Source organism: Paenibacillus sp. WG02 (assembly GCF_055396115.1).
The window spans coordinates 5678586-5793928 of sequence record NZ_AP036016.1 but is presented as its reverse complement, the minus strand read 5'-3'; the positions used below and the strand labels follow the sequence as shown (position 1 = coordinate 5793928).

The 115343-nt window shown below is 45.1% G+C and carries 81 protein-coding genes and 3 pseudogenes (2 of these 84 cut by a window edge); 71 read left to right on the top strand and 13 right to left on the bottom strand.

Going from position 1 to position 115343, the window contains the following annotated elements; translation table 11 throughout:
• The 5 genes from ACBP55_RS26270 to ACBP55_RS26250 all read left to right on the top strand — a co-directional run.
• Window positions 1–687 carry the final stretch of an S-layer homology domain-containing protein gene (locus ACBP55_RS26270; RefSeq protein WP_464645821.1) on the top strand. Its footprint begins 1320 nt before the window's first position, so the window shows 687 of its 2007 coding nt (coding positions 1321–2007); its start codon lies off the left edge, out of view; it ends in the stop codon at window positions 685–687.
• Between the two features lie 76 nt (window positions 688–763).
• A complete protein-coding gene (locus tag ACBP55_RS26265; protein WP_464645820.1) occupies window positions 764–1732 on the top strand; it encodes a GNAT family N-acetyltransferase in 969 nt (322 codons plus the stop codon).
• A gap of 313 nt (window positions 1733–2045) precedes the next feature.
• Window positions 2046–3257, top strand: a complete 1212-nt coding sequence (locus ACBP55_RS26260; protein ID WP_464645819.1) for a metallophosphoesterase — start codon at window positions 2046–2048, stop codon at window positions 3255–3257.
• A gap of 749 nt (window positions 3258–4006) precedes the next feature.
• Window positions 4007–4186: a hypothetical protein gene (locus ACBP55_RS26255; RefSeq protein ID WP_464645818.1), complete on the top strand. Its 180-nt coding sequence runs from the start codon at window positions 4007–4009 to the stop codon at window positions 4184–4186.
• Complete coding sequence (locus tag ACBP55_RS26250) at window positions 4173–4358, top strand: hypothetical protein (protein ID WP_464645817.1); 186 nt, start codon at window positions 4173–4175, stop codon at window positions 4356–4358. The genes ACBP55_RS26255 and ACBP55_RS26250 overlap by 14 nt, the downstream gene beginning before the upstream one ends.
• 259 nt (window positions 4359–4617) lie before the next feature.
• Here ACBP55_RS26250 and ACBP55_RS26245 read toward each other — a convergent pair whose 3' ends face one another.
• Both ACBP55_RS26245 and ACBP55_RS26240 read right to left on the bottom strand, forming a co-directional pair.
• Entirely contained in the window at window positions 4618–6408 is a 1791-nt protein-coding gene (locus tag ACBP55_RS26245; protein ID WP_464645816.1) for a cache domain-containing sensor histidine kinase, read from the bottom strand.
• A complete protein-coding gene (locus tag ACBP55_RS26240) occupies window positions 6401–7951 on the bottom strand; it encodes a response regulator (RefSeq protein WP_464645815.1) in 1551 nt (516 codons plus the stop codon). The genes ACBP55_RS26245 and ACBP55_RS26240 overlap by 8 nt, the downstream gene beginning before the upstream one ends.
• 177 nt (window positions 7952–8128) lie before the next feature.
• Here ACBP55_RS26240 and ACBP55_RS26235 point away from each other — a divergent pair, with 177 nt between their 5' ends.
• From ACBP55_RS26235 to ACBP55_RS26070, 34 genes and pseudogenes are all read left to right on the top strand, one after another.
• Window positions 8129–9046 (top strand): ABC transporter permease, encoded by a 918-nt coding sequence (locus tag ACBP55_RS26235; RefSeq protein ID WP_464645814.1) that lies wholly within the window; start codon window positions 8129–8131, stop codon window positions 9044–9046.
• A 22-nt stretch (window positions 9047–9068) separates the two neighbouring features.
• Window positions 9069–10007 carry a carbohydrate ABC transporter permease gene (locus ACBP55_RS26230; protein WP_464645813.1) on the top strand — a complete coding sequence of 313 codons (939 nt, stop codon included), beginning with the start codon at window positions 9069–9071 and terminating at the stop codon, window positions 10005–10007.
• 50 nt (window positions 10008–10057) lie between these two features.
• Complete coding sequence (locus ACBP55_RS26225) at window positions 10058–11650, top strand: ABC transporter substrate-binding protein (RefSeq protein ID WP_464645812.1); 1593 nt, start codon at window positions 10058–10060, stop codon at window positions 11648–11650.
• Between the two features lie 207 nt (window positions 11651–11857).
• Window positions 11858–16063 carry a stalk domain-containing protein gene (locus ACBP55_RS26220; protein WP_464645811.1) on the top strand — a complete coding sequence of 1402 codons (4206 nt, stop codon included), beginning with the start codon at window positions 11858–11860 and terminating at the stop codon, window positions 16061–16063.
• 52 nt (window positions 16064–16115) lie between these two features.
• The gene (locus tag ACBP55_RS26215; protein WP_464645810.1) at window positions 16116–20345 is read left to right on the top strand and encodes a stalk domain-containing protein; all 4230 of its coding nucleotides are present in this window, start codon (window positions 16116–16118) and stop codon (window positions 20343–20345) included.
• Window positions 20346–20576: 231 nt separating this feature from the next.
• Window positions 20577–21689, top strand: a complete 1113-nt coding sequence (menC, locus tag ACBP55_RS26210; RefSeq protein ID WP_464645809.1) for an o-succinylbenzoate synthase — start codon at window positions 20577–20579, stop codon at window positions 21687–21689.
• A 27-nt stretch (window positions 21690–21716) separates the two neighbouring features.
• Window positions 21717–22670: a carbon-nitrogen hydrolase family protein gene (locus ACBP55_RS26205; RefSeq protein WP_464645808.1), complete on the top strand. Its 954-nt coding sequence runs from the start codon at window positions 21717–21719 to the stop codon at window positions 22668–22670.
• Between the two features lie 28 nt (window positions 22671–22698).
• Window positions 22699–23523 carry a GNAT family N-acetyltransferase gene (locus ACBP55_RS26200; protein WP_464645807.1) on the top strand — a complete coding sequence of 275 codons (825 nt, stop codon included), beginning with the start codon at window positions 22699–22701 and terminating at the stop codon, window positions 23521–23523.
• Window positions 23520–24695, top strand: a complete 1176-nt coding sequence (locus ACBP55_RS26195) for an amidohydrolase (RefSeq protein ID WP_464645806.1) — start codon at window positions 23520–23522, stop codon at window positions 24693–24695. Before ACBP55_RS26200 ends, ACBP55_RS26195 begins: the two co-directional genes overlap by 4 nt.
• Before the next feature lie 430 nt (window positions 24696–25125).
• Window positions 25126–27354 (top strand): helix-turn-helix domain-containing protein, encoded by a 2229-nt coding sequence (locus ACBP55_RS26190; RefSeq protein WP_464645805.1) that lies wholly within the window; start codon window positions 25126–25128, stop codon window positions 27352–27354.
• A gap of 253 nt (window positions 27355–27607) precedes the next feature.
• Window positions 27608–29134, top strand: a complete 1527-nt coding sequence (locus ACBP55_RS26185) for an extracellular solute-binding protein (protein WP_464645804.1) — start codon at window positions 27608–27610, stop codon at window positions 29132–29134.
• Window positions 29135–29213: 79 nt separating this feature from the next.
• Window positions 29214–30122: an ABC transporter permease gene (locus ACBP55_RS26180; RefSeq protein ID WP_464645803.1), complete on the top strand. Its 909-nt coding sequence runs from the start codon at window positions 29214–29216 to the stop codon at window positions 30120–30122.
• A 15-nt stretch (window positions 30123–30137) separates the two neighbouring features.
• Window positions 30138–31004 (top strand): carbohydrate ABC transporter permease, encoded by an 867-nt coding sequence (locus tag ACBP55_RS26175; protein ID WP_464645802.1) that lies wholly within the window; start codon window positions 30138–30140, stop codon window positions 31002–31004.
• A 55-nt stretch (window positions 31005–31059) separates the two neighbouring features.
• Window positions 31060–32073 carry a M14 family zinc carboxypeptidase gene (locus ACBP55_RS26170; protein WP_464645801.1) on the top strand — a complete coding sequence of 338 codons (1014 nt, stop codon included), beginning with the start codon at window positions 31060–31062 and terminating at the stop codon, window positions 32071–32073.
• Window positions 32074–32268: 195 nt separating this feature from the next.
• Window positions 32269–35271: a DUF4962 domain-containing protein gene (locus tag ACBP55_RS26165; protein ID WP_464645800.1), complete on the top strand. Its 3003-nt coding sequence runs from the start codon at window positions 32269–32271 to the stop codon at window positions 35269–35271.
• Entirely contained in the window at window positions 35268–36674 is a 1407-nt protein-coding gene (locus ACBP55_RS26160) for a carbohydrate-binding protein (protein WP_464645799.1), read from the top strand. The genes ACBP55_RS26165 and ACBP55_RS26160 overlap by 4 nt, the downstream gene beginning before the upstream one ends.
• Window positions 36674–37789 carry an OmpL47-type beta-barrel domain-containing protein gene (locus tag ACBP55_RS26155; protein ID WP_464645798.1) on the top strand — a complete coding sequence of 372 codons (1116 nt, stop codon included), beginning with the start codon at window positions 36674–36676 and terminating at the stop codon, window positions 37787–37789. The genes ACBP55_RS26160 and ACBP55_RS26155 overlap by 1 nt, the downstream gene beginning before the upstream one ends.
• The gene (locus ACBP55_RS26150) at window positions 37725–38126 is read left to right on the top strand and encodes a hypothetical protein (RefSeq protein WP_464645797.1); all 402 of its coding nucleotides are present in this window, start codon (window positions 37725–37727) and stop codon (window positions 38124–38126) included. Before ACBP55_RS26155 ends, ACBP55_RS26150 begins: the two co-directional genes overlap by 65 nt.
• A gap of 411 nt (window positions 38127–38537) precedes the next feature.
• On the top strand, window positions 38538–39446 hold the full coding sequence (gene sigJ / locus ACBP55_RS26145; RefSeq protein WP_464645796.1) for an RNA polymerase sigma factor SigJ: 909 nt from the start codon (window positions 38538–38540) through the stop codon (window positions 39444–39446).
• Between the two features lie 38 nt (window positions 39447–39484).
• The gene (locus ACBP55_RS26140) at window positions 39485–39928 is read left to right on the top strand and encodes a carboxymuconolactone decarboxylase family protein (protein ID WP_464645795.1); all 444 of its coding nucleotides are present in this window, start codon (window positions 39485–39487) and stop codon (window positions 39926–39928) included.
• A 224-nt stretch (window positions 39929–40152) separates the two neighbouring features.
• Entirely contained in the window at window positions 40153–41451 is a 1299-nt protein-coding gene (locus ACBP55_RS26135) for a hypothetical protein (RefSeq protein ID WP_464645794.1), read from the top strand.
• Between the two features lie 159 nt (window positions 41452–41610).
• Window positions 41611–42789, top strand: coding sequence for a M20 family metallopeptidase (locus tag ACBP55_RS26130; RefSeq protein WP_464653413.1), 1179 nt, complete (start codon window positions 41611–41613; stop codon window positions 42787–42789).
• Window positions 42790–42793: 4 nt separating this feature from the next.
• Complete coding sequence (locus ACBP55_RS26125; protein ID WP_464645793.1) at window positions 42794–42982, top strand: DUF3311 domain-containing protein; 189 nt, start codon at window positions 42794–42796, stop codon at window positions 42980–42982.
• 8 nt (window positions 42983–42990) lie between these two features.
• Window positions 42991–44475 carry a sodium:solute symporter family protein gene (locus ACBP55_RS26120; RefSeq protein WP_464645792.1) on the top strand — a complete coding sequence of 495 codons (1485 nt, stop codon included), beginning with the start codon at window positions 42991–42993 and terminating at the stop codon, window positions 44473–44475.
• Between the two features lie 66 nt (window positions 44476–44541).
• Complete coding sequence (locus ACBP55_RS26115; protein WP_464653412.1) at window positions 44542–45579, top strand: ABC transporter ATP-binding protein; 1038 nt, start codon at window positions 44542–44544, stop codon at window positions 45577–45579.
• Window positions 45533–46523: pseudogene (locus ACBP55_RS26110) on the top strand (ABC transporter ATP-binding protein). The gene ACBP55_RS26115 and the pseudogene ACBP55_RS26110 overlap by 47 nt, the downstream one beginning before the upstream one ends.
• 13 nt (window positions 46524–46536) lie before the next feature.
• Entirely contained in the window at window positions 46537–47487 is a 951-nt protein-coding gene (locus tag ACBP55_RS26105; RefSeq protein ID WP_464645791.1) for an ABC transporter permease, read from the top strand.
• Window positions 47488–47553: 66 nt separating this feature from the next.
• Window positions 47554–48429 carry an oligopeptide ABC transporter permease gene (opp4C, locus tag ACBP55_RS26100; RefSeq protein ID WP_464653411.1) on the top strand — a complete coding sequence of 292 codons (876 nt, stop codon included), beginning with the start codon at window positions 47554–47556 and terminating at the stop codon, window positions 48427–48429.
• Window positions 48430–48485: 56 nt separating this feature from the next.
• Window positions 48486–50111, top strand: a complete 1626-nt coding sequence (locus ACBP55_RS26095) for an ABC transporter substrate-binding protein (protein ID WP_464645790.1) — start codon at window positions 48486–48488, stop codon at window positions 50109–50111.
• A 255-nt stretch (window positions 50112–50366) separates the two neighbouring features.
• Window positions 50367–51921: pseudogene (gene hutH / locus ACBP55_RS26090) on the top strand (histidine ammonia-lyase).
• A 246-nt stretch (window positions 51922–52167) separates the two neighbouring features.
• Window positions 52168–52644, top strand: coding sequence for a hut operon transcriptional regulator HutP (gene hutP / locus ACBP55_RS26085; RefSeq protein ID WP_376768269.1), 477 nt, complete (start codon window positions 52168–52170; stop codon window positions 52642–52644).
• Between the two features lie 92 nt (window positions 52645–52736).
• On the top strand, window positions 52737–54149 hold the full coding sequence (locus ACBP55_RS26080; RefSeq protein WP_464645789.1) for an amino acid permease: 1413 nt from the start codon (window positions 52737–52739) through the stop codon (window positions 54147–54149).
• Window positions 54150–54206: 57 nt separating this feature from the next.
• On the top strand, window positions 54207–55055 hold the full coding sequence (locus ACBP55_RS26075) for a CdaR family protein (RefSeq protein ID WP_464645788.1): 849 nt from the start codon (window positions 54207–54209) through the stop codon (window positions 55053–55055).
• Window positions 55031–55399 (top strand): helix-turn-helix domain-containing protein, encoded by a 369-nt coding sequence (locus ACBP55_RS26070; RefSeq protein WP_464645787.1) that lies wholly within the window; start codon window positions 55031–55033, stop codon window positions 55397–55399. The genes ACBP55_RS26075 and ACBP55_RS26070 overlap by 25 nt, the downstream gene beginning before the upstream one ends.
• Before the next feature lie 50 nt (window positions 55400–55449).
• Here ACBP55_RS26070 and ACBP55_RS26065 read toward each other — a convergent pair whose 3' ends face one another.
• Both ACBP55_RS26065 and ACBP55_RS26060 read right to left on the bottom strand, forming a co-directional pair.
• Window positions 55450–55647, bottom strand: coding sequence for a PspC domain-containing protein (locus tag ACBP55_RS26065; protein WP_464645786.1), 198 nt, complete (start codon window positions 55645–55647; stop codon window positions 55450–55452).
• A 276-nt stretch (window positions 55648–55923) separates the two neighbouring features.
• Window positions 55924–57087 (bottom strand): RCC1 domain-containing protein, encoded by a 1164-nt coding sequence (locus tag ACBP55_RS26060; protein WP_464645785.1) that lies wholly within the window; start codon window positions 57085–57087, stop codon window positions 55924–55926.
• A gap of 368 nt (window positions 57088–57455) precedes the next feature.
• Between ACBP55_RS26060 and ACBP55_RS26055 the strand changes: the two genes are divergently transcribed.
• Complete coding sequence (locus ACBP55_RS26055; RefSeq protein ID WP_464645784.1) at window positions 57456–61457, top strand: discoidin domain-containing protein; 4002 nt, start codon at window positions 57456–57458, stop codon at window positions 61455–61457.
• 147 nt (window positions 61458–61604) lie between these two features.
• Here ACBP55_RS26055 and ACBP55_RS26050 read toward each other — a convergent pair whose 3' ends face one another.
• A complete protein-coding gene (locus tag ACBP55_RS26050; RefSeq protein WP_464645783.1) occupies window positions 61605–62186 on the bottom strand; it encodes a TetR/AcrR family transcriptional regulator in 582 nt (193 codons plus the stop codon).
• 386 nt (window positions 62187–62572) lie between these two features.
• Between ACBP55_RS26050 and ACBP55_RS26045 the strand changes: the two genes are divergently transcribed.
• The 10 genes from ACBP55_RS26045 (at window position 62573) to ACBP55_RS26000 (ending at window position 75921) form a co-directional block, all read left to right on the top strand.
• Window positions 62573–63949, top strand: coding sequence for an MFS transporter (locus ACBP55_RS26045; RefSeq protein ID WP_464645782.1), 1377 nt, complete (start codon window positions 62573–62575; stop codon window positions 63947–63949).
• A 67-nt stretch (window positions 63950–64016) separates the two neighbouring features.
• A complete protein-coding gene (locus tag ACBP55_RS26040; protein WP_464645781.1) occupies window positions 64017–64874 on the top strand; it encodes an alpha/beta fold hydrolase in 858 nt (285 codons plus the stop codon).
• Window positions 64875–65093: 219 nt separating this feature from the next.
• Window positions 65094–67331 carry a helix-turn-helix domain-containing protein gene (locus tag ACBP55_RS26035; protein ID WP_464645780.1) on the top strand — a complete coding sequence of 746 codons (2238 nt, stop codon included), beginning with the start codon at window positions 65094–65096 and terminating at the stop codon, window positions 67329–67331.
• Window positions 67332–67648: 317 nt separating this feature from the next.
• The gene (locus tag ACBP55_RS26030) at window positions 67649–68548 is read left to right on the top strand and encodes an ABC transporter permease (RefSeq protein ID WP_464653410.1); all 900 of its coding nucleotides are present in this window, start codon (window positions 67649–67651) and stop codon (window positions 68546–68548) included.
• A gap of 71 nt (window positions 68549–68619) precedes the next feature.
• Window positions 68620–69519 (top strand): carbohydrate ABC transporter permease, encoded by a 900-nt coding sequence (locus ACBP55_RS26025; RefSeq protein ID WP_464645779.1) that lies wholly within the window; start codon window positions 68620–68622, stop codon window positions 69517–69519.
• Window positions 69520–69638: 119 nt separating this feature from the next.
• Complete coding sequence (locus tag ACBP55_RS26020) at window positions 69639–71333, top strand: ABC transporter substrate-binding protein (RefSeq protein WP_464645778.1); 1695 nt, start codon at window positions 69639–69641, stop codon at window positions 71331–71333.
• 126 nt (window positions 71334–71459) lie between these two features.
• Window positions 71460–72716, top strand: coding sequence for an alpha-L-fucosidase (locus ACBP55_RS26015; protein WP_464645777.1), 1257 nt, complete (start codon window positions 71460–71462; stop codon window positions 72714–72716).
• An 18-nt stretch (window positions 72717–72734) separates the two neighbouring features.
• Window positions 72735–73607 (top strand): sugar phosphate isomerase/epimerase family protein, encoded by an 873-nt coding sequence (locus tag ACBP55_RS26010; protein WP_464645776.1) that lies wholly within the window; start codon window positions 72735–72737, stop codon window positions 73605–73607.
• A 144-nt stretch (window positions 73608–73751) separates the two neighbouring features.
• Window positions 73752–74279: an AAA family ATPase gene (locus ACBP55_RS26005; RefSeq protein WP_464645775.1), complete on the top strand. Its 528-nt coding sequence runs from the start codon at window positions 73752–73754 to the stop codon at window positions 74277–74279.
• A gap of 70 nt (window positions 74280–74349) precedes the next feature.
• Window positions 74350–75921, top strand: a complete 1572-nt coding sequence (locus ACBP55_RS26000) for a glutamate synthase-related protein (RefSeq protein WP_464645774.1) — start codon at window positions 74350–74352, stop codon at window positions 75919–75921.
• Window positions 75922–76292: 371 nt separating this feature from the next.
• Here the strand turns inward: ACBP55_RS26000 and ACBP55_RS25995 are convergent, their stop codons facing one another.
• The gene (locus tag ACBP55_RS25995) at window positions 76293–77066 is read right to left on the bottom strand and encodes a helix-turn-helix domain-containing protein (RefSeq protein WP_464645773.1); all 774 of its coding nucleotides are present in this window, start codon (window positions 77064–77066) and stop codon (window positions 76293–76295) included.
• Window positions 77067–77334: 268 nt separating this feature from the next.
• Here ACBP55_RS25995 and ACBP55_RS25990 point away from each other — a divergent pair, with 268 nt between their 5' ends.
• The 4 genes from ACBP55_RS25990 to ACBP55_RS25975 all read left to right on the top strand — a co-directional run bounded on the left by ACBP55_RS25990 (window position 77335) and on the right by ACBP55_RS25975 (window position 81957).
• On the top strand, window positions 77335–78552 hold the full coding sequence (locus ACBP55_RS25990; protein WP_464645772.1) for a Gfo/Idh/MocA family protein: 1218 nt from the start codon (window positions 77335–77337) through the stop codon (window positions 78550–78552).
• 136 nt (window positions 78553–78688) lie between these two features.
• Window positions 78689–79561 carry an NAD-dependent epimerase/dehydratase family protein gene (locus tag ACBP55_RS25985; RefSeq protein ID WP_464645771.1) on the top strand — a complete coding sequence of 291 codons (873 nt, stop codon included), beginning with the start codon at window positions 78689–78691 and terminating at the stop codon, window positions 79559–79561.
• A 352-nt stretch (window positions 79562–79913) separates the two neighbouring features.
• Window positions 79914–80624, top strand: coding sequence for a YebC/PmpR family DNA-binding transcriptional regulator (locus ACBP55_RS25980; protein WP_464645770.1), 711 nt, complete (start codon window positions 79914–79916; stop codon window positions 80622–80624).
• Between the two features lie 715 nt (window positions 80625–81339).
• Window positions 81340–81957: a YdcF family protein gene (locus tag ACBP55_RS25975; RefSeq protein WP_464645769.1), complete on the top strand. Its 618-nt coding sequence runs from the start codon at window positions 81340–81342 to the stop codon at window positions 81955–81957.
• 125 nt (window positions 81958–82082) lie between these two features.
• Here ACBP55_RS25975 and ACBP55_RS25970 read toward each other — a convergent pair whose 3' ends face one another.
• Window positions 82083–82985, bottom strand: coding sequence for a LysR family transcriptional regulator (locus ACBP55_RS25970; protein WP_464645768.1), 903 nt, complete (start codon window positions 82983–82985; stop codon window positions 82083–82085).
• A gap of 196 nt (window positions 82986–83181) precedes the next feature.
• On the opposite strand from ACBP55_RS25970, the gene ACBP55_RS25965 reads away from it, so the two are divergent.
• The gene (locus tag ACBP55_RS25965; RefSeq protein ID WP_464645767.1) at window positions 83182–83343 is read left to right on the top strand and encodes a hypothetical protein; all 162 of its coding nucleotides are present in this window, start codon (window positions 83182–83184) and stop codon (window positions 83341–83343) included.
• Entirely contained in the window at window positions 83325–83654 is a 330-nt protein-coding gene (locus ACBP55_RS25960) for a DinB family protein (protein WP_464645766.1), read from the top strand. Before ACBP55_RS25965 ends, ACBP55_RS25960 begins: the two co-directional genes overlap by 19 nt.
• Before the next feature lie 163 nt (window positions 83655–83817).
• Here ACBP55_RS25960 and ACBP55_RS25955 read toward each other — a convergent pair whose 3' ends face one another.
• The gene (locus tag ACBP55_RS25955; RefSeq protein WP_464645765.1) at window positions 83818–84558 is read right to left on the bottom strand and encodes an SDR family NAD(P)-dependent oxidoreductase; all 741 of its coding nucleotides are present in this window, start codon (window positions 84556–84558) and stop codon (window positions 83818–83820) included.
• A gap of 125 nt (window positions 84559–84683) precedes the next feature.
• Between ACBP55_RS25955 and ACBP55_RS25950 the strand changes: the two genes are divergently transcribed.
• Together ACBP55_RS25950 and ACBP55_RS25945 are read left to right on the top strand one after the other, a co-directional pair.
• Window positions 84684–85577 carry a LysR family transcriptional regulator gene (locus tag ACBP55_RS25950; RefSeq protein ID WP_464645764.1) on the top strand — a complete coding sequence of 298 codons (894 nt, stop codon included), beginning with the start codon at window positions 84684–84686 and terminating at the stop codon, window positions 85575–85577.
• Window positions 85578–85739: 162 nt separating this feature from the next.
• On the top strand, window positions 85740–89861 hold the full coding sequence (locus ACBP55_RS25945) for a carbohydrate-binding protein (protein WP_464645763.1): 4122 nt from the start codon (window positions 85740–85742) through the stop codon (window positions 89859–89861).
• Between the two features lie 245 nt (window positions 89862–90106).
• Here the strand turns inward: ACBP55_RS25945 and ACBP55_RS25940 are convergent, their stop codons facing one another.
• Window positions 90107–91861 (bottom strand): sensor histidine kinase, encoded by a 1755-nt coding sequence (locus ACBP55_RS25940; protein ID WP_464645762.1) that lies wholly within the window; start codon window positions 91859–91861, stop codon window positions 90107–90109.
• Window positions 91862–91878: 17 nt separating this feature from the next.
• On the bottom strand, window positions 91879–93417 hold the full coding sequence (locus tag ACBP55_RS25935) for a response regulator transcription factor (RefSeq protein WP_464645761.1): 1539 nt from the start codon (window positions 93415–93417) through the stop codon (window positions 91879–91881).
• Window positions 93418–93646: 229 nt separating this feature from the next.
• Between ACBP55_RS25935 and ACBP55_RS25930 the strand changes: the two genes are divergently transcribed.
• The 5 genes from ACBP55_RS25930 to ACBP55_RS25910 all read left to right on the top strand — a co-directional run bounded on the left by ACBP55_RS25930 (window position 93647) and on the right by ACBP55_RS25910 (window position 99365).
• Window positions 93647–94570 carry an ABC transporter permease gene (locus ACBP55_RS25930; protein WP_464645760.1) on the top strand — a complete coding sequence of 308 codons (924 nt, stop codon included), beginning with the start codon at window positions 93647–93649 and terminating at the stop codon, window positions 94568–94570.
• 29 nt (window positions 94571–94599) lie between these two features.
• Window positions 94600–95490, top strand: a complete 891-nt coding sequence (locus ACBP55_RS25925) for a carbohydrate ABC transporter permease (protein WP_057306724.1) — start codon at window positions 94600–94602, stop codon at window positions 95488–95490.
• A gap of 122 nt (window positions 95491–95612) precedes the next feature.
• Window positions 95613–96464 carry an extracellular solute-binding protein gene (locus ACBP55_RS25920; RefSeq protein ID WP_464645759.1) on the top strand — a complete coding sequence of 284 codons (852 nt, stop codon included), beginning with the start codon at window positions 95613–95615 and terminating at the stop codon, window positions 96462–96464.
• Window positions 96465–96549: 85 nt separating this feature from the next.
• On the top strand, window positions 96550–97233 hold the full coding sequence (locus tag ACBP55_RS25915) for a type 2 periplasmic-binding domain-containing protein (protein ID WP_464645758.1): 684 nt from the start codon (window positions 96550–96552) through the stop codon (window positions 97231–97233).
• Between the two features lie 83 nt (window positions 97234–97316).
• Window positions 97317–99365 (top strand): alpha-galactosidase, encoded by a 2049-nt coding sequence (locus ACBP55_RS25910; protein ID WP_464645757.1) that lies wholly within the window; start codon window positions 97317–97319, stop codon window positions 99363–99365.
• Window positions 99366–100013: 648 nt separating this feature from the next.
• Here the strand turns inward: ACBP55_RS25910 and ACBP55_RS25905 are convergent.
• Window positions 100014–100865, bottom strand: coding sequence for a sugar phosphate isomerase/epimerase family protein (locus ACBP55_RS25905; RefSeq protein ID WP_464645756.1), 852 nt, complete (start codon window positions 100863–100865; stop codon window positions 100014–100016).
• Between the two features lie 364 nt (window positions 100866–101229).
• Between ACBP55_RS25905 and ACBP55_RS25900 the strand changes: the two genes are divergently transcribed.
• The 6 genes from ACBP55_RS25900 to ACBP55_RS25875 are packed head-to-tail and all read left to right on the top strand — an operon-like array spanning window position 101230 to window position 108936.
• Window positions 101230–102135, top strand: coding sequence for an aldo/keto reductase (locus tag ACBP55_RS25900; protein WP_464645755.1), 906 nt, complete (start codon window positions 101230–101232; stop codon window positions 102133–102135).
• Window positions 102136–102151: 16 nt separating this feature from the next.
• On the top strand, window positions 102152–103297 hold the full coding sequence (locus ACBP55_RS25895) for a glycoside hydrolase family 88 protein (RefSeq protein WP_464645754.1): 1146 nt from the start codon (window positions 102152–102154) through the stop codon (window positions 103295–103297).
• A 13-nt stretch (window positions 103298–103310) separates the two neighbouring features.
• Window positions 103311–105245, top strand: a complete 1935-nt coding sequence (locus tag ACBP55_RS25890; RefSeq protein WP_464645753.1) for a DUF8034 domain-containing protein — start codon at window positions 103311–103313, stop codon at window positions 105243–105245.
• Window positions 105246–105274: 29 nt separating this feature from the next.
• Window positions 105275–106159, top strand: a complete 885-nt coding sequence (locus ACBP55_RS25885; protein ID WP_464645752.1) for an amidohydrolase family protein — start codon at window positions 105275–105277, stop codon at window positions 106157–106159.
• Window positions 106156–106827, top strand: coding sequence for a hypothetical protein (locus ACBP55_RS25880; RefSeq protein ID WP_464645751.1), 672 nt, complete (start codon window positions 106156–106158; stop codon window positions 106825–106827). Before ACBP55_RS25885 ends, ACBP55_RS25880 begins: the two co-directional genes overlap by 4 nt.
• Before the next feature lie 39 nt (window positions 106828–106866).
• Complete coding sequence (locus ACBP55_RS25875; RefSeq protein ID WP_464645750.1) at window positions 106867–108936, top strand: hypothetical protein; 2070 nt, start codon at window positions 106867–106869, stop codon at window positions 108934–108936.
• A gap of 142 nt (window positions 108937–109078) precedes the next feature.
• Here ACBP55_RS25875 and ACBP55_RS25870 read toward each other — a convergent pair whose 3' ends face one another.
• Entirely contained in the window at window positions 109079–109951 is an 873-nt protein-coding gene (locus ACBP55_RS25870; protein WP_464645749.1) for an AraC family transcriptional regulator, read from the bottom strand.
• Between the two features lie 99 nt (window positions 109952–110050).
• The gene (locus ACBP55_RS25865) at window positions 110051–110941 is read right to left on the bottom strand and encodes a helix-turn-helix domain-containing protein (protein ID WP_464645748.1); all 891 of its coding nucleotides are present in this window, start codon (window positions 110939–110941) and stop codon (window positions 110051–110053) included.
• A gap of 117 nt (window positions 110942–111058) precedes the next feature.
• On the opposite strand from ACBP55_RS25865, the pseudogene ACBP55_RS25860 reads away from it, so the two are divergent.
• Together ACBP55_RS25860 and ACBP55_RS25855 are read left to right on the top strand one after the other, a co-directional pair.
• Window positions 111059–114423: pseudogene (locus ACBP55_RS25860) on the top strand (DUF5107 domain-containing protein).
• 56 nt (window positions 114424–114479) lie between these two features.
• Window positions 114480–115343 carry the 5' portion of an aldose epimerase family protein gene (locus ACBP55_RS25855; protein ID WP_464645747.1) on the top strand. The gene runs 75 nt beyond the window's last position, so only the first 864 of its 939 coding nucleotides appear in the window; the start codon lies at window positions 114480–114482; the stop codon falls past the right edge of the window.

Sequence of the window (115343 nt, the reverse complement as noted above, 5' to 3'; positions counted from 1 at the left end):
AGAGGTGCGGTGTACTATTACAACGATCAGCAACAGCGTTGGATTTTTATTGGAGGAACGCAGAACAGCGATGGGACAGTAATCGTTTATGTCAATCATTTCACGAAGTTTGCCGTGTTTGCTGATGAGCCGAAGGTGTTTTCGGATTTGGCGGGTCATTGGGCAGCGCTATATACGGAACGTCTTATCGGCATGAAGGTGATATCGGGCTATCCTGACCACACGTTCCACCCCGAGGAAATGGTAACGCGGGCACAGTTTGCCAAAATGTTCGTAGAGGCGATTGGGCTGCCGATAAGCGACAGCTCGATAGCTTTTTCCGATAACAGCGACATTCCTGTATGGGCGAAATCTGCTGTAGTCGCTGCGGTGAAAGCAGGCTACATCCATGGCTACGAGGAGAACAGAGCAAAGCTATTCAAGCCGGAACAGACGATTACGAGAGCAGAGATGGCGGTACTCATCGCCAAGGAGCTTCAGACTGATGTTGCTCCAGCTAACAGCAAAGCGATTCGATTTAAAGATGAGACCGACATTCCGGGGTGGGCTAAACCATCGGTTGCCGTCGCCGCGTCAGCGGGCATATTGAACGGTTTCGAAGACGGAACGTTTCGGTCTAACAATGTGGCAACAAGAGCGGAGGCAGCAGCGATGATCTACAGGCTGCTGGAGGCGCTGCACATTTAGCGATATAAGTAACATGGATCTGGAGCTATTGCCATGTATAGAAAGCTATTAAAATCAAAGAGGAATGTGAGCTCATATGCAAATCATAATTTGCCCTTATGAACAATCCTATAAGGCGGAAGTTTGTAATCTGCTCAATCAAACGAGCAACGCGCCGCTCGGCGAAGATATGTTTGAGATGCAGGAGGCGAGAGTACGAACGTATCCGTATTATAAAAGGATCGTCTTGACTGTAAATAATGAAGTCGTTGGAATGGCTCAGCTCTTGCACGCCACAGGGATGACTCCGCAAGACTTCTTAAGCCAAACCATTATTGTCGACTCCGCGCATCGCGGACGGGGCTACGGGCAGATGCTGGATGAGGCCCTCGCGCAATTGGTGCAGGATGAACAGCCCATCGGCTTGCAGACTGCCGTTCGGGACAACAATCCCGAGGCCAGGGCTTGGGCGGAGCGCCGTGGCTTTACGTTCAAGTCGCATCAGTTCGAATCCGTGTTGGATTTGACATCATTTCCTCTAGAAACGATAGACGCAGGTGTTCGGTCATCCGAATCACACGGCATTAGTTTCCGAACATTTGAGCATTTTTCGCTTGATGACGATATGGAGCGTGTATATCAGGTAGTGAAGCAACTCTCAGGCGACACGCCAGACGCTCAAGGCGCGCTGGATTTTCCATTTGAAACGTTCGCTGCTATGGTTCGTCGGATGGACCCACGTTGTATTTTTATTGCGATGGCCGGGGAAGCAATTGTGGGGATTACTTGTCTTGTTCCGCAAGGCAACGAAATGTACACGCTATTCACAGGAGTGGTCAAGGAATACCGAGGCAAAGGAATCGCTCATGCGCTAAAACTTCTATCCATCCGATTTGCTCAAGCAAACGGTGTGAAGCAGCTGCGAACCAACAATCACTCTACCAACGCGCCTATGCTGGCCGTAAACCGCAAGCTTGGTTACGTGTCCCAGCCGGGAACTGGATTCTTAAGCGATTATTTTAATGAATATAGAAATATGAAGCAACCTCAATCATCTTTGAACTAAACTAAAACGAAAGTTTGTATATTTTGTCCAAAGAAGCATTCAAAATGTAAGATTATACACTCGTAAACACAAGTAGACAGAGGTCCTAGTCCTCTGTCTTTTATCATTTTCCCGGATTTTCATATTCCGATTCCCGTTGTCTCAAGCTCACTTAAGCTGCGGGTTCGGTCTACTTCGAAATATCATTAGTCGCGTTACATGCCATGGATTAATAGATTTACATAACTTTTAGACCGAATTAATATTCATCACACATTTTTCAGATAGATTGGGGGTGTGGTTATCACAATAAGTGGTAGGAGGTATTTGTTCGATGAGTCTTGATGAAACAAGTAAAAGCATCAGCAGGAGGGATTTTATTAAAGTCGGAGGGGCGGGTGCGCTGGCGATCACGCTCGGATCGGTGGGTGTTCCAGCCGGATTGTTTGGCGGAGGAAAGGTACAGGCCGCAACCAATGACAATGTGAAGCTGCAATTCAACAACGCCGGAAAGTTCAAAATCGTCCAGTTCAACGACATGCAGGACGACGAGCATATCGATCGGCGGACCGTGGAGCTGATGGAGAAAGTGCTCGACGCCGAAAAGCCGGATTTTGTCGTCCTTAATGGCGATTGTATTACCGGGGGCTGCGATACGGCGATAGAGATGAAGCAGGCAATGAACAACATTGCCCAGCCAATGGAGCAACGCGGAATCAAGTGGGCCGTAACCTTTGGGAATCACGACGAAGACTCGACTCCGAGCGCTGGTCTGGGCGAAGAGGATATGCTGCAATTTTATATGGCGTATAAACATAATGTGAACCAGCCCGGAGAACGAGGGATTACCGGGACGGGGAATACCAACCTGTTGATCCAGTCCTCCAAAGGGTCGAAGGCGACCTTCAACCTCTGGCTGCTAGATAGTGGAAGGTATGCACCTCATACGATAGCTGGGCAAGACTTCGAAGGATATCCGATCTGGGATTGGCTGCGGTTCGATCAAGTAGCGTGGTATTACGAAACCTCCAAAAAGCTGGAGGAGAAATTGGGTTTTAAAGTGCCTTCGCTTATGTTCATTCATATCCCTCTCTGGGAGCATCGATTCATGTGGTATGCAAGCGTGGACGGAAGGTCCGAGGCTGACCATGCAAGGGCTATCGGCAAGCACCAGATTGTGGGGGAACGGAACGAAGAAGAGTGCCCTGGCCCGATCAATAGCGGCATGTTCTCAGCAATTCTGGCCCGAGGCGATGTCAAGGGCATCTTTTGCGGCCATGATCACGTCAATACGTATCACGGCAACTACTACGGCGTGTTGCTCGGCTATGCCGGAAGCACGGGCTTCGGCGCTTACGGTTTGCCTGGCGCAGATCGGAATCGTTTGCGTGGCGCCCGGGTATTCCAGCTCGACGAACACGCCGAGAACGTTCTTGTCGATACCTTTATGGTGTTCGCCAAGGACTACGGCATCGATCTTACTGCGAACGATCAAAGTTCGGAGCCCGCTCCGATCCCGGCAAACAAGAAGCAGGAGAAGAATTGAGTCAAGTACTTATGAGAGACTAATTGAACACGAAGTGCAACCATAACAAAGAGCTGTCCCGCGGGACAGCTCTTCCGTTTATACTCCGTCATCATTCCTATCATTGTTTTATGGGTTTATTAGGCTCTTTTGCGGAAATTGGCATTTTTTTTGGAAGATTGAAGAAAAGTTGAACGATTGCAGGTTCTGTTCATTTACGAGCCGATTCCTTCAGGCTACTATTATTCTATAAAAAGGAGGATGATTATTTGAAAGCGGATTCAAGTAACTGTAATTTTTCAATAATTAATGGAGGGGATGATTTGAAAGTGAGAGGTTGGATAAAGGCAAGACAACTTTGTAGAAACTGTAATAATTGCTGCCTGGTTCCCGCTTCTTACGGAGACCGTTTATTTATTCATCCAATCTTGCTCTACATGAAGGTGTCTTAATTCGGGATCAATCATTTTATATGCTTACTTGAGGTTTGCCGGAGGAATGAATCCATCTTCTCTGTTGAAATGTTGTAGAATGTGCAACAATCGCTGCCTAGATCCCGCGTTTCTCCCTTAGTTGTTGCATAATGTACAACAATTGGTCTCCATACAGGCGATATTGTAAGAAATGCGCTCGAAATGTTGTACAAAATGCAACATTAAGTTGCAAAATAGCCTTAAGCCATGTGAATTGTTGTAGGAAATACAACATTGGTAGCCACTATACCCATTTTCCATCACGAAAGCTAAATGTACGGCCCCGTGACAGTGGTCGTGAGATTTACCTATTTCTCGGATGGCACACTCGGCTACTGGATAAATGGAACGACAAACAACAAAATCCCGAACTCCGGCTTCACGCTTCCGCTCGATCAGTGGGTCACGCACCGCTTCGATCTGGATACGGCAATGAAAAAGTATGACCTCACGCTGCAGGTAGATGAGCTCAAGTAATTCACCGGAAACGCCTACCTCCGGTTCTGTGAATCCTACATCTGGCGTTTACTCGGTTAGTGGGCTTGATTTCTACAACAACTCGATAGAATTGTCGATCGGCACGTTCCGTTTTACCACGCAAAAGTATAAGAGCAAGTTCCTGTTCGACTACGTGGCGATGTACAAGTAACAACACCTTCTTGAGGAGACCGGCCGCTGTCCCCTGCCCATTTGTTCCCGAACGCTGGAAGGCTGGAATGGGCTTAAGATAGCCCGATAATTGAATAAGTTTTTTTGCGGAAATTGGTATTATTATTAGAAACGTAAAGTAGTTGCAAACAGTTGCGCTCATGGGAATTAATCATCGCTAGTACATCTCTGGGAAAAGGGAAAGCGCCAACTACCATATAAAAACCCTCAAGATCATTTGATCTTGAGGGTTTTTGTGTTCATAAGGAATCCGATTCCACTATTAACGGGATATGCACTTCGACGATCAAGCCATCTCCGGGTGAACTGAAAAATTGCAATCCGAATGCTTCACCATAGTATAATTTAATACGTTCCTGAACGTTACGTATCCCGTAGCCGCTTCCGGAGGGATTAATGATCTTGTTGCCTGATCGAAGTGTTTCCAAATGTTTTTCGTCCATTCCAACCCCATCGTCAATGACAGACAGGACGATCCGATCCGCTTGGCGTTCGCAGGTTACCGTAATGCTCCCCTCACGGTTTTCGCTCCTTAAAATTCCGTGAAGAATGGCGTTCTCGATGATTGGTTGAAGGGTTAGTTTTGGAATGAGTCCCTGTTGAAATTCCTCATCGACCTGTAAATTAAGCTCGATTCTTTGTTCAAAGCGAATATTTTGGATTTCAACATAATAGGCGACCAGCTTCAGCTCGTGTCCAATTGTGATGATATCCTGTCCGTTGCTCAGAGTGAGTTTATAGTATCCGGCTAGCGAGTGTACAAGGGCGGCGATTTGGTTATTCATCCCGAATTGAGCCATCCAATTGATTTGATCCAGTGTATTGTATAAGAAGTGGGGATTGATCTGGGATTGAAGAGCCTTCAATTCCGATTTGATTGCCTTCACTTCTACATCCTTTAACAAAGCCAGCCGTTGCGACATATAATTATAGCTTTGGATGAGTTCTCCGACCTCGTCATCCCCTGACGGCTTTACGATAGGCTCAAGGATTCCGGCCTCCATGGCCTTCATCTTTTGACTCAAGTGAGTAATCCGCCTTGTCATATGAAGCGAGATGAAATGGGCAAGTCCGATGGCTAGCAGTCCGACGGCAAGCAAACTAACAAGGAGCTCGTGTTGGAGGCGTGTGCTTTTGGACACAATCTCCTGATGTGGAATAACCGTAACCATGGTTAGGTCAGTTTCCGGAATTTTCAGTTGGAGGAATTCTAGTCTTCTGCCGTTAATGAACTGCGTATTACTGCTGTTGGCAGACAGGAATAATGGAGGTGTTGTGCCTTCTGCAGGAAGATATTGCTTCAGGAGCGCATCGTCCGAGGCGATCAGAACCAGACCATCACCGCTCTGCAAGTAAGTTAGACTATTCTTGACGGTGTTAGCACGGGAAACGATTTCTTTTAGCATTCGCTCATCTATATCCAAACGCAGAATGCCGATCATATCGTTATAATGGTCGGGATGGCGGATGAGGCGGACAAGGGATATGACCGGAGCAGCTTCGGTGGCTTTGGATGGATAATCATGTGAAGAGAACCACATAAGCTTAACCCTCGAAGCGGTCAATTTGGCAAACCATGTCGTATTCAGCGCATCTTCTAATCGGAACATGCTGTTGCCTTCATTGGCGAACAGGAAGCCGTCCGGCAGATAGAGTCGAATAGTACTTACATCTGTGCCATCACGGAAAGAAGAAAGGAACTGAGTCAGCCTATTTCCATCCTGCAGCTGATCGTGGAGACTGTAATCGGCCACGTTTCGTGTCAGTACGCGGGTCATCTGATTCTCGTCCAGTGCGATTAGATCCGAAACGTCGGTAATGCGTTTCAATTTATAAGCAAGAAAGGAATGCGTCTGGCTAAAGCTTTGATTGAGCGAAAAGCTCACCATTTCCTGGATAATGCTCGCCACCTTGCTGGATGCATAGAATTGGAGATAGAGAATTGGGAGCAGGATGAGCAACAGGTAAGACAGCAGCAGCTTTTGCTTCAATCTCAGCTTAAGAAGAATACGATTGAGGGTATTAAACATCGGCGATCCTCTTCCTGTATTCAGAAGGCTGCAGGTTGGTTATTTTTTTAAATATTTTACTGAAATATTCTCCGTCCCCATAGCCCACCTGCAAGGCAATATCAAACAGCTTTAGCTCCTTGTTAGCCAAAAGTTCTTTAGCACGATCAATCCTATATTCCGATAGGAAATGTTTGATCGTCATACCGGTACCTTCCTTAAAAACGGAACACATGTGGGGGATTGTAACGCCCACATACTCACTGATTTCGGTCAGGGACAGCTGGCGATTCCGGTAATTTCGCTCGATGTAATGGGTCGCTTGACGGATAATCGAGTTTCCTTTGCGCGCCTCCAGATAATCAAAAAGAACATCGAGCTCACCACTTAGATGTTGTTGTAATTCCTCCAATGTGTGACAAGCGTATAAACGCTCTACGTACATCCCCAACGCCATTTCCTGCTTGAATGCAGGAATACCGCTTTCTTTGCCGATTTGTTGAACAGTTTGATAGAGCTGCAAATAAATTCCTTTCGTATAGCTAACAAGTGTGTCCGGGTATCTCCGGATGTCGTTCGTCAAATCCGCTAACCAAATCTTTGCCTGACGCGCTCCGTCTCGTTGAAGAGAAAGGGTGAAGGACCCGGTACGCTCGTCGTCCATGAAGAAAGCATCCGTGTGGGCATGGGAGGTCTCCCATATAACGGAGTTCGGAGGCTGATAAAAGCCTCTCTGAAGACGGACCACAGCAGATAAGTAGGAAGTATACAGCTGATCCATACCATTGACTTGCGGGCCAACGGCCAGATGGTAACCAGGAAGCTTGGGTAAACGAAATGATGCGTTATCGATCCATTGTTGAAGTTTATCTTTGAATTGCACATCTTGTTCCGAACGGGTGAACAAATGGATGACGAGATGATGATCGTCCTTCAACAAGCTGAAGCAATCCATTTCTACCTTCTGAGCGGCATCTTCGAGCTCCTGCAGAAGGAAATTAGGCTCGTCGATGTGGTGATGCCACTTGAGAATGGAGCAAACACAGGAAATGGAGTCCGGTAGCTGAAATCCTAGTAAAGGGAGCAACCGTGCAAGCTTGTCCGATTGATATTCGGGGGAAAAGAGCAGAGCAGCTATTTCTCGTTTGATTAGTGGTATGCTCTCTTCCTCTCCCATATCGGTTCGTCGATCGTTCATAACCATGAGAGCAGCGCTTCGGATAGCTTCATTTAGTTCATCCTGATGGATAGGCTTTTCTATATAATGAACGGCCTGCAAAGAAATAGCGGCTTTCAAGTATTCTTTATCCGAGAAACCACTCATAAAGATGATGCGCATCTTCGGGCAAAACTTCCGAATGCAGCGAGCTGCTTCAATACCGTCCATCCAGGGCATTCGGATATCTGTAAGTAGGATGTCTGGTCGGAACTGCTCAGCGATACGAACAGCATCACGGCCATCTTCCGCATGCTTAACTTCATCGATACCGCATTGCTGCCAGTCGGTCTTCATTAGAATCCCTTTGCGAATCAACTGTTCGTCTTCCACTAGCAAAAGCTTCACGATGATCCCCCCGATAAACTTTAGTTGATAGTTTCATTATAGTATGTTTCATGCAGATTCCATACGGAATCTTAATTCTAGACATGAAGTCGAAAGATTGATGGGGACCCAATTGACAGCGGTTCCATTATAATAACGGATATAGAGCGGTGATCAAAGAGAAGGAGGAGAAAAATAATGAAAACACCGTTCATTCGCGATTTGATCAATTACAGAACCATGCTGCTTATGCTTGTCCCTTCTGTTCTGTTTGTAGCGTTATTCCAATATGTTCCGATGTTCGGCTTGGTAATGGCATTCAAACATTATACGTACAGTAAAGGGATTCTAGGCAGCGACTGGAGCGGTATCGAAAATTTCCGGTTCTTCTTTATCTCGGGAGATGCCTGGAGGGTGACTCGCAATACTGTGCTTTATAATGCGGTCTTCATCGTCATCAATCTGGTGCTGCAGGTAGGAATCGCCATTATGATTTCGGAAATTAAAGGAAGATGGTTTAAGAAGATCAGCCAATCCGTCATGTTCTTACCGTACTTCTTTTCCTGGGTTGTGGTAGGGTCAATTGCTTACAACTTGTTGAATTATGAGCATGGCACTGTCAATACCTTATTGCGTTCATTCGGTTTCGAATCTGTCAATTTCTACAGTACAACTGGTGTTTGGCCTTACTTGCTCGTGTTCTTCTCGGCTTGGAAAGCGGTTGGTTATGGCGTTGTTTTCTATCTGGCAGCCATCATGAGTATCGATCAGGAAATGTATGAAGCGGCCGAGACCGATGGAGCCAACGTTTTCCAAAAAGTCTGGCATATTACCGTACCATGTTTGAAACCAACGATGATCATCCTGACGCTGTTGTCTGTCGGTCATATTTTCCGCGGCGATTTCGGACTCTTCTATAATGTGATCGGAAACAACGGCTTATTATTCGCCAACACGGACGTCATAGATACCTACGTTTACCGCTCCTTGGTACAAAGCAATGAAATTGGCATGTCGGCGGCCATCGGATTTTTTCAATCCATCCTATGCTTTGTCACAATCCTGTTGGTTAACGGAATCGTACGTAAAGCGGATAAAGATTCGGCTTTGTTTTAAACGGAAAGGAGGTTGCACCTCGATGAAATCGGCATTCAAACACCAAATGGAAGTCGCGGGCTTAAGGAAGACGCACTCTCCCAAGATCCAGACAGACCAGTTAATCATGAACGTATTAGCTTATAGTTGTATAACGTTCGTAGCTCTTATTTGTATCCTACCCTTTCTACTTATTCTCAGCGGTTCCATAACGGAGGAGAAAGAAATCATCCTAGAAGGCTATAAACTATTTCCTTCAAGCTTTTCCTTCGAGGCTTATCAGATTATCTTTAAGATTCCTGAAGAGATTCTCCGTGCTTATGGAGTGACCGTTTCTTTGACTCTTATCGGTACAAGTCTTTCGCTTTTTCTGATCTCCATGAGCAGTTATGTGCTTCAACGATCGGATTTTAAGTGGAGAAATGCGTTCTCGTTCTTCTACTATTTCACGACATTGTTTAGCGGAGGTTTGGTTCCACTCTATATCCTGGTTGTCAACTATTTGAAATTAAACGATACGTACCTCGTATTGTTGTTGCTTCCTCTTATTAATGTGTTCTATATTTTGGTCATGAAAAGTTTTATGAGGAGCATTCCAGCGGCCATTACAGAATCAGCTAAGATTGATGGTGCAGGAGACTTTACGATTTTCATCAAGCTTATTCTACCTTTATGCAAGCCAGCACTTGCCACGATTGGACTGTTTGTTGCTCTCGGATATTGGAATGATTGGTTTAACTCGCTGCTTTTCATTAATAATCAGAAGCTCTACCCCCTTCAATATTACTTATATAAGGTTATTGGCAGTGTGGATGCTCTTAAAAGCGTTGCGGAGAAAAGCGGAATCAGTGTACGAGATTTACCAGGTGAAGGTCTCAAAATGGCTCTGACTATCGTAGTAACGGGGCCGATCGTGCTTCTATATCCATTTATTCAACGCTATTTTGTCAAAGGACTTACGATTGGTGCAGTTAAAGGATAATCCCGGTAAATCCGGTTTATCATAGCATGGCATTTAATAGGGGGAAGAGCATGAAAGGAATGAAAGCAATGAAGAGTATACCAAAAAGAACTTGGATGGGCACAGTGCCGGTCCTCATGCTAAGCATGCTGGTAAGTGCATGCAGCGGAGATGCGGGGAGCAAGTCAACATCATCACCGAGCACGTCAATGTCAGCGAAGCCGTCCGAAAGCACAAAAACCACGAAAATAGACACCTCGACACCGGTTAAATTGAAATTGGTTTTGGTTGGTACGAAACAGCCAGATACGGATGAAGTCTATACCGAAGTCAACAAAATCCTTAAACAAAAAATTAATGCCGAATTAGAGGTCAGGTTCTTGGACTGGAATGAATTCAATCAGAAATACCCTCTATTGTTTGCCGCTAATGAGGACTTTGACATGATCTTTACCGGCGACTGGTCGTTCTACAATCAAACGGCCCGTAAAGACGGTTTCCTTGAATTAACCGAAGATATGCTCAAAAAATACGCACCAAATACGTGGGAAAAACAGGATAAGGTCGGCTGGGATCAAGCCAAGATCAACAAAAAGATCTATATGGTGCCGCAAGATACCTTCGAAAGTGGTTTTCAAGTAGGCTTGATCCGAGGCGACTTGAGAGAAAAATATAAGCTGCCGGAAGTGAAAACGCAAACCGATTTGGTCAACTATTTGACAACAATTGCCAAAAACGAGAAGGGCATGATTGCCTTCAGCGGTCCTCCTGCCAAATTAAGCGCTGTCGGGGTCCCTATATTTTTCCTCGATATGGAGATGCGATTCGTCCATGGAAGCGTTCCTTTGGTCTATGACTTGAAAAGCAAGAATCCGAAGCTCTCGAATTATCTGGAAAACCCGAAAACGTTGGAAAAATTGAATATGTTTTATAACATGGCTCAGCAAGGCGTTTGGACGAAGGATGCGATTGTGTCCAAGACGGATTGGAGGGTGGCATTTAAAGAAGGGAAGACGGCAGCTGACTTTAGCAATGTATCGACGTTGGCTGGCTCGATGGACACTGTTCTGAGAACTCATCCGGAGTGGAAGCCCGAGTTAATTGATGTAAATCCGACAGCGAAACAGTTCCAATCCCCACTGATCGGCAATGGAATCGGAATTCACGCAACCTCCAAGAATGCTGAGCGGGCGTTGATGGCACTGGATCTTCTCCGATACGACAAAGATTTGTACGACTTAACCTTCTATGGGATCAGAGGGAAGCACTGGGAACCTGTCGGAGATAAAAAGTTCAAAAGTCTGGCCGCATCTACCGGTTATCCGCCTGAAGGTGCTAGTCCCTGGGGCTGGAGAACCCCGCTTTCCCTGCAGCTAGAAGGAGTGGCCGGCGATTTGGTTCAGTCTGTCTACAGCAGATGGAAGGCAGGAAATATTATCCATAGTCCACTTGAAACCTTTGCTCTGGATGATTCCAAGATTAAAAACGAGTTGGCGGCACTTGATAATGTCCAACAAACTTATTTGCTGCCGATATACCACGGCTTGATCAAACCAGAGGTAGGTATTCCTCAGGTGCTCGAAAAGCTGAAGCAAGCGGGACTTGAGAAGGTTCAGGCAGAGTTCCAAGCACAATTGGATGCATATATCGAGAGCAAGAAATAAAGACTTTGGCGGGGCTACTCATGTTTCTTTCCTATGAAACGGCAGTCCCGCTTTTTTTATAATTGAAAGTTTGTTTACCACATAGTGAGGTTTCCCAAACTGGGGATAAGCACCTGGAACATTACGCAAGTCGTGTACGAATTTTGCAGCAATATTTATTTTGAAAAACGGTAAAGCGCTTACAAATATGTGTGTAAGGAGCTTCGGATGAAGAGAGAGTCCGGGCTCAAGAAAGAAAGGATGAAGAAAATGACCGGTTTGTTGACTGGGATGAACAGAAAATGGATCGCTTTGATGTTATGTTTGATCATGGTAGGAGGGGGATTATTCGGACTAGCTCCACAGAAGGTGCAAGCGGCAGTATCGACCGTTAAAGTTCTATTAAAAGATAGCAACGGGAATCCGCTCGTAGGCGCAACTGTTGATTATTACGATGCGGGATGGAAAACGTTCGGAACGACCGATGCAGCGGGCATGGCAAGTAAGCCTTTAGTAGATCAATCGTATACATTTAATGTCACTTATGAAGGGACTAGAATGAATAAGGTGCAGCATACCGGTACCGATCCAGTGGTTGTATTTCAAACGGTGAATGTGAAGGTGGAGCTGAAGGATAGTCAGGGGAACCTGCTGAGCGGGGGCACAGCCTCCTATTATGCGGATGGCTGGAAAACCTTCGGAAATGTAACCGGCGGCCAAGTCAGCAAAGAGCTCCTTCCAGGCTCATATACCTTCAACGTGACATATGAAGGGACTAGAATGGATAAGGTGCAGCATACCGGTACCGATCCAGTGGTAGTATTTCAAACGGCGAATGTGAAGGTGCAGCTGAAGGATAGTCAGGGGAATCCGCTGAGCGGGGGCGAAGCCTCCTACTATGCGGATGGTTGGAAAACCTTTGGAAATGTAACCGGCGGCCAAGTCAGCAAAGAGCTTCTTCCAGGTTCTTATACTTTCAACGTTACTTATGAAGGAACTAAATTGGATAAGGTTCAGCATACCGGTACCAATCCAGTGGTTGTATTTCAGACTGTTAACGCCAGAGTACAGTTGAAGAACAGTCAGAATAATTTGCTGAACGGAGGCGTTGTGTCTTATTATGCGGATGGCTGGAGGGCATTCGGCACCACCGTGAGTGGCGAAGCGAGCAAGCAACTGCTGCCCGGCTCCTATACCTTCGCTATGAATTATGGAGGAACGACAACCCAGAAGGTAGGCGATCTTGCGGCAAATCCTATCGTATTGTTTCAGGTGCAAACGCCAGGTGTCATAGCTCCCAAACAATCCAATCAGTACGATCCGTTACCACAACCGCCGATGGATCGACCGCGTGTTTTGGTAAACAAGGAAACGCTTCCTGCTCTGAAAGAGAGATTGAAACTTGCGGCTTTTGATGATGTATGGGCGAGCATCAACACGAAAGCACAAAGACAGGTGGACGGCAACTTCCCCCCTAGAACAGGAACCGCATACACCAATATTGATGTAAGAACGGTAGAGGTAATGAAAGCCAATGCTGTTCGATATCTGATTTATGGAGATATGGCAGCGGGTCAAAAAGCGGTCCAGCTTGCTGTGAATATGGCGAATTCGGCACAATGGAACCCGAATCCGGATTCGACTGTCGTATTTAATGTAGGCAGAGAAGTAGGAAGCCTGATCTTCCTTGAATCTGTTGTCTATGATTGGTGCTATGCTCTTATGAATGACGGACAGAAATCAGCAATTCGCCAAGCGCTTGGCACTTGGGTGAGGAAAGGTCTTGAGTACCCGTATCCGATAAAGGAGAATGACAAGTACATTCTTGCCGGGCATGTCAACGGCGACGTGCATCATCAGTTTAAACTTGCTATGGCTATTGCGCTTTATGATACGAATCCCGAGTACTACAATGACATCGCGGACTTTATCTTGAATGTTAGCATGCCCGGATTCAATGTATTGCTCGATGCGGAAATGAGCTTTGAAGGCCCCGCCTACGGAGACAACAGGCTGAAGTATATCATGATGGGCAATCAGCTTTGGAAGGCCATTGGCGTTGAGCCGCTCACGGAGAAAGTCGGCTTGGCGCTCGACAGACAGGTTTATACCCGAAGATCGGACGGTTTTATCATGACGGAGGGCGATGACTTTAATACAGACTATCAATCGCCATGGAAAAGGTTCATTCAAGGTAACATCACAAACATGATAGCAGGCAGCATTTACAACAATCCGAGAGCGCAGAACGAGTTTTTAAAGCAGAAGACCTATCAGGATGAGTTGTATTATCTTCTTTTCTTTAATCCGAACGCGCCGTCGCAGTCCGTATATGATACGCCGCTATCCAGATACTTCCCCGCGCCGTATGGCTCCATCGTGGCAAGAACAGGCTGGGATGAAGATCAGGATTCCAAAGCGGTAGTCGCTGTCATGAATATCGGAGAAAGACTCCAGACCAACCATCAGCATTTCGACGCTGGCGCATTCTCCCTGTATTATAAAGGCGATCTGGCGATTGACTCAGGTATCTATCAGGGGAAAAATCCGGTAACCGGCGTTGAAATGGGATACGGCTCCGAACATGACCTGCAATATCATAAGCAGTCAATCGCGCATAATGTTGTGCAAATAAACGATCCGAATGCTCTTGAGAAGGGAACCTTCTCCCCATCAAATCAGCTCTATAATACCCAAATTCCAAGAACGATCGAGCAGTGGAATACCGACCGCAACTACCAAAGAGGAAAGATGATTTCTCACTCCATCGGAGATGATGAGATGTATCCAGATTACTCTTACATTAAGGGTGAGTTGAGTTTGGCCTATGGAGAGACTAGAACCAAGAATTATACGAGAAGCATGGCATTTTTGAATTTCAAGAATGATGAACATCCGGCTGCGATGATCGTATATGATAATATCAACACGCCAAATGCAAGCGCTGAGAAAAAATGGCTGCTCCATACCGCTTTTGAGCCTGTGGTTGAAGGCAGCAGATACACGAATGAAGTGACTGGGCGGGGCTACAACGGTAAGCTTGTCACCAACACGCTTCTGCCGAAGAGCAGTGATCTGAAGGTTGAAAAAATCGGCGGCCCTGGACGTGAATTTGAGGTTGATGGCGTTAATAAGCCGATTAAGTCCAACAATGAATCTAACATTGCCAGCATGGATGCGGGTAAATGGAGGATTGAGCTTTCTAATAAGGCTCCTGCTAACCAAACGCAGTTTTTAAATGTGATGCAGGTGATGGATGCTGTGTATGGCCCTGGACCGCAAGATGTTTCTTATTCTGAGACGGATGATTATGCAGGGGCCAGGATTCAGGATCGTGTTGTTTTTTTTGCAAAAGGCTTTGATCTGATCGATCAAGAAGCTACGATTACTTTCGATGGAGTGGCGAATCAGACCTATAAGATTTTGGTTACCGACCTGAAAGACGGATACTGGACAGCCGTGACGGAAAGCGGGACGGCTGCGGTGAAGTATAAAGCGGTCAAAGAAGGAAATTCGATCTATTTTGAGGGTAAACCAGGCACTTATACCTTACGGAACGCAGATTCAAGTATGCTTCCGCTCGCCGGCAAGGTTACGTCAGAACCGGTGGAGAGAAAGATCCGTGTCAGGATCGACTCACAGGGGCAGGAATTGGATGTTCAACCTACGCTGAACAATAATCTCGTGTTGGTTCCGATGAAAGGTGTCTTTGAAGCGCTGGGCATGGCGGTGGATTGGAATGCTACCACCCAAACGGCAACGGCAACCAAAGGAAGCTTGAAGATTGAGCTTGTAACGGGAAGCAATATGGCCAAGGTCAACGGTCAGAGTATGACCATGGACGCACCGGCAACCGGTGTTAATAACCAAATGCTTATTCCACATACATTTATTGAGAAAAGCATGCATTATAAAGTTACCTGGGATAGTGAAAATCAAGTCGTTGAGATTTTCACCCTTCCGCCGGTAGAGATGCTCCAATGGGAGAGAAAAGCGCTTGCACCAATTACCCCGATTCCGATAACAGACCTAAAAGAAATGAAGCATAAGAGCTTCACGGCAACTGTTAGTCCGGAAAATGTTCCGAAATTGTTTGACAATATCCAGTCCAATGCATCACGCTGGGCAGGTAATATTGGATCACATATTATATTTGATTTTGGAGAAACCATTCAACTTGAGAGATTTGACGTTGCGGTATATAACGGTCATACGAGATCAAGCAGGATCATGTTCTCTGTTTCGGAAGACGGTCAAAATTGGACACATGTGTACGGAGGAGATACCGTGGGAGACACCAGTGATTTTATTCCTTTCAACTTCCCGTCACTGAAATTCAAATACTTTAGAGTGGCAGTTTTCGGTTCAACAGACGCTCTATCGAATCCGGAATACGTATCATTCTCTGAGATGAAGTTCTTTGTGAAGAAGTAGAAATGAACTAACAGAATCCTAGGCAAGATATAAGACGATGGCGGGGCTGCTAATGTATTTTTCCTATGAAACCGCAGCCCCGCTTCTTTTAAATTATAAAGAAAGGGTGAAGAAAATGACCGATTTGTTGACTGGGATGAACAGAAAATGGATCGCTATGATGTTATGTTTGATCATGGTAGGAGGGGTGTTATTCGGATTAGCTCCACAGAAGGTACAAGCGGCAGTATCGACCGTTAAGGTTCAATTAAAAGATAGCAACGGGAATCCGCTCGTGGGCGCAACTGTTGATTATTATGATGCGGGATGGAAACCGTTCGGAACGACCGATGCAGGTGGGATGGTTAACAAGCCTCTGCCGGATCAATCGTATACGTTTCATGTCACTTATGAAGGGACCGGATTGGATAAGGTGCAGCATACTGGAATCGATCCAGTGGTAGTATTTCAAACGGCGAATGTGAAGGTGCAACTGAAGGATAGTCAGGGGAACCCACTGAGCGGTGGTACAGCCTCCTACTATGCGGATGGTTGGAAGAATTTAGGGAGTGTAACTGACGGCCAAGTCAGCAAAGAGCTTCTTCCAGGCTCTTATACCTTCAACGTCACTTATGAAGGGACCGGATTGGATAAGGTGCAGCATATTGGAATCGATCCAGTGGTAGTATTTCAAACGGCGAATGTGAAGGTGCAGCTGAAGGATAGTCAGGGGAACCCGTTGAACGGTGGCACAACCTCCTACTATGCGGATGGCTGGAAAGCCTTTGGAAATGTAACTGACGGCCAAGTCAGCAAAGAGCTTCTTCCAGGCTCTTATACCTTCAACGTGACGTATGAAGGAACTAAATTGGATAAGGTGCAGCATACCGGTACCAATCCAGTGGTTGTATTTCAGACTGTTAACGCCAGAGTACAGTTGAAGAACAGTCAGAATAATCTGCTGAACGGAGGCGTTGTGTCCTATTATGCGGATGGCTGGAGGGCATTCGGCACCACCGCCAATGGCGAAGCGAGCAAGCAACTGCTGCCCGGCTCCTATACCGTCGCTATGAATTATGGAGGAACGACAACCCAGAAGGTGGACGATCTTGCGGTAAATCCAATCGTATTGTTTCAGGTGCAAACGCCAGGCGTCGTAGCTCCCAAACAATCCGCCCAGTACGATCCGATTCCGCTGCCGCCGAACGATCGTCCGCGTGTTTTGGTCAATAAGGAAACGCTTCCGGCTCTGAAAGCGAGAGTGACACAAGCAGCGTTTACTAGTGTATGGAATAACATCAACATGAAAGCGCAAACCCAGGTGAACGGCAACCTTCCCCCTAGAACAGGATCTGCAAACACCAATATTGATAAAAATACGGTGGAAGTAATGAAAGCCAATGCTGTTCGATATCTGATTTATGGAGATGAACTAGCGGGGCAAAAAGCGGTTCAAATTGCTGTGAATATGGCCAATTCGGTGCAATGGAACCCGAATCCGGATTCGACCGTCGTATTTAATGTAGGCAGAGAAGTAGGAAGTCTGATCTTTCTTGAATCTGTTGTCTATGATTGGTGCTATGCTCTCATGAATGACGGACAGAAATCAGCAATTCGCCAAGCGCTTGGCACTTGGGTGAGGAATGGTCTTGAGTACCCGTATCCGATAAAGGAGAGTGACAAGTACATTCTTGCCGGGCATGTCAACGGCGACGTGCATCATCAGTTTAAACTTGCTATGGCTATTGCGCTTTATGATACGAATCCCGAGTACTACAATGACATCGCGGACTTTATCTTGAATGTTAGCATGCCGGGATTCAATGTATTGCTCGACGCCGAGATGATGTTCGAAGGCCCCGCCTACGGAGACAACAGGCTGAAGTATATCATGATGGGCAATCAGCTTTGGAAGGCCATTGGCGTAGAGCCGCTAACGGAGAAAGTCGGTTTGGCGCTCGACAGACAGGTGTACACCCGAAGATCGGACGGCTTTATCATGACGGAGGGAGATGACTTTAATACCGATTATCAAACGTCATGGAATAGATTTGTTCAAGGGAATATCACCAACATGCTGGCAGGCAGCATTTACAACAATCCGAGAGCGCAGAACGAGTTTTTAAAGCAGAAGACTTATGAAGATGATTTGTATTATCTTCTTTTCTTCAATCCAAACGCACCGTCGCAGTCCGTATATGATACACCGCTGTCCAGATACTTCCCCGCGCCGTATGGCTCCATGGTGGCGAGAACAGGCTGGGATGAAGATCAGGATTCCAAAGCGGTAGTCGCTGTCATGAATATCGGAGAAAGACTCCAGACCAACCATCAGCATTTCGACGCTGGCGCATTCTCCCTGTATTATAAAGGCGATCTGGCGATTGACTCAGGTATCTATCAGGGGAAAAATCCGGTAACCGGCGTTGAAATGGGATACGGCTCCGAGCATGACCTGCAATATCATAAGCAGTCAATCGCGCATAATGTTGTGCAAATAAACGATCCAAATGCTCTTGAGAAGGGAACCTACTCCCCATCAAATCAGCTCTATTATACCCAAATTCCAAGAACGATCGAGCAGTGGAATACCGACCGCAACTACCAAAGAGGAAAGATGATTTCTCACTCCATCGGAGATGATGAGATGTATCCTGATTACTCTTACATCAAGGGTGAGCTCAGTTTGGCCTATGGAAAGAGCAGAACCGAGAATTATACGAGAAGCATGGCCTTCTTGAATTTCAAGGATGATAAACATCCGGCTACTATGATCGTGTATGACAATATCAACACGCCGAATGCAAGCGTTGAGAAAAGATGGCTGCTCCATACCTTTTCCGAGCCCTTGGTGGAAGGCAGCAGATATACGAATGAAGTGACGGAGCGGAGCTATAACGGCAAGTTGGTTACCAACACGCTTCTGCCAAAGAGCAGTGATCTGAAGGTCGAAAAAATCGGCGGCCCTGGACGTGAATTTGAGGTTGATGGCGTGAATAAGCCAATTATGTCCACAAATCCATCCGACATTGCCACCATTGATGCAGGTAATTGGAGAATTGAGCTTTCTAATAAGGCTCCTGCTAACCAAACGCAGTTCTTAAATGTGATGCAGGTGATGGATGCTGTGTATGGCCCTACACCGCAAGATGTTTATTATTCTGAGACGGATGATTATGCAGGGGCCAGAATTCAGGATCGCGTTGTGTTTTTTGCAAAAGGCTTTGATCTGATCGATCAAGAAGCTACGATTACTTTCGATGGAGTGGCGAATCAGACCTATAAGATATTGGTTACCGACCTTGAAGACGGATACTGGACAGCCGTGATGGAAGGCGGGACGGCAGCGGTAAAGTATAAAGCGGTCGAAGAAGGAAATTCAATCTATTTTGAGGGTAAACCAGGCACTTATACCTTACGGAAAGCAGATTCAAGTATGCTTCCGCTCGCAGGCAAGGTTCCGTCAGAACCAGTGGAGAGAAAGATCCGCGTCAGGATTGATTCACAGGGGCAGGAATTGGATGTTCAACCTACGCTGAACAATAACCTCGTGATGGTTCCGATGAAAGGTGTCTTTGAAGCGCTGGGCATGGCGGTGGATTGGAATGCTACCACTCAAACGGCAACGGCAACCAAAGGAAACTTGACGATTAAGCTTGTAACGGGCAGCAATATCGCTAAGGTCAACGGTGTGAATAAAACTATGGACGCACCGGCAACTGGCGCTAATAACCAAATGCTTATTCCACATACTTTTATTCCGCAAAGCATGCGTTATAAAGCGACCTGGGATGTTGAAAAACAAGTCCTTGAGTTTGCCACTCTACCGCCGGTAGTGCCGCTGCAATGGCAGGCAAAAGCGCTTGCTCCAGTTACCCCGATTCCGATTGCAGACTTAAGAGAAATCAAATATAGGAGCTTCAGATCAACCGTTTCCCCGCAAAATGTTTGGAAAATGTTTGACAATGAGCAATCCAACGCATCACGCTGGTCAGGCGATATCGGGTCTCATATTATTTTCAATTTCGGAGAAACCATTCAATTGGAGAGGTTGGACGTAGCCGTGCATAACTACGGTAAAATGAGATCCAACAAGCTCATGTTCTCCGTTTCGGAAGACGGCGAAAATTGGACGCATGTGTACGGAGGAGTTACTGCGGCAAACGCCAGTGGTTTTATTCCTTTCAACTTCCCATCGCTGAACTGCAAATACTTCAGGGTAGCTGTTTTCGGTTCACCAGACGCTACAACGGACCCGGAATATGTATCTATCTCTGAGCTGAAGTTCTTTGTGAAGAAGTAGAAGTCATAATGAATTGGTAACGGAATTAAGGCGAAAATGCCGTACTTAGGGTTCTGCCCGTGGGTACGGCTTCTTTACTTGAGGATTGCCTTCTGAAGAAGGCAGTCGCTCCCGTCTTTGAAGAACCTTAATTCAGGACATGAAATCGAAAGATTGATGGGGTCCAAATTAAGAGCGGTTCCATTACAATTATCAATGGAGCGGTGCTACGATGAAAGGAATGGTTAGCAGATGAAAATAGATAAAATTGAGTTAAGACAGGTTCAAGTTCCCTTAAAGGCTCCATTCGAGACTAGCTTCGGACGAATGGACAAGAAGGGTTGTGTAATCGTCAGTGTACATAGCGACGGGATGATTGGGTATGGAGAAAGCGTAGCTTTCTCGGCCCCCTATTACAACGAGGAAACGACGGAAACGATCTGGTATATGCTGGAGCATTATTTAATTCCGGCATTAGTTGGCAGGGAAGTGATCAGCCCCGAGGAGATCTCGGTTTTATTCGCTCCCATTCGCCGTAACCATATGGCTATCGCTTCGATCGAGACGGCAGTCTGGGATTTGTATGCCAAACAGAATGGAATTTCCTTAGCGCATGCATTTGGAGGCAAGAAGCAAGAAATCGAGGTTGGTGTGAGTATCGGTATTGAGCCTACGATTGAACTGGTTGTTCAGAACGTAGAACGATTTCTGGAGCAAGGCTATAAGAGAATGAAGGTTAAGATTAAACCCGGTTTTGACATCCAATTAGTCGAAGCGATCCGCAAGCGATTTGGAGAAGAGTTGCCTCTGATGGTTGATGCGAATTCCGCCTATACACTTCACGATGTGCCTGTTTTGAAGGAGATGGATAATTATAAACTGATGATGATTGAGCAGCCGCTTGCGCATGATGATATTATCGAACATGCTGAGTTGCAGCGGGAACTGCGAACACCCGTGTGTCTGGATGAGAGTATTCACACCCTGGCAGATGCTCGTCATGCCATTGACCTTGGGAGCTGCCGGATCATGAATATTAAGATCGGCCGGGTAGGCGGATTGACGAATGCCAGGAAAATTCACGACCTTTGCATGCAACGAGGAATCCCGGTTTGGTGCGGAGGGATGCTTGAACTCGGTATAGGCCGTCTCCATAACATTGCACTTTCATCATTGTCAAATTTCGTAATACCTGGGGATGTATCGGCTTCAAAGCGATTTTGGGAGCAGGACATTGTTATACCGAACATTGAAATGGTTCGGCCAGGCATATTAGAAGTTCCAACTAACGTTGGTATCGGTCACGAAGTATGTGAGCAAACTCTTGAGCGATTGACAATTAGGAAGCTAACTAGGAGCGCTTAAGCGCTGTGAGAAGGGAGAATCGAGTGTATGTCCAAGTATGTGAAAATAAGTTGCTTAGCACCTCCGAATAAAGAGGTTGATTCTGGTCAGGGTTTGGAAGGCGTTGTTCTTCAAATGATAGCAAAATGGGAAAAGCATCTGCAACATGTCCTGCCGGAACAGCCTGATCTAATCGTATTGCCTGAGTGTTGTGATGATCCTCAGCTGAATGCCATGAGTCCAGAATGGCTGTACGATTTCTATCGCTATCGAGGGAACCGGATCCTCGATTTCTTCGTCGGGGTTGCGAGAACTCATCGGTGTTATATTGCTTATTCAGCCATGGTGGAGATGCAAGATGGTACCTTCCGTAATGCTACTCAGTTTATTGATCGTTCTGGAGATATTTGTGGCGTTTATAACAAGAATCATATTACGATTAGACAGAAGTCAACGTCCAACACGTTATACGGTAAAGAAGCTCAAGTGATTCAGACTGATTTTGGCCGTGTTGCTTGCATGATCTGCTTTGATATTAATTTTAATGAATTGTTAGAGCAATATGTGAAGCAAAAGCCTGATTTGATCTTGTTTTCCTCAGCTTACCATGGGGGCATGATGCAATCCTATTGGGCTTACACATGCAGGGCACATTTCGCGGGCGCAATATGGCGTCCGGACCCTTGTTCAATTCTAAACCCTGTAGGCGAAATCGTCGGGGAGAGTACGCTCTTTTATCCCTTCGTGACAAGGACGGTGAATATGGATTGTGCGGTCGTTCATTATGATTACAACTGGGAAAAGCTAGAATTAGTGAAACAGAAGTACGGCTCGAAAGTTCTCATCAGTGATCCAACCCGACTGAATGCGTTCGTGATCTCGAGCGAAACCGAGGAGTTCACGATTCAGGATATTGTGCAAGAATTTAACCTGGAATTATTGGATGATTATTGGATAAGATCACGGGCTGATCGTTTCAAGAGCGGTCATTTGGAGCCGTAATGACGGGCTCGATAAGGAGGGGAACTGTTTGACAGATGCTCATGACGATAGCGTTCACTATCGTTTAGTTACGGAAGTTAGAGAACTTAGCGAGGTTGTTGAGCTGCAGAAGATGGTGTGGGGACCCGATCCGGTCTCTTCCATGCAGCATATGCGTGCAGCGATCCTTCATGGAGGGGCGGTGATTGGAGCATTCTGTAAAGAGGCTCTCGTTGGATTCTGTTATGGCTTCATTGGCTATGATGGCAAGAGCCCTTACGTGGGTTCACACATGATGGCTATCCATCCTGCATATCGGGATAGAGGAGTAGGTATGCGTTTGAAGCTAGAGCAGCGGTTATGGGCGATGCAGGACATTAGCAAAATCGTATGGACCTTCGATCCTTTTGAATCAAGGAACGCCTATCTGAATATATACAAGCTTGGTGGAACAGTGTCTACATATATACCCAATTTCTACGGAATTGATACTGTCGGTTACCCTACGGATCGCTTCCTTGTGGAGTGGATGTTGTCTTCAGATCGTGTGGTGCACGCAATCAATAGGCAGCACAAGCTGATTGGTGACACGACCGACTATCCGCAACTTCTGGAAATCGAATATACAGATGGTAAGGTGACAGGTATTGTAGATATGGCAGCAAAGTCTCAGATAGGCAAGTCACATGGGCTGAGATTACCGATCCCACAGGCAGCGTCTAAGATAAGGCAAGCACAACCTGATCTGTATAAGGTTTGGCAGCAGCAATTCCGAGAGCTAGCCATGGCTGCTTTTGCTAATGGCTACGAAGTTGTATCATGCCAACAACCGGAACCTGAGGTTCAAGACTATGTGCTTGAAATGAAATTATGAAAGAAGCAATAGTGGCATGGCTTCACGCACATCGCCAAGAGTTGTTGATGACCTATGAAGAATTACATGCGTTAGCGGAAACAAGCTGGCAGGAGCACCAGACGACTCAGTATTTACGGCAGGTATTAGATATGATAGGGATCGAGTACGAGGGTTTCTCTACTCATACTGGTCTTGTAGCTCATTGGAATGGAAGCACGATACCGTCGCTTGATGAGGAGGCGAAAGGCTCTACAATCGCGCTTCGTACGGATATCGATGCTTTATGGCAGCAAGTGGATGGAGTAGGCAGAGCGAATCATTCTTGTGGTCATGATGCACATATGACTATGGTGTTGTTCGCCCTTAAGGTATTACGAGCAATTGGGTTCCAACCGATTGGAGAACTTAGGGTGTTGTTTCAACCTGCAGAGGAAGTTGGGGAAGGTGCGCTCAAGCTGCTTGAAGCAGGTAGTCTAGAAGACGTAGATTACTTATTAGGCATCCATTTGCGGCCTGCAAAGGAGCTTCCATATGGAAAAGCTTCCAGCGCCATCCATCACGGGGCTTGTGCCGTTATGGAAGGGAAGGTCATAGGCGTTCAGGCCCATTCTTCCCGACCAGATGACAGATTAAACGTGATTGAGGTGTTAGCTGACATCATACAGGCTATTCGCGTTGTCTCTGCAGACTATGCGACTGTCCCGGCTTCCTGTAAAGTGACTAAGCTTCATGTTCCAAATGGAAGCAGCAATATTATACCTGACTTTGGAACCTTCACCATTGATGTGCGCGCACAGACGAAAGTTGCTATGGACACTTTACTTCCTAAGTTAGAAGCTGCTGTTCACACAGTTGGCAAGGCGTACGGCATCTCTATAGAGCTTCATATGACCTCCCGTATGGTAGCTGCCCGACCTAATCCCTATCTTGAAGCTCTAGTTGGAGATATAATATCAGAGCTCCTTGGAGATGCTGGTTTGGCTCAGCCTCCATTGACGCCAGGTGGGGAAGATTTTCATTTTTATCCCTTACACAAGCCAGAACTTCACGCCACCATGATCGGCCTCGGCTGCGGTTTACTTCCTGGGCTTCATCATCCGCAGATGCAATTTAATTTAGATGCATTGGAGATTGGTGCAGGGCTCTTGGCCTTATCTGTAATTAGGATAAGCTCAGATTTATCTAATTAAATAGAGCCACTCTTGTTCTACCTTCATAAATGAGTAACTCCCCATCCTCTCAGTCATATAACAAGCGGGCCACATGGCCCGCCAATTTGTTTTGCTGCCCATGCACTGCTCAGAAATCCCCCCTCTAATATTCATATGGAATCCGACAATGTCTGACAAGCGTACAAGCGCTCTGCGTATTTAATTTCAGACGCCTCCTGTTTAAAGGAAGGAATACCGCTTTCTTTGCCGCGTTGAAAATGGCTGTTCCTCAAAGGAATTGTGCAAAAGAATCGTGGAAAAGGGAAAGCGCCAACTGAAATGCCATGCAATAATCTTTTCAGAACTAATCTGGGTGTGCGATATTGTTTACACTATATAACTTGTTTGATAAAATATACCTAAGTTCGATATTGTAAAACAGATATTCATGAAAAGGTGGGGAGGTTCAATGAAAAATATTCATTCGATCCTTTTTATCAGGAACAAATCGAATTCCCTCTTCCTACGGCTGGTTGTGGGTTTTTTATGTATTGTTCTTCTGCTGGCTTCCCTTACGTTCTACGCCATCTCGATTTCCCAAAAAAATATTAAACAGGAAATTGTCAAATACAACACGATGATGCTTAACAACACAAGGGACAGCTATGAAAAACACTTGGATCTCATCAAACGGCAAATGTATCTGTTTTTTATCAATAAAGAAATTCAAAATCTGAAAGATAGCCCCAAATACGAAAAGCTCCCCGACATTGTGGCGGAAATTAATACATGGACAACCAATCCCTATCTGTTTATCAATAATATTGTTTTATATTCAAAGCGTGAAGAACTTGTTCTGGAGAAGGCGACAAGTACGAATGCTGATAGGATGTTCAACGTATTTTATACGAGCAGTGAATATCCACTGGACTTTTGGAGGCAGCAGTTCAATGAACCTTATATGAGTCGGATCTTGCCATCTGCCCATTTTTCGAATAATATGTATCGCACTAGCCCACAGTTGATGGGCGAGTTAATTCCGATCATTATCAGAAACAAAGAAAATCAGGATTTGTATATGATCGTTTTTATTGATGCTATTAAAATGTACAAAGCGTTTCATCAAAGCATCTATAATGACTTTATCATATATGACGAGGACGGAAAGACCATTTTCAAGATAGCGGAACAGGGGCCTTTCATTGCCTTTGAAGATCTGCAGAAATACGGAAGCCGTGAGTTCATCAAGGATAAAAAGTATTATTTTCTGATAAAAGGAGAAGGTACTGGTTTAACGTATGTCTACCGGGTGCCTGTTGAACAAATTGTAAATCAAACCCGATTGAATATCACACTTATTGTGATTATTGTGGCAGCGATTACGCTCAGCATCCTATTCTCGTTCCTGTTTGCTGCACGAATCAATAACCCGTTGAAGAAAGTGATCGAATCGATACGCCATATGAACGACGAAGTCCCCTATCGGTCGAATATCAAGGAGTTTGATATTATCAGTGGTGAAATACATGATCATACAATGATACGTAAGCAGATGTCATTTATAAACCATTTAAAAGAAATTCGAAATCATGATCACGATACCATGAAACTCGACTTTACTAACAAGCCGTTCGTCTTTGTGCTTTTTCAAATCCAACGTTACAAAAGCGATTTGAATACGCAAGCTTTAGTCCAGAAATGGCTGTATTATATTAAGATATTTATAGATAGCAAGCTAAGACCAACATTTCCTGATTCTCTAACGTTTCAAATCGAACGTGATCAGATTTTAAGTTTAGTGTTCACCAAACAATTGCCTGACTTAACGGAACTGCTTAGTCAAATGAAAGAGGTATTCGATCATGATAAGGAATACGGTGTCGTTACGATTGCGATCACATCGGTTTATTTGACTTCGGATCAATTGTCTGCAGCCTATGAGGAAGTCCAAGAACTGTTGGGAGAACGTCTATTAATCGACGAAACGCAAATTATACATAAGCGTGCTGCGACACAAGTTGCGGTCGGCTTTTCTCCTGATCAGGAAAAGGAGTTTGAAGTTCATTTGAAAGCAGGCAATACCCAGCAGCTAGTTGCACTTCTGGAGCATTTGTTTGTTCGATGGCAAAGTAAAGGTCTGACGGCGGCTGGCATGATGCGGTTTGCCGAATCTCTGATCGGCAAGATCCAGAATGCGACAACGCCCTTTCCTCTTGATCCGGACGGATTGGATGTCATTCTTGAGAAAGCAGTAGAAAGAATACAACGATGCTGCACGATCGGGGAACTGGAGTTTCTGCTAATTGAATGGGTGACGAAGACAGCAGAAGCCGTGCAGGAAAAAAAAGAAGAAAAGTACCCGGTTACATCTTTTGTTATTGATTATATTAACGAGCACTTAGCAGAAGATATATATTTGGATCTACTGGCGGAAAAGGTAAAGATGAGCAGTGGATACTTGTCCTCCTATTTCAAGGGAAAAACCGGTAAGAATATCGTAGACTATATCAATGAAACTCGAATCACGAAAGCGACAAGTCTTCTGGCCGATAATCAAACTAAAATTCTTGAAGCTGCGCAGGCAGTTGGATACCAAAATATCACGTCATTTAATCGTATGTTCAAGAAATATACCGGGTTAACGCCAAGCGAATACCGAAAAAAGTACGATTCCGTTTCTGAAAAAAAAGTCCCGTAGAGGGACTTTTTTTTGATTTGTATGAAAACCTCATACTGCGGAATCCATGCAATGGGCGATTTTGCGAAAGCTGGTATTATTTTAAGAAAACCGTAAAGTAGTTGCAGGCTCAACAGTTCCGTACATTTACCTAACAGCTATCAATGGCTTAAGATGACGCTATCAAGAGGAGGTGCAGCGATTGAAACGGGTTTCGTGAGTGATTGGGTAATTGTTATTAGCTGAAAAAATAATAAAGGTGGGTGGATTTGACTTGAAGCGAATAAAGAAAAGTAATTTTAAGATGCTAGTATTAGTCCTTATACTCGTGATCATTGCAGGTTGTTCCATGAATGGAAGCAAAACGAAAACGGGAGAGGAATCACCTAAACCAAGCGAATTAACCAAGGTCAAACTGCCAGAAGCGGCAAGTCTTCGTCTATTAACGGAACTCTCACCAGCATGGCCGGTTAAGAAAGATTGGGCCGTATGGAAATGGGTGAAGGAGAAGACGAATATCACGATCTTGCAGGAGACGCAAACAGGACCGGAGTCAGTAGCGCTTTCGATCGCATCGGGAGATATGCCTGACCTGTACTCTGTTTACCCTGATGAAGCTCAGAAGTATGGAGCCCAAGGTGCTTTCCTCGACTTGTCTAAATATATGGACAAGATGCCTAATGTAAAAGCATTTTTAGCCTCCAGACCTGATGTCGCCCAAAGATTGACGTCACCAGGAGGGGAAAAGTACGAATTGCTCAACGATGGTGCAGGTGCAGGAAACATGAGGGTCTGGTTTTATAGGGATGATATCTTCAAGAAGCATTCTCTGAACGAGCCGAAAACGTGGGAAGAGTTATATGAAACATCGAAGAAACTGAAACAGCTATACCCAGACAGCTATCCGTTTGTTTTCCGCCATGGATTGAATACCCTAGGTGCTTTTGGTCCGTCATTTGGTTTGTATCCGACGTTTTTCGAGGAAAAGGATACGGGTAAGTTCAAGTATGGGGTGAACGATCCGACTTTCAAAACAATGATTGAATATTTGAACAAATTTTACAAGGAAGGGCTAATCCCACCAGACTGGCTCTCCATGGACTATAAGGCATGGACACAATTTATGACGACGAACAAGTCGTTCATCACAATTCAATATATCCCACAAATCGAAATCATGAACAATCAGCTTCAGAATGGCGCTCATTTGAAGTTTATGCCGCCGCCGCTTGGAGCTGGCAGCAAAGCATACATTCCCAAAGCAGATTTTGATGTTTTAGGATTTGCCGTATCCTCAAAAACGAAAAACTTGGATGCTGCACTGCGTTACCTCGATTTTATCTATTCCAAAGAAGGAAAGGACATCCTTAGCTGGGGTAAAGAAGGGGAAACCTATACAATCGAAAACGGTAAACGGAAGTTTATGCCGCAATTCAAAGAAGTTGTTGACCTGGCCAAAGAAGCGGGTATTATGACAGCAGGCACTTACGGGATAGCCGATGCTAATGCCGTGATGTCGCTCAGAAGTGATAATGAACAATATTCCTACAAGGAGGCAGAGAAATATCAATACCCTGTTGTTGGGGTCCTGCCTATGCTAAAAGAAGAAGAGAGAGCTGCGATCGCGGTAGATCAGGATAAGGTGACCAAATTCTATGAGACATCCGTTGCTAAATTTATTCTGGGACAAACACCAATGACGCAATGGGACGCATTCATCAGTGAGTTGAATAAGCTCGGAGTGCAGAAGATCATAGATACCTATCAGGTTGGGTTGGATCGGGTTAAAGTGAAGAAGTGATTGCATGAAGATGATAGGGCTGGCAATCAGGTTGATGAGCCTCCAGCCCTATCCATTTCTTTTTGGAAGGAGACACTGTATGAAGCTATCCATCTTCAGGCAGTTGAAGCGTGATCAGACCTATGTGCTTCTGCTGGCACCTGTGTTGATCTATTACATCCTGTTCAAGTATGTTCCTATGTTCGGCATTAGTATATCTTTCCTGGATTACAATATGTTTAAGGGATTTTTGGCGAGTCCATGGGTTGGATTTAAACATTACAAGATATTCTTCGAAAACCGTGATGCCTTAGTCATTATCAAGAATACGATTCTCCTTGGGGGATATAATCTCTTTTTTGGATTTCCTGCACCGATCATTCTAGCCCTTTTGCTTAATGAGCTTAGGAGTTCAATATACAAACGATTCGTACAGACGGTTAGCTATCTTCCCCATTTTTTGTCCAGTGTAGTGGTTTCTAGCATGATTGTCATGCTATTATCCCCGAGCACTGGTTGGATCAGCCATGCGATGCAAGGGCTCGGGCTCCCAACTATCGATTTTTTACAGCAGGCAGATTGGTTTCGTACGATCTACATCAGCTCAGAAGTATGGCAGCAGGTTGGCTGGGGCTCCATTATCTATCTAGCGGCCTTAACAACAATTGACCCACAACTGTATGAGGCGTCAAAAATGGATGGCGCAGGTAGGTGGAAGCAAACCTTGCATGTATCATTGCCGGGGATTGCGCCGGCTATTGTTATCCTGTTCATCTTGCAGATCGGTCATGTACTGGAAATTGGTTTTGAAAAGGTATTTCTGCTATCCAATGCAGCTACTTACGACACTTCGGACGTTATCGCCACATATGTGTACCGGGTTGGTATTATACAAGGTGGATTTAGCTATGCTACGGCGATCGATTTATTCATGGGTGTCATCGGTTTTCTGCTTGTTTATATAAGCAATAAGATTAGCCGCAGATTAGGGGAAACCAGCTTATGGTAAGGGAGAAGCTATTGTATGAATAAGCGTATTCGTCTTTTCGATATTGTTAATGTTCTGTTGATGGGAATCGTCGTTTGCTCCATGCTGTTTCCTTTCATCCATATGGCAGCGGTTTCCATAAGTTCTTCGGAGTATGTACTTAAAAATGAAATTACTCTATGGCCCAAAGGTATCAAATTTGATACATATACTGCTGTTCTAAGGGACAAACGTATTCTCGTTGGCTACAAAAATACAATCATTTATGTGGTGCTAGGAACTACGCTCTCGCTGATATTCACAACGATGGGAGCTTATGCATTGTCCAGAAAAAATCTAGTATTCGGTAAAACGTTTATGCTGATGATCGTATTCACTATGCTGTTCAACGGCGGCATGATTCCAACTTATCTCGTTATACGCAGTTATGGTTTGTTGAATACGATATGGGCAATGGTGTTGCCAGGACTTGTGTCTTCCTATTACCTGATCATCATGCGCACATTTTTTCAAGGAATTCCTCGGGAGCTCGAGGAGTCCGGTAGAATAGATGGGTTATCCAATTTTGGCATCCTGCTAAGAATCGTTCTCCCTTTAACGAAGCCCGTGATGATGACGATCTCGTTATTCTACGCTGTGGCGATTTGGGGCAACTTCTTCTCCGCGCTTCTCTATTTACGGGATCCAAACTTGTTCCCGCTCCAGGTAGCGGTTCGGAATATCGTCCTGATTGGTCAAGTCGAAGAAAATACCGTAAGTTCTGCCATCGGGAATAAGGCGCTCGTATTGGAATCGCTGAAGTATACGGTTATTCTCGTTAGCACACTACCAATTCTGATGGTTTACCCTTTTATTCAGAAGCACTTTGTTAAAGGTGCCATGATTGGTTCCGTAAAAGGTTGAGTGATGGCCTCTTCGGAAAAATTTTAATTTTGCAGTATAAGGGAGGAGGTGGATAATGGTTGAATCATTTTGGAAGAGTAGATTAGTAGAGATAGAGGAATGTATGTCAACTGTTTCAAAGGGGAATGCAAGCGTATTGACATCTTCGGCAGGCGATAGAGACATTTATATGGTGGAATACGGTTTGAAAGAGGACTTCGGTCGACGAGCCAATTATAATTCGGCTTGCGGCGCGATGGACCCTGAGCATTATGCGCGCAAAGGCTTGGACGCCAAACCGGTTCTTCTTATTGTAGGCGGCATACATGGAGGCGAGCTCGAAGGGATCGTCGGAGTCATGAATCTGATCCATTTACTGGAGATGGGGGTCGATTATCGGGGGAGGAGGAACGATTATCTATACGAAAATGCGCATCGTTTCAGGCTTCTGCTTATTCCCTGTATGAATCCTGACGGTCGAGCTCGACTCCCTGTTGATACATTGATTGATGTGCCTTATGAACAGTTTGTGTATTACATGCAAGGCTCTTGGAAAGACGGCACGCTATGTAGATGGCCAGACTGTAAGGCTGTTCACCCGATCAAAGATGCTTCCGACTTTTTGGGATCGTACTTTAATGATGATGGCATCAACATGATGCATGACAATTTCTTTGCTCCGATGGCAAAGGAGACCGGGGCGTTGCTCGGATTGTCGGAGAGAGAAGCGGTCGATTTCTCTGTATTGTTGCACGGTGGAGCCAATACTGAAATTCACTTTCCTGCGATTCATTATTTACCTTACCTAATCATGAAGAGGCAGCAGGCATTTAATTCGAGTATCGAAGCTGCATATAGGAGGCAGGGGCTTCCGTTTAGCTTACAGAATCAAGTCGTAGTGGATGGGGAACAACCCGCATGTCCGTCATTTAATTTGACATCAGCTCTCCATCATACATGCGGTGGTTTGAGTATGACGTTCGAATCTAACATGGGACTTGAAGCGCCGGGAGTTAAACTGACAGCTGATGAAATTCTTGATAGCCACTTCGTTTTATTCGAAGAGATGTTCCGGTTTGCAATGAAATAGGCATGGTAAGAAAAGATGAACATTCCGCCGTTCAGTTGATTGATCTGGCGGCGGTTTGTTTCATCCGATGGATTTGAAAGGAGGGGAGAATTGAGAACGCATTCATTGTGTGGGTTTCACTAGTCTAACTTAGAAATGGAAGGAAGTAGCATTCGTATCGAGACGGCAATTTGAAAAAGTAGGAGGCGAATCCATTTGGTCAATCATTATTGGCAGCGCAAAATTTCTACATGTATTGTATTCGTATTGGGAATAAGTCTGATTCTGAATTTGTTTTCTTTTCAATTCGCCAGCGCGGCCGGCAGTAACCCGGTCCTGGGACCTGAGCTGCTCGTCAATCCTGGATTTGAGCAGGTGTCTGGAAGCATGCCTTCAAGCTGGACGATATTCGAAAATACAACTGGCATATCAGTAGAGTCGGTTACCGACCAGGCTACGGGAGGGGTACGCAGTGTGAAGCTCACGGACACTACGTCAACTGCAGGAGCGGGAATTGTAAGTCAAATGATGCCCTATTCCCCGGGAACCTCCTACCAAGCCAGCGTCAAAGCGAAAATTGTGGATGGCGGAGTTTCCATGCTTGTCCGTTATTTCGATAGAAACAATGGTTTCACGCAAAAAGTTGCATCCAAATTGCCCGCTGCGGACTGGCAGACGATTGAGGTTAGCGATACACCGCCATCCAATACCGTGAATATACAGATTGTTATTGGCATTCCGAGCTTCGCCAATAACGGCACTGGCACCGGCACTGCTTATTTGGACGACGTATCGTTTAAGACAACCGAGCTGCTCCTCAATCCGAGCTTTGAAGCAACGTCGGGTTCAAGGCCAACGGGATGGACAGCGATTGACCATGGGCTGTCATCCAGCATCACTGCGGTCAGCACCTCTGTCTATTTGGCTCACGGTTGGAAGACGCTGCACATCGCCGATAGCTCAGCAACGGACGCTTACAGCGTAAAAAGTCCGACGATTCCTGTCGTTTCCAACAAAACGTATACGGCAACCGTGAAAACCAATGTGCTGTCGGGCAACGGGATTCTGATTATGCACTTTATCGGGTCCTCTGGCCAACAATATATGGAAGCGCAGTCAACGGTCACGGGCAGCTGGGAAACCTTGACTTTATCGGCTGTACCACCTGCCGGTACGACAGATGTACAGATGGAATTGTCTACGCCTGGCGTAAGGAAAGCCGATGTATATTTCGATCAAGCATCGTTGACGGCATCCGATGCAACCCCGGGACCGACGCCTACTCCGACAGTCACGCCAACGCCATCGTCAACGCCACCGCCAGGAACGCTTATATGGCCAACTGTACTCGAACCGTCCGAAACAAGGCACTTTCAACCGGGCAATGATTTCGTAACGACTCAGAATCCACCAGATTTCGGTTGGCCATTCATAGCAGGTGGGGATTTGTATGAGTTGCAAGTGGCAAATGACAACGCGTTCAATAATATCGTCTACCAAAAGAACGATATCGCTATCAACTACTATAATTTCCCGCAACCATTTGTGGCAGGTCAATCGTACTTCTGGAGGGTGAGGTTTCATAAACCGGCAGGCTGGTCGAATTGGAGTGATATTCGCAAATTCCGTATCGATGCGAATGCCGTACCGTTCCCGGTGCCGCCTGTTTCACAGCTGATGAATAACGTGTCGACCTCTCATCCGCGTATCCTGACGAATCCTTCCAATTTGAGTACATTTCGTTCGAGGAAAGATGGTGACGGCAAGTTAACTTATGATAAAGTTTTCTCGAAAGTCAATCTGAATGACACGGTTTTGACGGCTGAACCGATGGTGGACGTTAACGGCTCAGCACGTGCTCAAGCAGGCGCGGAAACGAGTAAAATGATGAATGCCGCCTTCGTTTATTTGATCACCGGTAATGCTGCGTACGGGGACTACGCGAAAGCGAGGCTGCTGAATCTCTCAACTTGGAGAACAAAGGTAGGTCCAACTTCCTATGCGGCCAATGACCAGATCCATCGGGATATCGCATTGCAAAGCGCCATGGCCTATGACTGGATCTACGACCGTCTTAACCCACAGGATAAAATGACAGCTTTAACGATGATTATGGACAGAGCCCAAACGATTGCTGATGATGTTCTGTACGATGATTTACCAATCACTACAAAGCCCTACGATTCCCATGGCTGGACTGTGTATGGTTACTTAGGCATCATTGCTATGTCCCTCCTGCATGACCACATCAACGTCAACGGTACCGTCACTTCGGCGAAAGCACAGGAATGGTTCAACAAGATCGTTCCAACTTACATTAATCTACTGCCGCCATGGGGAGGAGAAGACGGCGGCTGGGGCAATGGAATCGGCTATTGGCAATATTCTACCCTCAGCAACAAGTTGTTCATGGATGTACTCTATGCGGCGACAGACTTTAATGCTTATCAAAAGGCATTTTCACGCAACGAGTCCTGGTTCCCGTTCTACATGTTCCCGGTCGGCCAGAAATCTGGCGAATTCGGCGACTCTATCAACGAAATGGATAGATCTTATTCCTCTGAAAGTATTACGCGAAACGCACAGATGCTCCAAAATCCGGTGATGCAGTGGTATGCGCAGATGAATACGTACGATCCTAGTGACTGGGTCAGCTATCTATATGCCGACAGCAGCTTGATAGCGCGTCCCCCCGTAGAGATGCCGACGGCCAAATATTTCGATACCATCGGTTCGGTTGCCATGCATTCCAGTCTGTATGATCCTAAGCGAATATCACTCTATTTCAGATCCAGTCCTTTCGGCAGCTATAATCATAGCCATGCGGATCAAAACGGGATCATCATCAACGCATTCGGCGAGGAGCTTGCGGTAGACGGCGGATTTTATGATGATTTCGGGAATCCTCATCATTCGGATTATGCCAAACAAACGTTTGCCAAAAATGCGATTACGTACGATGGCAAAAAAGGACAAAAAAATTGGGATATGAAAGCCTCGGGTCAAATCACAGGCTTCGCGACCAACAAGGATTTCGACGCTGCGGTGGGTGACGCCACAGTGGCCTACAACATCGATTCAAGCAAAATCGGCCTGGACCAGGCTCAGCGCAGCATCATTTATGTGAAGCCGGGCGCATTCGTGGTCGTCGATAATTTGAAAGCCCGGGAGCGGGCGGTTCCAGCTTCGAATATTGGCTGCACGCCGATAAGCAGATGACGCTGGATGCGGATCAGAGTGGAGCGACGATCGTCAAAAACAAGGCTGCGATGAAAGTGAGACTGTACTATCCGAATCTGACGGCGTCGATCACAGACAAGTATCTCGGCGTTAATGGCGAAGAACTGCCTCCAACAAATGCAAATAGGCCATTTATTGGTCTTACACGACTTCATGCCGGGTTTACAACTCCAAAAACGGATTATGCGACGATCGTCTCCACGTATGTACCCTACAGTGTGGATTCCACTCCGGAGAATATTGTAAGCGAAGATTACAGCACGTACCGGAAGCTACATTTCAACGATGGGACGGATGTTTATGTTCGCAAGGCGCAAAGCGGTGTCGTCGATACCGGCAGCATTCAGTTCGAAGGCATTGCTGCTACTGTAAAAGGAGATTCAATTCTGCTAGTTGGCGGGACCCAGTTGATCAAGAACGAAGTAACTCTGATCAGCAGCACACAACCGGTGACAATCGCACTATCGGGCGACGAGCTGTCCATCACCGGTACGAAGGCAACGCAAGTGAGCCTGCAAAAGCCTGGTATTACAACTATTCTTGATGAATCGTACCGCAGTATTCCGCAAGGTGGCAGCGTGACGGCAGCCGTTTATGCACGCGGTGTCCATTGGGTTGCATCTGCCGGCACATTAACAGTAAATGTTGAACCGGGTCAGCATCAGCTTCGATTGAGCAATGTCCCAGCACCGGCTCCAATGGCCGCAGTGTCCTTGCCGGTTGAGATTAATGGTGTGGCATCAACGGTAACGTTGTCAGCCTACGGCAACGGAAACGGGGGTGTTTCCGCATGGGGAGCATTGAGCAATACCGCCGGCCTGTACGAAGTTCTTGAAGCTCCAAGTGGCCTTATCTTCCAGGCAATCGGCGGCGTGAAGCCAGTAATGTTCTTAGGAGCAAGTGCGAAGATCATTGTACCTAACCAAAGCGGAACCCTGAAGCTGCGCAGCGCTGGCTCGGGAGCCAAAACACCAGCCGACGCTACGGCCGATTACGATACCGTGAAGGGCGGTCTGGATGTTTTTGCGGAAGCCGAAAGCTTCAGTGATTCCGACGGTGGAGCGTTATCCATTTACAGCACACGTCCGTTTTTATCAGGGGGGAAAGGCGTAAGCGGATGGAGCAACCCCGGTCAAAGTATTTCATGGGTGCTGAATGTTCCTGAAGCCGGTAAATACGATATCGTGATGAAATATGTAGGTGGTTGGGATTTAACCAACGGAATTACGACGCGATTGATTAAACTAGGCTCTCAACTCTATTCTGCAGAAGCGCCGACTACGACGGACTGGGGGACGAAGCGGAATACTGGAGAGCGTCGACTATCCATTCCGGAACGAATCTGCCTGCGGGACCTGTTGAACTCAAGATGTGGGACGTAATGGGGGCGATGAATTTGGACTGGGTAGGCTTGGTCAAATCCCAGTCGTCTGATCCTACCTTTACTGCAGATAAGACAACGTCGACCAACACGGACGTCACCGTAACGATCGGCTATCCAACTAACGCAGCAGTGAAACAATATAAACTAGGCTCGGGCGGTGCATGGACAGCATACACAAGTCCTATCGCCGTTTCGGACAATAACACCTTGTATGCAAGAGCAGCGGATGCCTCAGGCAACGTATCCAATGAAGCTAGTTATGTGGTAAGTAATATCGATAAAATAGCTCCAGTTACTACAGCAAGCGTATCGCGTTTGCTGCCGGATGGACCGAACGGGACGTACGCAGGTCCTGTCACGGTTAACTTGAATAGCATCGATAGCTTATCGGGTGTAGCCAAAACCGAGTACAGTCTGGATTACGGGACTACCTGGCAGCTTTATGCGTCGCCGATTACGTTTGATAAGCAAGGCCAGATCAGCATGAGTTATAAGTCAACGGATCAAGCAGGGAATGTTGAGTCTCCACAAATGGTTGGCTTTACGCTGTCGTCGACAGCTGTTAAGGTTCAACTCAAAGACAGCAGCGGAAATCCACTCAGTGGAGGGGAAGTCAGTTACTACGACGGAGGATGGAAGGATTTTGGCATAACGGATGCCTCCGGATCAGTAAGTAAAGCATTGCCAAATAAAAGCTACACTTTCTCGATGAAATATGAAGGTACGATCAAGGAGAAGGTACAGAATACGGGAACCGACGCAGTGGTTGGGTTCCAGACGGTTAAAGTCAAGTTGCAATTGAAGGATAGCCAAGGAAATCCGCTGGATGTCGGCAGTGCGAGCTATTATGCAGGAAGCTGGCGGGCTATCGGAACTACAAGCGGCGGTGAGATTAGCAAGGAATTATTACCTGGCTCCTATACGTTCGATATGACTTATGAAGGCACACACAAAGAAAAGGTACAGAGTACGGAAACCGATGCCGTGGTTGTGTTCCAGACGGTTAAAGTCAAGCTGCAATTGAAGGATAGCCAAGGGAATCCGCTGGATGTTGGCAGTGCAAGCTATTATGCAGGAAGACTGGCGGGCTATCGGAACTACAAACAGCGGTGAGATCAGCAAGGAATTATTGCCTGGCTCCTATACGTTTGACATGACTTATGAAGGAACACACAACGAAAAGGTACAAAATATTGGAACCGATCCTGTGGTTGTCTTCCAGACGATCAACGTTAAGGTGCAGTTGAAGGATAGCCAAGGGAATCCACTGGTAGGCGGCATAGTAAGCTATTATGCAGGAAGCTGGAGGCCTTTCGGAACTACAAACAACGGAGAGATTAACAAGGAATTGTTGTCTGGTTCCTATACGTTTAGTGTGACATATGGAGGAACTCACAAGGAAAGCGTAAATAACATCGCAACAAATCCAACGATACTATTCCAGCTGTGAGTATAGCCTTACGATAGCCAGAACGCGCAGACGAACCTGGCTGCTGCTATACTGGCCAAGAGGGGGTTACTGAGCAAGATAACTTTCAAAAAGTGATCTCGCTTTCATAAGTCATGAACCGGAAATATGCGCTCATAGAAAAAACGCATGACCTGTTATAACAGGTTATTGCGTTTTTTTTACTATATAATAGGTTCTAAATTCATCTATTTCTAGATTGTGATATTCTTATGTAGTACCTGAGATAGTTCTGGTTTAAGCATTTAAAAGTTCTGGACGATCGTTAGGTTATCTTTAGATTTTCTATTGCCACCGAATAAGCTGGGTTCTAAACTTAGGATGATGGCTTGAATAATCGTTATACTTTAAAAGTAGGAAAATAATATAAAAGATTGGAGATATATGGCTCTTATGGACTTCGAAACGATTTATCGCACGTATAAACATCTACTATTCTCAGTAGGTTACCGGATGCTAGGTTCTGTGTCAGACGCGGAAGATATGGTGCAGGATCTGTTTACTTCCCTAAAAACGTTAGATATGGATACTATCAGCAACCTGAAATCTTATTTAGTCAAAATGATGACCAACCGCTGCCTAAATTACTTAAAATCGGCTAGCAAGCAAAGAGAAATTTACGTTGGAGCTTGGCTGCCCGAACCGATGGTTATGGTAAACAACTATGATCCCATGGGACAGGTCGTTCAAGACGAAACCATTTCCTATGCTTTCCTTGTACTGCTGCAAGAATTATCAGCTGTGGAGAGAGCTGTATTCGTACTGAGAGAAGTGCTTGGCTATGAGTACGGCGAGGTCGCAGACATGCTAAATAAAACGGAAATCAATTGCCGTAAAATCTATAGTCGAGCCAAAGTGAAAGTTAACCAAGGGAAGGAGCGGAATTTGGGAGAACTGGGGGAGACAGAACCACTTGTAAAGAAATTTTTGCATGCTGTCCATACGGGGAATTTTAAGGACTTTGTCTCCTTGCTGACCGATGATGCCGTGTTGATTTCAGATGGCGGTGGAAAAAGACGAACAGCGCTCAAAACCATTTTCGGCAAGCAACGTATATTGGGCCTCTTCGAAGGTATTGCAGCAAAAGGTTCGCTGCAGGGGAATTGGCTTCCAATTCTCATCAACGGTCAAACCGGTCTTGTACTTGTAAAGGATCAAATCGCTGATATGGTTATATGTTTTGATATGGATGAGAATCAGTTTCAAGCAAATCAGGTTTTTCAGATTTTGAATCCAGATAAACTTCAACATATTTCTTCCGTGCTGGATTGTCACAAATCTCCGAATATATTTGTCTTATAGAGGCAAACCTAAATTAATCATTTATGGAGGAGATACACATGGAAGTTAGATTAACGCATAGCAAAGTAAATCCAGAAGCATTGCAAACGATGCTGAAGCTGGAGGGTTTTATTAAAACAAGCGGTTTAGATGCAAAGTTATATGAATTTATCAAAATAAGAGCGTCACAAATCAACGGTTGCGCTTATTGCATCGACATGCATACAAGGGATCTGCGGAACATGGGTGAAACCCAGCAAAGGATTAATTTACTTACTGCGTGGCACGAAGCCCCTTTTTATTCCGACAAAGAACGAGCAGTGTTGGAGTTGACAGAAACCGTGACCCGAATTTCGGAAAATGGTGTACCACAAGCTGTTTATGAGAAAGTGCGGGAGCATTTTGATGAAAAGGAATATGTGACGCTTATCATGGCGATCAATACGATTAATGCTTGGAACCGCATAGCCATTTCTACCGGAATGTTCCCTGTTGCCGAGTGATAAGAAAATAGTCCGATTAAAATCCGCCTAAATGGCGGATTTTCTTTTTCGTCCAAACTGCGAGTCCCCCATTAATAGAATAAAAGATTGAGAGATCGAACATCGCGAATTCTTTGATCTTACGAGGATATTGGAATAACTCATGACTTACTTTATAATGACAGTACTATCCTATATAAAATTAAATGAATTTATCACAGCTGATAAAGGAAGTCGAAAACCGCATGTATAAAATCGGAATAGTTGGTCTAAAAACTTCTATAAAGCAGATTTTAGATTTGGCAGAAGAATATAAACGTGACCTGGAATTCATCTCTTTTCCTTATGTAAACACCGAAGAGATAGAGAAAATTGTAATAGAGCATAATTCTCACGTACACGCATGGCTGTTTTCTGGTCCACTTCCCTATGAAATTGCAAAAAAAACGCTAGGTACAGATAAAATAATGGTCCATGTTCCTGCTGCGGAATCGGGTTTTTATAAATCTTTTATAGAGATGATCTATGAACAAGGGAAAACTATTAAGCAGCTAAGCGTTGATACGATGTCATCTAACAATATTAGCGAAGAAGCATTGTTACAGTTAAATATAAAACTCCCAAAGATTTATACGAAAGTGTTTGAGTTAGATGTTGATACGAATGATTTGTTACATTTTCACTTAAATTTATGGAATGAGGGAAAAACAGAAGGTGCAATATCTTGTTTTCCATCCGTGTGTGAAGCTTTAAAGGAAAAGGGTATTCCAGCCTACCGGATGTCGATGAGTAGGATGGAAATCCTGCAAACGCTTCGGATTCTTTCAGAAAAAGTAAAAACTTCCTACTTTAAAGACACACAAATTGGTGTTGAAATCATTGAAGTTGAATATTTTAACAAAGTGGCAGAGGAAATGAGAACTCCTTATCATTTACAGTACTTGGAGTTCCGGCTAAAAGAAATGTTGATTCAACTTGGTGAAAAAATAAATGGTTCTTTTTCGGAAAAGGGAAACGGTAGATACATGATTTTTAGTTCCCGCGGGGCTATTGAACGAGAAATTATTACACTCGAAGAGACCGTTCAAAAATTGGCTTTTGAAGCAGATTCAACCGTTGCCGTTGGAATTGGCTTTGGAGATACTGCTTATTCTGCGGAAATCAATGCTTTTCGTGCTATCCAACATTCAAAGGTGATGAAGCAGCGCGAAATTGTGATTGTTCAAGATGATGGAAATATTATCGAATCACCCGGCCAAAAAAAAGTTCTGCAATATGCCAGCCGCACCCAAAATGAAGTCCTTATTGAAAAGTTGAAAAATGCGAATATAAGTGTAAAAACGTATAAAAAAATATTGGCTCTCATCCAAAAAATGGGATGGCGCGATTTTACAACAAAGGACTTATCGACACATCTTGACATGACAGAGCGCAATGTTCGGCGTATTGTTACGGATTTGTGCGATGTTGATTTAGCAAAATGCATTGGCCAAGAAGCGCATGCCACACGTGGAAGGCCAAGTAAAATTTATCGATTATTGTAAGCACTCAGGATGGGTGCTTATTTTTTTTGTTTTCAAAAATATATTGAAATTAAACTTAAGAAATACTATACTTCATTTAAGGAATTATTTCCTTAATACATCCTAAATTAATTAATATGAAGTAAGTTTAAAAAAGGGAGTTGAAAATAGGTGTCTCAAATGACAATGATTCATGATTTAACTAATGTTATAAAAGAGGAAGTGATTGGATGGCGAAGATATTTGCATAAGTATCCCGAGTTGTCTTTTCATGAAGAAAAAACAGCCCAATTTGTTTATGAAACGCTGCAAAGCTTTGGTGATTTGGAAATCTCACGTCCGACAAAAACGAGTGTTATGGCTCGTTTGATAGGTCAGCAGCCTGGGAAGGTGCTTGCACTTCGAGCGGATATGGATGCGCTTCCAATTGATGAAGAGAATGATTTTGACTTTGTGTCGCAAAATAAAGGTGTCATGCATGCTTGCGGTCATGATGGCCATACCGCGATACTGCTTGGCGTGGCAAAGATACTTGCACAGCTAAAGCATCAAATTAAGGGGGAAGTGCGCTTTTTATTTCAACATGCAGAGGAACTACCGCCTGGTGGTGCCCAAGAGATGGTTAAAGCCGGTGTGCTTGATGGGGTGGATATGATCATCGGTGCCCATCTGATGTCGACGCTGCCTTTAGGGAAAATTGGTTTGAGCTACGGTCCGATGATGGCTGGAGCAGATACTTTTAAAATGACAATTGTGGGTAATGGGGGGCATGCATCGCAACCAAACCTAACCATTGATCCCATTGCAATAGGGACTCAGGTCGTAACCAATATCCAGCACATTGTTTCGAGGTACCTTGATGCTCAGGAAACTCTTGTGATTTCAGTGACTCAGTTCTTTGCGGGGAGTGCGATCAATGTTATTCCAAGTACGGTAACCATAGGCGGGTCTGTTCGAAGCTTTAACCCGGAATTGCGGGAAAAGATTCCAACCTTTATCGAACGTATTGTAAAAGGGATTACAGAAGCACATGGAGCCAATTATGAATTGGATTATCAGTTCGGTTATGCTCCGACTATTAATGATGAAGTTGTAACACGATTCATGGACGAAACGATCTGCGAACTATTTGGCGAAGAAAGTCGAGAGATCGTGAAGCCGACCATGGCAAGTGAAGACTTCTCTGCTTACCAAAAAGTAGTCCCGGGATCTTTTGTTGCAATAGGCGCCGGTAATAAAGAAAAAGGGATTATTTATCCTCATCATCACCCCAAATTTACGTTCGATGAACAGGCTTTACAATACGGGGTGAAGTTATTGGTGAACGGAACGTTGAAAATATTACATCTAGGGGGATAAGGGCATGAAAGCCATATATTGGCTTGGAATGATTCCGTTTCTTGGCTTTGTTGTTGGAGTCTTGTTTACAAATAAAGTGACTCCCTATGTTCTTGGAATGCCGTTCTTTCATTTTTGGATTGTATTATGGTCTTTTTTAACCACAGGTATTCTGTGGATGATATATCAACTAGATCCCGCGAATCGGAAGTGAAATTGATAATGAATATTGCTGTGTTTTTCATCCTGTCTTTTTTCATCGTTTCTGTTGCAATTGGTATTTGGGCAAAAAAGGGGAAAGAAATGAACTTGGAACAGTGGTCGGTTGGGGGCCGAGGAATGGGAACCCTGTTCATTTTTCTTTTATCCGCAGGTGAAATGTATACGACCTTCACTTTTTTGGGTGCAAGCGGCTCAGCTTACAGGGATGGAGGTTCCATTTTTAGTATCGTAACCTATGGCTGTCTAGCCACGGTAATCTCCTACTGGGTATTTCCGGCTATTTGGAGGTATGCAAAGAAACACCAATTAGTATCCCAGTCGGATTTTTTTGTGAAAAAATATCAAAGCCCTTATCTTGGCGTGCTTGTTGCCGCTATTGGTATTGTAGCCTGTACTTGCTACTTGGTACTGCAATTCAAAGGTTTAGGATATATCGTGAGTGCGACATCCTATGGAGCCATCTCATCTACTGCCGCCATATGGGTGGGAGCGATAGGTGTAACCATTTTTGTAATCATTTCTGGTATTCACGGTTCTGCCCTGACATCTGTTTTGAAGGATATTCTGATACTTGGCATTGTCGTATTTTTAGGTATTTATTTTCCTATCCATTATTACGGCGGCTTTCAAAATATGTTTGAGGCTATTGACCAAGCAAAACCGAACTTTGCAGTACTTCCGGAACAAGGAATGAGCGTATCGTGGTATATATCGACCATTGTCTTAAGCTCCATTGGATTTTATATGTGGCCGCACGGGTTTTCTCCCATTTTTGCTGCCTCCAGCGAAAAGGCTCTGCGTAAAAATGCCATTCTAATGCCGATGTATCAATTGATTTTGTTGTTTGCCTTTTTTGTCGGATTTGCAGTTGTCTTACAGACCCCGGAGTTAAAAGGAAAAGAAGCCGATCTTATTTTGCTGCAATTTGCTAAACAGGATTTTGATCCATGGTTCGTAGGCCTAATTGGCGGAACTGGCGTGTTGGCCGCTTTAGTACCAAGTTCTTTGCTATTGATGACAATATCAACATTGTTTGCCAAAAATGTATATCGCGTATTCACTCCATCGACAACGGACTATCAGATTGCCAAACTGGTAAAGTACCTGGTTCCTCTTGTTTCTCTCATAGCGATTTACTTGACCTTTAAAGGCGGAAGCAGCCTTTTTAGTATCGCTATCATTGCTTACAATTTTATCACGCAACTCGCTCCTGCCTTTTTTGCCAGTTTGATGAAGAAGAATTTTGTGACCAAACAGGGAGCATTTGCAGGAATAATAACGGGTGGAGCTTTAGTCTCTTTTATGGACTTAGGGAACATGAATATTGGCAGGCTATTTCCGTATCTTCCCCAAGCAATGAAAGACTTAAACGACGGAATTATCGCTTTATTTTTTAATCTCATTGTCTTAGTGATTGTCAGTCTAATGACAAAAAAAATGACTTATATTCATTCGGATTCCGATGTTTTGGAGACAAAGGAGTAGAGCACAAGGTTCTCATGCAAAGTCAAAATGTAAGCGCTGTCTACTATTAAAAGTTGTGGTGATATGATGGATAATTTACTGGAAGTATGCGGACTGCAAACTTCATTTCGTACGGAGCAAGGCGAAGTCGTTTCCGTTGACGAGGTTAGCTTTCAATTAAGGCCGGGAGAGACAATTGCTATCGTGGGCGAATCGGGCTGCGGCAAAAGCGTTACATCTCTATCCGTCATGCGATTGTTAGGCAAAAACGGAAGCATTAATAAAGGAAAGATTCTATTAAATGGAAAAGATCTTGTTCAATTATCGGAAAGCGATATGAGAAAGATAAGAGGGCGCGAGATATCCATGATATTCCAAGAACCTATGACCGCTTTAAACCCGGTTTTTACAATTGGGAATCAGTTAATAGAAGGTATTCAAACTCATTTGCGAATGAAATCCTCAGATGCTAAAGCGTATGCGGTAGAAATGTTAAAAAGTGTCGGAATCCCTCGCGCTGAAGCGATTATGAAAGAATACCCCCATGCCTTATCAGGGGGAATGCGCCAAAGAGTGATGATTGCCATGGCGTTAAGTTGTAAACCAAAGTTGATTATCGCTGATGAACCGACAACCGCTCTTGATGTAACGATTCAAGCGCAAATACTCGAATTAATGAAAAATCTGCGTGCGGAGTACCGGACGGCGTTGATGCTTATTACACACGATTTAGGTGTTGTTGCGGAAATGGCAGATACGGTAATGGTCATGTATGCAGGGCAGGTTGTAGAAGAAGCTGATGTTTATACGCTGTTTGAAAATCCTAAGCATCCATACACCATAGGGTTGATGAAATCAATCCCGCATTTGGAATACGAATCGGATGAAAGACTTGTTTCAATTCCAGGGGCCGTGCCATCACTTCTTCATATGCTGCAAGGATGCAGGTTTCAATCAAGATGCTCGCATGTCATCGAAAAATGTTTACAAAATCCCCCCCTCTTTCGGGTAGGGGAGGGTCACGCCGTTCGTTGTTGGTTGAGTGAAGCGGACATCGAAAAGGGGGAAGATGTGCCTAATGAACATGCAGGGAAAAACACGACAAGCACCGTTATTACAAGTTGAAGGACTCAAAACGTATTACCCCATAAAGAAAGGAATTATCTCGAGAACGGTCGGACACGTTAAAGCGGTAGACGGCGTCAGCTTTCATATTTTCTCAGGTGAAACATTGGGGCTGGTCGGAGAATCAGGGTGCGGTAAATCGACCATCGGAAGAACATTAATTCGTTTGGAAAACCCATCAGACGGCAACGTTTTTTTTCAAGGAGAGAACATATCCGTTTACTCTCAAACGCAAATGAAGAGTATTCGCCCCAAATTGCAAATGATTTTTCAGGATCCCTTTTCTTCATTAAATCCGAGAAAACGTATCAAAGATATATTGAGTGAACCGTTAAAAGTGCATCATATTGTTCATGGTGAAGATGTTCAAAAGCGAGTGGATCAGTCTGATCGAAATGGTTGGGTTGCCCAAATCATATAAAAATCGATATCCGCATGAGTTTTCAGGCGGTCAGCGTCAACGCATTGGTATTGCACGAGCATTATCATTGAATCCCAAATTAATCGTTTGCGACGAACCGGTTTCTGCATTAGATGTGTCTATTCAATCGCAAATATTAAATTTGCTGAAAGATTTGCAAAAGGAACTGGATCTTACCTACTTGTTTATCGGTCACGGTTTAGGTGCTGTTAAATATATTAGCGATCGAATCGCTGTGATGTATTTAGGTAAGATTGTCGAGTTGGCGAGTAAGGAAGAGATATTCAGAAATCCAAAGCATCCCTACACACAAGTACTATTACAAGCTTATCCGGTTCCGAACCCGTGGATGCGTTCAAAGGAAAGAATCCTCGTAGAAGGAGATGTTCCAAGTCCGGTTAATCCTCCGAGTAGTTGCCGATTTCATACACGGTGTCCATTAGCTGGGCAGATTTGTCGAGAGCAAGAGCCGGAATTACTAGGAATCGACCATAGCGTGGCCTGCTTTTTTTCAAAGGAATAGAGGGTGAGACATCTTGTTTACTTACATGATCAGAAGAATTCTTATTGCAATCCCCGTTTTATTCGGCATTACGATTATTAATTTTATGATTGTTAAACTTGCTCCGGGAAATCCAGTTGATATGATGATAAATCCGAATTCGTCACCCGAAAATTTAGAAGCTATGAAGTTAAAGATGGGTCTATTAGACCCCATATGGGTGCAATATTTCAAATGGCTGACTCAATTGTTTCAAGGCAATCTGGGTTACTCGATTAAGACTTTTGAGCCTGTTGGCCAAATGATCGGTGAGAGAATGGGACCAACCCTGCTTTTAATGGGTTCTGCTCTTGTGATTGGTTTACTTATTGCCATCCCTATCGGAATTAGCAGTGCGCTAAAACAAAATACTGCCTTAGACCATCTATCTACTGGAATTTCTTTTTTAGGAATTTCGATACCGCCCTTTTTTCTTGGTCTGGCTTTTATTTATATGTTTGCGCTTGTTCTAAAGGTATTACCGACAGGAGGGATGTCTTCACTTGGCGGAGACGGCGGTGCTGGCGATATCATTAAACATATGATTTTACCCGCATTGGTATTGGCAGTTGCTATTGCAGGCAGAAAAGTGAGATACGTTCGAGCAAGTGTTCTCGATATATTAGGACAAGATTATTTGAGAACAGCGCGTGCCAAAGGATTAGGAGAATTTGTTGTTACGAACAAGCATGCCCTTCGCAATGCTCTAATACCGATCATCACTGTTGTTGGATTGGAAATTCCTAATTTGCTGGGCGGTGCTGCAATTACGGAGCAAATTTTTCAATGGCCGGGTATTGGGCAGTTAACGATTCAGTCCATTATGTCCAGAGATTACCCTGTTATTATGGGCATTAACTTCATGATTGCCATTGTTGTGCTCGTCTCGAATCTATTAACGGACTTACTTTACTCAGCCGCAGATCCCAGAATTAAATATGAATAGAAAGGAGGATGGGCATTGTCAAGTGCTGATTTGAGTATAAGAAACAAGAAAGAAAAGAACAGGTCCTTGGATAAATCAACCGAGAGATATGAGACGGAACGCAATTACTTTGGGCAAATCGTTAGTCGTTTTCTTAAACATCGGCTTGCGGTGGTAGGACTCATTTTTTTCATTTTATTGATATTCATCGCCATTTTTGCTCCTATTCTGGCACCGCACGATCCTTATGTGGTATCGAGTACTCTCCAAGCCGCTCCTTCTTCAGAACATTGGTTGGGTACGGATGCGGTTGGGAGAGACGTTCTCAGCAGACTCATTTATGCTTCCAGAGTTTCGCTTTTAGTTGGTGTTGGTTCGGTGGCCATTTATGTGTTAATTGGCACGATGGTTGGTGCCGTTTCCGGATATTTTGGCGGCTGGATGGATATGGTTTTTATGCGCATGACGGATATCTTTATGTCGTTCCCCTCATTAATGGTAATGCTGGTGCTTGTGAGTATTATCGGTCCAAGTATGTTTTCAATTATTTTGATTCTTGCCTTATTTGCTTGGACGGGGGTCGCCCGGCTTGTAAGGGGAAGTGTATTGTCTTTGAAACAGATGGATTACATAAAGGCCAATGTAGCCCTCGGAATTAATTCTTGGCGAATTTTGTTTGGTCATATTATTCCAAATAGCATAGCTCCAATTATTGTTAATGCTACATTTGGAATTGCTGGAGCCATTATTACCGAAGCTTCCTTAAGCTTCTTGGGTTTAGGCATTCAGCCGCCGACGGCAAGCTGGGGAAATATGCTCACGGAGGCGCAATCCATTACGGTATTGACTGAACAGCCTTGGCTGTGGCTTCCTTCAGGCTTCATGATCGTCCTTGCCGTGTTGGCTATTAATTTTGTAGGTGATGGCCTTCGTGATGCGTTGGATCCAAAAAGCTTTAAATAAGATTTTTAGTTTCTATCGAGTATGAAAAAATTTAATTTTGTTGGAGGGGTTCGAACATGAAAAAAACAGTATTAATTGCATTTGTTTCTTTAATTATTGTCACATTACTTGCTGCTTGTACGAATAACACAACTACAAAAGTGGATACATCTCAATCATCAGATAAATCTGCCTCAAACTCTAAAAAGATCATTGTTGGAATTACGAATGCCCCTGGTAGTTTTAACCCTATTAATGCAGTTGACCATGCTTCAGTCGCAATTACGGATGTCTTGTTTCAGCCTTTGGTACAAGCCGACGATAAAATGAATTTCGTACCCATGCTTGCACAGACCATTGATACGAAAGACAATCAAACCTTTACCGTGAAGCTGCAGCCGAATGCGAAGTGGACAGACGGTCAGCCGGTTACGGCAGATGATGTTCTTTTTACCGTAAAGCTGATCGCTAACCCGGATGTTATTTCAGAGAATAGCTACGGTTTTTCGATTCTAGATGGCTTTGATAGCGGCGGGAAATTACCTAAAGGAACAACCGAGCTTAAAAGCGTTAAAAAAGTGGATGCTCAAACGCTCGAATTTAAAACGGCTAATCCGGTAGATGCAAACTTATTTAAAGAGAAAGTCGCTCAAAATATTAAGACTCTTCCACTGCATGTATTGAAAGACGCGGACCAGAAAAACATTGAAACGAACCCGTTTATGCAAAAGCCTAACGTTGTGAATGGACCTTTTAAGCTAGTTAAGTATGCTAAGGATCAATATGTGGAGTTGGAAGCTAATGCAGATTACTTTAAGGGTGCTCCTAAAATTAAGAGTCTTTTCTTTAAAATAATGCCTTCCGCAAATCTGGTTGCTCAGCTTCAAAGCGGTGAAATTGATATGAACTATCCTGGAATCGGCAATATAGACGCAGTAGATTACGATAAAGTGAAAACGTTGGAAAATATTACTGTCAAATCAGGCGTATCGTTAGATACACAAATTTTAATTATGAATACACTGACGATAAATGATGCTAAATTACGGCAAGCGATTGTTTATGCAATAAATCGCAAAACGATCGTAGATAGCTTATTGAAAGGTTTCGGCCAAGTCATTGACGGTCCTTATACACCGACACACCCTTACTTTAATAAAAATTTAGAAATTACTCCTTACGATCCGGAGAAAGCTAAGCAGTTGTTGAAAGAAGCGAATTGGGATGCAAGTAAAACCTTAACGATGGTCGTTCCTACAGGAAATAAAGTCAGAGAACAAACGGCTGATATTTTCGCTGAAAACCTTAAAGCTGTGGGGATTAAGGCTAAAATTGAAAAATTTGATATCTCGACTGTCGTTGGTAAAGCAATAAAGCATGATTTTGATTTATTGATGCTAGGATCATTTACTACAGTAGATCCAGACGTTAGTTCTGAATTCAAAACGGGAGGTGTAAATAATTTTTCGGCTTACAGCAATAAAGAAATGGATGCTCTAATTGATCAAGGAATCAAAGAAACGGATCCTTCCAAACGAAAAGTAATTTACGATAAGATTCAAGAAATACTCAAAAGGGACACGCCAGGTACGTCAATTTATGCGCAAGTCCCATTCGCAGCTGTATCTAAAAAGGTTATTGTAGGTGAACCGAAGCAAATTGGTATGCTCATTAACGTACACGAGTGGGATGTTAATAAGTAATCAGAATAAATTGAAATTATTGTTGACTATGCTCCTTCAAAGGTGTAAAATATTTACTAAGCTCTATATAGTTATTAGTGAATAGAATGCAGCTTTGAATGAGGGAACAATCGATTCCTTATCCAAGTGCATTCTTTTTTGTTTTTTTGGGAAAGAAACGAGTTTGTGGCAAGGATTTCAAAGATAGAAGAATCGGCCTTTAGCGTATAGCCATTAGAAGCCGCTACCTATACTACTAGTAAAGCGGGTGCGGATATGTTAATAACAGAACAGATGAAAGATCAAAATGTGGTATTAGTGGGCGGAGGGGCATTAACGATCGAGCAGGTCGTTCAGGTTGCGCGCTTCAACGCCAAGGTCGAGACTGCAAGAAGAGAGCATTCGTAAAATGGCGAAGAGCAGAGCCTATGTGGAAAAATTGTTGAGCGAGAAAAAAGTGGTGTACGGCTTGACAACAGGCTTTGGGAAATTTAGCGACACCTATATTTCCGACGATGACGTCAAAACTCTTCAGTTGAATCTCATTCGAAGTCACGCCTGCGGGATCGGTACGCCGTTCTCGATCGAAATTGTAAGAGCGATTCTGCTTCTGCGCGTCAATGCACTCGCGCTCGGCTACTCCGGTATTCGTTCGGAGGTCGTCCAATTGATGGTTGGTATGCTGAATCAAGGGGTGACGCCTGTCATTCCGGAAAAAGGCTCGCTCGGCGCAAGCGGGGATTTGGCTCCGCTTTCTCATTTGGCGCTCGTACTCGTCGGTGAAGGAGAAGCTTATTATCGCGGCAATCGGTTCCCGGGCGGCCAGGCTATGAATCTTGCCGGGCTTGATCCAGTAACCCTGGAGGCGAAAGAGGGATTAGCTCTTATTAACGGGACACAGGTGATGACGGCTGTAGGCACATTGGCCTGCCGGGATGCCATGAATCTGGCGAACTGGGCCGATTGCACAGTTGCATTGACTTGTGAAGCGCTGTTCGGTGTCCGGGACGCATTTGATCCTTTAACCCATATCATTCGTCCGCATAAAGGACAAAGTCAATCTGCAGAAAATATAAAACGGTTAACCTCCGGAAGCAAGTTAATGACGAACCAGGGGGAACGAAGGGTGCAGGATGCGTATTCCTTGCGCTGTGCGCCGCAGGTTCACGGGGCAAGCCGCGATGCGCTGGCTTATATTGCCGAAAAGCTTGAAATTGAAATTAATTCGGCTACGGATAATCCGCTTATTTTTGTGGATGAAGAACGTGTGATTTCGGGTGGGAATTTTCACGGGCAGCCGATTGCCCTGCCGATGGATCATCTGTCCATCAGCGCATCAGAGCTGGCCAATATTTCCGAACGGCGGATAGAAAGACTAGTCAATCCTCACTTAAATGAGAACCTCCCGCCTTTCTTAACGAAAAATGGAGGTCTTGAGTCCGGTTTTATGATCGCTCAATATGCAGCCGCGGCAGTCGTTTCCGAGAATAAGTCGCTCGCTCACCCTGCAAGTGTGGATTCTATTCCTTCTTCGGGGAATCAGGAGGATCATGTGAGCATGGGAACCATTGGCGCAAGGAAAGCGAAGCAAATCGTGGAGAATGCATATGCCGTTCTCGCCATTGAGCTGTTGTGCGGGGCTCAAGCGGCTGATTTCCGCGATCCACAGCTGCTCGGGCATGGAACCAAATGGCTCTATGACCAATGCCGCAATCTTGTCCCGGCCGTAGATGCGGATCGTGTGCTCTCTCATGATTTTCAGAAGATAGCGGATTGGATGAAGCAAACCGATGTAGCTTTGAGCATGTCGGAGGTAGTGAAAATCCAATAACTTGGTGTCTTCAAACTTGCAAAGGACCGTTTTTTGCCTTTCTTCTGGCTTTAAACGGTCCGTTATAAATATGGAAAGTATTGATATTGACAGAAAGATGTACTCTGGTATAATCAAGACAAGTAAACTAGTGCTCGATTTAGCCTATAGTCAATAGAATGAGCTTGGCATGAAGGAAATAGCATCCTTCAATGCGAAGTTTTTTGTTTTTTTTGGGAAGGTTACACAATAGAAAGGATGATATCAATGAGTAACCTTAATGAAAGAAAATTTTTCGACTGCAGTAATTATACGATGGGAAAGCTAACTTCACTCTTGGTCATGCTGCACAATGAAGAGGCGGGTGCGGATATTGAGAATGAAATGAAGAGAAGAGGATACCGGTATACGATTGGAAAGGTCGGCGCAATGGATTTGGTAAAAGTCGTGACGGCTATTGAAACCAGCGCCAAATCGAACAAGGTTATCGATCCGAACTCTTATCGGGAAGTTCATTCATTATATCATGCCATCATAGAAGCGATTCAGGGGATTGGGAGAGGTACGGTCCAATTCGGGGATATTCTACGCACAGTGGGACTAACATTTTGCATTACAAGAGGAACGGTCGAAATATCAGGATATTCCGAAGAATGGTTAAGTGTCTGCATTTACGGAACGATCGGCGCTCCAAAAAAAGGCTTTGAACACGATGTGTTAGGGTTTGGGTACAATCATATTTAATGACATGAAGAGTGATGGGGAGAAATCCCTTTTTTGCGAAGTGTATGAAAGCGCTTTCCGTGCTAAATTAACTGAAACGGGGTATTCTTCATATGGCAAGCGTAATAAAGGAAAGTAACGACCAACTGAAACGTTCCATGAAAAGCAGGCATATGTATATGATTTCGTTAGGAGGCGCAATCGGAACCGGCTTGTTTGTAAGTACGGGTTATTTGATCAATCAAGCAGGACCCGGCGGTGTGATTCTGTCTTATTTGTCTGGCGGACTATTAATGTATCTAGTCATGCTCTGTCTAGCTGAACTGGCTGTTATTATGCCGGTGACGGGCTCCTTTCAGGTTTATGCAACGAAGTTTATAGGTCCAGCAACCGGATTTACAATAGGCTGGTTGTATTGGATCAACTGGATTGTGGCCGTCGCTTCGGAATGGGTCGGTGCCGGAATGTTAATGAACCGATGGTTCCCTCATGTCCCGCCTTGGGCTTGGATCGCACTAATCATTGCATTCCTGTTCCTGTTGAATGCCATCTCGGCGAGCCTCTTTGCCGAATCCGAGTTCTGGTTTTCAAGCATTAAAGTCATTACGATTGCTCTGTTCGTATTATTAGGAATTGCCGCGATCACGGGAATCATTCCTTTCGAAGGCCTCAGCTCGGCTCCGATTCGATCAGGCTTTACCCACGATGGAGGATTATTTCCACACGGCTTCGTTCCGGTATTCATGACCATGGTAGCCGTTAATTTCAGCTATCAGGGAACGGAGCTGATCGGCATTGCCGCAGGAGAAAGTGAAAATCCTGAAAAAGAGATTCCGAAGGCGACACGAAATACGATATGGAGGATCTTATTTTTGTTCGTAGCATCTGTATTTATCTTAAGCTCCTTAATCCCTTGGAGCGAAGCCGGCCTTACGGATAGTCCGTTTGTGCTTGTTTTTGATAAAATGGGAATTCCTTTTGCGGCGGATGTCATGAATTTTGTTATTTTGACAGCGCTTCTTTCGGCAAGCAACTCCGGAATATATGCCTCCTCCCGTATGCTGTGGTCGCTGTCGAAGAGTAATATGGCCAGCCCTTACCTGAGTAAGTTGACTTCTAATGGCGTACCGTTTCGGGCTCTGATCGTAAGCGCCATCGTTGCGTCTGTTGCCTTGATTTCAAGTATCGTAGCCCCGGACACCGTATTTTTGTGGCTGAGTGGGATTTCAGGATTCGCCGGAATTCTCGTTTGGATGGGGGTTGCTTTGTCCCAATATTTATTCCGTCGTCGCTATATGGCTGAAGGGAACCGCCTGGACGATTTAAAATATAAAGTAAAGCTATTCCCGCTTGTGCCCATTCTTGCCATTATCCTGTGTCTAGTTGCATTAGTCGGTTTGGCTTTCGATAAAGAACAAAAAATCGCTCTTTACTACGGAATTCCTTTTACCATTGTTTGTTATGGTGTTTACCATCTGTTTTATCGCAAGAAATATGAGCAAACAGTTGGTCATTCGGAACAATAAAACGGAGCGGAAAGTTCATCTCCCTTTTTTGATTAGATAGGCAGGGTGATTTCAACTATGAAATTGGATACGGCCCAAGCGGCTTTTTCTCAACTCCTTATTTCTGGAACGTTAATCCATGAAGGGGACTTTGAAGAAGTAAGTGAGCGGCTTGGAATTGGAATACGTCCTCAAGTAGTCATGGTTTTGTCCATTGATCGTTTCACTGATTTTGCCATGGATAAGTCATTGCAATGGCGTATTGAGATCGGGCAGCAGTTGGTTGAAGCGATTTATGAAAATATTACATTGCCTTTTTTGTGGGTATGGGTAGGAGAAGGAGTGCTGGCTATCCTTTTGGAATTAGGAGCAGATCAACCTGCGGATCCATTCAATAATCAAGTTATTGTCCGTATAGTCCGGAAAATTCAAAATTTCATAGATACGAGAGGATTTTCCATCTCAGCAGGAATAGGTACTTATTATGATGATCCTTATAAGCTTCACTTATCCTTTTGCGAAGCCAAAGAATCAATGATCGACCGTTTTTTTCAAGGCAACCGGATGGTTTATCAATATGATCAACAAAGTAATAGTCAAACAGGACGGACAAAACTAATGACCCACGAGGAGAAAATCGAATTGCTGTCACGTGTCCGCATTGGTGATGAAGAAGGCTCTATTGCTTATTTAGTGGAGTTATTGGAACGGCTTGCCCAATCGTATAAGCATAATATTAACCTGTTCAAGTCGGAAGCCTATGATCTGGTACTCTCTTTATCAAGGATGGTCGTCGATTTAGGCGGAAATACATCTGAGATTTTATCTGAGAATGCGAAAATGCTCCAAGATCTATACAGTACCATTCGATATGACAAATTTGTTAAAAAGCTATGCGAATATTGGAGAGACTTGCGAGGCGGGTAACGAATGATCATGCCTTAGAGGTGTCCCCAATCGTTCGTTCTGCGATCGTATATATAAAAGAGCATCATCAAGAAAAAATGCTCTTAAAAGAAATTGCGCAGCATTGTTGTTTGAGCATCCATTATTTTGCCCATTTATTCAAAAAAGAAGCGGGTTTAAGTTTTGTCGACTTTTTAAACAAGGTCCGTATTGAAAAAGCGAAATATTTCTTAGAAAATACCCGATTGACCGTTCAAGAGATTGCCGCAAGTGTTGGTTTTCAAGACGCGAACTATTTTACCCGTAAATTTAAAATCGAAATGGGCTGCAGTCCTTCAGACTATCGATCATCCTTTCAATTGTAACGTTCATATCATACAGAAAATCCAACCCGTTATTGGGCTGGATTTTTTCTTTAAATATGGCTATAAGGCATTTTTGGGACAAGGATACTGCCGATGAAGTAAAGCAGCATGACGCTTCCAAAGCTGCACAGAGCAGCAAAAACGACGATCAGACGAATGATGGTTGGATTAACTCCGAGAAATTCTGCAATTCCTCCGCAAAGGCCGGTAAATTTACTATCGGTAGTGGATCTGAATAATTTGTTCATTGTATAAGTCTCCTCTCAAATACGAGCATTTTGTATGTCTGCTTCGTTCTTATGTCTTTATTGTAGCTTGTTCGAACATCTGCGAAAACGGACCGCCGACGGTTATGGAAGCTGTACTAAAGTCGGGGAAGCCCCACTACTTAAGGGGAGTTTAGGCTTCGGCTTTTCGTCGATTAGGCTTTTCTTACTTATTTTTAAGTGAAAAAAACGGATCCGCCACTTACGTGGCAGTCCGTTTGTACTGAAAGTCAAAAAGATTATGAGAAATTTACTACTTCATCTTGTACTTGGGAACATAAATTTAATAGGACTAAATTTCGAGACATTGGTATTATCGTGTAACTGACCTCCATCGTTACCTCCCCAAGCCCATAACGTTCCATCCTCTTGGATGACAGTGTTGAAGCTGATACCCGAGCTAATAGCTTTAACCTGATCCAGTCCCTTGACCTGCACGGGCGTAGTTAGTCGTTTATAACTGTCAATCTCATTGGTTGTAAAATAACCCCATTCCCAGAGTGTCCCATCTTTTTTAAGCGCAAGACTGTGGGTCCATCCGGAAGAAAGTGCGACGATATCTGAGAGCCCTGGTACCTGGATGGCATTCCATGGTTCGGCCTCGCCCTGTTGTCCAATTAGTTGCCCGTAATGATTACTTCCCCAAGCCCACACTGTCCCATCTTTCTTTAATGTCAGTAGATGTAGAGTGTCGGTACCTTTTCCAAGTTCAATAATATCCGTTAAGCCCGGAATCTGCTTTGTAGTTATCGTATAGGTAGAATTTTTTGTAATCTCAACATTTCCTCCAGTCCATGTTACTGTGAGCGGATCTATTCCTTCTGAACGCCACACAGTACCATCTTCTTGAAGAGCAATGACTTTACCATGGACGATTGTTATATCCTTTACCTTATGCAAACCAGGTATTGCTATCGGCTTCTGATCAAATTTCGTAAGATCATCAAGTTGTTGTACGGCAAAACACCAAGTCCAAACCGTTCCATCGCTGTCTAACGCCGCGAATAAGCCATTGGAACTTGATACTTTCACAATATTTTTCAATTCTGGGATTTGGAGTGGCTTTATCATTGAATAGAACCATGTTGTTTGGGTACTCTGATCTCCGTTCTCTCCCCATATCCAAACCGTTCCATCTTCCTTGACTGCCAAGCCGTTCCTACCATAGGAAATATCAATGACATGGTCTAATCCCTTTACCTTAGTAGGAACACGTTTTCCCAGATACCAAACATCTCCCTGGTCGTCCAATAAACCAAATCCATTGTTCCAGGCAGAAACCTTGATTGGCTTTGTTGATGTTGAAACCGATTCCGCAGCTTGGGCCGCAGGCAAAATACCTGTACTCATGCCCAATAGCCCAACAAAAACAACAGTCAGCAACAGCTTCGTGAAGTGAAATGTCTTGCAAAAAGACCTCATGGTTCACTCTCTTTTCTTTGAAAAATATGGATTAAAATTCCACTCAAATATTTAGACTGCTATTTTAAGGAAAAGTTGCAATTTAATTGGGGAATTATTGGTGTGTTATCTCATGATTGGTAAAATTTAGGTTTCGAGTAGTTTTCCCTGAATGGAATGATTATCAATACGTCAGTCATAACCAGGTACGTAATAATGCACATAGATAACATGAAATTGCTCATCGTTTCGAGCATAAAAACTCAACTATAATATATGTGCAAGACTGTCTTATTTTGAAAAATAAGGAGGGATTTATAAAGGATTTCGATAAATGATCGGACATTGAACGATACTTTTAAGTTTTGAATCGTACAAGGAGGCTTTATATGAAATTTAATTTCCATTACTTAACAAGAAAACCAACTCTCATTTGTTTTCTAGTTTTTCTATTAGTTTTCACTCAGATATCGTTTTTCCCATCTGTTTCTTCTGCGGCTACGAATTTGGCTTTAAATAAAGCTGTTACAGCAAGCGGACATAATGACGTCTATGTGGAAACGAATGTGAATGACGGAAATCAAGCAACCTATTGGGAAAGCACGAACAGTGCATTCCCGCAATGGATTCACGTTGATCTTGGAAGCGCTAACACGATAAATCAAGTGGTGCTTAAACTTCCTGCAGGTTGGGGAACAAGATCGCAAACTCTTTCCGTTATGGGAAGCACGGATGATGTGAACTATAGTACTTTGGTTGCCTCCGCTGCTTATACTTTTGATCCAGCGAACTTGAATATAGTGACAATTAATTTTACTGGTTCCAGCGCAAGATATGTGAAAATTAATGTAACTGCGAATACAGGATGGGCTGCTGCTCAAATATCTGAATTGGAGATATATGGAACAGCGGCACCAACTCCGACACCAACGCCAACACCAACACCAACACCAACACCAACACCAACACCAACACCAACACCAACACCGAGCGGAACCGTTATCCCTGGAAAAATTGAAGCTGAAAGCTATAGTGCAATGTTCGGTATTCAAACAGAAACGACAACCGATACGGGCGGTGGATTAAACGTAGGTTGGACGGATACTGGGGATTGGATGGATTATAGTGTCAATGTGCAAAGCGCCGGCACATATACGGTTGGATTCCGTGTAGCGAGCATCTCTTCGACTAGTCAGCTTCAATTGATGAATAGTGTGGGCACTGTGTTAACCACGGTCGACGTTCCGAATACGGGCGGATGGCAAACGTGGACAACAGTAAACGCAAATGTGAATTTGACGGCAGGAAATCAAACATTAAGGTTTTATGTGTCATCCACAGGATTAAACTTGAATTGGATGAACTTTACCTCTGGTTCAACGCCAACACCAACACCAACACCAACACCAACACCAACACCGACACCGACACCGACACCGACACCAACACCAACACCAACACCAACACCGACACCGACACCGACACCGACACCAACACCAACACCAACACCAACACCAACACCGACACCGACACCAACACCGACACCAACACCAACACCAACACCGCCAGTGACTACATCGAACCTTGCTTTAGGCAAGTCGATTAGTGCTAGCTCTTCCGTACTTTCGTTCATTGCGACAAATGCGAATGATGGAAATGTAACGACTTACTGGGAAGGTGCTGGAGGTTCGTACCCGAACATATTGACTGTAGATCTGGGTGCAAACGCCAGCATTTCCTCGATTATACTGAAGTTGAACCCTGATACGGCATGGGGCGCTCGGACGCAAAACATCCAAGTTCTGGGTCATGATCAATATGGCACGACCTTCAACAACCTGGTTTCCGCAGCAAACTATTCGTTTAGTCCGACTACCAGCAACACGATAACGATTCCGCTATCAGCTACTGCCAGCGCAGTTCAGCTGAAAATAACCTCGAATACAGGTGCTTCGGCCGGTCAAGTAGCTGAATTTGAAATCATGGGTGTTCCTGCTCCGAACCCGGATTTGACAGTTACAGGTCTGACTTGGACACCATCCGCTCCGAGTGAGACCAACGCAATAACGTTGAATGCTACGGTGCAGAACATTGGTACGGCGCCATCCGCAGCAACTGATATTAGATTCTACCTTGGCAGCACGCTGGTTGGAACTTCATCGGTAGGCGCACTGGCTGCCGGCGCTTCCACGACGGTATCTGCCAACATCGTCGCTCAAAATGCAGGCACCTACACAGTAACCGCAAAAGCTGATGAAGCTAACGCTGTAATCGAGCAAAACGAAAACAATAATAACTACACCAGCTCCAGCTCGCTGACCGTAACCCAGGTTGCAAGCTCCGACTTGGTAGGAACTGTTTCATGGACACCAAGTACTCCCGTTGCCGGTAATGCGGTTACCTTTAACGTAGACCTGAAAAATCAAGGAACGATAGCTTCTGCAAGCGGTTCGCATGGAATAACAGTTGTTCTTAAGAATTCTGTCGGTTCAACTGTTCAAACATTTAGTGGATCTTATAACGGATCCTTAGCTGCAGGAGCATCGACTATTGTCTCCATTCCTGGGACATGGACAGCGGCAGAGGGCAACTATACGGTAACTACTACTGTTGCTGTAGATGCTAACGAAGTTGCAACCAAGCAAGCCAACAATGTAAATACGGCAAACCTAGTTGTATATGCCCAACGAGGTGCAAGCATGCCGTACAGCCGGTATGATACCGATGATGCTGTACGCGGTGGTGGTGCCACTCTGCAGTCTGCCCCGACATTCGACCAAGCACTTATTGCTTCGGAGGCTTCTGGCCAGCGCTATGTGGCACTTCCTTCAAACGGTTCCAATCTGCAATGGACGGTCAGACAGGGGCAGGGCGGTGCAGGTGTAACCATGAGATTTACAATGCCCGATTCCTCAGACGGTATGGGATTAAACGGTTCACTTGACGTTTATGTAAATGGTGCCAATGTGAAGACAATACCGTTGACCTCCTATTACAGCTGGCAGTATTTCTCTGGAGATATGCCTGCAGATACTCCTGGAGGAGGGCGCCCGCTATTCCGTTTTGATGAAGTGCACTGGAAATTAGATACCCCGCTCCAGCCAGGCGACACGATCCGTATTCAAAAGAACAATGGGGATAGCTTGGAATACGGTGTTGACTTCATCGAAATCGAGCCTGTTCCTGCTGCAATCGCCCGTCCGGCCAACTCGGTATCTGTCACAGATTTCGGTGCTGTTCCGAACGACGGCCAGGATGATCTTGCGGCCTTTAACGCTGCAGTAAATGCAGCAGTTGCATCGGGTAAGATTATGTATATCCCAGAAGGAACTTTCCATCTTGGGGATATGTGGAAAATTGGTTCTGTCAGTAATATGATCAACAATATCACGATCGTTGGTGCTGGTATCTGGCATACAAACATCCAGTTTACGAACCCAAATTCGAGGTCTGGCGGTATTTCATTCCGTGTCCAAGGCCAGATTGATTTCAGCAATATATATCTCAATTCGAAGTTGCGGTCACGGTATGGCCAAGAAGCTGTTTATAAAGCCTTTATGGACGACTTTGGAACTAATTCCAAATTTCACGATGTCTGGTTAGAGCACTTTGAGTGTGGTTTCTGGGTAGCAGACTATGCACATCAACCAGCAATTATTGCTACGGGGCTGATTATCGAGAACAGTCGTATAAGAAATAACCTTGCTGATGGTGTCAACTTCTGCCAAGGAACCAGCAATTCGATTGTCCGTAATAGCAGCTTACGAAATAACGGTGATGATGCTCTTGCCGTATGGACTGATAATACCAATGGTGCACCAGCGGGTGTAAACAATACTTTCTCTTATAACACCATAGAGAATAATTGGCGTGCAGGAGCTATTGCATTTTTTGGAGGAAGCGGACACAAGGCTGACCACAACTTTATTATCGACACCGTTGGTGGTTCCGGTTTCAGAATGAACACCGTATTCCCTGGATATCATTTCCAAAATAATACGGGCATTGTATTTTCGGATAATACCATTATTAACAGCGGCACAAGTAAAGACCTTTACAATGGTGAACGCGGTGCAATCGATCTGGAAGCTTCCAACGATGCCATCAAGAACGTAACGATTTCCAACATCGATATCATCAACACGCAGCGCGATGCTGTCCAGTTTGGATATGGCGGCGGATTCGAAAATATCGTATTCAACAACATTACTATTAATGGTACCGGTCTTGATGGCATAACAACCTCACGATTCTCGGGACCACATAAAGGTTCGGCCATTTACACGTACACTGGTAATGGCTCTGCAACGTTCAACAACCTGATGCTCAGTAATATTGCTAACCCCAATACAAATTACATCCAGTCTGGTTTTAATCTAATCATCCATTAAGCATTCGTTGATAGCTAAGAGGAGGAGTTTTCGGAACTCCTCTTCTTTTTTATGCTTGTCCGATCATCCTGTGCCTCTTATCTAGATTCGTATTCTAGACATTAGTTTTAAGTAAATTTGTTGAACTTATTCAAATCTAATTGCGAATCACAAAATAGATAAAGCTACCTTCACAACGTCCTGCAGAGGTTGCCGATCTGTTGCGGTTTTGCCAAGTACATAAAGGCCGTTGCGCGTATTAACCAAAAACCGTGAAAGCTCGCGAAGGGTATGATGGAATTTTTTTTCTCCATGTTTTTGCGCCTTCAGCAGAAAATGATAAAATTGGGATTCCATATCGATGTTATAAGCTTCAACTCTACTCGCGATGCCGGGATCGATGGCTGCTAGCTCCATGGCCGTATTAGCTAAAAAGCATCCCCTTCGACCTGTTCCGTTACCTAAGGCATTGTCGATCACCTTTTCAAAGAACCGGGAAAGCACCTCTTTGGGAGAACCGGGTTCATCTAAGATGGAAAAAAGCCTATTGGAGGAAACTTGACGGAACCGATCCAGGCAGGTCAAGAAAAATTGATTTTTGTCTCCGAACGTATCATACAAGCTTCCGCGGTGAACACCTGTCTGTTCCACAAGGTCTTGAATAGAAGTTCTTTCAAAGCCTTTCTGCCAGAATACTTCCATGGCTTTATCTAAAGCAAGCTCTTGGTCAAATTCTTTAGGTCTGGGCATAGGATAACCTCCCTTCTTAAGAATAGTATAATTATTTAAGAATGGTTAGTCAAAATAAAAAGCTAATACTCTTTGGATTTAGATCGAAAAATGACCTTGAAAACCACGATATATTTATATATCCAAAAATTATAGTTGACTGATCATTCTTAAATGACGTATAGTTGGGCTTAGATAACGCAACCGACAATTGTTATGTCGCTGTCCATTTAAGAATGATCATTCTTGAATGACAAATAATCCTTACTAATCGGAGGTAATTACATGACTAAAAAGTAGCATTAGTGACAGCGCAAATCAGGGAATAGAAATATTGTTACGCCGTAAAAACTTTGATGTAATTGATTAGATTTCAGCGAAATAAAAACTTGAGGGAGGGGAAAACAATGACGCTTAAGATGAAGAATTCTTCAGACTATGGGAAGGATCAGGTTGTTATGAATGAAGGTGTTGTTACCCTTCTACTCGGTATAACGATCGTACTCGTCATCATGAACACGATGATGTTTAACTTGGCTTTACCAGCTGTTTCAAAAGACTTTCACCTCTCTGCTTCATCAACATCGTGGATTGTGACGGGGTACTCCATTGTTTTCGCGATGGCATCTATTACGTATAGCCGATTAGCTGATTTCATACCAATCCGAAGGCTTTTTATAATAGGAATTTTATTTCTCAGCCTTGCGGCAATTGCCGGATTGTTCAGTCACAATTTTATCATGCTGCTAATCGTTCGCATTCTGCAAGCATCTGGAGCAGGTTCAATCCCAGCCTTATCCCTAAACTTGATTTCACGGTATGTTCCAATTGAGAGACGGGGTAAAGCAATGGCTCTGATCATGTCTTCGATTTCGCTTGGTCTTGGATTAGGTCCGGTTGTCGGTGGAGCCATTGTCGAATACCTAGGCTGGCACATTTTGTTCGCCGTGACGGCAGTTACTTTGCTGTTAGTGCCTTTCTTTGTAGTGCTCATTCCTAAAGAAGAGCCGCGGAAAGGGTCGTTCGATGCCCTAGGCGCATTATTTATTGGCGTTGGAACGACAGGACTGCTTCTGTTCTTAACCAACCATTCATGGTTTATGCTGTTGATTGGGCTTATCGCGCTTGCCTTATTTATCGTCCGCATTCGATCTGCTAAAGAGCCTTTCGTACTTCCATCGCTATTCAAGAATCGGTCTTTTCTCATTCTAGGAGCAGTAGGAATCGCGGCTTATCTCTGTAGTTTTGCAACACTATTTCTAATGCCACAAATCCTTGTTAAACAGTATGGTCTAAGTGCTATTCAAGCCGGACTTGTTATTTTTCCAGGCTCGATTTTAGCCGTATTCGTTTCCCGACGGGTTGGCCGTATCATTGATGCGCGTGGAAACAACACGATTATCAGATTTCTACCGTTGTTCCTTCTCGCTTCTGTCATTTTGTTCGCCTTGTTCGAAGGAGCTTCATTTGTTTCAATCATGTTGATTTATATGCTAATGAGCGTTAGTATCACGATTTTGAATAGCAGTGTATCCAATGAAATGTCAAGAATATTACTGCCTTCTCAGCTTGGATCTGGTCTCGGTCTGTTTCAGCTTCTCCAATTTTTTAGCGGAGCCTTCGGTGTTGCTATGACAGCAAGTGCCCTTGTTTGGCAGAAGAACATTCCTCTAGCGAGTGCTTATAGCAACATTTATTGGGGACTGACGATAGTTGTACTCTTATCCATCGGTTGCGCAATAGGTTACCTCAGATCGACCTTGAGAAAACCACAAATGGCCTAAGATTTAAATAAGAATCAACTTTTAGACATAATTCTATAAAAGCTAACCTCAAGGGAGAAGATAAATCATGAATGCAGTTAAACAAAGTGGAGCAACAGCAGAAACAGTTGAGACTTCTTATATTGAAGCAGACGGAATTCGATTCGCTTACCGAACTTTCGGTAAACAAACCGATGTTCCGCTTGTATTCTGCCAACGATTCAGAGGTACGATGGATGATTGGGATCCAGCATTTGTCAATGCATTGGCGAAGGAACGTACGGTCATCCTGTTTGATAGCGCAGGCGTCGGATTATCTTCAGGTGAGGTTGCAGAAAGCTTCTATGGAACGGGGAAATTCGCAGTCACTTTTATTGAAGCGCTTGGTCTTAAACAAGTGGACCTCATCGGTTTCTCAATGGGAGGCTACGTAGCACAGATAGTAACGCTTGATCGCCCTGATTTGGTTCGTCGTTTGATCTTAGCAGGTACAGGCGGGGGAACAGGGGAGGGTACCCAATCGGGTAAACCTGAAGTGTTCCAAGTTGCTTTTAAGCCGGTTAACGAACCGGAGGACTTTCTTTACTTGTTCTTCGAACAGACGGAAACGAGCAGAGCGGCAGGACTTGACTATCTGGAACGGCTTGCTAAAAGAAAAGCCGGCAGAGCGCCGCTAGTCAAGCCTGAATCGGTACAAGCACAAATAAAATCAGCTATGGCTTGGGGAACGGGATCAACCTTTGACCGACTGGGAGATATCAAGCAGCCCGTTCTTGTAGCTAATGGAGATAACGATATTATGATTCCGACTATCAATTCTTATATTGTGTCCCAGCGCATTCCTAATGCACAATTGATTATTTATCCGGATTCCGGTCACGGATTCTTGTTTCAATACCCGGATCTGTTTGCCGAACATGTTTCTATGTTTCTAAAAAGAAATTAAACGACGAAGAAAAAAACAAAAAAACAGAACGCAAAAAAACCAGTCCAACACCTTTATTTCGTGTTTTGGCTGGTTTTTTGTTATTCGGGTCGTACAGTTTTTGATTTTTGCTGCGAGATTTACTATCCGTAAAAAAGGAGTCGATTCACGTTAGGAGAAGGGAATAACCTCTGAATAAAGAAATAATCATTAGCAGGTATTCTAACTTGGAGGCTGATCATGAGAAAAACGTTATTTAAACGGCTGCTGCTTTCGTATATACCGATCTTTTTTATCGTTGTCACATTTACGTTTTTCGTATTTTTTCAGCTGCTAAGCGAGCAAAGCCGGAAGGAAGCGCTCAACGCCAACAAAATGCTGTCCCTGCAGGCAATGCGTCTGATTGACACTTCCCTGAAAGCAATTGACAATATGGTGATGACCGAATCGATTAATAATAAGCAATTGATTGATTTCTTTAATAATGACGCAAAAGATAGCGTTTACATCAACATCAGTGCGGTAAAAAAAATGCAGGATATGATCACTTCTTATCCGATTATCGATTCGATCTATTTGGTGCGTTTTGAAGACAATTTCGTTCTTAGTAATGCGACAAGCGATCAACTCAGCAATTATAAGGATGAGCCGTTCATTAAACGGGCCATGGTTCCGCAGCTGTCCAAGCACTGGTCGGGTGTTAGAGAGTTTGAGCAGTTTGAGGTGAAAGGAAGCAAGCCTGTCGTCAGTCTTGTTCGAGGGGCGCCGTTCATAACGAGTGAGAAAGGAATGATCGTTGTCAACGTGGCGACCGATTCTTTGCAGAAAAATATCGCCGATCTGTACGATTCTAAAGCTAGCTTTATCGGGGTCCAGGACGCTTCAGGCAACGAGTTGTTTAACGATTCGAGCTCTAAGGAACAAGCAAGGGTATATTCTAATTACGTTTCGAGCTATACGGGATGGTCCTATCAAAGCGGACTCGTCAACGGCAAGGTGTTTCATATCGTCTCCTCGCTGTATAACGTGTGGTTTATTATCGGGATCGCGATGATTGTGTTTGGATTCATATGGCTCGTTTATGTGACTAGACGCAATTCCAAACCGCTAGAGCAGATAGTGGCGCGCATTCGCGGTTACCGTCTTCCGCTGTCAGGCAGTGTTTCCAAGGATGGCGGGGATGAGTTTTCGTTCATCGAATCGGCGCTCGTCAATATTATTGAACAGTCCAATCAGTATCAGCAAAAGCACAAAGAAGACATGCATCTTCGAACGAGGTACTTGTTTCATCAGCTCATTGAAGGCGGTTCGGGCTTAACGATCGAGGAATGGATGGAAGAAACGAGCAGTCTGCAGCTTCCGCGCCCTTCCGATGGACAAGTGATGCTTGTAATCGAAATGGATAAATACAATGACTTTTGCCGTCAATACTCGCGCATTGACCAGAATCTGCTTAAATTTGCGCTTCGCAGTGTCATTCAGGAGCTTGCCCCCAAGCATGGACTCGAGTTGTGGGCAGAGTGGACTTCCGCGTTTCAGCTCAGCGTCATGGTGTTCGTTAACAGCGAAGAGGAGGTTAGCGAGCATTCTGTGATTCTCGAGCTTTTTGAGAGCGTTCGTGTGTGGACGCAGGATAACCTGAAGTTTACGGTAACGATCGGTATCGGTGAGCAGGTTGTACAACTTTCCGATGTTGCCAATTCGTACAAAGAGGCGCTTACGGCGCTGAAACACAAAATTGTGCTCGGGGAAAACCGGCTTATTACGAGCAAGCACATCGCAAATCATGGACAAGCAGAAGTGTTCTCGCATCTGAACGCGATTCGCGCCATAATCCAGTCGTTCAGACTGCTTGAAGACGAATGGCGGACGAAGTTCGACGAGCTGTTTGGCGAAATGAAACAGGGGTTGCTGACGAAGGACGAGATTACGAATCTGATGAATTATTTCATTTACTATTTGGGCCGGGAAATGGCGGGCATGACGAAAGAGTTTCAAGAAATATGGGAACGGGACGGCTTGCCGAAGCTCAGCGAAACCATTGATCAATGCCATTCTCTCGATCAAATGCGGGAAGAGACTTTGGCCGTGCTGAATCGTTTGGGCGCCGTCTTGCAGGCAGCGCAGGAGCAGCGTCTGCATGCTGCTACGATTCGCGATATGCGGAAATTCATTGAAGACCAATACGCTAATCCGAATATGTCGCTCGAATATCTCAGTTCAAACTTCAACATTAATGCCAAATATGTAAGTAAATTGTTTAAGGAAGAGACCGGGCAGAAGTTCATCGACTTCATGATCGATATCCGCATGCAGGTTGCGCAGCGCTTGCTCACTGAATCGCAAGCTTCCATGCAAGAGGTAGCCGAACAGGTCGGTTATACGAGCGCGATTTCATTCAGCCGTGCGTTTAAGAAAGTGGTAGGCAGTTCCCCCAGCGAATTCCGCGAGGAAGCGGCACGTAGAGAGACTGGGTGAAATTGGTTAAGCGGTAGAAAAGAGTTTGCAGAGCTTGTTTACCTATTAGTTTCATAATGGTTGTCAGGCAGCAGCTCGGCTATTTACCGGAGCTGTGCGCTTTTTCAGGCTATGTGAAAAAGGTTAGGGCCACGATTCTTGTTTCTTGCAGCAGGCTGTATGCGCACTCTAGTATTAGGTTATGAAAGCGCAATCAGTACATACGAAAGGAGAAGGAGCTAATGTCAATCATACAAAAGGAAATAAGGCAGTCCATAACTCCACAGATCAGAAAGCAGCATAAAACGGCAGCGCCCGGCAGCAAATCATCTTTTAACATGGTTAGGAAAAAAATGAAGCGTCACTGGCAGTTATATTTGGTTGTTTTCCTGCCGCTTCTTTATTTGGTCATTTTTAAGTATATTCCTATGGCTGGTGTTGTCATTGCTTTCAAAGACTACAACGTCATCAAAGGCATTTGGGGAAGCCCCTGGGTCGGTTTGAAATATTTCGAACAATTTTTTGAGTCGCCGAATTTTTGGCTGTATATGAAGAACACGCTCGGCATCAGTACGTACGGTTTGCTTGTCGGCTTTCCGGCCCCGATCCTACTGGCGCTGGCTTTGAATGAAATACGCAACGGATTTTTCAAAAAGAGCGTGCAGATGGTTACTTACGCGCCTTACTTTATTTCGACGGTTATCATGGTGTCCATTCTCATCGTAACATTGTCGCCGAACGTTGGAATCATCAGCAAGTTTCTGCACATGCTCGGCGTGGAAAACACAAACTTCATGGGCATCCCCAGCTTGTTCAAATCGATCTATGTCTGGTCAGATGTTTGGCAGTATACGGGTTACGGTGCCATCATTTATATAGCGGTTCTGTCAGGCGTTAACCCTGAACTGTATGAATCGGCTAAAGTGGATGGCGCGTCCAGACCTCAAAAGATCATTAATATCGATATCCCAAGTCTTATCCCAGTTTCCGTCATCCTGCTCATTTTGAATTTAGGCAACATAATGAAGCTTGGCTTCGAAAAGATATATTTGATGCAAAATCCGCTCAATGTCAGCACGTCAGAAGTCATTTCCACTTATGTGTACAAGGTGGGTCTGCTTAGCTCCAGCTTCAGCTTCTCAGCAGCAATCGGCTTCTTCAACTCGGTCGTCAACCTGATTCTTCTCATCGGTGTCAACTACATAGCCAAGAAGCTGTCCAATTCGAGCTTGTGGTAACAGACGGAGCCGCAAGAACCCGATGCTGCACACATTTCCGGAACGTCAGCCCGCAGTAAGGAGGATCATTTATGTTAAAAACGACAACGATTCGAGAATCAAAGGGCGACCGGTTGTTTCTGCTTGGCATCTACATGCTATTAACTGTGGTGCTGATAGTCGTCCTGTTCCCGCTCATATTCATCATCAGCTCATCGTTTAGCTCACCGCAAGCTGTTGTATCCGGTAAGGTGTGGCTGTTTCCGGTCGAGTTTACGCTGGAAGGCTATAAAGCGGTGTTCCGCAATCCGCAAATCGTATCCGGTTACTCGAATTCGCTCATTTATGCAGTCGCTGGTACGGCCGTCAATGTTGCATTGACCGTCATGCTTGCTTATCCGCTAGCCAGAAAAACGTTCTACGGCCGTAATTTTATTATGGTACTCCTAGTCATCACGATGATGTTTGACGGAGGGCTTATCCCGTTCTATCTGGTCGTGAAAAACCTGCATTTGCTCGATTCTCGCTGGGCCATGATTTTGCCGGGAGCGCTGGCGGTGTTTCAGGTTATTGTCGCCCGCACCTTTTTCCAGACAACGATTCCCGATGAGATCGCCGAAGCTGCTGAGCTTGATGGATGCAGTGACATCCGGTTCATTACCAGTATCGTGATTCCGCTTTCCAAACCGATTCTTGCTGTGCTGACGCTGATGTATGCAGTCGGCCATTGGAATGCGTACTTCGATGCCTTGATTTTTCTGAAATCGCCAAATTTGTTCCCTTTGCAAATCGTGCTGCGCAACATTCTGATTCTGAACACAATTGATGCGACCATGGTGTCCAAAGTGGATCAAATGCTGGCTCAGCAGGGGCTGAAGGACTTGCTCAAGTATTCGCTTATCGTTGTTGCGAGTGCGCCCGTGCTGATCATCTATCCGTTCGTGCAGAAGCATTTTGTGAAGGGCGTCATGATTGGTTCATTGAAAGGTTAGCGCTATTGCGGCCAACAGCCCAATTAACATGAAAGGTGGTGGTGAGTTCGTCGTGCAGCTTAGATTACTTCCTTTAGGTTCAAATGATAGGGTTCGATAAAACGGGAGGAGTCGTCGATATGAAAAAATGGAAAAAAGCATATGCGGGAACAATGGGGGTAGCACTAAGCTTTTCGCTAGTTTTGAGCGCTTGCAGCACGGAATCAAGTACGCCTGCGGCAAGTTCATCATCAAGCAGCGCGCCAGTCGCAAGCGATGTGTTCTCACCAGTTGGACAATACCCGATCGTAAAGAAGCCGATGACGATCAAAATGTTTGCACCTCAGCTCGCCAGCATTGAGAATATGGAGACCAATACATTTACGAAATACGTTCAGGACAAGACAAACATTCAAATTAAATGGGACCTTGTACCTGACAAAGCGCTTAACGATCGCAAACAGCTGATGCTGGCAAGCGGCGATTATCCGGAAGTGATTTTACATGGGTCCTTGACCAAAGACGAGCAGATGAAGTACGGCAAGCAGGGCGTGTTTATTCCGCTGAACGATTTGATTGATAAATACGCGCCGAACTTCAAGAAAGCGATGGCTGATTTGCCTTATCTGAAAGGCTCCATTACAGCACCGGATGGCAACATTTATGCGCTTCCGCAAATAAACGAATGCTATCACTGCAACTACGCCCAGAAGCTGTGGATTAACCAGTCATGGTTGGATAAGCTCGGGCTGAAAATGCCGACAACGACGGATGAGTTTTACGAAGTGATGAAAGCATTTAAGGATAAAGATCCGAATGGCAACGGCAAAAAAGACGAAATCCCGCTGACGGGTTCCGACGACATGTGGGCAGGCAACATCGCCTCCTTTTTGATGAACTCGTTCATTATCGACGACCAAGTGGACAAAGACAGCGGAACGTTCCTCTATTTGAAGGACGGCAAAGTGGATTTGTCCGCCAATAAGCCAGAATGGAAGCAGGGATTGTTGTATCTGAACAAGTTATATAAGGAAGGATTGATCGATCCAGCGTCATTCACGCAAAACTCCGATGCGATTCAGCAGCTGGGCAACCGCCAGGACGCAAACGTCATGGGTGCCATTACGACTGCCCTGATCAGTTACGCGCACTCGCCGGACGAAAAGCATCCGCGTCATAAAGAATATGTAACCGTTCCTCCGCTCAAAGGACCGAGCGGTGTGCAGCAAGCAGGGTATTTTGCGGGAGTGGGCAGCTCGCAGATGGCAATTACGAATAAAGCGACGAAAGAACAGCAAATTGCGGCAATCCGTTTGGCTGACTATTTGTACACGGAAGAAGCGATCGTACTTGAAGAACGCGGGCCGGAGAACCAAGGATGGCGTAAAGCGAAGGACGGCGAGCAGGATATGAACGGCAAGCCGGCGAAGTATGCCATTATTCCGAAAGCTGAAACCAAAACGACGCACAACGATGGTTGGGAACAGATCGGTCCGTCTCTCCGCACATTCCAATACCGCGATTCGTGGGCAGCCCTGCAAGACCCGCTTGCTGAAGGCGCATACGAAGTTCGATTGAAGCGTGAATCGGCGAAATATGAACCTTTCCAATCGAAGATGATGTATCCGTCCAGCGTGTTCATTGCACTGGAAGATGCGGAAGTAGCAGCGCAACTGAAAACGACAATTCGCGATTACATTAAGTCCAACATGGCGCAATTCATTACAGGAAGTAAAGATATCGAGAAAGATTGGGATAGCTATGTAAAAGGGTTTGACGGTCTGCAGCTAGGCAAGTATATCGATATTTATCAAAAGGCGATTGCCAAAAAGTAATACAGAAGTTACCGTATGTTCCGCCTTCGGATCTGAATGGATCTGTTGGCGGAACTATGCGATTTTCGACTGCTATAGCTATGGCAATGATCATACAAATAAAAAGGAAGCGAGTGTGACTCATTCATGGATACTGAAGTTCTAGCGAAACCGACCCCGCAGCAGATGGCCTGGCAGGACTTGGAGCTGGGCATGTTTTGTCATTTCGGCATGAACACATTTTGTGATCAGGAATGGGGAGAGGGCACGGACTCACCGCTTAAGTTCAATCCTGCACATTTGGATGCACGCCAGTGGGTGCGGACGGCCAAGCAGGCCGGGTTCAAATATTTTGTTTTGACTGCGAAGCATCATGACGGGTTCTGCTTGTGGCCAACGAAGACGACCGACTATTCGGTCAAGTCAAGCCCATGGAAAGATGGACAAGGGGACGTAGTCCGCGAAGTGTCCGATGCTTGCCGGGAGGAAGGCTTGCAGTTCGGTTTGTACTTATCGCCTTGGGACCGCCATGAGCCGTGTTATTCGGACAAAGCGGCATATGACGATTTCTATGCGGAACAATTGACGGAGCTGTTGACACAATACGGTCCGCTTGTCGAGGTATGGTTTGATGGGGCAGGCTCTCAGGGACGGGAGTACGACTGGTCGAGAATTATCGGACTTGTCAACCAGTATCAGCCGGATGCGATGGTGTTCAATATGGGGCAGCCGACGATTCGCTGGGTTGGAAACGAAGACGGCGTTGCCCCATACCCATGCTGGAATACGGCGGAGAGCGCTAGAGAGAGCATGTTCACAAGCGACATGCTTACTTGGATGGAAGGAACTACGTCATGGGTGCCAGCGGAGTGCGATGTGCCGATCCGCAGACGGCACTGGTTTTGGCATCCAGACGACGAGAGCAGCCTCCATAGTTTGGAACACTTGATGGATCTTTACTACCGATCTGTGGGGCATGGCGCGACATTGCTGTTAAATGTGGCTCCAGATGACCGCGGTTTACTACCGGAAGTAGACGTGCAGCGAGTAATCGAACTGGGCGATGAAATCCGTCGTCGATTTGATGTTCCGATTGCCGTCACAACAGGAGAAGGCATGGAAGTAACGCTTCTTTTGGAGGGCGAGCAATCCGTCGACCATGTTGTTTTGATGGAAGACATCGCACACGGCGAACGGGTACGTGAATATGTGCTTGAAGCGCAGCATAACGGCGAGTGGGTGGAGCTTGTAAAAGGAAGCGCCATTGGTCACAAAAAAATAGACAAAATTGCAGCGGTAGAGACAAGCGCACTGAGAGTCCGGATTACCGCGTGCGCAGCGACACCGATTGTGCGCAAATTTGCCGCTTACTCGGTAAACGGTTTCGAAGGTATGAATAGATGAATACTTGGAGGTATGAAGATGAAAATCGGGCTAAGTTCTTATAGTTTGCTGCCGGCGTTGAAGTCGGAAAAAATGACCATTCTGGATGTTGTTCAGTGGGTGAAAGACAACGGCGGCGAGCATCTGGAGCTTGTTCCGTATGGGTATACTCTTGTGGATAACCTGGAGTTGGCAGATGTACTTAGGGATAAGGCGAAATCGCTCGGCATCGACTTATCGAATTATTCCATTCCTGCTAACTTCGTGCAGGAGACGGAGGAAGCGTTCGAAGCGGAGATGGAGCGCGTCAAGCAGCACGTTGATCTCGTGCATCGATTAGGCATGAGGCATATGCGCCATGATGTTACCGCCTTTACACTGCCTCCGGAGAAAATGACGATCGAATACTTTGAAACCAGTTTACCGCTCATCGTTCGCGGAAGCCAAATTATTGCCGACTATGCGGCAAACTACGGCATAACGACAACGATTGAAAATCACGGTTTCTCGGTGCAGGCGAGTGACCGGGTGCAGCGAGTGCTGGCCGAAGTGAACCGTCCCAATTTTAAAACGACATTGGATGTAGGCAACTTTATGTGCGTTGACGAAGCCCCGCTTGTCGGCGTTCGCAAAAATCTGCCTTACGCTTCCTTAATCCATTTTAAAGACTTTTATTTCAGACCGTACTATCAAGACCCCGGAGAAGGCAATTGGTTTCGGACTACAAACGGCAATTATTTAAGAGGCGCGATCGTTGGTCATGGGGACATCGAGATCAGGGAAATCATAAAGCTGATCAAAAACACGGGCTATGACGGCTATGTAACCGTAGAATTCGAAGGGATGGAAGACTGCGAAATCGGCTCGCGGATTGGTATGAATAACTTAAGAAAATTGTGGAATGAAATTTAGGTGAAAGACAAAAGCAGCCGTCCAGAATGGATGGGCTGTTTTTTCTCATACGTTTAGCATGCTAGATTCAAAGTCTTACTTTACAATATTTGGATTTTCTACTATGGTAAAAAATAATTCAAAACTTTTCAAGGGGGGAAAGGCATGGACGTTAAAATTCCGTTGTTTATTGTGACAGGTGCAAGTGGTGCAGGAAAGACAACAGTTATTAAGGAGCTCAGAGGATTATTGCCTGATGTTGATATTTTCGATATTGATTCCATTCATCCATTTGTTGGAGACGACTGGAGCAAAATTCAAAATATTTGGCTCCGTGTTGCAAGAAATATAGCCGGAAGTGGGCGAGTATCACTCATATGTGGAACCATGATGCCTTGGGATGTTGAAAAGTGTGAGGATTATCCATATTTCAAGCATATTTACTATTTGAACCTGCATTGTGACGATGAAACCCGTGAATTACGACTACGTGCAAGGGACTGGTCAGAGGAAATGATTCAAGAGCATAAGTCCTTTGCCAGGTGGTTGCTTGAAAATGCTGACAAAGCATACACACCTCCAATGCCGACCGTCGATACGTCTAAAACGGGGGTACATGAAGTGGCTTTTCAAATAAGTGAATGGGTACGCGGACATATGAATGGGCAGATTAACGGAGCTAACCATTACTAATATGTCTTAAATTGGAATAAGATGGAATACTAAATTTAATTCGCGTTTAGAGATTCGGAGGTTTTTCTATATGGTACATATTGTCCTGTTGGTCATACTGATGGCTATCATTATTTTGCCACCACTCATTTTTTTTGGTTATATGTATGCTTTATCCAAAAAACCAAAGCATTCCATCATCCGCTCCCACCCGTTCCTTGGTTGGTTGCGATACTTGCTTGAAAAGCTCGGGCCTGAGTTCCGCCAATACTGGTTTGACAATGATACGGAAGGGAAGCCTTTCTCGCGAGCCGATTTTGTGGGTATTGTGTATGCGGCGAAATACCGAACGGATCTCATCTCATTCGGCGGCAGGCGCGATTATGAGAAGCCCGGTTTCTATTTGTCCAATGCCATGTTTCCGAAATTGACTAGCGAACTTAGGGTGGATAACAAAGGGATGGTACCCGGAAAAAAATATGTAATTACCGACGAGGGGCTTTTTACTCGGAAGGAAAAATTCGTTGAAGAACAAGTAAGACCTTGGTTGCTGGATGATGACGATGTCATAGTGGTAGGTGAAAACCGCAAAAACCCTTGGCGGCTCAAAGGCATGTTCGGTGCTTCAGCCACTTCCTACGGCGCAGTCGGCGAGCATTATATTCAGTCAACAGGTAGCGGAGCAAGGATGGCGAGCGGCTCATGGATCAATACCGGTGAAGGCGGGGTTGCTGATGTACATCTTGCAACAGGGGTCGATATCATTTCACAGATCGGGCCTGGCATGTTTGGCTTCCGAGATGATAGCGGCCGCTTCTCCATAGAAGAATACAAGCACAAAGCTGAGGTCCCCAATATCAAGGCTTTTGAATTGAAGTTTCATCAGGGCGCCAAAATACGTGGCGGGCACCTCGAAGGCTCAAAGGTAACCGAGAAAGTCGCGGCAGCTCGCTTGGTGCCTGTTGGAAAAACGGTGAATTCGCCGAATCGGTTTGAATTTCTAACCAATCCGGAGGAAGCGCTCCGTTTCATAAGCACCCTACAAGAAGAAGGAGGTAAGCCGGTGGGCATCAAAATCGTCGTCGGTGATCCGAAGCGGCTAGAGCCGTTTTTCCGTTCTATGATAGAATTGGATATCTATCCGGATTTCATTACCGTAGACGGTTCAGAGGGTGGTTCTGGAGCGACATTTAAGGCGATGGCGGATGGTATGGGATTGCCGCTCTTTGCCGCGTTACTCATCCTCGACGATTTAGCTAGAAAATTCGGCGTACGCGACCGTTTCAAAATTTTCGCTTCAGGTAAACTCATAACGCCTGATAAAGTTGCAATCGCCCTAGCACTGGGTGCCGACTGTGTTAACTCCGCTCGCGGCTTTATGATGGCTAACGGCTGCATCATGGCGATGCAGTGCCATACCGGTAAGTGTCCGACCGGCATTACAACTACGGATTCCAAGTATCAGGCTGCGCTGGCGCCAGAGGAAAAGCAATGGCGGGTAATGAACTACATTCTTCAACTGAGGGAAGGCTTATTCTCGCTGGCTGCGGCCTGTGGCTTGGAGAGCCCACGTGGATTTAGGCGAGAACATGTTGTGTTTACGAACGAAAGCGGTCAATGTGTGCGAATCGTTGATTTGTTTCCTTATCCAGAATCTGATTAATAAAAATAGCAAAATTCACATATGAAACCGAAGGGCGAGGCAGCTATGAGATTATTTCCCCGGCATTTTTAAAGGAATATGAGATATCTGATGAATCCGGTGCGCTTGTTGCCCATTTCGAACAAGTAAACGGTTGGTTTTCTTCAGGAGCATTTCTTCTGAACAATCAATGCGAACAGTTGGATACTTACGAACTTGTGGTGGTAATCATGGGCATGTATGCGATTCAGAAAAGGCAGAGCGCTGCGACAAACAACTCAACCTATTGAAAAATATACGGCTTCATATTAACAACTTATTTGAATTCCAACGAATTCAGAAATATAAAAACGGAGCCCGCGTGGCTCCGTTTTTATATTTCTGAAAGCCCCTTATATAATTCTGAATAATTTACGATAGTTGATCGGAGAAATACCCTGCCATTTTTTAAAAATATGGCTGAAATTATGCAAATCATCATAACCGACCAAAACGCCAATATACTCGATTTTAAAATCTGTTTCACGTAAATAACGCTTTGCAGCTTGATGGCGCAAATCTTGTAAATACTTCTGCGGAGACAAGTCAAATACTTGTCTAAATAGACGGATAAAATGATCTTCGCTTACATTAAGACGCTGCGCCATCGTTTTATTCGTGTAGGGCAAGTGGATATTTTGTTGAAGTTCTACCTTCAAATCAAGCAGTAACTCCTCATAAATAGAAGCAGATTGCCGTCCAGACTCATGATGCAAGTTAAGCAAAGTCGCAAGAACGAGCTGCATATAACCGCGACAAACCAGAAAAGAGTCTGATTTGTTGATCTGAAAAGATTTGGCGATCTCTTCCATCCACCTAACAATCTCTAGTGGAACAGATCGGTAGCAACGGGCAAATACCAACCTTCCATCGGCTGTGATTGGCCAGAAGCAAAACAATTCCTCCTTCACTTGTCTCTCCGAAACAACCATATCTCCGTCGAATTCGATATCCAGCTCATCGTAGAGATCGAAGTGAATTCCAAGCAATCGTGCATTGGGGGAACTCATTGTTTCAATCCGATGCCTGACGGCCGGGGGGAGAATAAGCAAATCTCCGCTATAAAAGGTAACCGGCTCAGTACTATCTTCGAAATGTACGGCAATACAACCAGAGTACACATACATAAGCTCACCATCATATAGTCGCCGGGTAAAACCCTGGACAGGAGGAACGTTTTGGTGTTCAGACCCAGTGAATGCTTGGCGCGAAAGCGCGAGTGTCCAAAATTCGGGTATGGGGTTGCTTGAAACCGAAAACCATTCTGAGAATGTCACCTCATTATCACGGAAATTCACAACTTTAATTCGGAAATTGACAAATACAAACGGATTAATCTCATGATACCATATTTTTATAAACTGAAATTCACAAGAAATTGAAGAGGTGTATGATATGGAAAAACCATTAGATGGTGTAAAGGTTAAGTTGGGCGTTATTGGAGTAGGCCCTCGGGGCAGGGGGTTATTCAACTTGCTGCTAACGATGGAGGAAGTGGAAGTTGTTGCAATAAGCGATTTATATGAAGACAGATTGCAGCTTGCCGTACAGGATGCACAGGCTGTCAACCAAACGATTCCGAACACTTATACAAAATATAAAGATTTGCTGGCTCGAAACGACATTGAAGCAGTGATTGTGTCGTCCTCATGGACAAGTCATTTGGAAATCGCGATTGCCGCAATGAAAGCAGGCAAATATGTAGGCGCGGAGGTTGGGGGGGCCGCATCGCTTGAGGAATGCTGGGAGCTGGTAAGAACGTCAGAAGCAACAGGAATGCCATGCATGCTTCTGGAGAACTGCTGTTTCGGACGGGAGGAAATGGCCGTATTGAATATGGTGAGACAAGGGTTGTTCGGTGAAATCATCCATTGCCGCGGCTCATATGAGCATGATTTGCGGGAAGAGGTTGCTATGGGGATAGAGAATAGGCATTACCGGATTCACAATTATCTGAACCGAAACGGTGATGTATACCCTACGCATGGACTGGGACTGGCAGCGGCTTGTTTGAACATCAATCGTGGAAACCGATTTATCAGCCTGACATCGATTGCGTCCAAATCCAGAGGCATTAATCTTTGGGCAAATGAACATCTTGGCAAAGATCACATAGCAGCTCGCTCCAGGATCGCATTGGGTGATATTGTGACGACAATGATTCAATGTGCACATGGTGAAACCATTTTATTGACGCATGACACTTCATTGCCGAGGCCGTATTCAAGAGGAGGACGGATTCAGGGAACGAAGGGGATCTGGATGGAAGACGGCAATGTCATTCACATGGAAGGAACTAGTCCAGCGCATCAATGGGAATCGTTTGACGGCTATAAAGAACAGTTTGAACACCCGTTATGGCAGAAATTTTTGAAAGAAGGCGTAAAGGGTGGTCATGGAGGTATGGATTATTTATGTCTTCGCGATTTTGTAACAAGCGTGGCAACGCGATCCGTTCCAACAATTGATGTATATGATATGGCATCCTGGATGGCAATAACCGTGTTATCTGAACAATCGGTAAATACCGGAGGGACTGCAGTAAGTTTCCCTGACTTTACGAACGGGAAGTGGATTGAACGTACGGATGATATGATGGCAGGAACTTTCTAGAGAAAAGCGGCGAGATGGCAATAAGAATAGCGAACGCGATTATTTTAAAGGGCATGAATATTTTTAACCAAATGCAGGTGTATCATTGAGGATAACGAATAGATAACCTAAATACGAAGTTAGGTGGTGTAAAATCATGAAAGTTCTAGTTACCGGTGCCGCCGGCAATGGCGGTCAAGCTGTCTGCAGAGCATTAATTCAAGCCGGCTATTCGGTTAGAATGGCAGACGTTATGCCACCAAGTGCGGACGATTTGAGAGAAATCGAATTCGTTCGATGTGATACGAGAACCCCTGGTGATGTACGTACAGCTGTAAATGGAATGGATGCGGTTGTTCATCTAGCAGCATGGCATTGCGCACATCATCCACCCGTAAGCGATGAAACGATTTTTGCTGTAAACGTGGATGGAACATTCCATGTTCTGGAAGCATGCAGGCAAGCTGGGATTCAATCTATTGTGTATGCATCTTCCATGGCATATGGATGGGGGTCCGTTTATGGCGTCAGTAAAGTTATTGGGGAAGATCTGTGTAAGACATATCATGAAATGACCGGTGCATCGATAGCTATGCTTCGTTACCATGAGTTCATACCTCGCCCCTACTTAGAGTTCGGGGCAAGATTGCTTCGTAATGGCGTGGATAGAAGGGATGTAGCTGAAGCTACTGTTGCTTCTGTCAAGGCAGTTTTGGAAAAGAGAGTGGGGCTTTTTCGTACAATTGTTCATACAAATCACGGCATGCCGATAGAAGTAATTCAAGACTTCAAAAAATATGGTCTAGAATGGTGTGAGACACAGGTACCTGGCGCAATTCAATTGCTGAAGAAATACGAGATCGAATTGCCAGAGCAAGTGGAACAGCATGACCTTTCTGAGGCTGAAAAGGCAATTGGTTGGAAACCTCGTTATGGCTTCCTGGAGTTTTTACAAGACTTAAAAGCACGCGATGAAAAAGGGATCGATGTAACAAACTTGAGGGTACCTTCTGAAATCCCAGCATTGTGATATAGTCGTTCGAATATAGACGGAGCCACGCAGGTTTTGCGGGCTCCGTTAATTTTATAATTATTTTGCTTGTCAGCAGAAATATCATTTTGTTCTACGATCACGTTAAGAACCCCATAAACGTTGGTTGCCTTATATGAAAACAGGACGAACGAATCCGCGAGCCGAAGCTCGTCGGTAGTGCCTGAGAAGCCGAAAATCGGCTTCTCAGCATTGAGTCCCCCGCATCCATGGTGCTTAACGCATACAACGAAAAATGTTAGTTCGGGAGTAGACGATGCAAATTTTTTTCCATTTAGAATGAAAATGGGTTATTATATTAATGAAATAAAAATAGAAAGTGGGATCAATCGTGGGCCGAAAGTGGAATAACATTAAAGAGAAGAAAGCCTCTAAAGATGCAAATACAAGTCGAATTTATGCTAAGTTCGGCCTTGAAATTTATGTAGCAGCTCGGAAAGGTGAACCGGACCCTGAAGCGAATCGTGCGCTGAAAGTTGTACTCGAACGGGCCAAAACCTATAATGTGCCGAAAGCAATTATTGATCGCGCCATCGATAAAGCAAAAGGCAGCTCAGATGAAATTTATGAAGAGCTTCGTTATGAGGGCTTCGGACCTAACGGTGCGATGGTCATTGTGGACGCACTCACGAATAACGTGAACCGAACGGCTTCAAGCGTACGTGCAGCATTTAGTAAAAATGGCGGAAATATGGGTGTAAACGGCTCCGTCGCTTACATGTTCGATGCCACAGCTGTTATCGGGATTGAAGGCAAGAGCATCGATGACATCATGGAAATTTTGCTGGAAGCGGATGTAGATGTTCGTGACATTACTGAAGAAGATGAGATCGTGATGGTTTACGCTGATCCGGAGCAATTCCATGCTGTTCAAGAATCATTCAAAAAGGCTGGAATCACGGAGTTTGCCATTGCTGAACTGACGATGTTAGCTCAAAACAACGTCACTTTATCGGAAGAAGGACAAGCGCAATTCGATAAATTGATTGATGCTTTGGAAGATTTAGAGGATGTACAGCAGGTTTATCATAACGTGGAATAACCAACAAGAAATTTTATCTGATACAACATCGAATAAAGCTGTTTCCTGTAAAAAGGAACCGGCTTTTTTGTTGTTTTCTACCGTAACTGAGAAAACCGGCCACTGGATTCCTGAAGAAGCACCGGAAGAAACCAATAAGCTCTTGATCGAGTTTTTCAAAAAAGCCGCGGCATCTACTTTCTTCAAGTGTCAATCAAAAGAGACCCTCAGCCCATTGCTATGGGTCTCTTTTTTGTTATTGAACAATTTTCAGCTAATAGTGAACAACGCCGTTGTAAAAAAACGGAAATATTGAGAAGATACGAGTATCAATATATGAGTTATTTTAAAATATGCAACGACGAAATAATATACTATTCAGAAGGAGGGCTTTCATTGAAATCGAAATATTCCCTCTTAGGATTGGTTGCGTGCGTGGGGTGCATAATTCTGTGTATCATTTTTTTGTTCTGGAACCCGTATTCAAAGACGCAAGCGGAGAATGAAACGGTATTTATCTTACTTATCATGCTGATTCTTCCTGCATTTTTAGGCATTATCGCCACATTTTTGAGAAATAGAATCTTCATGTACATTGTATTTGCTTGGTCGTTGCCTTACGGTCTTTATTTATCTGTCGCGTCAATACCAAGTATTTGGAACCTTTTTAGTGTAGTCCTTATTTTATACCTCGTTTCCGCCATAAGGTTTAAATAACATTTAGGTGAATTATTCCATGTTTGGAAAGGTGGAGATGACGCTGTATCTTTCAGAATTGAATCAAAATTCTTTTTCTAAAGAGTTGATACATGACATTCTGTTTAAGAATATTAGCGATGACGGAAAGCCGTGCGATTGTATTTTCGTACCGTCAAGTCGCACAGGTACGAAGTACCGCACTCCAGCAGTTGTAGAGCAATATTTTTTAGGTCGTTCGTCGAAAATTCTATTTTCAGGTGGAGATAACGGTGAGTTTTTTGAGTCGGTACCCATGAAGGAAATGGCATTAGAGAGTGGTGTGCCTGAGAAAGACATAATCATGGAAACTAATTCGACTAATACCAAGGAAAATGTAATTGAATCATTGCTTGTGTTGGATGAATACTTAGGATTAAAGAACATACAACGTATAATGATTTGCACTGCTTTTTACCACATGCGTAGATGTCATTTAACTCTCCAAAAATATGCACCTTCATGGATTGAGTATAGTTTTTATCCCGTTCTTGACAAAACAACCAGGCCAGATAATTGGTGGAATTATGAAAATGGACGTAATCGTGTCTGTAAAGAAATAAAGGGATTGATTCATTACGCAAAGATAGGGGATATTTTGGATTTTAAGATTGTATAAGATGATTAAGGAATCATAGCTCGAAAAACATCAGGAGAAGGCTGCCGACATCGATGGAACGGCAGTCTTCTCATTTTATTGAACGGGCAGATATCCTAAATATAGTAGGATTCACCCATCGTTATCTACGAAGACTTGGCATGATTGATAACGGTCTCAATGTAGGCTCTCAGAGTTTTGATGAACGTGCGCATGGCGTATCCGACATACCTGTCGCTGCGGTAGATCAGGCAAATGTCTTGAGAAGGCGTAGGATTTCTCAGGTGAAGAACCTTGATGTCTTTATTGTGAAGATTATCCAGCAGCAATCGCGGCAGAACACAGGCGCCAACTCCGCTTTGCACCATCTGAAGGAGGGAGGATAACGTTGTCGTGACCATATGCGGCTGCAGAGTAAACCCCTTGTCCTTGCAGAAACGGTCGATCAGCTTACGACATTGATGGTCGGGTGGGAACATGACCATTTTCAGGGCAGGCAGTCTGTTCAAGGGGATGAAGCTCTCCGTGGCAAGGGGATCATTCGTGCTTACCGCCAATGAGAACTCCTCGTGAAACAGAGGAATTGACGTGAGGCGTTCATCGATAACAGGTCCGATGGTTACGCCAACGTCGATGCTTCTGTCCAGTACTTGTTCTGTTATTTTCGTGGTTTCCAGAAGGGACAGCGCGATGGTGGGATAGGTCTGATGGAAGTTCAGCAGCAAGGCATTAAACATGAGATCCGCGTCACCGGGCAAGACACCGATGGAAAGAGATCCACCGTGCATTTGCTTCAGGTCAGAAATGGCATCGTTAGCTTGCTGCAGATGTACGAACACGGCAGCACCATGTTCATGAAGGATCGCTCCGGCTTCTGTGAGGACGATTGTTTTTCCCACGCGATCGAACAGTAAAACCCCTAATTCTTCTTCCAATCTCCTTATCTGCTGGCTGATGTTAGGTGCACTGACTCCCATCTTCTCGGCTGCTCTCGTAAAGTGGAGCTCTTCACAAATCGCCATAAAATACTGCAGTTGTTTTAACTCCATAGCTCACACCTGCTTTCAAATGCATCGCTGAATAGATGTTCAATAATTATTGTCACTTCATCTTCTTTTTCTGTCAATTCATAATCATTAACTTATACTTAACGTTTCGGTAATGCGCACTGCATTGATGGAACATTCCATGAGACCTATACTAGGAACATATCAAACGCTTCTCATTACAAAGGAGGAAAACAACATGTCAAAAATGATTATCGACACGGCAAAAACAGTACGTCAAGTGGTGCTGTACCAGGTGCAGGCCATCCCTGAGGAACTGTTCGACATTCAAGCTGATTCCTATAATAACACGATTCGCTGGAACATTGGACACATGATTTATTGGATGGATACTACATGACGCTTGGCTTCTCGAAAGAATCGGCTATTCCCGCAAGCTACGCATCGTTCTTCAACTCCGGGACAGCGCCGGCAAACTGGGCCGACACGCCTCCTTCAAAGGAAGAGTTAATCCAACAGCTGTCAAATCAGCTTAACTCCCTATCCGAGTTAGCTCCCGAGAGTCTGGAGGTACCGCTGGAGGCGCCGCTGCAATTTGGACCGCTCACCTTTAATCGGGCGGGAGAGTTGCTCAACTTTGGATTGGTCCATGAAGGGATGCATCTTGCAACCTGCGATTGCTTACGTAAGGTCATTCAAGGTAAGTATTAAACCGTATCGAGAAACTTTTGAAGGGTTATTGAACACTAGAAAAAAAGGGAGGAGCTTGCTTTGCAGCAGCTCCTCTTTTGCTTTATTTAAGTCCCTTAACAATCGAACGGCAGCCTTCTCTGCTAAACTGTAAGTTAAACAAATTGTTTATTCTCGGTTGACATTATAACGTTTGTCCACAATCAATAGTAATGATTTGACCTGTCATTGCTTCTTGTTCCAAGGCGGCACAGATAAATTTAGCAATATCTTCAGGTGTTGAAATGCGCTGCAGCAGAAGGTTAGGAGCTAACCTCTGCATTTGTTCTTCCCTTCCAGACCACCATCTTGTCGCGACGGCTCCCGGCACAACGCAATTGACTCTAATATCCGGAGCTAAGGCGCGGGCTAACGATTTCGTAAGACCGTGAACTGCTGCTTTGGATACGGCGTATGGAAGCGAGGAGCCTAATCCTGTTTGTCCCGCTATACTGCCGAGGTTGACGATTGCTCCTTGTTTATTCATTTTCATGAATGGGGCAACAGCTCGCGCGCAGTAATACATGCCTTTGACATTTACATCAAAAAGTTCGTCCCAAACTTCTTCTGTTGCCGCTTCCAGATCATTAAGTGGGATATGCCGGGTAATGCTGGCATTATTCACAAGCAAATCTATCGTTCCGAATTGTTGTACCAATGTATCAACCATTTCCCTGACTTCCTTGTCTTGAGAGACATCGGCTTGCACGGCAATTGCGCGTCCGCCATTTACATTAATGATTTGTGCTGTTTCCTCCGCATCGGCTTTGGAGCGCGAATAGTTCACGGCGACGGTTGCCCCCCGCTCGGCTAGTGCCAGGCAAGTAGCCCTTCCGATCCCTGTACCCCCGCCAGTAATAAGAGCCACTTTGTCTTTTAAATCCATAATGAGTTATCTCCTTTTGCTGCACTTTGATATAAATGATTGTATATTGCCATTTACAATTTGTATAATTGAATTAATTGAACAATGAGTTCAAAAAAAATGAACTTGAATCTAGGGGCAATGTGATGGATCTTAAAACATTAAAAACGTTTCAACTGATCGTAAAGTACGGTAGTTTTAACCGAGCAGCGGATGAAATGAATTATGTACAATCGACCGTTACGATGCAAATTCAAAAGCTTGAATCCGAATTGGGAGTTCAACTTATCGAACGAGGAAAAAAAATCCGGTTAACCGAAGCCGGAAAACTATTCTACGAACAGAGTTTGCAAATTGTAAAGAATGTAGATCAATTACAAATGAACTTGTCGGATTTGCAACTAGGCGAGAGGGGGAATATCCGTTTAGGTGTGACGGAGCCAACTGCCAGTTATCGATTGCCTAGTATTTTAGAGAGGTTTTTATCACAATTTCCGAAAATTCGCATCTCTTTGGAATTTGGCAACACGCCAACATTGAGCGAGCGGCTTCTGAAAGGGGATATTGACTTGGCTCTTTGTTCGGCACCGGATCTCGGTTCTGAGCTTTATTTTGAACCCTTATTTAAGGAAAAGTTTGAGGTCTTGATGCCGGAGAACCATCCACTTGTCCAAAAAGCGGTTATTGCGCCAGAGGATATACGTGGACATCGTCTGTTAATCACGTCAGCAACCTGTCCGTACCGTAGAAAACTTGAGATGGTATTGCAGGAATCGGGGAACATTCCGATCGACACGATGGAGATTGGCAGTATGACTGCGCTGAAACATTATGTCGAAAGCGGACTAGGTATTGCCCTGGTGCCAGAGATTATTTTAAAACCAATTCCTAAAGGTACTACGACTCGGCCGATGAGCGGAAGTCTAATAGACATGACTTTCGGTATTCTCTCCAAGCCATCGGAATATTCGTTGAAGCTGGCTAGCTTAAAGCTTTACCCATTTCTCAAGCAAGAACTTCTTGAACATGTCCCCAATTGACTCAAAACTTAGACCCTCAGCCCGCTTCTGTGGGTTTTTTGCTTGTGAATTATAAAGACCGTTAATTATCGGTATATTTCTGAAAATTATCGTGTAGAGATCTCTTTGATTTCATTCCTATAATGGATATGAATGTAATTACATTGTACAAGGAGAGATTTTATGCGAGAAAGGATTGCGAAATGGGTAGCTTTGTTCATGCTTTTGTTTATGACGGTCCCATCCAACGCGGGTATTGGCGTTCAAACCGCGTATGCGGAAAGTCAAACCTATGAAGCCGAAGCCTCGGTTAATGTTTTAAGCGGTAACGCATCAGTGGCCGATTGCACCGTATGCTCGGGAGGAAAGAAGGTAGGCGGCCTCTATCAAGGAAGCTCGCTGCAATTCAACGGAGTTACCGTGAACGAAGCTGGAAGCTACAAAGTGTCGGTTTCATACATATCCGGTGATCCTCGTTCGGTGAACATCCGTGTAAATGGCGGGAGTGCGGAAAATTTCGATTTTCCCAAAACGGCTGATTGGAGCACGGTTGGCACTTTTGATGTCACGCTGCAATTAAATGCCGGTACGAATACAATCGTGTTCGACGACGGTAACTGGTATTCACCCGACATTGACAAGATCGTTGTAGCGCCGACAACAACTCCCGGTGGTGGAGGCGGAAGCGAACCGCAGCCGACATTTGCACAATATTACGAGGCTGAGTCTGCTGTAAATATGCTCACTGGCAAAGCTTCCGTGTCCAATTGCGGCACGTGTTCAGGAGGCAAGAAAGTCGGCAATTTGTATCAAGGAAGCTCGTTGCAATTCAATCAAATCCAAGTGAATGCACCCGGTATATACACAGTGAAACTGTCCTATATTTCCGGCGATCCCAGGTCTGTTCAAGTCAGCGCGAACGGAGGAGCGTCAGAGCTCTTTGATTTACCGAAAACGACGGATTGGAATACGGTAGGCACGTTTGACGTTGATCTTTCTTTAGCAGCGGGCACCAACACGATTATCTTGTCTGACGGCAATGGTTACTCCCCTGATATCGATAAGATCGCAGTATCGCCTAAAATTGTTACGTATGAAGCGGAGTCTTCTTCTAACACACTGGCCGGCAAGGCAAGCATTTCGAGTTGCAGCAGCTGTTCCGGGGGTAAAAAAGTCGGCAATTTATATCAAGGCAGCTCCTTGCAATTTAATGGGGTTGAGGTGGGTTCAACCGGAAATTATCAAGTAACGGTTTCTTATATATCCGGCGATCCTCGTTCCGTACAAGTCAGTGTAAACGGCGGAGCTGCTGAAACCTTTGACTTTCCGAAAACACCTGACTGGAATACGGTAAATACGTACGTTATTTCTTTAGCGTTAGTAGCTGGAAGCAATACGATCCAGTTTGCTGACGGCAATGGCTACTCCCCGGATTTGGATAAAATCGTGGTCGGTCCGAAGATTGAACCGAATCCAGGCGAAGACGATAACGTCGGCGGCAGCCTTGGCGATCCCGTCCAGTCGAAACAGTACGGTTCCATTACCGTAACGCATTATACGTATGGCGCGACTTTTTCGAACGGTGAGACGACCATTTCGTACCATACAGACAGCGGTCTGGCGGATTATTCCTGGAAGGACGCCAAAATAGTGAAAGGCGTATACGGCAGCTTACAATTGGGCGAGCTCGTCACCAGTAAGAGTTATACCCGTCATACCTTATCGGATACTGGGATCGTCCCGGTTCATGACGGTTTCGGTACTGGGCTTCGGTTTACTGTCATCAACGAATCGCCTAGTAAACCTGCGCTTCATCAAATCTATACCTTATATGAAGGAAAGAACTTCTTCCTAACTCAATTAAAAGCGGTTAACGCTTCACCTATGACCACCAATAATATGGCTCCTGTTGTTGTGAAGAATAGCAGCGGTGTTGATCTTGGAAGCTATACGGATAATAGAGCGCTTTTCGTCCCATTTGATAATGATAATTGGATTCGGTATAAGGCCCAATCGATCAACACTTCGAACACGGGTTATGAAGTAGCAGCTATTTATGATAACGCGAATCGGAATGGTCTCGTGATTGGCTCTGTCACTCATGATACGTGGAAGACGGGCATTTCCTGGAACGGGTTTAATAATAAAATGAATAGTCTCACGGTGTATGGCGGAGCATCCTCCAACATAACGCACGACGCCGAGCCTCACGGAAGCATTTCTGGTACTGAATTAATATCACCGACTGTGTTTGTCGGCTATTTTGCGGATTACCGTGCCGGTCTCGAGGAATATGGACGTGCAAACGCTGTGTTCACTCCGCCCTTAAGCTTCCATGGCTCTGTAGCCCAAGAAGTTCCGGTAGGATGGAACAGTTGGGGGGCCTTCGGCAGTAATCTCACCTATCAAGATGTTATAGATACGTCGAATTACTTCAAGACGCACCTTCAAAACAATAATTTTAACAACAAAGGTGCACTCTACATTAACTTGGACTCCTATTGGGACAATTTAACGGATACCCAGCTGCAAAGTGCGGTGGCAACCATCCGTCAAAATGGTCAGCAAGCAGGTATTTATTGGGGCCCTTTCGTTTACTGGGGCAATAATATGAGTCAAACTGTCGAGGGTACGAACAATCAATATACGTACGGAGATATTGTATTGAAGGATAGCACGGGGAAAATTTTGCCTACGCTGGACGGCGCCTATGCACTTGATCCGACTCACCCAGGCACGAAGGCACGAATGGATTATTATTTGGGCAAATTTAAGGCATTAGGTTTCACTTATATCAAATTAGATTTCTTAACGCACGGTTCTTTGGAAGGAAAGCATGCGGACCCAACCGTGACCACCGGTATTCAAGCTTATAATCAAGGGATGGCTTACGTGAACAGAGTCATTGACGGCAGCATGTTCATTAGTGAATCGATTGCGCCGTTATTCCCCAGCCAATATGCACACAGCCGTCGAATCTCATGCGATGTGTATGGGAAAATCAGTGAAACCGAATATGAGCTGAACGCGCTCACCTATGGTTGGTGGCAGAATGGTACGATTTACCCGTACACCGACCCAGATCATATGGCATTGTCAAGGGCAAGTTCCTTGGACGAAGCGCGCAGCAGAGTGAATTCTGCCGTTATTTCCGGCACAGTTTTCTTGGATTCCGATGACGTTCATAATGCGAGTGCCCAAGCCTACATGAACGAATTGATGACGAACAAGGAAATCAACCGAGTAGCTTTACTAGGTAAAGCTTTCCAAGCGGTGGAAGGGAATACTGGAGCCAGTGCGGCAGATACGTTCATACTGAATGACAATGGAACTTATTATTTGGCTGTCTTCAATTACAACGGTGCTTCCTCTTCTATTAAGTCCATCGATCTGGCCCGTGCGGGATTAAATGGCATCAGCAATTATCTACGAACGGATTTATGGTCGGGAGTTGAGGATAAAGTGAGCGGTAAGCTGGACGTAACCCTGAAACCAGCCGAGTCTAAACTGTTTAAGCTTCAGTTTGATTCAATTGCCCCTACGACGAGTGTCGTCTTCGATGGGATTAGCGGTTCCGGAACCTTTACCAACAAAGACATTACTATGACGTTCAAAGCAGTGGATCAACCGGGAGGCACAGGCATACTGTTGACTGAATATCAGCTGAACGGCGGCAATTGGGTAACGGTTAACGGACCTGTAACGCTATCCGAGGAAGGTGTTTACAACATTCATTATCGTTCGAAGGATCGGTATGGTAATGTGGAGGCAGCTAAACAAGTAACAGTAGGTATCGATCGCACAGCGCCCGTTGTCCGAATAACCGATCCATTAACCATCTGGCAAACAGATTCGTTGAACTTGTCTGTTCAGATCAAGGATGCACTAAGCGGCGTAAGCAATAGCACCATCCAACTGGATAAGAAAATTGTGGGCAATCCAATCAAAGCTGCCCCTGCAACACTAGCCGCTGGAAACCATCTGATCGAGATCACCGGGACTGATCTAGCCGGCAATGTCACGGCGAATACGTATACGCTTCAGGTACAGATCGATGCCAATCATTTCATGGATCTCATCAATATCGGTGTTGCGAACGGTTCGATCACGATTTCAGACAAAGGCAAGGAGTTGCTTGCCAAAGTGGAAGCGATTATTCGTAGCAACAATAAAGAAGCGACTGTCCACCAATTAAAGGCACTGCGCATCTTTGTGGAAGCTCTAACCGGCAAAAAGATCACCAAAGAATTCTCAGTGATCCTCATCGCCGACATCGATTACTTGATCCAAAATGCCAGTAAATAGCGTAAGGAAAAGGGGCTCTTGCAAGAGCCCCTTTGGCGTCGTTCAGCAGCTACATGGAGGTAGAGAGGCTATCGTGGTTAGCCAATGTTGTAATTTGTGCAACAATTTACACGTCCAAAGGCTATTTTTCAAGCTGATGTTGCAGTTTGTACAACATTTTGAACCCATTTATTACGAAATGGATTGTATAGGGCCTAAATTGTTGTACGTTATGCAACATCAAGAGGAAAGTGGCGGATATAGGCCTATGAACTAATACCATGCAGCGGAATACGAATTTGCGCTTTCGTCCCGATGCCGAATTTACTATAAAGCGTAACACCGTATTCATCGCCAAAGGCTAATTTGATCCGCTGGTCCACATTGGTGATCCCATACCCCGAGACGTTGTCGGTTTTATTCAGAGCACGTTCCAGTGTTTCCGTCCGCATGCCCATCCCGTCGTCGATCACTTCCAGATAAATATCGCGATCATCCTTGTACACCTTGATGATGATATTAATTCCTACTTCATCGTCCCAAACAGCATGATTGATCGCATTTTCGACAAATGGCTGTAACGCGAGCTTAACCGTCTGATAGACAAGTACAGAATCGTCAATCGCATAATGGAGTCGAAGCAGTCCCTCAAATCTAATCTGCTGAATAGCGATGTAATACTTGGTGAGTTTGATTTCTTCACTAATGGGCAATATCATCTTTCCTTTATTCAAGGAGATCCGATAAAACTTGGCAAGGTGTGAAACCATTTCGTTAATGGTGTTGTCTCTGTGCTTAACGGCTAATGCGGAGATGGACGCCAACGTGTTATATAAAAAATGCGGATTGATTTGGGCTTGCAGCATGTTCATTTCCGCTTCTTTCTTCGATATTTCCTTCTTGTAGACCTCATTGATCAGCTCTTTTAGGCGACCTGTCATTTTTTTGAAGGCAAAGGATAATTGGCCGATTTCGTCATTCCCCATAAACGTCATATTGGTATTAAAATCTTCCCTTTCAATCCGCCGGATGACTTGAAGCAGAGACTCGATCCGTTTGGTGAAGAACCGTGCGGTGATATAAATCAAAACAACGGAGATCGCTATACTGCTCAAAGCCAAGATTAGAATTCGCTTCGAGGTGATTTGAGCGTTCGTAATAAAGCTCTTGTAGGGGATGACGGAAATCGTTTTCCAGCCATTCTTGATTGTGTTGTAAACGACGAGTGATTTCTCGCCGTTGTACATGCTGTCGAAGTTTCCTGAGTTGTTCTCGCCGAAAGTACCGGGGATCAATGTGCCGATATTTTGGTTCAGAAGCGCTTTGTTGCGGTTAGATAAGATATTTCCGTTTTCGTTAACGATATAAATATCTTTTTGCTTATCTTCCTTTTCCATGAGCCGATAAATATCGGCTTCGGCGATATCGAACGTTAGAATTCCGTAAGGAAAGTTAAGGCTATTGTTATTGAGCAAACGTGCCAGCTTGAAGACAGGTTCTGTGACAGCCGAAGATGAGGATACGCTGTAAGTCACATTTCCGTAAGAGTGGGCGATCGACTCGTACCAATTGGTTGATTTTGCCGCATCATCAATTCGCTTAATATATACGCTGTCCGCAGGAAATGTCGTATTGCTCGTGTAGATGGATACCGCCCGAATGTCGGGATTCGTGGCCAGTACATTATTAATTACATTATTGAAATAAATGTACGAATCCAGGTAATCTGTACTGTTTTCGGTGTAATCTTTGGTCAGCAGCAGGCGCAGCGTATTATCCAAATAAATGGATGCGGATATTTGCGAATAGGAATCCAGCTTCGTTTCCAAATTGGCGTTAATTTGATCTGTCGTTGCAATCATATTGGTATAGATTTGTCTGGTTAGCTCCCGAGTCGTCGTATCATAAGAATATTTCACAAAAAACAACAACGGTAAGATCGAAACGATACAAAAGACGGCGAACAGCTTGCTGCGCAAACTTAGGTTAAGAAACGTTTTGACTACAAACCGGAGTGGCATGGGCAATCGTCCTTGTATCATAAAAGTTTTTTCCGGTATTCGTTGGGTGTCGTTCCTTTGAACTTCTGAAACACAGAGCAAAAATAAGAAACGTTTTCGTAGCCAACGGATGCAGCGATCTCATGGATTTTTTTGGATTTGTCTTTCAACAGTTCAGCAGCATGATGGATGCGAACACGTGTCAAATATTCCAATATCGTTTCTCCAGTTTTGTCCTTAAAAATGGTTCGCACGTAATTGGGTGACAAATACACCTGTTTAGCGATATCCTCAATGGTCAATTGTCTGCTGAAGCTGCGGTCGATGAGACTAGCGATTTGATGAATAATATGAAGATTCTTGTCCTTGTTCTTTTCCTTCATAAGGGAGAGGATGGCACGACAGACATCCAGAATGTGATCTTCGATTTCATTTATGGTTGAATAATTGGCGATACGCTTCCAATCGTCGACATACATCGAATTGACGGAGTCATCCCCGATTAAATGGGCAAAATGCTGCTCTATGGCCGTAATAAGGCGCAAAGAGCTTGAGCATACCAGATCCCTGTCGACCTTCGAGGTGCGCATAGTGTCAAAGAAGGCTTGAATCACGGTAATAGCTGCAGATTCCTGCAGGTGGGAAATGGCATGACAAAGTGAGGCAATTGCCGGCTCAGGGTTCACTTCTATGTAGGCCGGATCGACGGCTTGATCGGCCTTTGTACACGATCCCAAGCCGAAATAAAATTTGCTTTCATTCGCTCGTTTAGCGCCTGCGCATAAATCGTATAAGCTTTCGAGGCCCATGCCAACGTCGGATACACCGATGGAAATGATGGCGTCGTTTCTGTCGTTGACATACCGAATCAGCTGCTCCGCTGCATGGCTAAGCTCTATCGACGGAGTATCAAGCTTGTGATAGAGAAGAACGAAGGTTCCTTCTTTGATTTGACAGAGAAAGGAACGAGGTATTTCCGTCAGCGCGAAATTGCGGATAGTTGTCACGATCTCTACACCATAATGGCTGACAGGGTCAACCGTTAAATATAAAATTTGATAAAAACCGTTAGAAGGTATCATGGATGGAAGCAGTAACAATTTCTCAATCCATTGTGATCTAATCAGGGGACTGCTTTCCGAGATCAGCTCCCTCAGATAGGTTTCCTTTAGTACTTCAGAGGTTTGGGAAGAAATCCGGAATTCCTCGCATTTCTGTTTGACTTTCTCCATTAAATGCTGAAGTTCCCCCATGTCGAGGGGCTTTAACAAATAGCCGATTGCTTCGACGGAAAGTGCCGCTTTAATATATTGAAACTCATCGTGACCGCTTAGGAATACGATCTGGACATTGCGATTGATCTGTTTGGCCCTTCTGCTGAATTCCAGTCCATCCATAATCGGCATACGGACGTCAGTTAATATGATATCGGGACGAAGCTCTTCCATGCGCTGTAGCGCTTCTCTGCCGTTCTTCGCTGTTCCAGCGACACGAATACCCATGTCTCCCCAACGAACGTAATCGGCCAGCATTTCGAGTTCCATTTTTTCATCGTCTACAAGCAGTATACTGTACATTGAAAGCGCTGCCACCTTTCCGGACGCTTGATATAACCAATTTTATTGTAAAACGTATACCTCAAATAAACAATGACTTCGCAAAAGGATCGTTCATTTGGAATATGTTTCTGAAAATGCTTGTATAGAATTGTTTACTGCTCATTCCTATAATGAGAATATACAAAATGATTATGGTTGTGACTGAGCGGCATCAGCCGCCGCAGCCTGGAAAAGGCGGGTTATACATATGGAAGCGCGACTCAGAAGGATGAAAGGACAAAAATATTTATACTTAATGATCCTGCCCGCCTTCATCTCTACCATCTTATTTTCCTATGGTCCGATGTTCGGTTTGTACATGGCGTTCATCAACTACTCGCCCGGCGGAGGTTCCTTTATCCACCAATTTTTTGCGAGCAAGTTTGTCGGTTTCGAGTGGTTTCGATACTTCTTTACCAGTGGTGATTTTTATATCATCATGCGCAATACGATTGCGCAAAGCTTCTTATCGCTGTTGATTGGATTTCCGGCTCCGATTGTGCTGGCCTTAATGATCAATGAGGTGAAGAGCGGCTTATTTAAAAAAGTGGTACAAACGGTATCGTATCTGCCTCACTTTATATCTTGGGTCATAGCGGCAAACATCATCATAACGCTGCTATCCTCGCAGGGGCTGATCAACAAATTACTGATGCTTTTGCACATCACGGAGGAACCGGTACAATTTTTCCAAAATGGCCATTACTTCTGGGGGATCATTGCTGTCTCCAATATGTGGAAGGATATGGGATTTAACGCAATCATGTATTTGGCTGCAATTGCCGCTATTAATCCCGAACTGTATGAAGCAGCAAGAGTTGACGGTGCCAGCCGATTGCGCCAAATGTTTCACGTCACACTTCCGTCTTTACGCCCAACGATCGTCATTCTGGCTATTTTGTCAATTGGCGGTATCTTGAACGCGGGTTTCGATCAGCAGTATTTGTTGCAAAACAACACCATCTTGAAATATTCGGACGTTATCGATACCTATACGTACCGATACGGACTGCAGAACGGCATGTTCTCTTATGGCGCTGCGGTTGGGTTGTTCAAATCGGTCATTGCCTTCATTTTGGTTATCAGCGTTAATACATTGTCCAAGCGAATGAATCAACAATCTTTGTTCTAAAACGAAAAGATAGGAAAGGGTGGGTATGAATGAGAACAAGATCGCGTGGCGATATCGTCTTCGCCGGGTTCGTTTATGTGTTCCTCCTTCTGGTATTTATCGCAACGTTCTACCCCTTCTGGAACATTCTCGTGCTGTCTGTAAACAGTGCAGATGATACGATCCGTGGTGGCATTTATTTCTGGCCGAGGGAGTTTTCCTTTACAAGCTATACGCAAATATTATCCGATCAAGAAATCCTCAATGGGGTCAAAGTGACATTAGCACGCACACTGATCGGCACACCCCTCGCCGTTCTGGTAATCAGTCTGCTTTCTTACCCGCTCAGCAAGCGTGATTTGGTCGGCGGGAAGTTCATCACACTTTTCTTCATCTTTACGATGTATTTCGGCGGCGGCTTAATCCCTTACTATATGATCTTAAAGAGTCTTCACCTGATAGATACCTTCTGGGTGTATATTGCGCCAGGTCTTATGAATGTGTTTTTTATGATATTGGTACGCACATTTATTCAGCAGCTTCCTGGGGAATTAGACGAGTCAGCGAAGATGGACGGCGCGAACGATCTGCAAATTTTCATCAAGATCGTATTGCCGCTGACGACTCCGGTACTTGCTACGATTGGGTTGTTTACGGCGATCGGCCATTGGAATTCTTGGTTCGATTCCTATGTATTCACCTATAAGCCTGAACTTAAGACGCTGCAGGCCGTTCTCGTCAAAATTTTGAATCAGTATCAGACGTCAAATATGGTGTCAGATGCGCAGCAGATGGCGAATTCTGCCAAACGACTCGCCGTATCGTCGGATTCGATCCGCATGGCTGCAACGATCGTCGCAACGCTGCCTATTGTCATTGTGTATCCGTTCCTGCAAAAGTATTTTGTCAAAGGCATGACCGTGGGAGCAGTTAAATCCTAGTCCAGTATTCTCATTCTTGAAAGGCGGTGGTAGGAGCACAATCCACAGCGGATAGGACGAAATCACATCAAGCAATGCAATCAGCTGTTATCCATACAATTAGTCAAGGGGGAATGTATGCCATGTTCACGACCAAGAAAACGTTCAAGGTGTTGCTTTCAACGGTTCTTATGGGTTCCGTCATCGCCGGTTGCTCTACGAAGGAAAATACGGCTTCGCCAAGCGATAAGCCGGCTGCTACAACCGATAGCAAAGCTAACGATATGACTCCTATTAAAATGACGTTCTTTGATAAAAATACAGGTGATGCCTTCACGAACGAGGTTGCCAAGGAAATTACGAAACGGACAGGCGTTACGATTGAAATTCAGCAACCAACGGGCAATCCTTCAGAAAAGTTGAATCTGATGCTCGCCAGCAGCGATCTACCGGATATTGTGCTAATGGACCGCGGGGGAGATATCGTCAACAAGTACATCGCTGCAGGGGCGATTATTCCGCTGGATGATCTGATTGCGAAATATGGTCCCAATGTGAAGAAAATGTACGGGGACACTCTGAAAAAGACACGGTACACCGACGGGAAAAACTACTATCTTTCTAACTGGTACGGCCCTGGGAACGAACCCGTATTCGGCATGAATATGCGCATGGATTGGCTTAAACAGCTTGCTCCGGACAAAGTTGAAGGCGGAAAGCCGTTCTCAGCAGATGAATTCGAAGCGCTGCTGAAGGACTTCAAAGCAAAGTTTGGCAAAGCGGACGGCAAAGACGTATTTCCGATGACTTTCAATGGTGAAAATATCGGCGCTGTGCTCGGAACATTCAAAGGCATGTGGGGGATGAAGTCCTTCTTTGAAAATAACGGAACGCTGAAGTACGATGTGAAGGACCCGAAATACAAGGACATGCTGTTGTACTTGAACAAGCTGTACCGTGAGGGCTTGATCGATCCGGAAATGGCCGGTCAATAAGAAGCAAACGTGGGAGCAAAAGATTTCTAATGGGCTCGTATTTGCAACGCCAGGCGCTTACTGGGATCTCGGGACTTCTAACGGCGTGCTCAAGAAGGCAGGCGGACCTGAAAAGCAGCTGTACTCTTATAAGCTTGTAGGACCAGGCGTTGATCCGGCCAAGACGACATTAGGGCCGAGTAGCACACTCGGTTGGGATGCGATTGCGATCACGAAGACGAACAAAAATCCAGAAAGAACAATGAAGCTCATCGATTTCTTGGCTAGCGAAGAAGGTCAATATCTGCTCATGTGGGGCATAGAGGGCGTGCACTGGGATATGAAGGACGGCAAGCATGTGCCGCGTCCGGAAGTGCTCCAAGGCTTTAAAGACGACTGGGATAACTACGTGAAGAAAACCGGTATTCGCAAATGGACTTGGTTCATCAAGAGCGGCAAAGGCTCCGACGGTACGGTGTACGATATGCCGGTCCGTTACCAGCGCGGCGAGATCGACCAAATGGCGCTGAAGAACTTGTCCGATTCGACGTGGGATACAACGGTATATGATAACCTCGGCCCTGCCGGCGGCACCCCGGATGCGCTCGTCAGCCAGAAGGTTTCAGATATTATGAGCCAAACGATTACGAAAGTAATTATCTCTAAGACCGATACGGATGCATCCGCTCTGTTCGATAAAATGCTTGCCGATATGAAGGCGGCAGGTGACGAGAAGGTAGAGAAAATCATTAACGACAACTACAAGAAACGTTTGGATCTTTGGAAATAAGAGATGATCAGATCAGGAAGCCGAGGCACTGTTCCGGCTTCCTTCTTAATTTAAATGTCGATATGAATGAATGGAGCGGGTTAATGATGACATCCAGAACAGTTATCTTTCAAGAGTTGAGTGGTCAAGTGGTTGGAGAAAATGGGTTATGTCGAATTATCGTCGATCTGACGAGCGGATTAACCAATTACGAATGGTTCACCGGCGGTCGCTTGAACGGCGCTTACAGCGCAGCGCGGATCGAAGGAGTCGATGGGGGCAAATACGTTGCTTCGACTGAATATTCGGAGCACAAACTTGAAGCTGGCGGCGCTCAAAAGATCCGTGATGATTTCGGCACGGGCTGCCGTTTCTCTGTGATTCATTCAGGTGAGTCGCTTCCGGTTATGACGCAGACGTTTTGGCTATATGAAAAAGTGCCATACTTCTTTGTTCAGGTAGAGTTGGAAGGCGAATCGGAAGTATGGGAGACCAACTATATTTCGCCATTGACGGTGAATGCAGCTAAGGGATCATCAGCTTTTGAAATGACGGCAGAGGAACTGCGCGCGCTGTTGGTGCCTTTCGATAACGACAAGTGGGTACGTTACGAATCAACCGCCATGCCGAATCAGCTGGAAAGCTATGAGGTAACGGCTATTTTCGAACCTGTATCGAGAAAAGGGCTAGTTGTTGGTTCGGTTACACATGATTCTTGGAAAACAGGTTTGAAAGTAGTCGGACACGAAGGAGCGGCTGTTCACCAGCTTGAGGTATACGGTGGAGCAGCAAGCGAGTATACACGCGACACGATTCCTCACGGTACGCTGATCGGCAAAAGGATTGCTTCACCTCGTATCTTTGTGGGCATGTATGCGGATTACAGGACTGGACTGGAGGAATTCGGAAAGGTCAATGCTGTAATAGCTCCGCCTCTCCAATGGGAACATGGCGTTCCGTTCGGATGGAATAGCTGGTCGGCGGCAGGGGGAGAGCTCGACTACGAGCTTTACACGCATACGTCGGACTTCTTAAAGAGCTTGCGCGATGGCGGGTTTCAACATCAGGGGACGGTCTATATAAATTTTGATTCCTTCTGGACGAATCTAACGCAGGAACAGCTAGAAGACGCCGTTCGTCACGTTCGTGACAATGGCCAAAAGCCTGGCATTTATTGGACACCTTTTGCCTTCTGGGGGAACGATTTCGATCGGGTTGTGGAAGGCACGGACGGCAAGTATACGTACCGTGATCTCCTGCTGCGCGATGAGCAGGGGCAAATTTTACCCGATTTGGACGGCGGATTTGCGATTGATCCTACGCACCCTGGCAATCTAATGCGGACGGAGTGGCATCTTGAACGTTTTGTCAGGTGGGGCTTCGAGTACATTAAACTCGACTTCCTTGGACATGGTGCTTTGGAAGGCATGCACTTCGATAAGGAAGTGCGTACAGGGCTTCAAGCTTACAACCTTGGCATGGCGTTGATCAAAAATAGGCTTGATCCCAAGGTTATCGGACGTCCATTCTTTATCAACTTGTCCATCGCGCCAATGTTTCCACATCAATACGCCCATAGCAGGCGCATCTCTTGTGATGCTTTCGGTACACTGAAAGATACGGAGTACATGTTGAATTCACTCACATATGGTTGGTGGATGAATGGAACTATTTATCCTTTCAATGACCCTGACCATACCGTTCTGTATAAGAGTTTTAACCAAGAACCTACGATGGCGCAGGAAGGTAGGAGTCGTCTAAACGCTTCCCTTATTGCTGGAACCGTTCTTCTCATGGGGGACGATTTCCGCAAAGAGGAAGCGAGGACCAGAGCAGAGAACTGGTTGACCCGACCGGAGCTGTTGAAAATTGCAAAGACAGGAAAAAGCTTTATTCCGCTTGAGGGAAATACCGATGCTGCGTCTGATGATGTGTTTTTCCAAATGGCAGATGATAGCTGCTTTATAGCCGTGTTTAACTATAATCAAGATGAAACGGTTGAGAAACGTATATCCATTGAGCGTTTGGGTCTGCCCCAAAATGCGACGTACGAGCTGCATGATCTTTGGGAGAAAACCGCCCATCAGTCGTCAGGAGACATAAGCGTTCGCTTGGAGCCAGCTGAGTCGAAGATTTTTAAGTTGATTTTTTAGAGGGAAGAGCTGCTTCGGCAGCTCTTTTTTGACCACCTAAGAAGGCGGTTTTCGGTTCCCGAAAACTAAGCCCAACCAGTCCCATATCTTAAGCCGCTCAACCGTCCATTTCGTATCGATTCTCCAATATAGCCGCTCTTTTTGCCAAGTAGCCAAATAAATAATGTTCACCCATCTGGTAACATTTTCTTGATTATCTACCTGCCCTCGCGCACCCATAGTTCTTCTATCTGTATCCCAAACTCAAGCCACACCCAGCATCACCAGATTTTCGCGGAACGTATATGCCTTATTTTGCTCATAAACGCGTATTTCACGTTTTCACGGAACGAGGATCCGCTATTTCCCGTTTTCGAGGTGTAAAAACCAGTAAAACGCCAAAATAGCGCCCCCTCGTTCCGCGTACCTGCCCTGCATCGACATAATTACCAAAATAGCGGATCCTCGTTCCCTGCAATCCTCAGATTAGCAGCTTATATGTTCGAAATCACTCCACAGAGTTGGATTTGATCAACTGTTTATCTGTATTTGAACTGATTTCTATTTACCTGCCCTCGCACCAAACTTTTAACTATACCCTCCAATAACGGAGCACGTCTCATGATTTACGACAAACAAGAACTTCTATTATCGATTATTTCTTCAAAATTAGGGTGCGATCGTGCTCCATAGTTCTCTTACTACACGCTGCAAGTACAGAGACTGCTGCCATCGGTCACTAATCTCTTTGTTCCTCCCGCTTGCTTCATTCGTTGTAATTGCATAAGGGGGAGGTCCTAGTTCAATTACGACCGGGAATACATCATTTGTATTAGCCTGAAGCAGCCAATTTGTCATTCCCAATTGCCACCACTTCATAAAATGGGAGAACATAGGATGATTTTGTTCCTCGCCTGGGTCAATCTGTATCTGCTCTCCGTTCGATATTCGTGTGTGTATGCTAGAAGTGTTCGAAAGTAATGCAAGCAGTAACTCGTCCGCTTCTTGAGAAACCGTATGCATTTCCCCTGCGACGATATAATGGGAAAAGTCAATTGTTAAAGGCAGAGACTTTAGTTCCCTAACGTATTCAACGGTACGTATTAAATCTTGGGTAATAGTACCCCTGTGTGTTTCAACGAAAACAGGAATTCCTGCATCCTTAGACAGTTGCTCAATTCCCTTCAATAGCTGAATGGCAGATTGACCTGTCATGAATGGTTGCATGACTTGTGCATTAATAAATCCAATACGACCAAAGGCTCTTGCTCTTTCTAGGAAATCAGCCAAATCCTCAACCGATTTTGGGTAAGCGTTTACACTGAACGAAAGGTGATACTTGTCTAATAGATGCTTCCAATAATCAGCTTTCTCAGGTGAAGGAAGAAATCCATTAATGCCGTCATAACCACTGCTAGCGATTAAGGCTATTTTTTCTTCGTCGGACAGTGCGTTTCCTGCAAAAACATCCAGATTATCCATTGCCCACCACGACATTTGAACTTCTAATTGATTGTTCATGTTTCTCACCCCTTATCTCGAAGTCATTGGATGGTAAGTGACATCCATCTCTCAATCTATAGTGTAAGTTGAATTTTAAATTGGATGAAGTAATAATCTTGCTTATTTATCATGTAATCCTGCTATTATGAACATTATTTTTGGTGTTGATTGTTTGCGTTGATTAGTTAAACCTCTTCATTACACTAGGAGACAATGTCTCTTTTTGTGAATAAAGAGGTTTTTTTACTATGCGTAATCCATGTAACACCATTGGGTTGTGCAAAATAACAACATTTCAGTGTTATACAGCAAAACTAAAAAACGACCTAGTGCATTATAATAGGAGTATCAGTTAACTAAGACAAATAAGGATGTGAACATAGTGGAATATACCACATTTGGCAAAACGGGAACTCGGGTTTCGAAGCTAGGTCTTGGGGGCGCTCCGCTTGGCGGGGATTACGGTCCGGTTACAGATGAGCAAGTAATTGAGGTGATCGATCGGGCATTGGAGCTCGGGATCAACTTTATCGATACAGCACCGCTATATGGAAGAGGAGAAAGCGAACGCCGAATTGGGAAAGCGCTTCAGGGCAAAAGGGATCAAGTATTTCTTGCGAGTAAGGCTGTTATGCGGGGTGAGCCTTATACGTACGACAATACGATTCGTTCTGTGGAGGACAGTCTTAAGCGCCTAGGGACGGATTATCTGGATCTCATTCAAATGCACGAACTAAGTGAGTTGAACTCGGAAATAGGTATGAATGAAACCATTCCCGCCTTTCTGAAGCTGAAGGAACAGGGAAAGGTTCGAGCCATAGGAGTAAATGCTTTTAATCCATCGCTGCTGCTGCCCTTTATTCGGTCAGGACATATCGATTCGATACAAACGTTCTGTCGCTATATGCTTATCGATTATACGGCCATGGATGAACTTTTACCGACGGCCAGAGAGCATGGTGTTTCTGTCATTAATGGAAGTGTTCTCGGAATGGGTCTGCTTGCTGAGGCTCCAGCGCCATTTATGAACCAGGATTCGCCCATGTTTACCGAAGCGCAGCGTCGAATCCAAGAGATAGCCTTCTTACGGAAGACGGAGCCCAAAGGGTTGATTGAGCCTGCTATGCGGTTTAGCCTTTCTAGTCCGGACATTACAGTAACATTAACTGGAACGACTTCGTTACGCTCACTTGCCCTTAATGCAAGCTATAGCGATGGAGTTGGCTTACCTCAGGATGAATTGGATCGGCTGCTTACTTTATTTCCAGGTCAGCCAATAACATGGTAATAGGGGATGTTGAAGAATGTCTAACGTAAATGCAAGCATTGGAACGGATGCATCGCGTGCACCGTGGGTAGATGAAGTTTGGGATAAAATCATCGGCAAAGTGGAACGAATGAGCCGGTCAGTTGGTGCTGATTTTCCATATATCTCATATAATGGAAAATATGAAAGTGAAGAAGCAGATTGGTGGACGAATGGGTTCTGGCCGGGCTTGATGTGGCTGGTGTATCGTGAGAATAAGATTGAAGAACTCAAAGTTACAGCTGCACAGATCGAGGCCTTAATGGACCCGGTACTTACCGACTATTACCCGCTGCATCATGACGTAGGGTTTATGTGGAGCTTATCCTCCGTGGCGCAGTATAAGCTGCTTGGTAGTGAAATTTCGAAGCGGAGAGCCATGACGGCAGCCAGTCATCTAGTTGGGCGTTACAATGCGAAAGGCCAGTTTATTCGCGCCTGGAACCAGCCGGAGCGGGTTGGTTGGGCGATCATTGACTGCATGATGAATCTGCCGCTGCTATATTGGGCTAGTGAGGAGTCTGGCGATCCACGTTTTAAACACGTGGCGGCTCTTCATGCGGATACGACGTTGCGTGAATTTCTTCGTCCGGATGGCTCTTCTCACCATATTGTGTGCTTCGATCCTGAGACTGGAGAGAGACAAGAAGCTCTGGGGGGACAAGGCTACTCGCCAGATTCAGCATGGTCCCGCGGAACCGCATGGGCGTTATACGGCATGGCACTAAGCGCTCGCTACACGGGAGATCAACGTTATATCGACGCAGCTAAGCGTTCAGCGCATTTTTTCCTGGCCAATGTTCCCGAAGATGGTTTACCGCCATGGGATTTCCGAGCTCCTTGGGAAGAAGGAATGGCAATGGACTCAAGCGCGACAGCTTGCGCAGCCAGCGGCATGCTGGAGTTGAGTTTGTTGGTGCCGAAGAGCGAGTCTGAGCTATATCGAAGTGCTGCTGAGAAGCTGATTTTTAAATTAAATGAAAAATACACAGCTTGGGATGATCCGAACGAGGAAGCGATTCTACGGATGGGAACTGCCAACCGTCCGAAACAAGCACATGTTAATAACCCAATGATCTATGGCGACTATTTCTTCGCAGAAGCAGTCTGCAAGCTGCGCGGCGTACATGATACATTCTGGTAGGAGGGAGCATCCAATGAAACCAACAAACAAATCCAATTCCTGGGCTGCTGCCATCTATGCGCGGGATTCGTGGACAGCGCCAACTTGGGCGCTCACGGAGCGGAAGCTAATCGATACACTGAACGAGGCCGCGGTGGAATATGTGCGTCGCTATACGCGGGAGGACGGAACGATCGTATGGAGAGACGAGTGGCCAGGTATGGATGGCTCGGATGATCCTTATGAGGCGTTCATGAATTTATCACTCCTTTACGTACTCGGGGGTAATGAGGAGATTCTACGCTTGTCCCGCCTTATGTATGATGCGATTACTTGGCAATGGACGGAATATGGTCAGATTCATAACGAATTTGATGCTTATTATGACTGGATGCACCATGGCGAAGGCTCCTTATATCTCTATTTCCTTGGCTTGTCCGATCCGCATTTGCTGAAGAATAGTCAGCGAGCAGTCAAGTTTGCCGAGTTATATACAGGAAAGAATCCGGAAGTGCCGAACTATGATGCAGAACGAAAGCTGATGCGCTCGCCTATTACAGGCAGTAAGGGACCACGCTTTCAGATGACGGAAGAGGACTGGGTAACACATCGAGGTGTGCTCGATGATTATTTGGCGCCATTCGAGGATATTCCTGGTGTTGACTTCGCAAGCGGTAAGTGTAAGTGGTCAGACGATGCCATTTACGGAGAAATCATTACCAGAATGAATGAACGGAAAGCGAAAGGAGATGTCCCGCTTAACTTGAACACAACGGGGTTGATCACGAATGCGTTTATGTACACGGGCGATGAATCCTATCGGCAGTGGGTATTAGACTATTTGAACGCTTGGGAAGAGCGCACACTGCGTAACGGCGGGTTAATTCCAGACAACGTTGGATTAAACGATATTATTGGAGAGTACAACGATGGCAAATGGTGGGGGGGTTACTACGGCTACCGTTGGCCGCACGGTTTCATGTCCATCATTGAACCGCTAACCAATGCTGGCATGAACGCTGTGCTCCTTTCTGGTGATCGAAGCAAGTTAGATTTGGCACGTTCGCAATTGGACCGAAACTGGGATCTAGGGAAAGAAATCAATGGGAAATGGCACGTTCCGAATAAGCATTTTGATGCCGGGTGGACGGACTACCGAATCCAAGTTCCAACCTACCCCATTTATTTATGGACGATCTCGATGGCTGAGGAAGATGCGGCACGTGTAGACCGGATTCCCTATGAAGATCATTTCCGATTGATCGATATGCCCACTATTTCTGGCAGAAACCCTGTAACTCGTAAGGAAACCAAGCATTATATTGCAAATACGGTGCCATGGTACTTATATATGCGAGGGCAATTCCCTGACTATCCAGAGCGTATTTTACAGCAAAATCTGGAGCTAATCGCCAACCAATTGGAAAAGCTTCGCTCTCCTAAGGGAGATCCAACCAGCTGGGATTGGGATCATCCCTACAGTATTCATGAGTGGCAGGAATATTCTCCTGTCTATTTTGAAGGATTACTGCAAATGATGCTAGGCGCCCCTATGCACATCTCCCATGGCGGGTTACAGCATGCGAGAGTACGTTATTTCGACGCAGACCGTAAACGATGCGGCCTTCCAGAGGACATCGGTGCTTTGGTAGAAGCGCTGGGTGATGAGTTTGTAACCCTAACACTTGTGAACCTATCAGCGTTCAAAGAACGTGAGTTGATCGTACAAGCTGGCAGCTTCGGTGAGCACCAGTTTACTTATATGGAGAGCTTTAATCAAAGCGGTCAGAAGGTTGGCGATGGAGAGCTCGATGGCAAATGGTTACCGGTTACCCTTGCTCCAGGAGCAGGAATTCAATTGAAGCTTCATATGAAACGCTACGTGAATCAACCGACCTATGAGACGCCATGGAGTGCAGAAGTGGCAGGAGGGACGGCGAAACTTATCCGAGGCCGTAACCAAGTATAGGGAGTAAAAATGAGGAGAGTATGTAATCCATGAACTCTATTCGTCAATCATTTACTAGAGATGTTAACCATGCCTATCTCGATAGCCATGTCCACTTCTGGAGGCTGGAGCGTGGCGATTATCATTGGCTTACACCTAGCAATCAAGTTCTTTACCAAAATTATGTGCCATCAGATCTGTTTGGTCTTGAAGATGCTAATGCATTACGCGGAATTATCGCCGTACAGGCGGCACCGAATGTGGCAGAGACGGAATATTTACTTGAGCTAGCAGGTAAAAATGAGCGAATCCTCGGTGTCGTTGGTTGGCTTGATCCTTTTGCAGATTCATTCGCTGACGAATATAGACGTTTACGTAACAACCCACAATTCGTTGGGATTAGGCTGGACCGTTCCGTCTTCGAGCAGTGCAAAGAGCAAGTACCGGATCGTCTGTTAGAGCATCTTCGTCTGTTGGAGGAAGATGGTTTTCCCATCGACCTGCTGATCGGACCAGATCAGATGCCAACCGTAATAAAATACTTAAAGTCCGTACCTAACTTAAAGGCGGTTATTAACCATCTAGGCGGTCCGCCTATTCGTACTGGTGAAATCGAGCCTTGGTCGGCATACATCGATGAGTTATCCGCATTTCCTAACGTGTATTGCAAATGGTCAGGTATGATCACACCGGCTGGCGGAATGAATCCACATCTGTTAGTACCTTATATCCGTCACACTGCGGAACGATTTGGTCCTAATCGCATTATGTACGGTAGTGATTGGCCGGTAGCTTTGATGGCCGGTACCTATAACGATGTTGTTCAATTATTCGAGCAGCTGCTGCCTGAGGAGTGGAACGACATGGCGCGTGCAAGTGTACGCATTCACAATGCTAGGACATTTTATTGGGGGATTGGGGATAGCGAAGCATGATACATAGACTCCTCTACTACTCTCAACTTCGCAAAGGGATAATAAGCGAATTTCAGCAAATCGTTAAAGAAGATGCAAACACGCTTCGTGAAGAATGGGCAGCGTTAGGACTATCGAATGTCTCGGTTTTCGCTTGCGATCTGTATGTTTGCGTCTATGCCGAGGTATCAGGTGGTCAGAGTGTTCCAAACTGGGATTGGCCGATGTCTTTTGAGCGATACTTAGAGAAGTGGCCAACCGAACCTGATCATGACGTCAATTCTAGTGAGACGCTGCACAGGCTTGCGATCCCAATGATAGACGTTTTTCACGACGGGGTGCCAGAAAACACGGATTTCTGGAGCGGCAGCCGATCGGTCGAGGAGCGGGTTGGCTCAATAGCCAGATTGAAACCAGAAATGGCTTCGAGCTATATCTTTTATCATTATCAGAAGCAGGAAGAGTCACCAGACAGCTTTAATTCAACTTATATGATCGGTTCTTTTGGAAGGTTTTTATTCTCCTATCACGAGTTACCATCTAGGATCAGTACAAGGAAACGCCAAGGATTACTAACAACCAAACATTCTCCGGACAATTGGCATGAGGTGATGCTGCCACATTTCGAGCCATGGAAAGAAGCACCGGAAGGGCAGCGGCTGTGGCGTAAAATGGAGTGTTTAATGTAACAACAGCCGGTTGACAGGACATATAATCGGAGGTACGGCATGTTTACAGCAAACGAACTGGACTATTTAGAAAGCTTATCCGGGGTAAACCCTATTCAGCAAGACATCGACGCATTTAAACAAAAAGGCAAGTTAGATGATTTCGAAGAAACCGGGTTAACTCGTGACAAATATTTGGACTTTTCCGAAGCGCGAGTTCGTCAATTTGCCCCATTTTTATGTGAATACGGGGGGATTCTGGATCCAGACGATGGGAAAGAACACGAATATGCAACCGCTGCATTTGTAAAAGCCGGAGCTATTCTACTAGCCAACGATCGCTGCAAGAATCTCAAAGAACAGATTCTGCTCGCGATGGATTGGGCCAGTACCTGTTTGGGTGAGAATAAAGTTCCTGACGATCATGCCGATTTCACGACGCACATGCTGGTTAGGGCGTATCAGCTTTTGGCGCCGATTGTAGATAAGGAGCGAAGCGATAGCTGGAAAGCCAGTTTGTCCAACGTTGAGCCTGAGGTAACGTATTGCCAAACGGTTCGAAGTTTTCCAGATATCCGTACCATCCGTAACTGGGCTACTTATGCCATGCATGGCGAAATGATGAGGCTAAATGAAGGGTTCACGGACTCTATGGCTTTCATTGATAAGTATTTGAAACCGCAAATGCCGCGTTTTACGCGTGAAGGGCTATACCGCGATCCGAATATTCCGGTCGCCTATGATTTGGCTGCGCGTCAACAGCTTAGCGGGTTAATAGATGCCGGTTATAACGGCGAATGGAAGACATTTCTAGAAATGCAGCTTCGCAAAGGTGCTCAAACGATGCTGTTTATGCAGTCTACCACCGGGGGAACGAGCTGCGGAGGCAGGAGTAACCAGATTATTTGGAATGAACTGACCTTTGCCAATCTGTGTGAACGGGAAGCCACGCTTTATGCCAAAGAAGGAGATCAAGAATGGGCAGGTATCTTCAAGCGAGCTGCACGAAAAGCGCTACAATCCATTCTGCGCTGGATAGAGGATCCCACCCAATTTCGGTTGTTGAAAAATAGGTTTGATAGCGGGCTACGAAATGGTTGGGAGTTCTATGCCTATTATTCGACATACAGCTTGTATGCCGCTCAAATTGCTGCTTCGTGCTTTGAAAGTGCTGACGATAGCATTTCCGAAAAGGCAACACCGGCCGATTTGGGCGGATATGTGGTGCCCATTGATTCCTTCAACCGGATCTATGCCACTACGGGACCTCAGCAAGGTGGTTATCACCTCGTGATGGATACGGCAGCGCAAATGGGTCACGACGCAACCGGATGGGTGCGGCTTCACAAAGCGGATTATCTGGAGGAAACGGCGCTCTCGATGGGGATAGCTGGGCTCAACGGAAATATTCATTTGAATTATTTTGTGGCTAAACAAATCATTCCGCGCCCCCATTCGCCAGCAGCTATAGGCTTGACATGGAGGGATGCACACGGTACGTGGCACAGGTTAGCTAACTATGGCAGAAGAAAGCACGAAACGTTTCATTCCTTGAATGAGGACGGGGCGCCAACCCATCCTGAAAAGCTGCATTGGCATGCTTTGCTTGAAAGTGGGGAGGAAAATGGCGATGTGCTATCTTTCAAACTACGCTACGAGTCTACGGGACTTCAGCTAATAAACGACATGGATTTGCGTTCACCGGATGAGGATCAACACCCAGCTATTTTACGAGCTATCGGTGATTTGATGCCAAGGCCTGGCATCGAGGGTGTAGCGGCGATCACAGAAACTTATCACATTGCACACGATGGCGTGACAACGGCATGGTCTGTGGAGGCTGCAGAGGATACGGAATTATCCGCAATTGGTGTAACGGTTCCGGTGCTCGTGACGAACGGAACCGATGAGACGCTCATCCGTGTGGATGGGAATAAGCTTTTCGTCTTTTATTCAAATGCCATCTATGCTATTCAGCCTGAAGGTGAAACTGGCGATGTCGAACTTGAGCTTCTTCCTGGGTTGATGCCGAATCGAAATGGCAACTATCGTCTCGCGCAATGGAGCAGCAAGGATGCTCAGAAGGAAATCAAGCTTCATTTCTCTTTAGAGCAGGCACAGATCTTATGAAAGTTTCTTTATTCATCACATGTTTAAGCGACCTTGTATATCCAGTTGTGCGGTTATTTTCAACAGTCTTGAGAATAGTAGGGGGCACAAAATAAACGGAGCTACGCGGGCTCCGTTTTACATTTATTTATGAAACATCGTATTACTTTTTCAAAATCGGTATCCATATTTCACTTTTAAAAGTTGGTGAGGTTACATCATTATTCTCATTCCAAAGGATTTCTGGACCTTCTATTGATTCATAGTTTGAGGATGGAAACCATTCGGAATAAATGCGTCCCCATACATTTTGCAGTGTATCAGGGAAGGGTCCGATTGCTTCGAATACAGCCCATGTTGAGGCAGAAACATCAAGTTGTGTTAGGTTATCTGGACACTCCTTCGTTGTTGCTACGCCAATATAGTGATCAAAATCCCCTTTTTCCTCCATCCTGCCCTCAGAAAAGTTTGTGGATGCACTAAGCAGTCCCATAGGTGCGACATTAGAAAGGTGTTTAAGGTTATTGATCGTTTCACCATCTAAACCTTTCCACATAGAAGCAATCTCCGGATTTACCCCGTTGAATTGGATAGGAATTCGTTTCTGAATGCCAACAATGCGAAATGCCTCTTTTTCCTCAATTCGGTAGATCATTTCATTTCCTCCTTTGATGGATAACTGGAAGGTCATTGGTGGATAGGCTTTAAGTGAATGGCCATTATTTCTGGCTTCTGATGGTGTTATGCCATGCAAATTTTGAAAAGCTCTTGCAAAAGAATCTGGTGAGTTGTACCCGTATTTCACTGCAATGTCAATGACCTTTACACTGCTGCCTTTAAGCTCAAATGCTGCAAGAGTAAGGCGTCTGCGGCGGATGTATTCGGACAGCGAAATACCTGCAAGGAAGGAAAACATCCTTTTAAAATGGTATTCAGAACAGAAAGCGCATCTTGCTACTTCTTTAAAATCAATATCGTTTGCAAGATTATCTTCAATGTACCTTAAAGCACCATTCATGTTTGTAAGCAAATCCATTTATCTGACCTCCTTTATCCAAAGAATAGCAGGAATTGCATATATCCATCCGACATTTCGTGCACAATTATGCAGGGTCTATTCTTAGGTAAATCATCGCTACCCTTTCGGAATTTTGCGATATTCGGTTGGGGAAACTCCCATCATTTTCTTAAAAAGTCTTGAGAAGTAGTAGGCATCGGATATGCCGATCGCGCTTCCGATTTCCTTGATCGTGAGGGCGGTCAGGTCGAGCATTTGGCTCGCTTTTTGTATTTTGAGACGTAAAAAGTACTCCACTGGCGGAAAGCTGGTTTCCTTCTTGAATAAAAAAATCAAATGCTGTTTCGATACCCCAGTATGCTTGGCTAGATCTGAGAGTGTAATGGAAACCTCCATATGGTCGTTCATGTACCGGATGGCGCTTCCCATATAGTTCTCCCTTTTTTTGTCTTGCGTAGACCCCGCTGAACTCATGCCAATATCGCTCAAAAGCTCCCGAAACACATTAGAAACATGTACATGTATCGCCATGGAATATGCCTTGTTCGAAAGCAATTCATAGCAGTGTTCGAATTCCGTCAGAAACTTTGTGTTAATGCTATGCGGAAGATAAATGGAGCCTTCGTACAAATTGTACATTTTGAATAATGGAGCGGCATGATCGCCATGCAAATGAAACCAGTGAATACTCCATGGTAAATGGGAAGATGCTCCGTAACGATGCGGAATACCTGCAGGTATGACGGCCAATTGACGCGCGGTTAATTGCAGCGGCTTGCGATTTTCAAGCTCGATCCATCCTTCGCCATCAGTGCAATAGATAACAATATGGGCGTTGCAGCCGTCAGAACGTTCCCGATAATGGTACTGGGCTCGCGGGAATACGCCGATATCGCTGATATATAGGTGCTTGGTCAATTCCGATTGCTCTAATTCTTTCACAATATATTCGGGCATGACATGAAGCAATTCCTCTTGGAAGCCCTCCGGCTTCATAATCGTTTCCATAAATCTCACACCTCTTGTTGAAATAAGAATATCATCCATCATAAACCGCATTTCGTCAATTGGCAGAACGATATTCTAGAAGTAAATTAGAGATATCATCTAGCAGGAGGTCATCCAATGAGGAATGAAAAGACAGATTCAGTGGCTCAGCATAACGTTCAATCAGTTCGAGTATGGGAAGAAACAGTGGAAATTCCCACCTACGAAATCGGAGCGCCTAATCCAAACCCAATGTTCTTGGAAAAACGGGTGTATCAAGGCAGCTCGGCCGCGTCTATCCGCATCCTGTCATTGATAAAATAGAAGACGAGAAAGTGATGAAAAGCTATCGACTGGTTATTCTTGAAAACGAATATGTTCGAATTGAAATGATGCCGGAGCTCGGTGGACGGATCTATCGGGCGCTGGACAAAACGAATCAATACGATTTCGTTTATTACAACAGAGTGATCAAGCCTGCGCTTGTTGGTCTCGCCGGACCGTGGATCTCAGGAGGTATCGAATTCAACTGGCCGCAGCATCACCGTCCCAACACGTTCGGCCCCGTAGAATATCGTTATGCGGTGAATGAGGATGGCAGCGCAACAGCATGGGTGAGCGAGATTGATCGCATGTATGGCACGAAGGTAACCGCCGGTTTTACGTTGTATCCAGGTAAGGCGTACTTGGAGATCTCGGCGCAGCTTTACAACCGTACACCAGAACCGCAAACCTTCCTATGGTGGGCGAATCCAGCAGTTGCCGTTAACGAACATACGCAATCCGTATTTCCGCAGGACGTGACGGCCGTATTCGATCACGGCAAGCGGGATGTGTCCCGATTCCCGATTGCAACCGGCACATACTACAAAATGGACTATTCCGCCGGCGTTGATATCTCACGGTACAAGAATATTCCAGTTCCAACTTCTTATATGGCATACAAATCCGATTACAATTTTGTCGGCGGTTATGATCACGGCGTACAGGCAGGGCTTTTGCACGTCGCTAACCACCATATTTCCCCAGGGAAAAAGCAATGGACGTGGGGGAACGGCGAGTTCGGGCAAGCATGGGACCGCAATCTGACCGACGAAGACGGGCCGTATATCGAATTGATGACCGGTGTATATACCGATAATCAACCGGATTTTACTTGGCTGCAGCCCTATGAAGAGAAATCGTTTAAGCAGTACTTTATGCCGTACAAAAATATTGGGGTCGTCAAAAATGCGACGATTGATGCCGCAGTTAATCTTGAAGTCGACGAAGCAACCCGTGAAGCTGTTGTGCATGTTTATGCAACTTCAATTTTCCCGGATGCCGTTGTAGAGCTTAAAAGCCGCCAGCGCACCTATCTAAAAGAAAAGCTTGAATTATCGCCAGTGTCCACGTATAAATCGGTGATTATACTTGATGAAGCCGATAAACCGCATGATTTGCTCGTGCAAGTTTGGGATCATAAAGGCGAACTGCTCGTATCCTACCGTCCTGTCAAACCATCGATTGAGCAGGCGCCAGATGCAGCCAAACCGCTTCCAGAACCTCAGGAACTGATGTCGAACGAGCAGCTATACTTGGCTGGACTGCACCTAGAGCAGTACCGTCATGCTACATTCGAGCCGGAGGATTATTATTTGGAGGGGCTCAAGCGCGATCCGAACGATATTCGCATTAATGTCGCGTATGGAACGCTGCTGCTACGCCGCTGTTTGTTCCGCGAGGCCGAAGGGCATTTCCGCACGGCGGTGAAGTCGCTTACGTGGCGTAACCCTAATCCGTACGACAGCGAAGCTTTCTATCAGTTGGGCATATCGCTGAAAATGCAAGGTCGCTTGGATGAAGCATTCGCCGCCTTTTATAAAGCGGTCTGGTCTGCTGCTTGGCAGGACAGCGGCTATTTCTCGCTCGCTCAGATCGCCTGCGAAAAAGGGAATTATGAAGAGGCGCTTGAATTGGTTGAGCGTTCGCTCATCCGTAATGCGCATAACTACAAGGCGCGTCATTTGAAAACGGTGCTGCTGCGTAAATTAGGATTCAACGAGGACGCGCTCACTTTTGCCCAAGAAACACTTAAGCTTGATATTGCCGATTTTGCAGCATATAACGAATGCTATCTAGTGAATGTAGCCCAAGGAGACCGAGATAATGCTGATCGTGTGCTTGGAGAATTAGTCCAACTCATGCGCGGTGATGCTCATAATTACTTGAACCTTGTATCGGACTATGCCGGAAGTGGTTTGTATACCGAGGCGATTGAAGTGCTGAATCGAATCGTTCAGAACGATAGCACGGATGCATACCCGATGCTGCACTACACCCTTGGTTACTTAAATGAGAAAGCGGGCTACCCGGATGTCGCAGCGAAACATCGGCAGCAAGGAAATGCAGCGTCGCCGGATTACTGCTTCCCGAACAATTGGTTCGATCTGCTTATATTGGAAAGCGCCATTGCTTCCAATGCCAATGATGATAAAGCGCATTACTATTTAGGTAACTTGCTGTATGACAAGAGACGCTACGAGGACGCAATCGGCCATTGGGAGTCGTCCAGAGATATTCGCGGCGATTTCGCGACTGTTCACCGCAACTTAGCGCTGGCTTATTTCAATAAACGCGGCGATGCTCAAGCGGCGCTTATGTCCTTAGAAACAGCGTTTGAGAGCCAACAGAATGACGCAAGAGTGTTTTATGAGCTTGATCAGCTTTACAAAAAGCTGGGTTACTCTCCGGAAAGTCGTTTTGAAAAACTTGAAAAGCACAAGGCTCTAGTTGTTCAGCGCGACGATCTCTATTTGGAATACGTTACATTGCTCAATTCTCAAGGCAAGCACGAGCAGGCTGCAGCCTCTCTAGCCTCACGGAAGTTCCATCCATGGGAAGGCGGGGAAGGCAAAGTCACCGGTCAATACGTCTATTCACATGTAGAGCTCGCCAAACGCGCTTTAGATGAAGCGAAATACGAGAAAGCACTTGAACTTTTGCATAAGGCGCTTCATTTTCCAGAAAACCTCGGTGAAGGAAAGCTAGCAGGCGCGCAAGAGAACCATATCTATTACTATTTAGGCTGTGCGTTTGAGGGTCTGAAAATGACAGCTAACGCGATAGCGTCGTTCGAGAAGGCGTCCTTTGGCTTGGATGAGCCGGCCAGCGTGATGTACTACAACGATCAGCCGCCGGATATGATTTTTTACCAAGGCTTAGCATGGTTGAAGCAGCAAAATGACAAAGAAGCTAAGCGCCGATTCAACAAGCTCATTGATTATTCCGAAAAGCATATTTTTGATCAAGTAAAATTCGATTATTTCGCCGTCTCGCTGCCGGATTTCCTTGTGTTCGAGGATGATCTTAACAAGCGCAACGAAATTCATTGCAACTACATGATGGCGCTCGGCTTCATTGGAATAGGCAAGCTTGAACAAGCCAAATGGCAATTGGAAGAAGTGCTCCGTTTAGATAAAAATCATCAAGGGGCAAGTACTCACCTTCGTTTGTGCGAATAAGCAAATGAGCTATCCTATTTGCAGGGTTATCAAAAAGGATGAAGTGAGGGATAGACTTGGGAAGTTGGACACAAATCGAAAGTGAAGGTTATTTATCTTGGGTTGGACAAACAAACGGCATTTCGTTAACCGTGATTCCTGCGCTTGGCAGCAAGGTAGCCTCGCTTGTGAATCGAAAGACGAATCGGGAGTGGCTCTGGCGAAGCGGTAAACCGCTGGGAAACACAGGTTATGGTTCATCCTTTGCGACTGGAGATGAGAGCGGATGGGATGAAATGTTTCCAAGCATTAATAAGTGCTTCTATCCGGAAAAACCGTGGCAGAACCAGATGATTCCAGACCATGGGGAGGTATGGTCCTTAGAATGGAGCAGTCAATGTGTGGGGGATGAGCTATACTGCCAAGTGAATAGTGTGCATTTTCCATATACATTGGAAAAGGTATATTCTTTTGCAGAGGAAGACACCTTGCGAATTGATTATTGTGTAAAGAATCATTCCTTATCGCCTTTTTCCTTTCTTTGGGCGGCACATCCCTTATTTCAAGTCCGAGAAGGAATGATTTTGAACGTTCCGAACGACATGAAACAAATTGAGATCTCTTATTCTGAACAGCAGCGTCTTGGCGTCTTTCAGGACAGGAAACCTTGGCCTCTCATTCAAACGGATAATGGAAGCGTAGATCTTAGCAAAATCGAGCCGGCAGAAGGGGAATTTGCAGAAAAATATTATTTCGCAGATAAGGTTAAGCACGGTTGGGCCCAGCTTAGCGATCCTGCGACAGGCGAAACGGTTACGCTCCGTTTTCCTCCGGAACAAGTGCCTTATCTAGCCATTTGGGCTAATTACGGTGGATATGGCGGTCATTATCATTTTGCAATCGAGCCTGCGACAGGAAAGATGGATGATCTTGCCCATGCG

Excerpts from the sequence above, each read along its gene's own strand:
- ACBP55_RS25965 (WP_464645767.1), top strand. The coding sequence starts at position 83,182 with ATGTCAAAAATGATTATCGACACGGCAAAAACAGTACGTCAAGTGGTG.
- ACBP55_RS25990 (WP_464645772.1), top strand. The coding sequence starts at position 77,335 with ATGGAAAAACCATTAGATGGTGTAAAGGTTAAGTTGGGCGTTATTGGA.
- ACBP55_RS26195 (WP_464645806.1), top strand. The coding sequence starts at position 23,520 with ATGAAAGAAGCAATAGTGGCATGGCTTCACGCACATCGCCAAGAGTTG.
- ACBP55_RS25940 (WP_464645762.1), bottom strand. The coding sequence starts at position 91,861 with ATGCCACTCCGGTTTGTAGTCAAAACGTTTCTTAACCTAAGTTTGCGC.
- ACBP55_RS26225 (WP_464645812.1), top strand. The coding sequence starts at position 10,058 with ATGAAAGGAATGAAAGCAATGAAGAGTATACCAAAAAGAACTTGGATG.
- ACBP55_RS26000 (WP_464645774.1), top strand. The coding sequence starts at position 74,350 with ATGGTACATATTGTCCTGTTGGTCATACTGATGGCTATCATTATTTTG.
- ACBP55_RS25905 (WP_464645756.1), bottom strand. The coding sequence starts at position 100,865 with ATGAACAATCAATTAGAAGTTCAAATGTCGTGGTGGGCAATGGATAAT.
- ACBP55_RS25910 (WP_464645757.1), top strand. The coding sequence starts at position 97,317 with ATGATGACATCCAGAACAGTTATCTTTCAAGAGTTGAGTGGTCAAGTG.
- ACBP55_RS26160 (WP_464645799.1), top strand. The coding sequence starts at position 35,268 with ATGACGCTGGATGCGGATCAGAGTGGAGCGACGATCGTCAAAAACAAG.
- ACBP55_RS26030 (WP_464653410.1), top strand. The coding sequence starts at position 67,649 with ATGGTTAGGAAAAAAATGAAGCGTCACTGGCAGTTATATTTGGTTGTT.
- ACBP55_RS26115 (WP_464653412.1), top strand. The coding sequence starts at position 44,542 with ATGGATAATTTACTGGAAGTATGCGGACTGCAAACTTCATTTCGTACG.
- ACBP55_RS25945 (WP_464645763.1), top strand. The coding sequence starts at position 85,740 with ATGCGAGAAAGGATTGCGAAATGGGTAGCTTTGTTCATGCTTTTGTTT.
- ACBP55_RS26120 (WP_464645792.1), top strand. The coding sequence starts at position 42,991 with ATGAATATTGCTGTGTTTTTCATCCTGTCTTTTTTCATCGTTTCTGTT.
- ACBP55_RS26035 (WP_464645780.1), top strand. The coding sequence starts at position 65,094 with ATGAGAAAAACGTTATTTAAACGGCTGCTGCTTTCGTATATACCGATC.
- ACBP55_RS26045 (WP_464645782.1), top strand. The coding sequence starts at position 62,573 with ATGACGCTTAAGATGAAGAATTCTTCAGACTATGGGAAGGATCAGGTT.
- ACBP55_RS25920 (WP_464645759.1), top strand. The coding sequence starts at position 95,613 with ATGTTCACGACCAAGAAAACGTTCAAGGTGTTGCTTTCAACGGTTCTT.
- ACBP55_RS26170 (WP_464645801.1), top strand. The coding sequence starts at position 31,060 with ATGGTTGAATCATTTTGGAAGAGTAGATTAGTAGAGATAGAGGAATGT.
- ACBP55_RS25975 (WP_464645769.1), top strand. The coding sequence starts at position 81,340 with ATGTTTGGAAAGGTGGAGATGACGCTGTATCTTTCAGAATTGAATCAA.
- ACBP55_RS26205 (WP_464645808.1), top strand. The coding sequence starts at position 21,717 with ATGTCCAAGTATGTGAAAATAAGTTGCTTAGCACCTCCGAATAAAGAG.
- ACBP55_RS25985 (WP_464645771.1), top strand. The coding sequence starts at position 78,689 with ATGAAAGTTCTAGTTACCGGTGCCGCCGGCAATGGCGGTCAAGCTGTC.
- ACBP55_RS25890 (WP_464645753.1), top strand. The coding sequence starts at position 103,311 with ATGAAACCAACAAACAAATCCAATTCCTGGGCTGCTGCCATCTATGCG.
- ACBP55_RS26020 (WP_464645778.1), top strand. The coding sequence starts at position 69,639 with ATGAAAAAATGGAAAAAAGCATATGCGGGAACAATGGGGGTAGCACTA.
- ACBP55_RS26150 (WP_464645797.1), top strand. The coding sequence starts at position 37,725 with ATGTTGGCAGTGCAAGCTATTATGCAGGAAGACTGGCGGGCTATCGGA.
- ACBP55_RS25895 (WP_464645754.1), top strand. The coding sequence starts at position 102,152 with ATGTCTAACGTAAATGCAAGCATTGGAACGGATGCATCGCGTGCACCG.
- ACBP55_RS25885 (WP_464645752.1), top strand. The coding sequence starts at position 105,275 with ATGAACTCTATTCGTCAATCATTTACTAGAGATGTTAACCATGCCTAT.
- ACBP55_RS26135 (WP_464645794.1), top strand. The coding sequence starts at position 40,153 with ATGTATAAAATCGGAATAGTTGGTCTAAAAACTTCTATAAAGCAGATT.
- ACBP55_RS26065 (WP_464645786.1), bottom strand. The coding sequence starts at position 55,647 with ATGAACAAATTATTCAGATCCACTACCGATAGTAAATTTACCGGCCTT.
- ACBP55_RS26010 (WP_464645776.1), top strand. The coding sequence starts at position 72,735 with ATGAAAATCGGGCTAAGTTCTTATAGTTTGCTGCCGGCGTTGAAGTCG.
- ACBP55_RS26220 (WP_464645811.1), top strand. The coding sequence starts at position 11,858 with ATGAAGAGAGAGTCCGGGCTCAAGAAAGAAAGGATGAAGAAAATGACC.
- ACBP55_RS26015 (WP_464645777.1), top strand. The coding sequence starts at position 71,460 with ATGGATACTGAAGTTCTAGCGAAACCGACCCCGCAGCAGATGGCCTGG.
- ACBP55_RS25995 (WP_464645773.1), bottom strand. The coding sequence starts at position 77,066 with ATGTATGTGTACTCTGGTTGTATTGCCGTACATTTCGAAGATAGTACT.
- ACBP55_RS25875 (WP_464645750.1), top strand. The coding sequence starts at position 106,867 with ATGTTTACAGCAAACGAACTGGACTATTTAGAAAGCTTATCCGGGGTA.
- ACBP55_RS26140 (WP_464645795.1), top strand. The coding sequence starts at position 39,485 with ATGGAAGTTAGATTAACGCATAGCAAAGTAAATCCAGAAGCATTGCAA.
- ACBP55_RS26180 (WP_464645803.1), top strand. The coding sequence starts at position 29,214 with ATGAAGCTATCCATCTTCAGGCAGTTGAAGCGTGATCAGACCTATGTG.
- ACBP55_RS25930 (WP_464645760.1), top strand. The coding sequence starts at position 93,647 with ATGGAAGCGCGACTCAGAAGGATGAAAGGACAAAAATATTTATACTTA.
- ACBP55_RS26235 (WP_464645814.1), top strand. The coding sequence starts at position 8,129 with ATGAAAACACCGTTCATTCGCGATTTGATCAATTACAGAACCATGCTG.
- ACBP55_RS26125 (WP_464645793.1), top strand. The coding sequence starts at position 42,794 with ATGAAAGCCATATATTGGCTTGGAATGATTCCGTTTCTTGGCTTTGTT.
- ACBP55_RS26175 (WP_464645802.1), top strand. The coding sequence starts at position 30,138 with ATGAATAAGCGTATTCGTCTTTTCGATATTGTTAATGTTCTGTTGATG.
- ACBP55_RS25925 (WP_057306724.1), top strand. The coding sequence starts at position 94,600 with ATGAGAACAAGATCGCGTGGCGATATCGTCTTCGCCGGGTTCGTTTAT.
- sigJ (WP_464645796.1), top strand. The coding sequence starts at position 38,538 with ATGGACTTCGAAACGATTTATCGCACGTATAAACATCTACTATTCTCA.
- ACBP55_RS26005 (WP_464645775.1), top strand. The coding sequence starts at position 73,752 with ATGGACGTTAAAATTCCGTTGTTTATTGTGACAGGTGCAAGTGGTGCA.
- ACBP55_RS26040 (WP_464645781.1), top strand. The coding sequence starts at position 64,017 with ATGAATGCAGTTAAACAAAGTGGAGCAACAGCAGAAACAGTTGAGACT.
- hutP (WP_376768269.1), top strand. The coding sequence starts at position 52,168 with ATGAGTAACCTTAATGAAAGAAAATTTTTCGACTGCAGTAATTATACG.
- ACBP55_RS25880 (WP_464645751.1), top strand. The coding sequence starts at position 106,156 with ATGATACATAGACTCCTCTACTACTCTCAACTTCGCAAAGGGATAATA.
- ACBP55_RS26230 (WP_464645813.1), top strand. The coding sequence starts at position 9,069 with ATGAAATCGGCATTCAAACACCAAATGGAAGTCGCGGGCTTAAGGAAG.
- ACBP55_RS26055 (WP_464645784.1), top strand. The coding sequence starts at position 57,456 with ATGAAATTTAATTTCCATTACTTAACAAGAAAACCAACTCTCATTTGT.
- ACBP55_RS26260 (WP_464645819.1), top strand. The coding sequence starts at position 2,046 with ATGAGTCTTGATGAAACAAGTAAAAGCATCAGCAGGAGGGATTTTATT.
- ACBP55_RS26060 (WP_464645785.1), bottom strand. The coding sequence starts at position 57,087 with ATGAGGTCTTTTTGCAAGACATTTCACTTCACGAAGCTGTTGCTGACT.
- ACBP55_RS25950 (WP_464645764.1), top strand. The coding sequence starts at position 84,684 with ATGGATCTTAAAACATTAAAAACGTTTCAACTGATCGTAAAGTACGGT.
- ACBP55_RS26250 (WP_464645817.1), top strand. The coding sequence starts at position 4,173 with ATGAGCTCAAGTAATTCACCGGAAACGCCTACCTCCGGTTCTGTGAAT.
- ACBP55_RS26155 (WP_464645798.1), top strand. The coding sequence starts at position 36,674 with ATGGGGGCGATGAATTTGGACTGGGTAGGCTTGGTCAAATCCCAGTCG.
- ACBP55_RS26080 (WP_464645789.1), top strand. The coding sequence starts at position 52,737 with ATGGCAAGCGTAATAAAGGAAAGTAACGACCAACTGAAACGTTCCATG.
- ACBP55_RS26190 (WP_464645805.1), top strand. The coding sequence starts at position 25,126 with ATGAAAAATATTCATTCGATCCTTTTTATCAGGAACAAATCGAATTCC.
- ACBP55_RS26095 (WP_464645790.1), top strand. The coding sequence starts at position 48,486 with ATGAAAAAAACAGTATTAATTGCATTTGTTTCTTTAATTATTGTCACA.
- ACBP55_RS26050 (WP_464645783.1), bottom strand. The coding sequence starts at position 62,186 with ATGCCCAGACCTAAAGAATTTGACCAAGAGCTTGCTTTAGATAAAGCC.
- ACBP55_RS25970 (WP_464645768.1), bottom strand. The coding sequence starts at position 82,985 with ATGGAGTTAAAACAACTGCAGTATTTTATGGCGATTTGTGAAGAGCTC.
- ACBP55_RS25870 (WP_464645749.1), bottom strand. The coding sequence starts at position 109,951 with ATGGATTTGCTTACAAACATGAATGGTGCTTTAAGGTACATTGAAGAT.
- ACBP55_RS25955 (WP_464645765.1), bottom strand. The coding sequence starts at position 84,558 with ATGGATTTAAAAGACAAAGTGGCTCTTATTACTGGCGGGGGTACAGGG.
- ACBP55_RS25935 (WP_464645761.1), bottom strand. The coding sequence starts at position 93,417 with ATGTACAGTATACTGCTTGTAGACGATGAAAAAATGGAACTCGAAATG.
- ACBP55_RS26025 (WP_464645779.1), top strand. The coding sequence starts at position 68,620 with ATGTTAAAAACGACAACGATTCGAGAATCAAAGGGCGACCGGTTGTTT.
- ACBP55_RS26245 (WP_464645816.1), bottom strand. The coding sequence starts at position 6,408 with ATGTTTAATACCCTCAATCGTATTCTTCTTAAGCTGAGATTGAAGCAA.
- ACBP55_RS26265 (WP_464645820.1), top strand. The coding sequence starts at position 764 with ATGCAAATCATAATTTGCCCTTATGAACAATCCTATAAGGCGGAAGTT.
- ACBP55_RS26075 (WP_464645788.1), top strand. The coding sequence starts at position 54,207 with ATGAAATTGGATACGGCCCAAGCGGCTTTTTCTCAACTCCTTATTTCT.
- ACBP55_RS26130 (WP_464653413.1), top strand. The coding sequence starts at position 41,611 with ATGACAATGATTCATGATTTAACTAATGTTATAAAAGAGGAAGTGATT.
- ACBP55_RS25865 (WP_464645748.1), bottom strand. The coding sequence starts at position 110,941 with ATGGAAACGATTATGAAGCCGGAGGGCTTCCAAGAGGAATTGCTTCAT.
- menC (WP_464645809.1), top strand. The coding sequence starts at position 20,577 with ATGAAAATAGATAAAATTGAGTTAAGACAGGTTCAAGTTCCCTTAAAG.
- ACBP55_RS26215 (WP_464645810.1), top strand. The coding sequence starts at position 16,116 with ATGTATTTTTCCTATGAAACCGCAGCCCCGCTTCTTTTAAATTATAAA.